The organism is Dietzia natronolimnaea, assembly GCF_002289575.1.
In the GTDB taxonomy this organism is placed as follows: Bacteria; Actinomycetota; Actinomycetes; order Mycobacteriales; family Mycobacteriaceae; genus Dietzia; species Dietzia natronolimnaea_A.
The window spans coordinates 1-113,864 of sequence record NZ_NTGA01000014.1 but is presented as its reverse complement, the minus strand read 5'-3'; the positions used below and the strand labels follow the sequence as shown (position 1 = coordinate 113,864).

Sequence of the window (113,864 nt, the reverse complement as noted above, 5' to 3'; positions counted from 1 at the left end):
CTGATCGAGAAGCTCGCCCACTTCAACCGCGAGAACGTCCCCGAGCGTCTTCCCCACGCCAAGGGTTCGGGCGCCTTCGGCGAGTTCGTCACCACCGAGGACGTCTCGGACATCACCTGCGCCGGACTGTTCCAGAAGGGCGTCACGACCCCGATGCTCGCCCGTTTCTCCACCGTCGCCGGGGAGAAGGGCAGCCCGGACACCTGGCGGGACCCGCGCGGTTTCGCGCTGAAGTTCTACACCGACGAGGGCAACTACGACATGGTCGGCAACAACACGCCGGTCTTCTTCGTCCGCGACGCCCTGAAGTTCCCGGACTTCATCCACTCGCAGCGCCGCAAGAACGCCTCCGGCCTGCGGAACCACGCCATGCAGTGGGACTTCTGGACCCTGAGCCCGGAGTCGACCCACCAGGTCACCTGGCTCATGGGCGACCGCGGGATCCCCGCCACCTGGCGCCACATGGACGGCTTCGGCTCGCACACCTACCAGTTCATCAACGCCGCGGGCGTGCGCCACTGGGTCAAGTTCCACTTCAAGACCAACCAGGGCATCGACTTCCTCACCCAGGACGAGGCCGACAAGCTCGCCGGTGAGAACGCCGACTACCACCGCCAGGACCTCTACGAGTCCATCGGCAAGGGTGAGTTCCCGTCGTGGGACCTGCACGTCCAGGTGATGCCGGTCGACGAGGCGGCGACCTACCGCTTCAACCCGTTCGACCTCACCAAGGTCTGGTCGCAGAAGGACTACCCGCTGCGCAAGATCGGCACCATGACGCTTAACCGGAACCCGCAGAACCACCACGCCCAGATCGAGCAGGCCGCGTTCGCGCCGACCAACATCGTCAAGGGCATCGGCTTCTCCCCGGACAAGATGCTCCTCGGCCGTGTCTTCGCGTACCCGGACATCCAGCGGTACCGCATCGGTGCCAACTACCAGCAGGTTCCGGTCAACCGCCCGCTCTCGCCGGTGAACTCCTACTCCAAGGAGGGCGCCATGCAGTACGAGTTCCCGCACCCGGCGCAGGCGGAGTACGCCCCCAACACCCTCGACGGCCCGGCCGCGGACAAGGCCCAGGCGTTCGACTTCGGTGACTGGGACACCAAGGGCTCGGAGATCTACCGTGGGGACGTGTCGCCGCACGCCGACGACACCGACCAGGCGCAGGCCACGACGCTGTACCGCGAGGTCCTCGACGACGCCGCCCGCGAGCGGCTGGCGTCTAACATCGCGGGCCACGTGAGCAAGATCGATCCGTCGGAGACCGAGCTCCTCGAGCGCGTGTACGCCTACTGGGCCGCTGTGGACCCCGGGTTGTGCGAGGCGGTCAAGGCCGGCGTCGAGTCCGGGCCGCGCGGTAACCACCGTCGCCAGGAGTGACGACGCGGTAGCCGAGCACGGTGAGCTGAGCACAAACGTGCACGGCGAGCCCGGCACGACTGCGGTACGGGGCCCGATCCCGCGACGAGCGGGGTCGGGCCCTTCCCGTGCGCGGGGCCGCTCTTCCGCCGGGCCTGAACGGTCGCGCCTCCGCTGGGCTTTATCGGTTACGCGCCCGGAATGGTCCATTGCGGCAGCGCGAGTCATCGACGAGCGGGCATAGGCGACGCGCAACCCGGCGGGGGTGGCCGGGCGGTGGCATAGGCGACGCGTAACCCGGCGGGGGCGGCCGGGCGGTGGCAAAGGCGACGCGCCACCCGGTTGGGGGCGTCGGGGCAGGGGGTCTGCGGAGCGGTGGGTCAGCCGCCGCGGACCACGGCGAGGGCGTCATGGTCCGCGATGGCCCGACAGGCCCGCCGCATGAGCAGGGCGAACATCTCGTCCCCGCGCTCGGTCCGGGTGCCGTACATCCAGCCGAAGATCCCGAGGACCGGAGTCTGGAGCAACCCGTACACGTAGTCGTCCCAGCAGGTGTCGAGGGAGTAGTCGGCCACCCCGAATCCGACGAGCGCGCGGTGATAGTCGGCCACGATCCCCCGCTCGGCGGCCCGGCGGTCGGCGACGTCCAGACTGGATCCGAGAAAACCGCCGAGGTCCCGCCCGGGCAGCCCCACGGTGAGGGTCTGCCAGTCGCAGGCCAGGGACGGCCGCTGCCCCGAGGGGTCGATCAGCATGTTGTCGGCGCGATAGTCGGCGTGCAAGAGGGTGTAGCGATCGGACCGCCCGTTGGCCCAGTCGGCGATCAGCGGCGCGATCTCGGACAGGATCCGCCGCTCGTCGTCGTCGAGCCTGTCCCCCAACTCGGAGAGGAACGCCTCCAGGGCCGGCCCGCCGAGCTCCTGCAGGGTGACGTTGTCCTCGACCGACGGGCAGGAGAGCCCGTCGATGCCGCGCAGTGCCGGATCGCACCAGCGTGGTCCGTGCAGTCCGGCGAGGTTGATCGCGCAGTCGCGGGCGTCGTCGATCGTCAGCCCGGTGAGCTGGTCGCCCTGGACCAGCGGTGACACGTCGTCGAGCACGAGCGTGAAGTCGCCCTCCCGCTCCCCGAGAACCGCGAACCGGGCCCGAGGGACCCGCACGGCCACGGTCGGCGCCAGGTCACGGTAGAACAGGACCTCGCTGCGGTAGACGCCGTGCAGGAGCGGCCGCATGCCCTCGTCGGGGTTCGGGAGTTTGACGAACAGCGTCGGAGGCAGCCCGTCACCGTCCACGTGGGCGACCACGCAGCAGCCGATCTGCCCCGTCCCCACGGCCTCGGTCCGCGCCGACCGGACCTCGGTGCCGAGCGCCGCGGTGAGCCACTGCGCCGTCACCTCCTCCGGCGTACAGACCACGGGGGCGCTCGACTCGACACCGGTCATGTCTGGGGGTCCTTCCGCAGGAGGAATCGTCCGGGGTTGGTGGCGAGGCGGTCGAACCGGCGGGGGTCGCGCCGCCGGCGCCAGGCGGCCAGGACCGGGGCGAGCTCGTCCGGGGTGGCGCCGTGCAGGACGACGGAGTCCGCGCCGAGCGCGAGCTGCCCCTCGATGCGGTCGGCGCAGTGGTCTGCGCTGCCGACCGCCGCGCAGGCCACCCACTCGTCGGGCAGCACCTCGCGGGCGTGGCGCAGGATGTCGAGGTCGTCGGTCGCGTCGAGCGCCCCGGAGTGCGCGGACAGGCGCTCGTCGGCGCGGAACCGTTCCAGGCCCGCCGGGTCCCAGCCGTTCACCCGGACCAGCACGTCGCCGTACCCGGTGAGGTAGGTGGCCAGGCGACCGACGAGCTTGCGCAGGCGCGCGGTCTCGTCGAGCGAGTCCTCGATGGTGGCCATCACCGACCAGATCCTCACCTGCGCCGGATCGCGGCCCGCCCGCTCGGCGGCCTCGCGGACCAGCCGGACGGATCTGGCGACGGCCGCGTCGGACATGAAGGTGTGCAGGACCACGCCGTCGGCGATCCGTCCGGCGAGCCGGAGCGAGTTGTCTCCCATGGCCATGAGCAGAACCGGGACGTCCTCGTCGAAGGACGAGTCCTGGACGAGGTAGGGGTAGCTGCCCGCCGGGCCGTCGTGGCCCACCACGGATCCGCCCCGCCACAGCGTGCGGTAGATGCCCACCGCGTCCTCGAGTTGCGCGGAGGTGACGTGCGGCAGGCCCATGATGTCGAACAGCAGCGGGATGCCGCGGCCCAGCCCGAAGGCGTACCGACCGCCGGACATCCGGTGCAGCGTGGTGGCCATGGTCGCGGTGACGAGCGGGTGCCGGGTGTTGTGGTTGGTCGCGGCGGTCCCCACGCCGATCCGGGTGGTCGCAGCGACCGCGGCACCCGCCATGACCGCCGCGTCCTTGAGGGCGAACCGTTCCGACAGGAGGATCGATCCGAGCCCCAGCTCCTCCGCCCGGGCCGCCTCGACGATGAGGTCGGCCGGCGACGCGCTGTGTCCGGCCAGGCCGTAGCAGGCGAGCTCGGGCATGAGCGGCAGGGCGGGGTCGTCGTAGGTCATGCGTGCCCTTCGGCAGGACGGAGCAACAGGCGGAAAAGTGACACGTGTCACGTTACCCCGCCGCCGGAGGTCCGCCGGCCCGATCGGCGCGTCCTGAACCGCGCGCCTCGCCAGCTCCGCCCGCTCCGGGTCAGCTCCCGAAGATGCGCCCCAGGCGATGCTCGAGTCCGGCCCACGCGTGGGCCGCGTCGATGTTCTCCGCGAGCACGTGCAACTCCACCCAGTCCGTGGCCTCGTCGTCGTCGGAACCCTCGCCCTCGTCCGTCCCTTGGTCCTCGTCCGATCCCTCGTCCACCACAAGGGTGCCGGGCATGAGGTTGATCATCCACAGCGCCAGGCGGCGACCGGCGGGTGTCCCGGACCGGATCGGGAGCCGCAGTGTGTGTGGGGAGATGGGCATGCGGGGGTCCAGCGCCCGGCGGGCCACGTCGGCGCCGCCACGCAGGAGTTGGAGCAGGAACCACCCCGCCAACTGCGGCGCCGCCCACGGCCGCCGACCGGTCCGGTCGCGCGCCGGTGGGATCGCCCGGAGGCTCAGAGCCGTCGCCGCCACGGCCGCCGCGAGCCCGTAGTACCAGAACCGCGGGTCACCCTCGGCGAGGACCCACCACAGGAGCAGCAGCGGCAGGAACCGGACGATCCCGGAACGGGCGTAGCGGATCATGAGGCCACCTCCGCGGCCACGAGGACCGTGGCCAGCCCGAGGAGGAGCAGGCCGCGTCCGGCGCGGGACCGTAGGAGCGCCTCGATCGTGTCGACCCCGCGACCCGCCCTGTCGGCGGGATGATGCGCGGTCAGGCGTGCGGCGGCCTGCTCGATCACGCGACGCGGACCCACGGCCGCCGACCGTGTGAACGCCATCGCCGACCGGACGAGCCGTTCCTCGGGGACGACCAGGTCACCGGGTGGGACAGTGCGGCCGTCGGGGTGGGCGGCCCACCCGGGCAGGATGTCCCGCGCGGACAGCCACCAGGCCAGCCCGCCGATCGCCAATCCCAGCAGAATCGGCCAGGTGGCGTCCCACAGGGTCACGGCGTCGAGGCCGGGGACCGTCCCGACCGGTAGCCAGAGGTCGGTGACGATCCAGGGCAGTGTGATCCCGCCGGCCACCAGGACCAGCCAGGCGGCGAGTTCGGCGTCCCCACGCCGGCGGGTCTCCGGCTCTCCGTGCGCGAGCAGCCACCCGAAGCGCAGGAGGAGCAGCGTCGACCCGGTCGCGATGAGGGGGAGCAGGGTGACGAGGTCCATCCCCAGGACGGTGGCCTCGCCGACGGCGGACTTGGCGGCGTACTTGCCCACCGAGCCGGAGCTGAACGGGGCCCCGGCCACCGCGAGCCCGGCCCCGACCAGCCCCACCACGACGATCCACCGTCTGACTCCCCGGGCGTGGTGCTTCCACACCGGGACACCGAGGAACAGCGCGCCCTTGGCCAGCGCGTGGTGGACGGCGTAGGTCACGGCGGCCGGCGCGACCGCCGGCGCGAGTTCGGGTGCGGCGAGCGCGACCCCGACGAGCGCGGCGAGGAACCCCATCTGGCTGATGGTGGAGTAGGCCAGCACCACCTTGGGGTCCTTCTGGAGCTCGCCGGCCGGGACCGCGAGGAACGCCCCGCCCAGCGCCAGCAGGACCAGGGTCAGTCCCCACCCGGGCAGGGCGACCTCCCCGAGGGGGAGGAATCGAAGCCACCCCACCAGGCCGGCCTTGACCATCGCGCCGGACAGGACCGCGCTCGCGGCGGGCGGCGCCGCCGGGTGGGCGAGCGGGAGCCACACGTGCAGCGGCAGCGTCCCGGCCTTCACGCCGAACCCGACCAGCAGCAGCGCGACGATCACCCCCGTGTTCGGCGCGGCGGCGACGGCGGCCGGGGCGTCGGCGAGCCGGGTCCCGCCCGCGGCGGCCACCATGAGGATCGCGGCGAGGATGGCGGTCTCGCTCACCACGGTGAGCACCAGGTAGACGCGCCCCGCCCGCATCGCCGACTCGGTCCGGTAGTGCACGACCAACCCGTAGGCGGCGAAGCTCATCACCGCGTATCCGAGGTAGAAGGTCACCGCGTCGGCCGCGGTGAACACCGCTGTGGTGCCGGTGTGGCAGATCAGGAGGAACGCCACGAGGTCGCGGCTGCGGTCCGTGGCCGTCCACGCGACCGCGGCCAGGGCGGAGCCGTAGAGCAGTGCGGACACCAGCACCAGCGGCCGGCCGAGTGCGTCGAGTTCGAGGTGGGTGCCCACCAGCAGCCACGGCACGTCGATCGGGATGCCCCCGCCCGCCCCGGGGGCCACGGTGAGCAGGATCGCGGGCAGGCACGTGAGGGGGGCCAGGCGGACCAGTAGCACTGATACCCCGCCGATGGCGCGGCCGCCCACCTCGCCGATGACGCGGCTCGTGGCCAGGATCCCCAGCCCCGCGGCGACCAGCAGGGGGAGCAGGAAGGTCGCGGTCCACAGCGTGGTGGTCACGGGAACACCCCTCGCGCGATGAAGGTGGCCATGGCCAGCGGGGCGTAGGGGGCGGCGGCGACGATCCCGACGGCCAGGGAGAGTCCGGCGGTGATGACCGCGGGGACGAGGAGGGCGGCCGGGGCCTCGAGCCCCCGCCGGCGTCGGTAGTCGGGCACCTCCGGCGAATCCTGGTGCGACTCCCCGCGCGATTCTTCAGCGCGTCGGAACCACATGGCCACGACGGGGGGCAGGAAGTACGCGCTGTTGAGCACCGCGCTGGCCACCAGGACCCAGAGCACCCACTGGTTCTCCGAGTCGAGCGCCCCGAGCCCCAGCTCCCACTTGGAGATGAACCCTGCGACCGGGGGCACACCGATCATGCCGAACGCGCCGACGGTGAACGCCGCGCACGTCCACGGCATGCGTCGGCCCAGTCCCGCCAGGGCCGAGACGGTCTTGATCCCCAGGACCTCGGCGAACAACCCCGCGCAGAAGAACAGGGTGATCTTCATGAGGCCCTGGTGCACGAGGTGGGCCAGGCCGCCGGCGGTGCCCACCGCGGTGACCAGGGTGATCCCCAGCGTGATGTAGGACACCTGGCTGACGGTCGAGTAGGCGAGTCGCTTCTTGAGGTCGTCCTGGAAGAGCGCGCGCACCGATCCGTAGAGCACGGTGAAGGAGGCCAGGACGAGCAGGGGCGTGAGGACCCCGAGAGCGGAGGCCACCTCCACGCCGTAGACATCGTCGATCACGCGGACCAGGCCGAACACGCCCGCCTTGACCACGGCCACCGCGTGGAGCAGGGCACTGACGGGTGCGGGCGCGACCATCGCGCGGGGCAGCCAGCCGTGGAGGGGGAACAGCGCGGCCTTGACGCCCAGGCCGGCGACCATGAGGGCGAAGATCGCGACGGCCGTGGCCGGCGAGTCCGCCGCGAGTGCGCCCACCGCCTCGACCCCGCCCGGGCTGAACTCGACGTCGCCGACCAGGGCGGAGAGCCAGACGATCCCGGTGAGCAGGCTGAGCCCACCGCCGAGGGTGTACAGCATGTAGAGGCGGCCGGAGCGTCGCGCGGCCGCGGTGCCGTTGTGCACCACCAGTGGGTAGGTGACCAGGGTGAGCAGCTCGTAGAACAGCAGGAACGTCACGAGGTTCCCGGAGAAGGCGATCCCGACGGTCGCGGTCACGCACAGGGCGAAGAACCCGAAGAACCGGCTGCGGTGCGGGCGGTCCTCGAGGTATCCGATGGCGTACACGGTGGTCAGCAGCCATAGCAGGGACGACAGTCCCGCGAACAGCAGGGACAGGGGCTCGATGCGCAGGACGAAGTCGATCCCCGGCAGCAGCGCGGTCCGCCACTCGGGCCTGGCCCCGCCCACCACGACCGGCACCATCAGCGCGATGAGTCCCAGCTTGACCGCGGCGGCGCCGAGGTTGACGGTCGATCTCGAGCGGACTCCCCCCTCGGGGATGAGGAAGACGGCCACGGCGGTGACGAGCGAGATCGCCAGCGGCGACAGGACGAGCAGGCTGCCCGGCAGGAGGTCCACGAGGTCGGTCATGGCTGGACCCCCGGGGTCAGGCCGACGGTCGCGAGCTCGGCGAGCGGGACGGACGCGAAGGTCGCGCCGACGGTCACCAGCGCGAGCAGGAGGGGGAGCACGGTCACGACGCGGGGCGGGGCGGGGCGCGCCCGGTGCGGTGCGGAGTCGATGCCGTCCTCGGCCGCCCCGGTCAGCAGGGCCTGCAGTGGGCGCAGCAGGTACCCGGCGGCCACGAGCGTGCCCGCCGCCACCACCGCCACGATCCACCAGGCCCGGACCTCGACGGCAGCGGAGAGCAGCTGCCACTTGCCGGCGAAGCCGAGAGTCACGGGGAGCCCGGCCAGGCTGACCGCGCAGATCCCTATCGCCATGGTCACCACCGGCAGCTCGGCGCCCCGCCCGGTGAGGGAGTCGATCCGGTCGTTCCCGAGCTGCTCCTTGAAGATGCCCGCGGCCAGGAAGAGGGCCGACTTGGCGAGCCCGTGCGCCACGGCGAGGGTCACCACCGCGCCCAGGGCCACCGTCGCGGGAATCCCCTGCCGGTCGGCGGCGGCGGCGAGCGGGAAGAAGAGGAACAGGTATCCGACCTGGGAGACGGTGGAGTACGCGACGAGCCGCTTGAACCCGGTGGCGCGGAGTGCGGCCAGGCCGGCCCACAGGATCGACCCGGCCGCCGCGACGCCGATCACCACCGCCACGCCGGTGACGGGACCGGTGACCTCGGTCCACACCCGGATGGCGACGACGAACGACGCTTTGACCACGAGGCCCGACAGGATCGGGCTCACCGCCGCCGGGGCCTGCCCGTGGGCCCCGGGCAGCCACCCGTGGAGCGGGAACACCGCCGACTTGAGTGCCATGCCCGCCATCGTCAGCGCCAGGACGGCCGTGAGGAGGGGGCCGTCGTCCGACCCGGCCAGACGCTCGCCCGCGAGCGCGAGGTCGAGGGTCCCGGTGGCGGAGTACACGAGCGTCAGCGCCAGTAGGAACAGCAGTGAGCCCGCGACCGCCACGATGAGGTAGCGGAAGGCCGCCCGCCAGGCGTCCGGTCCGCCCAGGGCGACCAGTAGGACTGCCGCGAGGCCGACGATCTCCAGGGCGACGTACAGGTTGAACAGGTCGCCCGAGACGAACACCGCCGCCAGGCCCGACCACGCGAGCAGCCATGTCGGCCAGAACCAGTCCCTGGACCCGGTGACGCCGGTCGAGGGAGGGTGAGCCGACGCGTGGACCGACACCACGGCCCCGACCACCGCGGAGAGCAGCAGGAACGCTGCACTGATCCCGTCCGCGCGCAGCGAGATGCCGAGCGGGGGTCGGTGTCCGCCGAGGGACACCGCGAGCGGCCCGTGCGCGACGACCAGAGCCACCACCGCGATCCCCGTCGCGGCGGTGAGGAGCGCCGCGATCAGTCCGATCACCCGCCGGGCGGCGGTGGGGACGACGACGACGAGGACCGCCGCCGCCAACGGGAGCAACACGACGCCCGGCACCAACGCCGCCGCGGCGGAGGGGGCGGTCACCGGTCCCGCCCCCCGTCGCCTTCTTCGCCTGGCTCGTCTGGCTCGCTTGGCTCGTCCAGCTCGTCGATGCGGCGCGCGAGCACGACCCCGAGCCCGGTGAACGCCACGGTGATCACGATGCCGGTGAGCGCGAGGGCGTGGGGGACGGGGTCGGGTTCCTCCGCCCGTCCGGCGACGGCCAACAGGACCACCAGCGTGCCGGAGGCGGCCACGTTGAGGGCGACGAGCCTGCGGAAGCGGTCCGCGGCCAGCAGCATCACCACGAGTCCCGACGCCACGAGGACGCTGCCGACGGTCGAGTACCACGCGAAGGAGCTCATCTAGCGCCCGTCCCCGATCCGCGAGGTGTCCCTGCGTACCGCCAGGAAGATGAGGGTCAGACCCGCCCCGATGGAGACGGTGAGCGCGGTCTCGACGCCGATCGTCGCCGCCGACTCCCACCCCGGGGGCATCGCAAGCCAGTGGCCGGCCAGCAGCAGTCCCAGGCCCCCGGCGGCGAGGAACGCGGCGGGGCCGACCACCACGAGCCACCGGCCGCGGCTGCCGTGCAGGATCCCGGGCGGCACCCCGGCCAGGGTCGCGAGGATCATCACGCCCGCGACGGCCGCCCCGCCCTGGAACGCCCCGCCCGGGCGGTAGGCACCGGCGAACAGGAGCCACGCCGCGAGGAGGAGCAGGACGGGTGAGGCCAGCCGGAGGAAGTCGGCGAGCGAACGGTGGACTGGGCCGGTCACGGCCCCGCCGGCCCGGTCCCCGACAGCCCATGGCACGGGGGAGCGCGGTGTCCGCGGCGCGACGGAGGCCAGGGCGAACGCCCCCACCACGGCCACGAGGATCACCGCGACCTCGAGCAACGTGTCGTAGGCACGGAAGTCCAGCAGGACCGCGGTGATGGGATGCCCGGTGGCGGTGGTGTCCATCGCCTCGGCGACGGTGTCGTTGAGCGGGGGGTGGCGGTCCGATCCGTCCGAGGCGAGGACCGCCCGCAGCAGCAGCGCGGCGAACCCGGCGCCGATCAAGGCACCGACCGACCACACCGCGACGCCGGCGCGACCGATCCGCGGGGCGGTGCCCCGACGGCGGTCGGCCACGGCGTCCACGAGAAGCGCGCCGGTCACCCCGGTCCCGATGGCGGCCTCGGCGAGCGCGACGTCCGGTGCGCGGACCCCGGCCCACACGAGCGCGAGGAGTCCGCCGAGAAGGACGAACGAAACGAGCGCGGTGAGGCGGTCCCGCACGGTGAGTGCCACGGCGGCCGCGGCGAGGGCCGCGCCGCCCACCACGATGTCGACCGCGCCGGCATCGATCACGGTATCGATCACGGCGTCGCCCCCCGGTCCGGCTCCGCGGCGAGCAGGGTGGCGGCCACGGCCGCGACGGCCATCCCGAGCACCCAGATGGTGGCGTACTTGGCGACCTCCCAGCCCGAGTCCGCCCGGAGTGAGAGCGCGAGCATCACGAACCCCAGCCCGAGGGTGTCCGCCTTCGTGATGGCGTGGAGGCGGCTGCGCAGGTCCGGGAATCGGAGCAGTCCGACCGTCCCGGCGGTGAAGAACAGGGCTCCGAGCACGGCGGCGATGACCACCGCGACGTCGAGGACGGCGCTCGCACCACTCATCGCGGGCGGGCGGTGACCATCGTGACGGTGAGGACCAGGGCCAGCGCCACCAGGACGAGCCCTGCGTCACGCAGCGACGGAAGAGGGCCGATCACCGAGAGCACCGCCAGCGACGCCGCCCCGGTGGTACCGGCCAGGACGACCCCGGCCACGCGGTCCCGCGGGGCGGGTCCGCGGACCACCCGGACCAGGCACGCCAGGATGTTGAGCACCAGCACGATCACCAGGGCCTGCAGGACGACGGTCACCGGGTCCACGGCGACGATCCCTCCGGCCTTGACGCGGGACCGTGCACTACAACCCCAGCACGGAGCGGGCGATGAGGAAGTAGACGATCAGCCCGATCGCGTCCACGAACGTCGTGATGAACGGGTTGGAGAACACGGCGGGGTCGGCCTTGACGGACTGCGCGAGCAGCGGCATGAGCCCGCCCACGGTGGCGGCGATGGTGCACAACGCCAGCAGTGTCAGGCCGATGACCAGACCGAAGTCGAAACCGAAGATGAACCCGGCGGCGAGAAGACCCACGCCGCCTAGAGCCAGGCCCAGGATGAACCCGGTCCGTACCTCCTGCACGAGCACCCGTAGGGCGTCGCGGGGCCGGACGTCGCCGAGCGCCAGCGCACGCGTGACGGTCGTGGCCGCCTGGTTACCGGTGTTGCCGCCCGTACCGATGATGAGCGGCACGAACAGCGACAGCGCCACCACCTGCTCCAGGGTGGTCTCGAACACCGCCAACACCTGCACGGTGAGCGCGGCGCCCAGGGCGAGCACCAGCAGCCACACCACGCGGGAGCGGACGATGGACCGGACGGGCGTGGAGAGGTACGGCCGACGAAGGGGCTCGGCGCCACCCTGGCGGGCCGCGTCCTCGGTCTCGGCGTCCTCGAGGATCCGCAGCGCGTCGTCGACGGTGAGGATGCCCACGAGGCGGTCCTCCTCGTCCGTGATGGGCAGGACGATCACCCGCTCGTCCGCGCTGAGACGGGCGGCCTCCTCCTCGGAGGCCCGGGCGTGGATCGAGATGGCGTCGTTCATGAGGTCCCCGACGAGCTCGCGGGGATCCGCGCCCATCAGCGAGCGCAGACCGACCACTCCGATCAGTCGGCGGCCCTGGTCCACCACGGGGATCGTGTAAATGGTCTCCACGTCGGCGAGCCGGTCGTGGACCCTGGCGAGCGCCTGCTCGGCCGTCATCTCGGGTCGTGCCGAGACGAACTCCGGCGTCATCCTTCGGCCGATGGAGCCGGCCGGGTAGCCGAGTATCTCGTTGGTGAGGGCCCGTTCCTCGGGAGGGAGGCCGCGGAGGAGGCGGGTGGCGACGAGGGCCGGGAGCTCGTCCATGAGCGCCACGCGGTCGTCGGGGTCGAGTTCCTCGAAGAGGTGGGCGACCTGCTCCTCACGCAGGCCCCGGAGAAGATCCGATTGCACCGGGGCGTCGAGGGCCTCGAACACCACGAGCGCGCGTCCCTTGGGCAGCAGGCGGAACGCGACGGCCAGGTCCCTGTCGGTGCTGCGCTCGAACATGTCCACGACGACCTGGTCGGGGAGCGAGTCCATGAGGTGGGAGGCCGCTCGCAGGTCGCCGCGTGCGCGCAGCCTGGCGAGGCGCCGCGTCGCCTCGTCGAGGCTCATCTCGCCGTAGGAGGCGTCGTCATCGACGGACGCGTCGATGAGCGCGAACCCGGTGGCGTCGGTCGGTGGTGCTGCGGGATCATCCGCGAGATCGCGTGGGTCAGTCATCTCGTGTCACCTCCGTGGAGTCGGTCGGTGGCCCGGTCGTGAACTCGATCTGCGAGTAGCGGGTCGCGGTGGTGGGCGCGGCCCCGGAGAGTAACCCGGCGCGCGCGATGTACATCGCGCCGATCGCCGAGGAGGCGAACTGGAGGAGGGCGGCCACCGCCACCTTGGGCGCGGCCTCCCAGGTGGGGTGCAGCAGGAAGGCGCCCGCGATCACGAAGACCAGCCCGAGCCCGGCGGCCGCACCGATGGCCGACGACCGGACGTAGAGGTCGGGGAATCGCAGGAGACCGATGGCGCCGCCGAGGAACACCACCGCGCCGACGAGGACGGAGACCGATCCCAGGACTGTCGCGAGCAGTTCCCAGTTCATCGCCTACCTCCGGACATGAGTCGGGCCAGCGAGAGGGCGGAGACCAGGCCAACCAGTGTCGCGACCAGGACCAGGTCGTAGACGAAGGGGCTGTCCACTCTCACGCCGACCAGGGCGAGAAGGGCGATGAACGCGAAGAAGAGCAGGTCCGCCGCGATGGCGCGGTCCCCAGCGTGGGGGCCGCGGATCATGCGGTAGGAGGACAGGATCGCCGCGATGGAGACCAGGACGATGGCGATGTCGACGACGATCATCGGGCCAGCCCCTTCCTCCGGATCGCCCGCAGCATGTGGTTCTCCATATCGTGTAGCGACGCGGTCAGGTCGTCGGGATCCGGGAAGTACATGCCGTGGACCACGATCTCCCAGTCCTCACCGTCCCCGGGGTGATGCGCGCCCAGGGTCAGGGTCCCCGGCGTCAGGGTGATGAGGGAGGACAGCACCGTCACCTCGAGTTCGCTGCGGCACCTGGTGGGGAACCGCACGAAGCCCGGCGTGATCGAGGCGTGGGGCCGGAAGGCGTCGCGGACGACCTTCGCGCTGGTGGTGGTCTGTTGCCAGAAGAACCAGAGCAGGAACCACGCGATCCGCAGTGGCCAGGTCAGGGTGGAGGTCATCCGAGCACCGCCTGGATGTAGGTGGTCGGATCGTAGAGGTTGGCCGCGGCGGTCCCGGACAGCTCGAGCAGGAGCTGACCCCCCAGGCCCAACGCCAGCGTCACCACGGACAACGCCAGGGCGGGCGCCGCCAGTGCCAGGCCGATCCGGCGGCCCGGGGGCACGATGACCGGGTCGGGCGAGCCGGCTTCCGAGGTGTCGGTGGCGGCGGCGGTGTCAGTGGCGGTGGTGGATGCCCGAGCCGCTGTGGCGGTCGCCGTGGCGCCCGAAGCGGCGGCGGTGATCTCGACGCCGTCGCGGTGCCGCCCGTCGCGGTCCCTGCCGTCGGGGATGCCCGTCGCGTCCGAGTACGCCGGGTCCAGACCCTCCGGGAGCGTGCGGGAGTCGGTGGGCGTGGGTTCGCCCAGGAAGATCCCGGTCCAGATCTTGAGCATCGACAGCAGGGTCAGGATGCTCACCACCACCGCGACGGCCGCGGCGGCGATCTGGCCGGCGTCCAGGGCTGCGATGATCAGGCTGAGCTTGGCCACGAAACCGGAGAAGGGCGGGATCCCGGCCAGCGACATCGCGGAGGCGAAGAAGGCGATCGCGATGAGGGGTTCGGTCTTGGCCAGACCCGAGAGCTGCCCGAGCCGCCGGGGTCCGTAGCGCACCTCGATCGCGCCGATCGCCAGGAACAACGCGGCCTTGACGATCATGTGGTGCAGCAGATAGAAGATGCCGGCGGTGAGGCCGATGGGGCCGAACAGCGCGACTCCCAGCAGGATGTAGCCGATCTGGCTGACCATGTGGAACGCGAGGATCGAGCGGGGCGCGGCCTCGCCCACGGCGCCGAGCACGCCGATCAGCATGGTCGCCGAGAACACGACGACCCCCACCCACAGATAGCGCGAGTCGCCGTCGAAGATCACCGCGTAGATGCGGTATATCGCGTAGATCGCGATCTTGGTGTGCAGGCCGGAGAACATCGCGGTGACCGCGGGGGACATCTTGGGGTACGCGCGCGCCAGCCACCCGTGCACGGGGACCACCGCCGCCTTGATCGCGAGCGCGAAGAGCACGAGGGCGGTGGCCACCGCGACGGCCGTGTCCTCCGAGGCGGCGCCGTGGAGCTGGGCGATGTTGACGGTCCCCGTGAGCCCGTAGATCAGCGCGACCCCGATCAACAGGATGGTCGAGGCGAGGAGGTTCACCGAGATGTAGAGGCGCGAGGCCGCGACGCCGGCCACGCTCGCCCGCCCGGATCGGGTGATCATCATGAGCCCGTAGGAGGGCAGGAGCATGACCTCGACAAAGACGAAGAAGTTGAACAGGTCCCCGGTGAGCAGAGCGCCGTTGACGCCGGCGGTCACCAGGAGTACCAGCGGAGGGTAGAACCTCTTGTAGGCCTCGCCGGCCGCGACCGCGAAGGCCGCGCATGTGAGCGTCAACAGGCTCGTCACCGTGAGCACGAGCGCGGAGAACATGTCGAGCACGAACGGGATGGACACCCCGGGTGCCCACAATGCGACCTGGTGCACCACGACCGAGCCGTCCGCCACCCACCGCACGGTGGCGACGGCCGCGGCCAACTGCGCCACGAGCACCGCGAACAGCACGGTGAGGATCAGCCGGGTCCTCGAGGCGACCGCGACGAGCACTCCCGCCGTCAACAGCGGGACGGCGACGAACAGGGTGAGGGCGGACTCCAGGGTCATCGGTGGGCCCCTTCCGCGTCGTGGGTCGACGGCTCGTCGGGCTCCGGGTCCTCCGGGTGGGCGCCGCCCGGGGCCTCGGGCAGGAGGTCCAGGTGGTCGAGGTCGCCGATGTCGGTGTCGTCGTCGTCACCACCGATCACCGCCAGCACGAGCAGGTAGATCGTGATGGCGAACGCGATGACGATGGCGGTGAGGACGAACGCTTGCGGCAGACCGTCGGAGGTCAGCGCCGGGTCAGGGTCGGTCACCAGCGGCGCCTCTCGGCGGGACGCGCCGCCGGCCGCCATGAGCGTGAGGTGCGCCGCGTGGCTGAGCAGGATGAAGCCCAGGATCACCCGGACCATCCCGCGCTGCAGGACGAGGAACACGAAGCCGGCCATCAGGACGCCGACGGAGATCGCGAGGGTCATGCCTGTACCTCCCGGTTGTCGGCGACGTCACGGTTGTCGGTGACGTCGATGACCCGATCCGCGTCCTCGGTGGCGGCCGGGGCGGTGGCCTCGGCACCCGGACCGGTGGGCGGTGGCGACGGCACGGCGGGCTCATCGCTCCGGTCGTCCCCGCCGAGCTTGTCGATCGCGGCCATGATCACGCCGAGCACGGCCAGGTAGACGCCGACGTCGAAGACCAGCGCGGTGGTCAGGTGCACGTCACCGAGGTAGGCGTGCAGCGGGAGCAGGAACGAGCCGTCGACGAAGCCCGCCAGGCCCGTGACGACGCCGATGATGACGCCCGCCGCGATGACCCCGACGTACGGCACGCGGATCCGCGCCGCCTCGTCGCTCGGTGCCCGCAGGTAGTAGATCGCGATCCCGGCCCCGCCGATGAGCGCCGAGTTGAACCCTCCACCGGGGGCGTTGTGGCCGCGGACGAGGAAGTAGAGCGAGAGCAGCACGATCAGGGGGCCGAGGATGCGGGCGAACGTGCGCAGGAAGACCCCGTTGTCCCGCGCGGAGAGCAGGGGCGAGTCCGCACCGACGGCGAGCGGCACCTCGCGGCGGGGCAGGGCGCGCCTGGCGTGCAGCGCGAGGATCACCGCGAGCCCGGCGACCCCGAGAACGGTGAGCTCGCCGAGGGTGTCCAGGGCACGGTAGTCGACCAGGACGGTGTTGACCACGTTGATGCCGCCGGTGTCCTCTTCGGCGTTGTCGAGGAAGTACCGGCCGACTTCGGAGAGCTCCCGGCGACCGGTCATGGCCCACACCGCCGCGCCCGAGGCGAGGCCGACCACGATCGCGACCGCCGCGCTGACGAGCGTGCGCGAGCGGGAGACCGTGTGGAAGGCGCGGGGCAGCCGCTGGAGGACCAGGACGATGACGACGACGGTGAGGACCTCGACGAGGAGCTGGGTCAGCGCCACGTCGACCGCGCCCAGGGTGAAGAACCACAGCGCCATGGCGAAGCCGACGATCCCGACGTTCGCGACGGCGCCGAGCCGGGAGCGGGAGATGACCATGGCCGCGGTGCCCACGACGAGCAGGACCACCACGATCCAGTCCTCCGCGCGGACGGGTGAGCCCACCTCGGGCTCGGGGCGGACCGCCACGACTCCGACGGCCGCCAGGGCCACCAGCACCAGTAGTACCGCCCAGACGTGCCGGGAGATCCGGTCGGTGCGGGTGACGTCGCCGACGCGCGCCCCGCCCGCGATGGCCCAGCGGCGCAGGGCGTCGACCGTCGCCACACCGGTGATGGGGGCGAGCTCGCGGTCGAGGAAGCGGTCGACCGGGTGGCGCACCACGACCAGCACGATTCCCAGCGTGATCACGATCATCGACATGAACAGCTCGGGCGCGAACCCGTGCCAGAGTCCGAAATCGGCCTCGTAGCCCTCCCCGATCGACGCGCGGGCGGCGGCCGCGACCGTCGGTTCGAGCAGGAACCCGGTGAGCCCGAGCACCAGTCCCAGCACCGCGGGGAGGGCGGCGGGGAGGAAGAACGAGGCACGCGGGGCCTCGATGGTCTCCGGGGTGCTGTGCACCGGCTCGGGCCCGGGACCCGCCGGCGGGCCGTGGGTGACGAACCCGCCGAGCAGGAAGCGCGCGGAGTAGGCGAAGGTGAACGTGGCGGCGAACACCGCCAGGGCGCCGAGCGCGGGACCGGCCCACGCGCCTCCCGGCGCGTCGAGCATGGACTTGAACATCCACTCCTTGGACACGAAGCCCAGCAGAGGGGGCAGCCCCGCCATCGATGCCGCGGCCAGCCCCACACCGATCGCGGTGCCGGGCATGATGCGGTACAGCCGCGGCAGGCCGCTCATGGCGCGGGTGCCGGTCTGGTGGTCGACCACGCCCACGAACATGAACAGGGACGACTTGAACAGCGCGTGCGCGATGGTGTGGATGATCGCGGCGACCATGGCGGCCGGGGTGCCCACACCGATCGTCGCCACCAGGAACCCCAGCTGGCTGATCGTGGAGTAGGCGAGCAGTTCCTTGAGGTCGTCGCGCTGCATGGCGAACACCGCGCCGAGGACCGCGGTGGTCATCCCGCAGCTGATGAGCAGCAGGTTCCACACCGGGACGTCGTGCAGCGCCTCGGAGAACCGCAGCAGCAGGTAGATGCCCGCCTTGACCATCGCGGCGGCGTGCAGGTACGCACTGACCGGGGTCGCCGCGACCATCGCGTCGGGCAACCACGCCTGGAACGGGAACTGCGCGGATTTGGTGAAGGCGGCCATGGCGATGAGCACCGCGATGACGGCGGCGAAGGCGGGGTCGGCCGACCACACCGGATCGACCAGGATCTCCGACAGGACCGTGGTACCGGTGCGGACCACCATGAGCGCCGCGGCGGTGAGCAGACAGAGCCCGCCGGCGACGGTGACGAGCAGAGTCCGTACGGCGGGTTGCGTGCCCTTGGGCCCCGCGAGCGTGATGAGGAAGAACGAGCAGAGGGTCGTGAACTCCCACGCGACGAAGAGCACCACCACGTCGTCCGCCAGGACGAGCCCGAGCATGGACGCCGCGAACAGCGTCATCAGGCCGTAGTACCCACCGTGGCCCGAGCCGCGTCCGAGATACCGGGACGAGTAGGCCATCACGACGGCCCCGATCCCGAGGACGATCATGGTGAACACCCGGGCCAGCGGATCGAGGGACAGACGGAGCTCGACCCCGAGTGCGGGCATCCACTCGACCGACGCGACGGTGTCGACGGGGATGGCGAACCAGATGTACAGGGCGAGGCCACCGAGCATGGCGGCGAGCGGCCGCCCCGCGTCCCGCCCCATCATGCGGGCCAGCAACGGTGAGATCGCCGCGATGCCGAAGGCCACTGCGAGGGCGAGGGTCAAGGTCACGTGCCGTTGGCTCCGGTGGTGGTCGGGGTGGGCGTCGGAACAGACCCGTGGGAACCGAGCCCGCCGACCCAGGTTAACACTCCCGATCGCGGCGGATTCGAGCAGGATTGAGGGGCATGCCGAATGACCTGCGGGAACGGGTGCTCTACATCACTACCATCCACGGCATGCCCCCCATCCCCAGTGCAGCCGACAGGACGGACGACCCGGCGGATGAGCCCGTGGACGACCGGGCCGACGACCACACCGACGACCGGGAGGGTGACCCGGCGGGTGAGCCGGTCGCCGCGACCCCGGACGCACCGGGGCCCGGCCGGCGGGCGCTGGCGCTGGTGGTGCTGGTCCTGCCGTTGGTCCTGGCCGCGCTGTGGGCTGCCGTCGGTCCGACCCCGGCCGAGGACCCCGACCGCGCCGGTGCGGGTGGGCCCCTGCAGTCCGCACTCGCCGACGCCTCGGCCCAGTCCACCTTCACCAGAGCCGGGGCGGAGCAACTCCGGGACGGGTCGGCCGAGCTGGCGGACGGGGCCGAACAGATGCGAGCGGGTGGCGCCGAGCTCGCGGGCGGGATGGACCAACTCCAGTCGGCGATCGGCCAGGCGGGCAGCGGTGCGACCGAGGTCGCCGGCGGGGTGCGGGAGGTCGTCGGGGCGGTTCGTGGGGTGGCGGTGATCCAGGGGCAGGTCTCGACGGCCATCGAGGACGCGCTGGGGCGCCTACAGGGCGACGCCCCCGAGGTGGTCCGCGCCAGGGAGGCGCTCCTCGGCCTTCGCCAGCAGCTCGCCACCCAGGGGATGGGACAGGGCACCCTCGACGGACTCGACGCGCTGGAGGGTGGGGCCGACGAGCTCGCCCGCCAGCTCTCCGCCCCGGGCGCACCCCTGCGTGACGGTGTGTTCCAGCTGACCCGGGGATCGCACGATCTGCGGGACGGCGCCGCGGAACTGGCCGCCGGGACCGTGGAACTCCGCGACGGCGCCGCCGGGGTGGCCGGATCCGCGGAACGGACCGACGCGGCGGTCAGCAGGGCCGGACGGGCGCTGGCGGCCGAACGAGGAGACGCCGGGGCGGCCGCCGCCGAGGCCGCCGACGCCACCCAGCGCCGCACCTCGGCAGGGATCCTCGCCCTCGCCGCGGCGGCGGTGCTGGGGGCGCTGCTCGTGCAGCTGGTCCGCCGGCCCGGCTCCGGTCTCACCGAACCGGTCCTCGCCCTGGCGGTCCTGTCCGCGGGCCTGTCCGCGTGGGCCCTCGCCACCGCCGACGCGCCGACCGCCGCGACAGCGGCGGCCGTCGTGGGACTGATCGTCCTCGTCGTCGTCGCCTCGTCGACCCTCTGGCACGCACTGACGGTCGTGCTCGGCCGGTGGCCCGGCCGCGTGGCGGGTCTGCTCGTGGCGGCCACCTCGATCGGGGTCGCCTGGTGGGTGTGGGTGTCCGGGGGTGCCCCGACCGCCGCGCTCACGGCGGTGTCGGGCACCCCCACCGGTCAGGCCACCGCAGCCCTCGACGCTGTTCTGCTGGGTGGCTCGCCGACGGTGGCGTGGACCGGTGCCGCGGTGCTGGCCGCGGTGGCCCTGTGCGCCGGTATGGCGTCCGGGATCTGCGGCCGGCGGCCCGTCGGTCGCGCTGGCCGGCTCTCGATCAGGTCTCGAGTGGGGCGTCCACGCCGCCGTCGGTGAGCATCGGGACGTCAAAGACGAACTCGGGGATCGCGAACGCGTCCACCAGGGTCCGCGCCTTGCCCGCGAGCTTGGTGCACAGGCGGTTGCGGGCGGCGGTCGCGGCCTTGGTGCGCTCGGTCGTCAGGCGGTTGTGCTCGAGGAACCAGCCCTTGTCGCGGTCCACGATGTCCAGGACGTACAGATCGCACAAGGTTCCCAGGACCTCCTTGGCCTCCGGGTCCTCGCAGGCGTCCACGGCCTCGGCGAAGCGGGCGAACACCCAGCTGTCCATGTGCGCGCGCCCGGCCTGCAGCATGTGGTCCTGCGCCGAGTTGAACACCTTGAACGCCGCCGAGCCGTCCTCGCCCTGGGCCTTGCGCAGGCGGCGCGCGACGGTCTCCAGCAGGTGCTCCTCCCGGTCGACCAGCAGCTCCAGCTGGTTGGCGCGGTCGAGCAGGTCGGTGTTCTCCCGGTCCGTCACGGTGTCGATGAGCTTCTGCCACAGCGTCGACGCACGCGCCTTCTCCTGCACCACGTCCACCGCGGTGGTCAGGGCGAAGGCCACGGTCTCGCGCTGGTCCATGTCCCCGAACTCGGCGGCGTAGGCGCCGAGCAACTCCTTGGCCACCAACTGCGTGAGCACGACGTTGTCGCCCTCGAACGTGGAGAAGACGTCGCAGTCCTTGCGCATCTCGGTGAGCAGGTTCTCGGACATGTACCCGGCGCCGCCGCACGCGAGGCGGGCCTCGATGATGGTGTCGTTGGCGAACCCCGTCACCGTGGCCTTGATGCCCGCGGCGTGGGACTCCATCTCGCGCCGACGCTCGGCGTCGAAGGCGTCCGGGTTCTTCTCGAAGTCGTGCAGGTCGGCGACGATCGCGTTCTGGGCGCACGCGTAGGCGTACGCGCGGGCGATCCGCGGCATCAGGCGTCGCTGGTGCTCGCGGTACTCCAGCAGCGGGATGCCCTTGCCCGTCTCGGGGTGGTCGAACTGGCGGCGGATCAGCGAGTACCGCACCGCCATGGCCAGCGCGGTCCGGGCGGTGGCGCCGGCGGCCGCCCCCACCGACACGCGGCCGCGGATCAGCGTGCCGAGCATGGTGAAGAAGCGGGCGCCGACCGAATCGATGGGCGACGAGTACCGGCCCTCGGCGTCCACGGCGCCGAACCGGTCGAGGAGCGCCTCGCGGGGCACCCGCACGTGGTCGAACATGATCTTGCCGTTGTCCACGCCGAGCAGTCCGCCCTTGTGGCCGTGGTCGGTGGTGGTGACGCCCGGGAGGTCGTTGCCGTCCTCGTCCCGGATCGGCACCAGCAGGCAGTGGACCCCGTGGTGGACCTCCTCGCCGTCCTCGTCATGCGTGATGAGCTGGGCGAACACGGCGGCCATCGAACCGTCGCGGGCGGCGTTCCCGATGTACCACTTCTCCGAGCTCGGAGTGGGGGAGTGGACGACGAACTCGCCCGTGTCGCGGTCGAAGGTCGCGGTGGTCTCGAGGTTCTGCACGTCCGAGCCTCCACCGAGCTCGGTCATGGCGAAGCATCCCATCAGGTCCAGCGACATGACCTTCGGCAGGTACCTGCCGCGCGTCTCGGCGTTCCCGAGGTTCGCGATGGCCCCACCGAACAGGCCCCACTGCACGCCCGCCTTGACCATGAGCGACAGGTCCAGGTGGCCGAGCATCTCGAAGGAGGTCAGCGCCCCGCCGGTGTCCCCTGTGCCGCCGTCCTCGGTGCGGAACCCCAACCCGGGCAGACCCGAGTCGGCGAGGAGCCTCATCTGCTCGAGCACCCGCGCGCGGTGCTCCTCCATCGTCGCCCCGATCGGGTTGAGCATGTCAGGGGTCATGGCCTCGCGCGTCATCCGGCGCGCGTCCGCCCAGCGGCCGTCCAGAACCTTCTGGAGTCCTGCGGCGAGGGCGGGGTCCCCTTGGCCGGTCGTGGTGATCCGGCCGTAGTGGGAGTGCCCCGCACTGGCCGGCTGGGGGGCCGCCGCGCCGGGGGCCGGGGCGTTCTGGACGTCGGTCTCGGTGGTCATGACACAACCCTACGGATCTGTTACGCCGACGTGCACCGGAAGCGTGGTCGTCGCGACTCGGTTGTGCGCCGGTCCGGGTCCGCCCCTGCCCCACAAATGAGCGAGGTCCCGGACCGTGAACGGCCCGGGACCTCGCATTGTCGGGGTGGCGGGATTCGAACCCACGACCTCTTCGTCCCGAACGAAGCGCGCTACCAAGCTGCGCCACACCCCGCTGACAACGAGGGATACTCTAGCGCCCCGCCGGATGAATCGCGAAACCGGGGTGTATCGCGAAACCGGGGTGACGCGCGGAACCGGGTCAGGCCGGCAGCGGGATCCGTTCGCGCAACGGCGTCTCGGGGACCGAGGCCTCCTCACCGCCACCGCCGGGCCCGGCGACCAGCTCAAGCAGCGTCGCCTCTGGTCTGCAGAACGTCCGGACCGGCACGTACGGCGAGGTGCCGAGTCCGGCGGACACGTGCAGGACCAGGTTCCGGCCCCAGGCGGACAGTCCCTGGGCGCGCGAGCGGTCGATGCCGCAGTTCGTGACGATCGCCCCAGTGGGGAGGCAGAGCTGCCCACCATGGGTGTGGCCCGCCACCGCGAGGTCGTACCCGTCGGCGTCGAAACGGTCGAGCACCCGGGGCTCGGGGGAGTGGACGAGGCCGATCCGCAGGTCGAACGCCGGACCGGCGGGTCCCTCGATCTCGCTGTAGCGGTCGCGACCGATGTGCGGGTCGTCGACCCCCGCCACCAGGACGCGACGGCCGTCCACGGAGATCTCCGCGCGCCGATGGGTGGCGTCCACCCATCCACGCTCGGAGAACGCGGCCTTGAGGTCCCGCCACGGCAGCGGAACGGAGGAGTGCTTCTTCCGTCCGACGCCGAGGTACGACAGGGGGTTCTTGGGTACCGGCGCGTAGTAGTCGTTGGAGCCGAACACGAACGCCCCCGGCCGGCCCAGCAGAGGACCGAGCGCCTGCACGACGGACGGCACCGCGCGCACATCAGAGAGGTTGTCCCCGGTGTTGAGCACCAGATCCGGCTCCAATCGGGCCAGGGCCGCGAGGAACTCCTGTTTCCGCTTCTGACCGGGCATCATGTGCAGATCCGAGATGTGCAGGATCTTCAGCGGCTCCGAGCCCGGCGCGAGCAGCGGGAGGGAGTGACGACGGACGGTGAACGCGTTGCGCTCCCATCCGGACGCGTAGACCGTGCCCGCCACGACCGCGCCCGCGAGGACGGCCGCCGCGCGGGCGGAGGGGCTCGACGGGGTGCTCCGGGGCCGGCGGGAGGGGCGCTGCATCCCACCATCCTACCGGCGGTGCCCGTGTGAAGGCGCCACCCGGCAGCGCTTACCTCGGCGGGGAGATGGTGATGGGCGCCAGACCGGGGACGTTCAGCACGACGGGCTCGTCCCCGATCGCGGCCCCCGGACCCGAGGCCTCCTGGCCGTCGGTGCTCCGGGTCGCGGCGCCGCCGCCCCCTGAGCCGTCGGAGACGCGGAGGGTGACCTGGGATCCGGGGATCCCGGTCCCGCCGTCGAGCCCCACGACGGTGCCGTAGGGGCGTCCGGTGCCGGAGACGAACTGGGTGTTGACGACGAATCCGGCGGCGGTGAGCAGGGAGGTCGCCGCGGACTGGCTCATCCCCTCGACATCGGGCATCGCCGCGCCGCTGGTGCCGGCCTGATAGGCGGGATCAGGTGCGGGCAGCTGGACCGGGCCGTAGATCTGGGCGATCGGGGTGAACGCGGAGAACCAGGTGTTGGCCGGTTCGAGACCGCCGAAGAGGTTGCCGAACGCGCACTGGCGCAGGGGGCTGGTGCACAGCTCGCTCGTGGTGGTGCCGTCGTTGAAGGCGTAGACGGCGGCCGAGTAGTTGTTGGTGTACCCCAGGAACGCCGAGGAGCGGTTGGCCTCGGTGGTCCCGGTCTTGCCCGACATGGGCAGGCCCCATCCGGCGGCCCCCGCCGCTCCCGCGGCGGTGCCGGCTCCCACGTGGTCCTTGGACAGGGCCACCGAGAGGGTGTCCGCCAACCCGGGCTCGACCACCTGCTCGCACCCCGGTTCGTTCAGCTCGACCGGCGCCCCGGTGCGGTCGGTGATCGACTCGATGGGGCTCGGCGGACACCAGGTTCCGCCGGAGGCGAGGGTGGCCCCGACGTTGGACAGCTCCAGGGCGTTGACCGCCGTGGGGCCGAGGGTGAACGATCCCAGGTTGTTCTTCTTGATGAACCCGGCGATCGAGTCGCCGTCCGCCGCGGTGCCCTTTCGGTCGTACGACCGCATCCCGAGGCGTACCGCCATGTCGACGGTGGGGGCGACGCCGACGTCCTTGATGAGGTTGACGAAGGTGGTGTTGGGCGACTGGGCGAGCGCGTCCGCCACGGACAGTGACGCCGGGTACGATCCGGCGTTCTCGACGCAGTACTGGGCGGGCGGGCATCCGCGGGCGCCACCGGCACCCAGTCCGGAGACCTGCACGCGGCGCGGGACCGACAACGTGGTGTTGGTCCCCATCCCCTTCTCCATGGCCGCGGCCACCGTGAAGACCTTGAACACCGAGCCGCCGCCGTCCCCGACGAGCGAGAACGGCTGGGGCTGGACGGTCTGGCTGTCGCCCAGCTCGAGGCCGTACTGGCGGCTCGAGGCGATCGCCGCGACTTTGTGGGAATCCCGGCCGGGACGCACGACGCTCATGACCTGCGCCACGCCCTGGCCCGTCGGGTTGCCGTAGGTGTTGAGCGACCGCTGGACCGAGTCGTGGACGGTCGGGTCGAGTGTGGTGCGGATGGTGTACCCGCCCTCCTGGACCATCTCGCGGCTCAGGCCGTTCTGGTCCAGGTAATCCAGCACGTAGTCGCAGAAGAACCCTCGGTCGCCGGCGGTGATGCAGCCACGGGGCAACGAGTTGGGGCGTTCCAGGACGCCGAGGGGCTCGGCCGCGAAGGACGCGCCCTCGGCTGGCGAGATCGCGCCGGTCTGGACCATGGTGTCGATGACGGTGTCGCGACGGTCCTTGGTGTCCTCGGGGTTCGCGTACGGGTTGAACATGCTGGTGGACTGGATCATCCCGGCGAGCATGGCGGACTGCGGCACGGTCAGCTCGGAGGCGTCGACCCCGAAATACGTCTGGGCCGCGGTCTGGACGCCGAAGGCGCCGTTGCCGAACGAGATCAGGTTGAGGTACTTGCTGAGGATGTCGTCCTTGCTCATCTCGGCGTCCAGCGTGAGCGCCATCCGGATCTCTTTGATCTTGCGCGCCGGGGTGGTCTCCACGGCGGCGCGCCGTTCGGCGTCGTTCTCCGCGGAGACGAGGAACTGGTAGTTCTTCACCAACTGTTGATCGATGGTGGAGGCGCCCTGCTGGACGTCGCCGGACGTGGCGTTGGTGAGCGCCGCGCGGATCGTGCCCCGCCAGTCCACGCCGTTGTGGTCGGCGAACCGGCGGTCCTCGATCGCGATGATCGCCAGCTTCATGTTCTGCGAGATCTGCTCGCTCGGGACCACCACGCGCTGCTGGTCGTACAACCAGGCGATCGGTGTCCCCTCGGAGTCGGTGACCGTGGAGATGGACGGGAGATCGCCCTTGATCAGGTCCGCCGAGGTCCCGGACAGGGAGTCCGCCATCTTGTTTGAGGCCAGGCCCGCCGCCCCGGCGATCGGGAACAATGACCCGGCCGCCACCACCCCGGCCGCGACACAGGTCGCGGCCAGCTTTCCCAGCGAACTCATAGCCGACACGGGGCCAAGAGTACGTGAACACCCCCGTCCCGCCACCCCGCGAGGCCTCCGTCGCACACGACTCTTTACTTCTGTTGTGTGACTGCGGTAACAATATTAGAGAACGCGGGACGTTTCGGACCCGGATGAGGTTGTGTGACGGACCTCACGGCCGGGAGGCTCCCGCGGACACCGTGGGCTCGCCGCGCCGGGCGGGTCCAGAAGGCCGGAGGCGTGTGCGGCAGACCCGTCCGCGACTCCACACAGACAGGGGTACTTCGATGACGGCCACCCTTCCCGGGACCTCCCGGACCGACGACGCCGGGGTCCGCCCCGGTTCAAGCAATCCCCTCGGTTCCGAGGAGACGATCATCGGGGAGGGGCGCCAGGAGTGGGTCGCCCGGGCCCGGTGCAAGGACATCGACCCGGACGAGCTCTTCGTCCGCGGCGCCGCGCAGCGCAAGGCTGCTTCCATCTGTCGCCACTGCCCGGTCCTGCTGCAGTGCCGTGCCGACGCGCTGGACAACCGCGTGGAGTTCGGGGTCTGGGGCGGGATGACCGAGCGTCAGCGGCGCGCCCTGCTCAAGCAGCACCCCGAGGTGCGATCCTGGGCCGACTTCTTCGCGCAGCAGATCGAGCGCCACACCGTCATCTACTGACGCCCACCGGCTCCGCACCCCACCGGCGTACCCCACCCCCACCTCGACGCGACCCGCGGCTCCCGCCGCGGGTCGCGTCGTCCGTTCAGGCCCGGCCCCGGTCTACCCGCAGAGCTGGTCACCCACCGAGCGCAACGCCTCCAGGTTGGAGATCTCGAACGGCAGCGAGGGCACTCCCACGATCCGCACGTCCGGATGGGTGTCCGTGAAGGACTCCAGCAGGCGGACCTCCTGCTTGGCCGTGCCGGCCCGGTCGGCGTGGATCCGCAGCACCGCCTCGGCCTCGGGGTTCCCCGCCAAGCGGTCGGCGGCCGCACACGCCTGCTCGGCCGTCAGGTCGGTGAGCCGCGGGTGCGTGCGGTTGATCACCACCCCCGCGAGCGGCATCGACTCCTCGGAGAGCCGTTCGGTGAAGAACGCGGCCTCGCGCAGGGCGGGTCGTTCCGCGGAGGAGACCACCAGGAACTCGGTGCCCTTGCGGCGCAGGATCGCCTGGGTGCGGGAGGCCCGCGTGGCGAACCCGCCGAAGGTGGAGTCCAGGGCCACGACCATCTCGGAGGCGTCCTTGAGCATGGAGGACCCGACAACCGCCGACACCCCCCGCATGGCGGTGCTCATGGCGCCGGTCATCAACCGGCCGACCCCGCGGCCGGGCGCAGCGAACACCCGCATGAGACGACTGTCCATGAAGGCACCCAGGCGGCGCGGGGCGTCGAGGAAGTCCAGCGCGTTGCGGGACGGAGGGGTGTCCACCACGACGAGGTCCCACGTGGAGTCGTCGAGCAGCTGCCCCAGCTTCTCCATGGCCATGTACTCCTGCGTCCCCGCGAACGAGGTGACCATGGTCTTGTAGAAGTGGTTGTCCAGGATGGACTGCGCCTTCTCGGGCGTGGTGTTGGCGGTGACCAGCTCGTCGAACGTGCGACGCATGTCGAGCATCATCGCGTGCAACGAGCCGTCCGACTCCGCGTGCTCCGGTCCCAAATCCACGCGGGACGGCTCGTTCGAGAGGTCGTCGATCCCCAGCGCCTGCGCGAGGCGCCGGGCCGGGTCGATGGTGAGGACCACGGTGTCGCGGCCGAGTTCGGCGGCGCGCAGGGCCACCGCGGCGGCGGTGGTGGTCTTGCCCACCCCGCCCGCGCCGGTGCAGACCACGACCCGGGTCGCGGGGTCGGTGAGCAGTCCGGTGATGTCGAGACGACGAGTCATGATCAGTGCACTCCCTGGTCGGCGAGGGCGGAGGCGAGGTCATACAGGTCGGAGACCTCGACGCCGTTGGGCAGGGCCGGCAGTACGAGGGTCGGGCAGCCGGAGGAGGTCAGGGTCTCGCCGGCCTTGAGCTGTCCGCGTGCGACGCGGGCGTGCTCGATGGCCTCCACCAGGAGCCCCTGCAGGCCCTCGTCGTCGAGCTCCACACCGGTCTCCTCGAGACCGGCCAGCACCGCCTCGGCGTCGATGTCCTCCTCGGCGATCCGCTGCAGCGCGGCGTCGTCGAGGTGCCGGGTCTCCGCCCGGTTGATGATCACCTGACCCACCCGCAGATCGTGGGACCGAAGCTCCTCGATCGCCTCGATGGTCTCCTGGACCGGCAGCGATTCGAGCAGGGTCACCAGGTGCACGACGGTCTGTGGGGAGTGGACCAGCTCGGAGACGGCATCGGCCTGACGACGGATGGGCCCGCCCGCGGCCAGGTCCGCCATCGCGGTGGTCACGTCGAGGAACTTGCCGATGCGACCCGTGGGCGGGGCGTCCACCACCACGGCGTCGTACACGACCTCCTTCTTGGCGTGCTGGCGCGTGACGACCTCGTAGATCTTGCCGGTCAGGAGCACGTCCTTGAGGCCGGGGGCGATGGTGGTGGCGAACTCGATCGCACCCACCGACTTCATCACCTTGCCCACCACCCCGAGGTGGTAGAAGGTGTCCAGATAGTCGAGCATCGCGGCCTCGATGTCGATGGCCAGCGCGAACACCTTGCCACCGCCGTCGACCCGGGCCACGAGTTCCTCGCGGTACGGCAGCGGCGAGCGGTCGAAGATCCGGGCGATGCCCTGGCGTTCCTCGACCTCCACCAGCAGGACGCGCTTTCCGGTCGAGGCCAGCGCCAGCGCGAGCGAGGTGGCGACCGTGGTCTTGCCGGTGCCCCCCTTGCCGGAGACGTAGTGGAGGTCCGCGCGGGCGGAGGCGTCGGACCAGCCGGTGGACAGCTCGTCGGCGATCGTCGACCTCACTGACTGACTCGACTCGGTCGACTGACTCGACGTGGTCGACGTGGTCGACTGCGTTCCTGATGTGTCGGTGGACGGCATGCGGTCCACCCTAAGCGGTTCCACCACGTCGCGCGGGCCGCCCGCGACTTCCCTAGAGTGGGGGCATGAGCGAATCCACCCCCGCAGCCCGGTTCGAGTACGTGACGGTCCCGCTGCTCACCCACGCCACCAAGCAGATCCTCGACCAGTGGGGCGGTGACGGTTGGGAGCTGGTCTCCGTGCTGCCCGGGCCCACCGGCGAGCAGCACGTCGCCTACCTCAAGCGTCAGCTCTGATGCCCGAGGGCGAGGGCGGGGGTTACTGGACCCGCAAGCTCGAGCAGCTGGGGATCGACCTGCCGACCGTCGTCCCCCCGCTCGCGAACTACGTGCCCGCCGTGCGGACGGGCGCCTACGTCTACACCTCGGGTCAGCTGCCGATGATCGACGGCGCTCTCGCCGCGACCGGCAAGGTCGGTGCCGCGGTCTCCCCGGAGACGGCGGCCGATCTCGCCCGGACCTGTGCCCTCAACGCGCTCGCCGCGGTCGACGGCCTGGTGGGCGTCGACTCGGTGGTGCGGATCGTCAAGGTCGTCGGTTTTGTCGCGTCGGCCCCGGGCTTCAACGCCCAGCCCGCGGTGATCAACGGCGCCTCCGATCTGCTGGGTGAGATCTTCGGCGACGCCGGCGTCCACGCCCGCTCCGCCGTCGGGGTCTCCGAGCTGCCGCTCGACGCGCCCGTCGAGGTCGAGCTCATCGTCGAGGTCGAGGGATAGGACCGGGCGATGGTCTGGGACGGAGAATGTCGATGAGCGGCGGTCTGGCCCCGATCACGTTCCCGGCGTACGAGACCCTGCGCCCCGTCACCGACCTGGCCGGGGTGATCCTCTGCGACAACCCCTCGGAGATGACCTTCGAGGGGACCAACACGGTGGTGCTGCGGGCCCCGGGTTCGCGCACCTCCGTGGTGGTGGACCCCGGGCCGGACGATCGCGCGCACGCGGAGCGGATCGCCGCGATCGTGGGGGAGATCGAGCTCGTCGTCATCACCCATCGACACGGGGACCACACCGGCGGGATCGACCACCTCCGGGCGCTGACCGGCGCACCGGTCCGGGCGGTCGGGGAGACGTACTGCCGCGATGCGGCGCCGTTGGTGACGGAGGGCGACGACGACGAGGTGATCCACGCCGCCGGGCTGGACCTCACCGTGCTGGCCACACCCGGGCACACCGCGGATTCGATCAGCCTCGAGGTGCGTCCCGCGGGTGCCGGGTTCACCGCTCGGGCGGACTGCGTGGTGCTCGGCGACACGATCCTGGGTCGCGACTCGACCGTTCTGGACTCCACCGACGGCGATCTGGGGGACTACCTGCAGAGCCTCGACCAGCTGGCCGCCCGCGCCGACGGCGTGGTGGGCATCCCCGGCCATGGTCCGGATGTGGCCGATACCGCTCGCGCCGCCCAGGTGCTGGCCCGTCACCGGCGGGACCGGCTCGAGCAGATCGCGGCCGCCCGGGACGTGCTGGGTCCCGACGCGTCCGCCGAGCTCATCACGCAGCACATCTACCGGGACGTCTCGCCGTTCCTGCTCAAGGTGGCCGAGCAGTCCACCCTCGTGGCCCTGCGCTACCTGGACCGGTCCGGCTAGTCCTGCCGGCCCGGCCCCCATCGAGCCGGCCCGCCCCACGCCCCGGCCCGGCCCGGCCCCCATCGAAAAGAGCGTTCCGCTCATCCCTTCTCGAGGGATGTGTGCGGAACGCTCTTATCGATGGAACCGGGCGCCTCAGCGGGCGCGGCGCGCCTCAGCGGGCGCGGCGGGCCTCGGCGGGCGCGGCGGGCCTCAGCGGGCGCGGCGGGCCAGGCGCTCGGTGTCGGAGATGATGACGCTCTTGCCCTCGAGGCGCAGCCAGCCCCGGTGCGCGAACTCGGCCAGGGCCTTGTTGACCGTCTCGCGGGAGGCGCCGACGAGCTGGGCGATCTCCTCCTGCGTGAGGTCGTGCGTCACGCGGATGTTGCCGCCCTCCTGGGTGCCGAAGCGCTGGGCCAGCTGCAGCAGCGCCTTGGCCACGCGACCGGGCACGTCGGTGAAGATGAGGTCGGCGAGGTTGTTGTTGGTGCGGCGCAGACGGCGGGCGAGCACCCTCAGCAGCTGATCGGAGATCTCGGGCCGCTCGGAGATCCACCGCTTGAGGGCGGAGCGGTCCATGGACTGCACCGAGACGTCGGTGACGCAGACCGCGGACGAGGTGCGCGGGCCCGGGTCGAAGATCGACAGCTCACCGAACATGTCCGAGGGGCCGAGGATGGACAGCAGGTTCTCGCGACCGTCCGGCGCCTTGCGGGAGAGCTTCACCTTGCCGGACGTGACGATGTAGAGGCTGTCGCCCTGCTCGCCCTCGCGGATGATCACATCACCCTTCGAGTATTCCTCGCGGGTCAGGTCGGCACGCAGCGCCGAGATGGCCGCGGGCTCGACACCCTGGAAGATGCCGGCCCGGGTGAGTACGTCGTCGGCCGACTGGTCCGTGCGGCGATCTATCGTCACAGTCCGTGACCCTCCCGTTCGGGCGAGGACGAACGAGGTCCGCGCCATGGCGTGCGTGTGGCGAGAGCCACTGTAGCCGTTCCGGTGCCCCCGGTGTGACCAACCCGCGGCGACCGGGGTGGGTCAGCTCTCGATCTGCTCCGGCTCGGCAAGGATGGAGGCCTCGAACCGGTCCATCAGGAGGGCGAACCCGGCGAGGAGGACCGGGACCAGGACGACGAGGATTCCCTGCATGCCCCCGAGTAAACACCCCCGCGGGCCGACGCGCACGTGCGGCCGGCTCACCCGCAGGTGGCCCGGGCCGTAATGTGGACGCATGCCCGACCCCGCTCCAGCTTCCGTGAAGCGCCGCAGACGAGGGGTGGCCGCAAGGGGGGTGGAAACCGACCTCGGGCGCACCCGCCGCGCCCGGCGCATGCTCCGCACCCTGGAGGACGCGTTCCCACACGTCTACTGCGAGCTGGATTTCCGGGACCCTCTCGAGCTGAGCGTCGCGACGATCCTGTCCGCGCAGTGCACGGACAAGCGGGTCAACGAGGTCACGCCGGCACTGTTCGCCCGGTACCGCACGGCCGCGGACTACGCCGGCGCGGACCGCGAGGAACTGGAGACGCTGATCCGGCCGACCGGTTTCTACCGCAACAAGGCGCGGAGCATCCAGGGGTTGGGTGCGGCGCTGGTGGAGAGGTTCGACGGCGAGGTGCCGCGGCGGCTCGAGGACCTGGTCACCCTCCCCGGATTCGGACGCAAGACGGCAAACGTGGTGCTCGGCAACGCGTTCGGTGTGCCCGGCCTGACGGTGGACACCCACTTCATGCGATTGGTCGCCCGGTGGAAGTGGACCGAGGCCACCGACCCCGTGCGCATCGAGCGCGAGGTGGCCGCGCTGCTGCCCCGGCCCACGTGGACCGACGCCAGCCACCGGATCATCTTCCACGGTCGCCGGGTCTGTCACGCGAGGACGGCGGCCTGCGGCGCGTGTGCCCTGGCCGCGGACTGCCCGTCCGCCGGCGAGGTCGGCCCGCTCGATCCGGTGGCCGCCGCCCGCCTCGTCGCAGGGCCCGAGCGATCGCACCTGTTGGAGCTGGTCGGACTGGGGGATCAGGCGTGAGCGCCTCGGCGAGGTGGTCGCTGGTGGCGTTGGTGGCGCTGATCGGCGTCGTCGTCGCGCTGGTCTCCACCCTCGGTGGCGACGAGGGACCCGGATCCGGGGCGTCGGCCCCCGCCGCGCCCCCCGTCGGGGCACCCCCGCTCGACGAGCCGCTGACGGTCGTCGACGACCTGACCCGCGCGACCGCGGACCTGCCCGCCTGTCGCGACAGCGCCGCGCCCGCCACGACCACCGGCCCCGTCGCCGGGTTCATGGTGCGCTGCATGGACGACGGCAGCACCACCACTCTCGGCAAGATCCAGGCGGACCGCCCCATGGTGGTGAACATGTGGGCCTACTGGTGCGAGCCGTGCCGCAGGGAACTGCCGGCCATCCGGGACGCGCAGGCCACGCTCGGGGATCGGGTCCGCGTGGTGTTGTCCCACACCGACCCGTCCGAGACCAAGGGGTTCGACACCCTGGCGGCGCTCGGGATCGAGGAGCTCATCTCCGTCTCCGACCAGGACGAGGAACTGCCGACGCTGCTCGGGGCACCCCCCGTGCTGCCACTGACGGTCTTCGTCCGCGCCGACGGGACCGTGGCGCACGTCCTCATCCAACCGATGGACACCGAGCAGGACGTGCTCGACGCCGTCGAAGAACACCTGGGGGTCACCGCATGACCGGTAGCGCGCGGGATGCCTCCGTGCCCCGCCCCGGTGACGTGACCGGCGTACCGCACCCCGGGTGGATGGATCCGCTCATGGCGGCCTGCACCGACGGCAGCTTCGACGGGCTGCTGCCCCGGCGGCGCCCGCCCGAGGACAGTGGCCCCAACGAGGTCGGCCGCCCGCACCGGCACGCCGCGGTGCTGGTGCTGTTCTCGGGGTCGGCCGACGCCCCCGGGCCGCGTCCCCCGGAGGACGCCCGCGTGCTGCTCACGCACCGCGCGCCGACCCTGCGCAGCCACTCCGGGCAGATCTCGTTCCCGGGTGGCGGGGTCGACGACACGGACAGCGGGCCGGTCGAGGCGGCCCTGCGTGAGGCGTGGGAGGAGACCGGACTGGAGAGCGACGGTGTGGACGTGCTCGCGGTGCTGCCCGAGTTGTACATCCCCGTCTCCAACTACTCCGTCGCCCCGGTGCTGGCGTACTGGCGGGAGCCGATGGAGGTCTCGTCGGTGGATCCGGCCGAGACCGCGAGGGTGATGACGGTGCCGGTGGGGGAGTTGCTCGACCCCGCCAACCGCTTCCTGCTGCGGCACTCCACCGGGTGGACGGGCCCCGCGTTCCAGCACGAGGACCTGGTGGTGTGGGGTTTCACCGCCGGGATCCTGGCCGCGATGTTCCATTCCGCGGGCTGGGACCTGGACTGGGACTCGGGCGACGTGCGCGATCTGGAGCGGACCCTGTCGGCCTCCGCGAACGGGGAGCGGCCCTGGCTGTCGGCGGAGGAGGCGCGTCGCGAGTCCTCCGATCCGCTGGCGGACAGGACGGTCGCCGGGGTGCCCGGCGCCCGGACAGGCCTTGCAGAGGAGAAGGACGAGGAACCGCTCGACCTGCCCGCTGACGAACCCCGGAGGGGGTACCGGTGACGGGCTCGCAGTGGCTCGACCTCGCGCTGTACGCACTCGCCGCGGCGGCCGCGATCTCGGGGTGGATCAACGGCGCGGCGGCGTCCGGATTCGCTCTGCTCGGGGTGGCGATCGGCGCCACCTCCGGCCTGCTCGTGGCTCCTCATCTGGTCAGGGAACTCGACTCCCCCGTGGGACGGCTCGCGGCGGGGCTGGCCGTGATCGCGGTGATGGTGCTCATCGGCCAGATCGCCGGCGTGACGATCGGGCGTGCCGCCCGGCGCTACATCTCCGGTGCGGGGGCCAGGGTGCTCGACAGCACCGTCGGAGCCGTGTTCCAGGCCGCGGCGATGCTGCTGGTGGCGTGGTTGGTCGCCATCCCGGTGGCCGCGCAGGAGGGCCCGGGACTGGGCAAGGCGGTGCGCGGGTCGTCGGTGCTGGCGAAGATCGACGACGTGGCGCCCGAGCAGTTGCAGCGGATCCCGGCGGCGTTCACGTCGGTCCTCGGCACCACCGGGTTCCCCGACATCCTCGGCCCCTTCGGCACCACGCCGCTGCAGGAGGTGCCCCCGCCCGACCCGGTGCTCGCGGGCTCCGAGGTCGTGGCCGCGGTGCAGCCGTCCGTGCTCAAGATCCTGGGCCGCGCGGAGTCGTGCAGCCGCGCCCTGGAGGGTTCGGGCTTCGTGGCCTCCCCCGGGCTGGTCATGACCAACGCGCACGTTGTGGCCGGTACGGACTCGGTGAGAGTCGTCGCAGGGGACCGGGAACTCGACGCGGACGTGGTGGTCTACGACCCGGGCGTCGACGTGGCCGTCCTGCGCGTACCGGGTCTCCAGGCCCCGGTCCTGCCCTTCGCCGACCGCCAGGGCCGCAGCGGCGACGACGCCATCGTGGTGGGCTACCCCGGCAACGGTCCCTATCGGCCGGACGCCGCCCGCATCCGGGAGAGGGTGACCCTCCGTGGTCCGGACATCTACCGCGAGGCGACCGTCGAGCGAGAGGTGTACATCCTGCGTGGCTCGGTGCGCGAGGGCAATTCCGGTGGTCCGCTGATCACGCCGCAGGGGCAGGTCGTGGGCGTGGTCTTCGGCGCCGCGATGGACGCCGCCGACACCGGGTACGCGCTCACGGTCGAGCAGGTGCTGCCGCAGCTCGAGCGGGCGGTCGACTCGTTGGAGCCCGTCCCCACCGGCAGCTGCGTCGGAGCCCGCTGAGCGGACACCCCCGGTTCGGCTGGCCCGGGACTTCCGCCCCGCCTGCTCGCCCCGGCCCGCCCGGCCCGCCCGTCCGCCCCGCCCGCTCGCCCCGGCCCGCCCGACCATCCGCCCCGCCCGACTTGCGCGGCCCTTCTGGCTTACGCGGCGGGAATGGTCCGTTGTCGCCGCGCACCCCGGCGATCACCGAGCAGAGGAGACGCGTAAGCCGAGGAAGGGGGGCGGCACGGGCTCGCGTAAGCGGGTCTGGCCCGCCCGAGGGAGGACCGGGCCGTCAGAGCCCGCCCGCGCGGTACGCGAAATCCACGATCAGCCGGGAGGTCGCGCGGGGTTGCTCCATCGCCGGGTAGTGCCCGGCGTTCGCGACCAGTTCGGTGCGGAAGTCCCTGGCCCACGCCGCTGACGCCCGGACCGTCGACGGCCGGATGAACCGGTCCTCCGCGCCGCTGATCCCCAGCACCGGCTGGTCCAGGACGCCCGAGACCGTGCGTCGGAAGTCGCGGCCGTCCGGGCGGAGCTGGCTGCGGACCATCCACCGGCGCGACTCCAGGGACAGGTGGGCGACCTTGGGGATGAGCATGGCCTGCCTGAGCAGGCCGGAGGTCTCACGGAAGTCGTCGGTGTCCTGCCACGCCGGCCCGGAATAGTCCCGGAGCATCGCCTCTACCGACGCCGCGCCGTCGGTGGTGAGACGCCGCTCGGGGAGCCGGGGCGCCTGGTCAGCGAGGAGGCGGGGGACCAGGGCGCGGCGTTGGGCGCGATCGCGGAGCGCGGCGTGACGGGTGGCGAGGGGGTGGGGAGAGCCGACGACGACGAGGCCCCGCACCGCACGAGGCCGGTGGTATGCCGCCGTCCACGCCACGAATCCGCCCTCGCCCTGCCCCACGATCACCGCGGAGGAGTGCCCGAGCGCGCGGATGAGGTGCGTGATGTCCGAGGCCAGGGTCCATCCGTCGTACCCGCGCGGTGGCTTGTCGGAGTCCCCGTGGCCCCGCAGGTCCACCGCGACGGCGTGGAAACCGGCCTCGGCCAGCGCGACGAGAGGCTTGCGCATGGTCCACCAGATCCCGCCCAGGCCGTGGATCAACACCACCAGCGGGGGGAGCTCACCGGGGATGGTGTCGGACGGCAGGGCCTCGGCGACGTGCAGACGGATGCCGTTGGCCGAGACATCACGATGCCGCCACGACCCGTCGATCCTGACGATCGACGGGTCGGGCGGCCGGTGTGCCGGAGTCTTCAGCTGCGCGTGGCGGGCTGGGGGGTCTCGGTGACCCGCACCGTCCCGGGCCGCGGCTGGGTGCCCGTGGGCATGGCCAGCTTGAGGTCGGACACCGAGTCGATGGTGCGCTGGGGCTTGCGGATCTTCTTGACCTTGCGGTAGCCGAGCAGGGCGCAGACCGCCGCCAACAGCACCAGCACCACAAAGACGATGAGGAAGCCGATCCAGTCCCAGGACTGGGTGCCGAACCACAGGGAGATGAGCTTTGCCCACATGAAGACGAACGGGAAGAAGGACATCAGGAGCAGCACGAGCGCCGCGACGAAGAAGCCCGACCCGGTAGCCGCCCTCTTGACCTGCTCGGTGACCTCGGTCTTGGCGAGTTCGATCTCCGCGCGGACGAGCGTGGACATCTGCGTGGTGGCGTTCTTGACCAGGGTTCCGATGCTGGCGTCGCCCCGACCGATCGAGTCCGCGTCGTGCAGGGGGATCGAAGCCTCGGTCGGCGAGTGGGTTCCCTGGGCGTGGCTCACGGTTGTTCCTCCATAGTCAGGCGACGGATGCACCGCCGTCTATCGTGCCACGACACGTGGCTGCCTTCACCCGCTACCCGGTCAGCCGCGCGTGCCCTTCTCCCTGATCTGCTCCATGATGGTGGGATCGGACAGGGTCGAGGTGTCCCCGCCGTCCCGGCCCTCTGCCATGTCCTTGAGCAGGCGCCGCATGATCTTCCCGGAGCGCGTCTTGGGCAGCTCGGGCACGATCGTGATGTCGCGCGGCTTGGCGATCGGGGAGATCTCCCGTGAGACTTCGGCGCGCAGCTCGTCGATGAGCTTCTGGCGGTCCTCCTCGGCGTCGACGTTGCCGCGCAGGATCACGTACGCGACGATCGCCTGGCCGGTGGTCTCGTCGTTGGCGCCCACCACTGCCGCCTCGGCGACCGCGCGGTGCCCGACGAGGGCGGACTCCACCTCGGAGGTGGAGATGCGGTGGCCGGAGATGTTCATCACGTCGTCGACGCGGCCCAGCACCCAGAGTGCGCCGTCGGAGTCCCACTTGGCGCCGTCGCCGGCGAAGTAGTACCCCTCCTCGGCGAACCGGGACCAGTAGGTGTCGCGGTAGCGCTCCATGTCGCCCCAGATGCCACGGAGCATGGAGGGCCACGGCTCGGTGAGTACGAGGAAGCCCTGCTCCTCCGCGGCGACTTCCTTGGCCTCGTTGTCCACGATGGACACGGAGATGCCGGGCAGCGGCCGCATGGCCGATCCGGGCTTGGTCTCCGTCACGCCCGGCAGCGGGGAGATCATGATCGCACCGGTCTCGGTCTGCCACCAGGTGTCCACGATGGGGGCGGTGCCGCCGCCGAGGTTGTCGCGGTACCAGCGCCACGCCTCCGGGTTGATGGGCTCACCCACGGAGCCGAGCAGGCGGATCGACGACAGGTCGTGCGCGGCCGGGATCTCGGCGCCCCACTTCATGAAGGTCCGCACGAGGGTCGGCGCCGAGTAGTAGATGGTGACGCCGTACTTCTCGATGATCTGGAAGTGACGGTGCTCGTCCGGTGAGTTGGGGGTGCCCTCGTAGACGATGCACTCGGCGCCGTTCGAGAGCGGCGCGTACACGCCGTAGGTGTGCCCGGTGACCCAGCCGACGTCCGCGGTGCACCAGTAGACGTCCTGACCGGGCTTGTGGTCGAACACGTTGTGGTGGGTGTAGGACGCCTGGGTGAGGTAGCCACCGGAGGTGTGGACGATGCCCTTGGGCTTCCCGGTGGTCCCGGAGGTGTAGAGCAGGAACAGGGGATGCTCGGAGTCGAAGGCCTCGGGTGTGTGCTCGGTGGACTGCTGCGGGACCACCTCGTCCCACCACGCGTCCCGGCCGTCGGTCCACTCCACGTCGAGCCCGGTCCGACGGACCACGAGGACGGTCTGCACCGATTCGGCGGTCCCCTCGGCGTCGACGCCGTTGCCGGAGAGCGCGTCGTCGACGCCGGCCTTGAGCGGCGCGGGCTTGCCGCGACGGAACTGGCCGTCGGCGGTGATGACGACCTTCGCCTCCGCGTCGTCGATTCGCTGGCGGAGCGCGTTGGGGGAGAAGCCGGCGAACACCACTGAGTGGGTCAGTCCGAGGCGGGCGCAGGCCAGCATCGCGATGTAGACCTCGGGCAGCAGTGGCATGTAGATCGCCACCCGATCGCCGGCCACGAGCCCGAGGGAGCTGAGGTAGTTGGCCGCGCGGCTGACCTCGTCCTTGAGCTCGGCGTAGGTGATGTCGCGGGCGTCGTCCTCCGGCTCGCCGATCCAGTGGATGGCCACCCGGTCGCCGTTGCCGGCCTCGACGTGGCGGTCCACGCAGTTGTGGGCCACGTTGAGCCTGCCGCCGACGAACCACTTGGCGACCGGCGCGTCGGACCAGTCGAGCACCTCGGACCACTCCGTGGACCAGTCCAGGCGCCGTGCCTGCTCGTCCCAGAACGCGAGTCTGTCGGCGCCTGCGGCGTCGTAGAGGTCGGCCTGCGCGTTGGCCTGGGCGGTGAAGGCGGGGTCGGGTGCGTAGGTCTGGGTGTGGTCGTGATCGGTCATCAGCGGGCCTCTCTCGGGATGTGTGTTCACGGCGGCCGGAATCGACACGGCGGAAACGACCGGACCGGTTTCTGTGAGCGTAGTCACATACGGTCTGCCGTGTTTCGCAACACACCCGATAGGGGGGCGCGGGGGGAGTGGGGGTCAGGACTTCCGGTCGCGGCCTGGGGATTCGACGGTCTCGTCGCCGTCAGCAGGGGTGGTTTCGCCCTTCTGTGGGGCGGGAGTCTTGGCGTCGGACCGGCCTCCGCCCGCCGGGGATCCCGGTGACCTCGTCGTCATTCCCGTCGTCGTTCCCGTCGCCGGTCGCGCGTCCCGGGACTCCTCGGTTGTGGTGGCGGAATCGTCGGGCGCCCTGACGGGCGTCTTGTCGGACCCCTTCGCCGTGGTCGCCCCGCTGTTCTTCGCTTTCCCGTCGGCTGCCGCGCTGCCCGGCGCCTTCCCGTCGGCTGTCGCGCTGGCCGGCGTCTTCCCGTCGGTTGCGGCGCTGCCCGGCGCCTTACCGGTGGTCGACGCGCTGCCCGGCGCCGTCGTCTTCGCGGACTTCTCCGTCGCCCCCGCCGACCTTTCGGTCGTGGACGGGGCGGCCTCGCGCCCCCGGGTCGGGGCATCGATCCCGTAGTACTCCAGGAGCCTGACCTCCTGTTCGGGGGTGAGGGCGTCCTCGGTGTGGTCGGGGCGGGGGGAGTCCCGGATGACGGCGCGGGTGTGGTCCACATGCAGTTCGTCGTCGAGGAGTCGCGCGCCGTAGAGGGGGACGATGGCGTCCGAGGAGAAGATGCCGGTCGAGACGGTCGCGAAGGTGATCTTGCCGCTGGCGTCGTCCACGTACACCTGGCGGACCGCGCCGATCTTCGCCCCCGTCGAATCGAATGCCGTCGCGTCGAGGAGGGCGTCCAGTTGGTCTTTGAGGGTCACGGGATCTCCGGGGGTAGAGGTGGAACCGGGGCGGGTCGGGGTCGAGGTGGGGTCGGGGAACCCTGGGAGCCGGGGGGAGCGCCCTGGGGTACCGCTGATTACACCAGCTAGACAGCGGTGGAACCGGCCGTTGGACGCTTGTGTCGGCGGATTGCGGTGCGCGGGGCGACCGCCGCGCCCGGGTCGGTAACCTCGTCCGCGTGACCACACGCGCCCAGGATCCCCTCGCCCCGCTGGTTTCCCTGCCCGGCGTCGCGGAGGCGTCCGAGGCGGCCCGCGGTGCGCTCGCGAGCGTCCACCGCCATCCGGCGAACCGTCGGGGCTGGCCCACCACGGCGGCGGAGTCGGTGCTGCGCGGGGCCCGGGCATCAGCCGGGGTGGAGGGTGCCTCGGTGCGGTTGGACGCCGACGGCGATCATGACGAGGTGCTCGCCGGCGCTCTGCGGGTGGCCGGTGAGCTGACGGGCGAATCTCTCGACCGGGCTGTGGCGGTGTGGACCCGGTCGCCGCTTCAGGAGTTGGCGCATCTGCATCTGCTGGCCGCATCCGGGCCCGGGGTGGATGCGGCGTCCCTCGGCCGCCCCCGGGCGGATCGGGGAGTGGCCGAGCGATTGCAGGGGCTGGCGGAGCTGGTGACGGGCGGGACGTCGGTGCCCGCCCCGGTCCTGGCGTCGGTGGTCCTGGGCGAGCTGTCCGGGATGCGGCCGTTCGGGTCCGCCGACGGCGTGGTGGCGCGGGCGGCTTTCCGGTTGGTGACCGTGTCCACCGGCCTCGACCCACACTGTCTCGGCGTGCCTGAGGTGACCTTCTACCGGGATCCCGCGGGGCATCGATCGGCCCTGGAGGGCTTTCTCTCTGGTACCGGTGAGGGTGTCGGATCATGGATTCTCCACTGCTGTAGAGCGCTCGAGGCCGGTGCTCGCGAGGCCACCTCGATCGCCGAGGCCGCCGGGAGCTGACCGTTGCGCAGGGCAGGTGACCTGTGATGCACCGCGATCCACCGCGTGTGGTCCGCGTGGCGCGCGAATGGCGGGCCGGCACTCGTGCCGACCCGCCCACTCGCTGCGGTTCCATCGAGAGATCCGGGTACCAAGCGTCCTGTGGTCCGCCGTGTCGCCGGTCCGGGACAACCGTCGGTGACGGCTGGCGCGGACCCACGGCTGGTGTGCCTCTCGGGCGTCATCCGTCGCGTGGGTTCCGGAGTATCGATGACGGTGTCTCGGACGGGGAACCGTGACTTCTCCTCCGTCGCGGTCCTGGCGTCCTGCGTCACCGTGCTTTGAGCATGCCGCGCGGGTCGGGGTCCCGGCGATGGTGGGATCCCACAAGGAACCCGGGGACTTACCGGTGGTTCCCGCCATCGCCTCCCGTGCGTTGGCCGGCGGACGATGAGGTGTTGTGCCCCGAGCCCCGGTGGGATCTTCCGGGTGGGTGCGCTCCGGGCGGACCTCTCCGCTCGCGGGACCGGGGTCAGGCGCCCCGCCGCGCGGAACGCGCGAAGGACACCGTTGCGGCACCCACCGCGAGCGCGATCGCCCCGACGCCGATGATCGGCCCGGACGCGCGTTCCAGCGTCGGCAGCAACGGGGTGGGGCTGGAGAAGGTGAGGATGGGCCACCCGCGCTCCAGGGCCTCACGGCGCAGGGTCCGGTCCGGGTTGATGACCGTGGGGTGTCCCACCTCCTCGAGCATCGGGAGGTCGGTGGAGGAGTCGGAATAGGCGTACGAGGCCTCCAGGTCGTACCCGTAGCGCTGGGCGAAACCCCGGATGGCCTCGGCCTTGCCCGGACCCTGGCAGTAGAACTCGATGGATCCGCCGTATCGCCCGTCCGCATCGCGGCTCATGCGCGTCCCGGCGTAGTGGTCCACGCCGAGCATCCGCGCGATCGGTGCCACCAGCTCCTCCCCGGAGGCGGACACGATCACGAGGTCGTGGCCGAGCGCCCGGTGCTCGGCGAGGAGTTCCTGTGCCTCCGAGTAGACGGTGGGCGTGACCTTCTCCGTGAGGGCCTCGGTGACGATCCGCTCGACCTTCTCGGGCTCCCAACCCTTGGTGGCGGTCGCCATGGCCTGGCGGACCTTCTGCATCTGTTCGTCGTCGGCATCGGAGAGGCTGAAGGCGAGCTGGGTGTATGCCAGATCGATCACCGATCGGCGCGACAGCAGGCCCTCGTCGAGGAACGACTTGTTGAACGCGAACACCGACGAGGTGGCGATGATCGTCTTGTCGAGGTCGAAGAACGCGGCGATCCGGCGAGGTCGGTGCGATGACCGAGGGCCCTTGAGGCGTGGGGCGGACACGCCTCCACGATACGGTTCTTGCGCTCGAGGCGTGGATAAGTGATACTGATCACGCTCGAAAGAGCATCCCCCTACAGGTGCTCGATTCGTCCCCCCTACGAATCGGGACTTCGAGAAACCGCGGCGCCCCCCTGCCGCGGTTTCTCTCTATTTCGGGGCGTTTCTTCCACACCCACGGCCTCTCCACAGCCCGCCCCCGGATGACGCGCCGGGCCGGGGTTGCCCGCGGTCGTGTGCGCGACGCTGTGGCCGTGACCCAGAGCCCTCGCCCACCTCGCGACGCCGTCCCCGACCACCTGGCGGGCAGGGCCGTCGCGGTCGATGTGGCCGACCCGGACCTCGACGCCGACGTCCGGGCGGTGCTCGCCGCACTCGCCCTCGACCCGGTCACCCGGGAAGTCGACACCGCGGATGTGGTGGTGACGGACCGGGACCACGCCGATCCGCGGCCCGGCGTGGCCCGTGTGGTGCGGGTGGGAGGCGAGGACGCCGCTGGCGACGACGACGAGGTGATCCGTCTGCCCTCCGGGACCGCGGATCTCGTCGGGGCGCTCCTGGCCCCGGTCACCACCGGCGGTGGAGTGCTGGTGGCCGTGGTGGGGGCGGTGGGGGGATGCGGCGTCAGCACCCTGGCGGCCGCGATCGCCGTCCGCGCGGCCGACTTCGGCCGGACCCTCCTGGTGGAGGCGGACCCGCGGGGAACCGGGATCGACCTGGTCCTCGGGGCGGAGTCCGAGCCGGGACTGAGGATCGAAGACGTGCGCGCCGAGCTGGGCGGCCCCGACCCCGACGCGCTGTGGGGCGCCGTTCCCGAGGTCGGGACGGGGTGCCGGGTGCTGGCCCGGTCGAGGGACCGCGACGAGACCCCGGTGGCGAGGTCGGCCTCCGACGGTGCCCTCGGCGCGGTGTCCGCCCACCGGGCGGCCGGCGGACTGGTGGTCTGTGATGTGGGCGGATTCGCGGTAGGCGACCCGGTGCTCGCACGTGCGGACCTCGTCGTCGTGGTGACCAGGGCGGACTTCCAGGGTGTCGTCGCGGCCGGGCGGATCACATGCGAGCTCCCCGGCGCCACCCTGGTGATCCGTACGCACCGTGGGGACCCGCTGGAGGCGGCGGATGTCGCCGACGCGGCGGGGCTCGTCCGGTGGCACGTCCTGCCGGAGGTCCGGTCCGTGCGCCGTCTGGCCGGGACCGGCGACCTCGGCGGGGCGCTCGAGGCCGGAGCACGCGGTTCGCGGTGGCGACTGCGGCGACTCGGAGCCCTCGCGGACGCACTCCTGGGGGAGGTGCTCTCCGGTGACCGGTGAGGATTCAGGGATGGCCTCGATCCCCGGTGACCTGGTGGACCGGGTCCGCGCCCGGTTGGCCGGTCTCGGGGTGGAACCGGACCCCGACGAGGTGGTGCGCGCCGTCCGGGCGGAGTCCGGCGCCCTGCACGGCCACCTGGATCTACTGCGGACCGCGCGCCTGGTCCGCGAGCATCTCGCCGGCGCCGGGCCACTCGAAGCGCTCCTGGCGAGCCCCGGGGTCACCGACGTCGTGGTCGACGGTCCGGGTCCGGCGCTGGTGGACTGCGGGCGGGGACTCGAGGAGACCGACGTGGTGGTGGCCACCGAGCCGGAGCTGCGGGCCCTCGCGGTGCGGTTGGCGGGGCGTGCCGGCCAGCGGCTCGACGACGCCCGGCCCTGGGCGGATGGGGTCGTGCGATCCCGGGACGGGATGGCCTGGCGGCTGCACGCGGTGCTGCCCCCGGTCGCGGTGGACGGGACCTGCCTGTCACTGCGGGTCTCGCGACCCGCGCAGGCCACCTTCGACAGGCTGGTGGAGTCCGGGACGGTCCCGCCACCGGCCGAGCCGCTGCTCCGGGGGCTGGTCGCGGCCCGGATCGGATACCTCGTGGTGGGCGGCACGGGTTCGGGCAAGACGACGCTCCTCGCCGCGCTGCTCGGCCTGGTCCCGCCGGGTGAACGGCTGCTGTGCGTCGAGGACTCCCCGGAGCTTCGGCCCGCGCACCCGCACGTCGTCCGTCTGGTGGTGCGGCACGGCAACGTCGAGGGCGCGGGCGGGGTGGCCATGTCCGACCTGGTCCGGCAGGCGCTGCGGATGCGCCCCGACCGGATCGCGGTGGGCGAGGTGAGGGGCGGCGAGGTCGCGGACCTGCTCGCCGCGCTCAACACCGGGCACGACGGGAGCGCCGGCACCGTCCACGCGAACTCGCCCACGGAACTCCCGGCACGGCTCGAGGCACTCGGGGCGCTCGGCGGGCTCGACCGCGCTGCGCTGTCCGCGCAGGTCGCCGCCTCGCTCAGGGTGGTGGTGGGGATGCGCCGACTGCCCGACGGGAGACGGACCGTGGACTCCATGGGCGTGGTCCGGCGGGACGTGCACGGGATCGTTGTGGACCCCGCCTGGCGCGCCGACGGGGCAGAGATACCCGGCCGACCGGCCTTCGAGGCCCTGATCGCGGGGGCCGTCAGGTGACGGCGGCGATGGTGCTGCTGGCCGGGGCCCTGATCGCGTGGCCGGACGGTCTGGCCCGGACGAGGCTCCGGTACGTCTGTGGCGATGCCGCAGCCCGGCGGCGGGTCCTGCCCGCCGTCCTGGGCCGGGCGCCGAAGAAGGTGGTCGTCCCCGTGGCCGCCGGTCTCATGGGTCTGGTCGCGGCAGGGCCGCTCCACGCGTGCGCGGCCGCCCTGCTCGGAGCGGTGGTGTCCGAGTTGCGTAGGCGTGCGGGCGTACGCGGAGCGAGGCTCACGCGCCTCGGATCCTGGGAGCGCGCGCTCGACGACGCGTCGTCCGCCCTGCGGGCCGGCGCCGGTCCGGAGGAGGCGCTGCACCGCGCTGCGGAGGGTGCGTCCTCCGGGGACCCCGGCGTCGCGGAGATTCTCAGCTCTGCGGCCTCCCATGCCCGACTGGGCGGGGACGTCGCCACCGCGCTGCACGAGGCCGCCACCCGGCAGGCGGGTGGGGCGGTGGCGGACGTGGCGAGTGCGTCATCGGCGGGAGTCGGGGGTGCCGATCGCGTGGCGGGCGAGCTGGCGGGCGCGTGGCACCTGGCCACCCGCCACGGGGTGGTGCTGGCCGAGGTGGTGGACGGGCTCAGGGCGGACGTGGCCTCGCGGCGAGAGCGGGCCGTGCGCGTGGACGCCGCGCTGGCCGGCCCCCGCGCCACTGCGGTGATACTCACCGGCCTGCCCGGATTCGGCGTGCTGCTGGGGTCGGGTTTCGGCGCCGACCCCCTCGGGGTGCTGGTCGCGGGCCCGATCGGCGGCGCGCTGTGCCTGATCGGAGCCGGTTTCCTGGCGGCGGGTCTGATGTGGACGGAGCGGATCGTGGACGGGGCGTCGCGATGACCACGGCCCTGCTGCTGATCGCCGCCGCCGTGTGCGTCGCTCCGTGGCACAGCGCCGCCGCAGATCGGCTGCGTGACCTCGCCGCTGTGTCCACCGCCAGCTCCACCGCGGCCTCCGGCTCTGTTGCGGGGTCGATCGGCGGTGCCATCCCACGTCGGCCATGGTTGTTCGCGAAGGTGGGCGCGCTGTCCCCGGTCCTCGACCGTGTGCGACGGGGACGCGCCGGACCGGCGGAGACCGGGTCCCTCGCGCGGATGCTCGACCTGCTCGCGGTGGCGCTGCTCGCCGGACTGCCCACCCACCTCGCGCTGGGCGCCGTCGGGGACGCGGTCGCCCCCATCGATCCCGGCGTGGCGGGGCCCCTCCACGCCGCGGCAGCGCGCGTGCGCCTCGGAGCGACCCCCGCACAGGCGTGGCGCGAGGTCCCCGGGGCGGATCGACTGGCCCCTGTGGCGTCGGTGCTCGCACGCGCCACCGACGGCGGCGGGTCCGTCCGCGCCGCGCTCGACCACGCGGCCGGTCGCATGCGCTCGGACGCCGACGCCGCCGCGACCGCCCGCGCCGAACGCGCTGCCGTCCTCGTGGCCGGCCCGCTCGGGCTGTGCTTCCTCCCGGCGTTCGTCTGCCTGGGAGTCCTCCCCGTCGTCGTGGGTCTGGCCGACGGGATGCTGCCGGGGGTCCTGCCGTGAACCGGCGCCCCGCTCACCGATTCCGGGGTGGACACGCCGCCCCGGTCACCATGAAGGAGACGCACGATGACCACTCACACCCACTCCCGGATCACCTCCGCCTTGTGCCGCGCCCGCATCGCCCTGTCGCACCGATTCGCCGCCGCGGACGCGCCCGACGCAGGGATGTCCACCGTCGAGTACGCCGTGGGCACCATCGCCGCCGCGGCCTTCGGGGCCGTGCTCTACATGGTCGTCAGCGGCGACTCGATACCCGACGCGCTGGGCGGGATCATCGAACGGGCGCTCAACACCTCGGTGTGACGGCCTCGCGCCGGTTCCGCGCGGCGGCCACCGGGGACCGGGGCTCGGTGACCGTTGAGGCCGCGCTGGGGATCGCCTCGCTCGTCGTGGTCCTGGCCGTGGCCGCTTCCGGGGCCGCCGCGGCGCTCACCCAGATCCGGGTCGTCGACGCCGCACGGGAAGCCGCGCGGGTGGCGGCCATGTCCGGTGCGCAGGAAGGTATCGCCGCCGGACGGGCGGCGGCGCCGGGAGCCGAGGTGAGGGTCGACAGCGAGGGGAGGAGTGTGACGGCGCAGGTCAGCGTCCCGGCCCGGGGGCTGCCGGGGGTCGTGCTCACGGGCCGTGCGGTGGCGAGTGCCGAACCGGGGGTGGCCGGGTGAGGGGGCGTGACCGGCGCGGAGTCAGGTCGCGTGGTGATGGCGGCTACATGAGCGTCGTGACCGCGTTCGCGGCGGCTGCGGTCCTGGCCCTCACTGTGGCTGTGCTGCTCGTGGGGAGGGCGGCGGTGGCCGCGCACTCCGCCCGGTCGGCGGCGGACCTGGCCGCCCTCGCCGGGGCGCACGCGCTCCGCGCCTCGGAGGACCCGTGTTCGGCCGCAGCCGGGGTGGCCACCGCCAACCGCGCCGTCGTGGCCGGGTGCACGGTCGACGGCCATGACGTGGTGATCCGGGCCGAGGTGCGGGTCGAACTCGGGGTGCTGGGGGTGGGGGCGGCCTCGGCGGTGGCCCGTGCGGGGCCGTTATGAGTCGACGGACTCCGCAAGCTGCCCCACCACCTCCGTCAACAGTGCGATCGCGCCGGGCTTGGAGAGCGGGTCGTTGCCGTTCCCGCACTTGGGGGACTGGATACAGGAGGGGCAGCCGGTCTCGCACTCGCACGAGCGGATGGCGTCCAGGGTCGCCCGGAGCCACGAGGTCGCGCGCCGGTATCCGCGTTCGGCGAAGCCCGCGCCGCCCGCGTAGCCGTCGTAGACGAACACCGTGGGCAGTCCCGTGTCGGGGTGCAGGGCCGTCGAGACGCCGCCGATGTCCCAGCGGTCGCAGGTCGCGACCAGAGGGAGCAGGCCGATGGCCGCGTGCTCGGCGGCGTGCAGCGCGCCCGGCCAGTCCGCTTCCTCCAGCCCGGCGACCCGCAGCAGCTGCGGGGTCAGGGTGTACACCACCGCCCGGGTGGCCAGGACGGTCTCGGGCAGGTCCAGCGGCGTCACGTCCAGGATCTCCCCGCCACGCAGGCGCCGCTGGTATCCGGTCACGCGTGCGGTCACCTCCACCTCGGCGTAGGACAGCGTCACCGGCCCGGCGGAGACCGATTCCAGCGTCTCGATCAGGTCGATCGACACCTGCTCCCGGGCCGAGGTGGTCCACTCGGGTTCCTCCGGCCGGCACAGCGCGAGCCCGTCGTCCAGGTTCAGCTCGTCCACCACGAAGGACTCTCCTTGGTGCAGGTACAGCGCCCCCGGGTGGACCTGGGACCGGGCCCGGACCGAGTCGATGGTCCCGAGCATCCGGCCGTCCACGGCGTCGACGATCACCACCTCGGCCCCGCCGGTCCCGCGGATGTCGACCTCCGTGTGCGGGGTGTGGTCGTCCGCTGCGGGGTACCACCCCACGGGTCGGCGCCGGACCAGCCCCCGCGCGGCCAGTTCCTCCAGGACCTCCGTGGCGCCCCAGGCGCGGGCCTCCTCGTGCGTCATTGGCCTCTCGCTCACCGCGCACCGCAGTTGCCCGGCCAGAAGGACGGGGTTGCGGGGATCGGTGACGGTGGCCTCGACCGGCCTGCCGAGCAGCGCCTCCGGGTGGTGGACGAGATAGGTGTCGAGCGGGTCGTCGCGGGCCACCAGGACCACCAGCGCACCCTGCCCCCGTCGACCCGCCCGGCCCGCCTGCTGCCAGAACGAGGCGATGGTCCCCGGGAACCCGGCGCTGACCACGGCGTCCAGTCCGGAGATGTCCACACCCAGTTCGAGCGCGGAGGTCGAGGCCACCCCCACCAGGTCCCCCTCGGCCAGGCCGCGTTCGAGTCGTCGTCGGTCCTCGGCCAGATACCCGGCGCGGTAGGCGGCGATCCGCCCGGCCAGCTCCCGGCCCCGCTCACCGTGGTCGGAGACCAGGCGCTCGCGCGCCCGCAGCGCCGTTGACTCGGCGCCGGCCCGGGAGCGCACGAAGGTCAGCGTTCGCGCGCCCTCGGCCACCAGCCCGGCCATGAGGGTGGACGCCTCGACGGGCGCCGGCCGCCGCACGGGGGCCCCGTTCTCCCCGGAGAGCCCGTCCATCAGCGGGGGCTCCCACAGTGCGACGGTCCGGCCCCCCTGGGGTGAGGCGTCGTCGGTCACCTCCACGCAGGGGCGGCCGACGAGCGTGCTGGCGGCCGCGCCGGCGTCCGAGGTGGTGGCGGAGGCCAGGATGAACGTCGGGTCGGCCCCCAGGGCCCGGGCGAGCCGGTCGAGCCGCCGCAGGATCAGGGCGACGTTGGAGCCGAACACGCCCCGGTAGGAGTGACATTCGTCGACGACGACAAAGCGGAGCCCCCGCAGGACACGCGTCCACTGGCGGGACCGGCCGAGCATCGACAGGTGGAGCATGTCCGGGTTGGTGACGATCCAGCGGGAGTTCTCGCGGATCCACGGACGGGCGTCGGTCGGGGTGTCCCCGTCGTAGGACGCGGGGGTCACGTGGGCGAGTCCGGGCACGGCGTCCACCAGCGACACGACCGACGACAGCTGGTCCTGGCCCAGGGCCTTGTTGGGGGACAGGTACAGCACGCAGGCCCCCCGGTCCGCGGCGAGCGCGCTGAGCGCGGGCAGCTGGTAGCCGAGCGACTTTCCGGACGCGGTGCCGGTGGCCACCACGACGTTGCGGCCCGCGTGCGCGTGCTCGGCGGTGGCCACTTGGTGGGCCCAGGGCCGGTCGACGCCCCGACCGCGTAGTTCGTCGACCAACCCCGGGTGGGCCCACGCCGGCCAGTCCGCATACCGGGCCTCGCGGGCGGGCAGGTCGACGGTGTGGGTGACTGGTGACGGCCCGGACGGCAGGTGCTCGAGCAGGTGGCCCAGGAGTTCGCGTCCGTACGTCGTCACCCCTCGACGGTAGAGGGCGACCCGGCCGGGTGAGGACCCGGCGGCGACCAGTTCACCCGGGCCGGGTCTCGTGGTGTACTTATCGCGGTCGTCGCTATCGCCCGCGGGCTCCTCACGGGCGATGGGTCTACCCGACCCACGTGGACGTCCCGGGGGTCGCACCAGGCAGTACGGAAAAGGAACGCATCACCATGGCACAGGGCACCGTCAAGTGGTTCAACGCGGAGAAGGGCTACGGGTTCATCGCCCCGGAGGACGGCTCCGCCGACCTCTTCGTCCACTACTCCTCCATCGAGGGCACGGGCTTCAAGACGCTCGAGGAGAACCAGCGCGTCGAGTTCGAACTCGGCGAGGGCCAGAAGGGCCCGCAGGCCCAGGAGGTCCGCGCCATCTGAGGCGCCACCGTCCCTGATCGACGAGGCCCCCGCCGCACGCGCGTCGGGGGCCTCGCCGCGTGTCGGGGGCCGGCCGTAGGCTCGGGCCCGTGACGCAGCTGTCGTTCTTCGCCGCCGACGAGCACGTCCCCGAGCCGACCGACCTCGAGGGCGCGCTCGCCGCCCGTGGCCAATCCACCCTCGCGGGGGCCCTCGCGCAGGTCTCCGTGGCGCTCGACGCAGCGTGGCGCGCGGACGCCCTCGTCGCGTTACTCACGGAGGCCGGACTCGACCCCGTCCGCTCGGCGGCGGGCACGGACGGCCGGTGCACCGTGTCGACCGCGCGGACCGCGGTCCTCGTCCCGGTGGTGCGACGCTGGCGGCGGGGTGCCGTGACCGCGGTGCCCGAGGGGTGGACCCCGTCGGCGGGAGCGCTGCGGGTCTGGTTCCTCACCGCCGGCCGCATCACCGCTGCCGGCGCGATCGACATGGGACTCGACCCCGGGGTGGAGCATCACGCCCCTCGGCGGGCCGCACTCGCGGAAGCGCTGGCCAGGGCCGGGATCCGCGCCACCTACGTCGGCCCCCGGGGCGACGGGCCCCTGCTGCGGCTCGGGACGGCCCGCGCCCGCGCCAGGCTGGCCCAGACCCTCGGCGCCGCGCCCCCCGGGGTGCCGCCGGGGGCCTGGCCCCGCTGACCCTCGAGTCGGAAGCGGGGCCCCGGTGTTGCATCCGGAAATCCGGTGGTGAAGTGTTCGATGCCATGTGCATGCTCGTCATCGCCCACCGGGTCCACCCCCGGTACCCGCTGGTGCTGGTGGCCAATCGGGACGAGGTCCACGACCGCCCCACCGAACCCCTGCACGAGTGGACCCCCGACAGGGAAGGGGTCGGCGGCATCCTCGCGGGCCGCGACGTCACGGCCGGCGGGACGTGGCTCTCGCTGGCCACCGGGGCGCGGCTGGCGGCGGTCACCAACGTCCGGGAGGGTGGCCGCGAGCGCCCGGCGACCGCATCCCGGGGTGAGCTTCCGGTCGACGCGCTCACCGGACCGGTCCCCGTGACCGGGTTCGCCCGGCACATCGTCGACGATCTGGGCCGATACGGGCCGGTCAACCTCCTGGCCGGCGACCTCGACGAGATGTGGTGGGCCTCCAACCGCTCAGGTCGGGGGCCGATCCAGTTGGGTACCGGGGTCCACGGGCTGTCCAACGCGGCGCTGGACACCCCGTGGCCCAAGGTCGTCGGTGCGGTGCGCGACGTCACGGCACTGATGGGGACCGAGGCACTCACGGGTCAGGACTGGTCGGGCCCGCTACTGGACCTGCTCGCCGACCGGAGCAAGGCGCCGCTCCGGCACCTGCCGCGCACGGGGGTCCCGCTCTGGCACGAGTGGCGTCTGTCGTCGCGGTTCGTCCGGATCGGCCGGTGGTACGGGACCCGGTCGACGACGGCGGTGCGGATCGACGAGCACGGAACGGCCGACGTGGTCGAGCGCACCTGGGACGCCCGGGGAAGAATCGCGGGGACGGCCACCACGAGGATCTGAGTGGATCGCAGATCCATGCGGTGACCGCCCCCCGGGGACAGTCGGTTCGCCGCAGGGGCCCGTCAGCCCACGTGTTAGCCCACGGTCCAGGTGTTGCTGCCGTCGAGCAGGGCCTGGAGGTCCGACGGTGCGGTCTCCTTGGCGGCGGCGACCTGGGCACGGGCCTGGTCGTCGTAGGTCTCGCGCTGGACCTGCCGGATGATCCCGGTGACGGTGTACTCGAGATCCTGGCTGGACAGGTTCGCCAGCGCGTGCGCGTAGGAGGGGTCCTCGGCATGGGCGTCGTGGACGATGATGTCGGCCTCGTCGACCTCGGCGGTCGCCGCGACCTTGAGCGAGAACCCGGAGCGGACCACGCAGTGCTGGCCCTCGTCGCCGAAGATGATCTTCTCGCCGTGGCGGACTCCGATGAGGTGGTTGCCGGCGTCCTCCTTGCGCAACAGGTCGAACGAGCCGTCGTTGAAGATCGGGCAGTCCTGCAGGATCTCCACGAAACTGGTGCCGCGGTGACGGGCGGCGGCGTCGAGGACCTCGGTCAGGCCCTTGCGGTCCGAGTCCAGGGCGCGGGCCACGAAGCTCGCCTGGGCGCCGAGCACCAGGGACAGCGGGTTGAACGGGTGGTCCAACGAACCCATGGGGCTGGACTTGGTGACCTTGCCCGCCTCCGAGGTGGGCGAGTACTGGCCCTTGGTCAGCCCGTAGATCCGGTTGTTGAACATCAGGATGTTGAGGTTGACGTTGCGGCGCAGGGTGTGGATCAGGTGGTTGCCGCCGATCGACATGGCGTCACCGTCACCGGTGACCACCCACACCGACTGGTCGGGGCGGGCGGTGGCCAGGCCGGTGGCGATCGCCGGGGCGCGCCCGTGGATCGAGTGCATGCCGTAGGTCTCGAGGTAGTACGGGAAGCGGCTGGAGCAGCCGATCCCGGAGATGAACGTGATGTTCTCCCGCTTGAGTCCGAGCTTGGGCAGCAGGGCGCGGATGGTGGCCAGGATGACGTAGTCACCACACCCGGGGCACCACCTCACCTCCTGGTCCGAGGTGTAGTCCTTGGGCTTCTGCGGGGCGTCGCTCTTGGGTACGGAGGCCAACGCGTCCAGGGGCAGCGGGCTGCCGACGAGTCCGGTTTCGGTGGTGGTCATGGAAATCCTCTCCTCGCTCGCGGGTCAGCGGGTTCGGTTGGCGGTGGTGGTGCCGGTGGCGGTGTGGCCGATCCGCCGGTGACGCGCGGCGGGCTCGCCGGTCGTGGTGATGACCCCGTCGAGCGCCAGCCGGTACTTGTCGTGCTCGGTGTGGGTGAGCCGACCGGCGAACTCCGCCTCGATGGCGGTTTGAAGTTCCTCGGCCGAGAACGCCATGCCGTGCACCTTGGTGATGGGCTGGATCTGCGCCGGGAAGCGGGCCTTGAGCAGCATCGCGAGCTGCCCCAGGTTCATCTCCGGGACGAGCACCCGGTGGTACCTGGCCAGCACCTCGCCGATGTTGTCCGGCAGCGGGTTGAGGTGCCGGACGTGCGCACGGGCCACGCGGTGGCCGTTGGCGCGGGCGCGACGGACCGCCTCACCGATGGGGCCGTAGGACGATCCCCAGCCGACCACCAGGACCTCGGCCTCGCCGGACGGGTCGTCGACCTCGAGGTCGGGCACGTCGATGAGCGCGATCCGCAGGGCCCGGGTGCGGGTCATGAGGTCGTGGTTCTCCGCCGTGTAGGAGATGTTGCCGGTGCCGTTGGCCTTCTCCAGACCGCCGATGCGGTGCTCGAGACCCGCCTCGCCCGGGATCGCCCAGTCGCGCGCGAGCGTCTCCGGGTCGCGGGCGTACGGCAGGTAGTCGCCGGCGGCCTCGGTGTCACCGTCGGCGCCGGTCGCGGGCGCGGTGGCGAGGTTCTTCTCGATGGCCGGCAGGGCGGCCACCTCGGGCAGCAGCCACGGCTCGGAGCCGTTGGCGATCGCGCCGTCCGACAGCACGATGACGGGGGTGCGGTAGGTGACCGCGATCCGCGCCGCCTCGCGGGCGATCTCGAAGCAGTCCGAGGGCGACTGCGGGGCGATCACCGCGACGGGAGACTCGCCGTTGCGGCCGAACAGCGCCTGCAGCAGGTCCGACTGCTCGGTCTTGGTGGGCAGCCCGGTCGAGGGTCCGCCGCGCTGGACGTCGATGATCACCAGCGGCAGCTCGGTCATCACAGCCAGGCCGATGGCCTCGGACTTGAGCGCCAGACCGGGGCCGGAGGTCGAGGTGACCCCCAGCGCCCCGCCGTAGGACGCACCGAGGGCGGCACCGATTCCGGCGATCTCGTCCTCCGCCTGGAAGGTGGTCACGTCGAACTGCTTGAGCTTGCTCAGCTCGTGCAGGATGTCCGAGGCCGGCGTGATGGGGTAGGTGCCCAGGAAGACCGGCATGTCCGCCGACTTGCCCGCGGTGACCAGGCCGTAGGCCATCGCCGTGTTACCGGTGATCTGGCGGTAGCGGCCCTTCGGGAGCTGGGCCGGCTGGATTTCGTACTCGGAGGCGAACGCCTCGGTGGTCTCGCCGTAGTTCCAGCCCGCCCGCAACGCCAGCAGGTTGGCCTGCAGGATCGTCGGCTTCTTCTTGAACTTGTCCCCGAGGAAGGTCTCGATCGAGTCGACCGTGCGGCCGTACATCCACGTGAGGAGGCCGAGCGCGAACATGTTCTTACAACGCTCGGCGTCCTTCTTTCCGACGTCCACGGACTCGACCGCACCGATGGTCAGCGTGCCCATGGCCACCTCGTGCACCTGGAACGCCTCGAAGGCGGGGGAGCCGAGCGGGTTGGACTCGTAGCCGACCTTGGTGAGGTTGCGCTTCGTGAACTCATCGGAGTTGACGATGAGGATGCCACCGGAGGGCAGGTCGTCGATGTTCGCCTTGAGCGCGGCCGGGTTCATCGCCACCAACACGTCGGGGCGGTCCCCGGCGGTGAGGATGTCGTAGTCCGCGATCTGGATCTGGAAGCTCGACACCCCGTGGATCGTGCCCTGGGGGGCGCGGATCTCGGCCGGGTAGTTGGGCTGGGTCGCCAGGTCGTTGCCGAAGGCCGCCGCCTCCGAGGTGAACTGGTCACCGGCGAGCTGCATGCCGTCACCGGAGTCGCCCGCGATGCGGATGACCACCTTGTCCAGCTTGGTCTTGGACGCATTGCCCACCGGTGCTGACCTCCGTTGTCTTTGAGATGATCGGGGCTGCTCATGACTCCCGTACGGCCACCGACGGTACGCCGGTTCGGGCACGACTCGCCGCCCCGACGGAATTGAAAAACAGTAACACGTTCCAGTTCGGTGTGGTTCCCGCTTGCGTTCACCATAGACCGGTCTGTCTATCGGTGCCAATCCGGCGACGTTCCGATCGCCGTCATGCAGCTCGTCCCGGGTGTCCGTGACCGGGGACGACGACGAGCCGACGCGGTGCGACGCGTGACAGATATATAAGGATGCGGCTGTGCGCCTCCCCGGGCCGGCGCGCCGCTCCCCGCGCCCCCCTCCGCGTCGCGCTCCGGGGCACCTCCGCATGGGGGAGGAGTCGATCGGGGCGGGTGCCCGTGCGCCGCTCGGGGGCGGGCCGGCGTCGAACGCGACTCTTCCGAAGCGCCCCTGGCCTGGTATGAATTCTCATAGACAGGCCCCGGCACGCGTACCGTATCCGGGACCGGAGGTCGGTGGCACACGTCGCCGACGGATCAGCGCAGGTTGGGAGCGGTTCAGTGGCGAGCAAGCAGACAGCATCGGGCGGGAAGCGGAGCCTGGTGATCGTCGAGTCCGCCACCAAGGCCCGCAAGATCCAGCCCTACCTGGGGTCCGACTACGTGGTCGAGGCGTCCGTCGGGCACATCCGAGACCTGCCCAAGGGGGCCGCCGACATCCCGGCCAAGTACAAGAAGGAGCCGTGGGCCCGGCTCGGCGTGGACCCGGAGCACAACTTCGAGCCGATCTACGTGGTGAGCGCGGACAAGAAGAAGAAGGTCTCGGAGCTCAAGAAGGAGCTGGCGGGCGTGGACCAGCTCCTGCTGGCCACCGACCCGGACCGCGAGGGCGAGGCGATCGCCTGGCATCTGCTCGAGGTGCTCAAGCCCAAGGTCCCCGTGAAGCGGATGGTGTTCCACGAGATCACCAAGCCGGCGATCCTCGCCGCCGCCGAGAACACCCGCGAGCTGGACACCGACCTGGTCGACGCCCAGGAGACCCGCCGGATCCTCGATCGTCTCTACGGCTACGAGGTCTCCCCCGTGCTGTGGAAGAAGGTCATGCCGCGGCTCTCCGCCGGGCGCGTGCAGTCCGTGGCCACCCGCGTGATCGTCGAGCGCGAGCGGGAGCGCATGGCGTTCGTGGCCGCCGACTACTGGGACATCACCGCGACCCTGACCACGCGCGAGGCCGCCGGCGGCGACGCCGGTGAGCCGCGCAGCTTCACCGCCCGCCTCGCCGCGGTGGACGGTGCCCGGGTGGCGCAGGGGCGCGACTTCGGCCAGGACGGTCGACTCAAGACCTCCGGCGCGGCCAAGGACGCGGTGGTGCTCGGCGAGTTCGCGGCCCGCGCGTTGTCGGACGCGCTGGACGGTGCGGACTTCGTCGTCGACTCCGTGGAGTCCAAGCCGTACACCCGCCGCCCTTACGCACCGTTCATGACCTCGACGCTGCAGCAGGAGGCCGGCCGCAAACTGCGCTACACCTCCGAGCGCACCATGCGCATCGCGCAGCGGTTGTACGAGAACGGCTACATCACCTACATGCGTACCGACTCCACGACCCTGTCGGAGGGCGGCATCGCGGCCGCCCGCGCCCAGGCCACGGAGCTGTACGGCAGCGAGTACGTCTCGCCCACACCGCGGCAGTACACCCGCAAGGTCAAGAACTCGCAGGAGGCACACGAGGCCATCCGCCCGGCAGGGGAGTCCTTCGCCACCCCCGGGCAGCTGCACAGCGTCCTGGACGCCGAGGAGTACCGCCTGTACGAGCTCATCTGGCAGCGCACGGTCGCCTCCCAGATGGCGGACGCCAAGGGCACCTCGGTGAGTATCCGCATCACGGGCGCCGCGGGACAGAACCCGTCCGGGTACGAGCGGGCGACCTTCGCGGCCTCGGGCCGCACCATCACGTTCCCCGGCTTCCTCAAGGCCTACGTGGAAGCGGCCGAGGAGTCCAGTGAGTCCTCGGACAAGCCGATGGCGGACGACGCCGAGCGGCGGCTGCCGCGCCTGAGCGAGGGGCAGGACCTCACGGGGTCGGATCTGTCCGCCGACGGCCACACCACCAGCCCGCCGGCCCGCTATACCGAGGCCAGCCTGGTCAAGGTCATGGAGGAGATGGGCATCGGCCGCCCCTCGACCTACGCCAGCATCATCCGCACCATCCAGGACCGCGGGTACGTGTACTCCCGGGGCAACGCGCTCGTGCCCAGCTGGGTGGCCTTCGCGGTGGTCGGACTGCTCGAGCAGAACTTCGGTCGACTGGTGGACTACGACTTCACCTCGCTCATGGAGGACGAGCTCGACGAGATCGCCGAGGGGCGCGAGAACCGGGACGACTGGCTGCGCCGCTTCTACTTCGGGGACGGTGGGTCCGGGGACGCGGGCCACGCGGTCGGGCTCAAGAACCTCATCGACGTCAACCTCGAGGCCATCGACGCCCGCAGTATCAACTCCATCCGGGTCTTCGACGACGCCGAGGGCCGACCGGTCCACGTCCGTGTCGGGCGGTACGGCCCGTACCTGGAGCGCATGGTCGACGGGGAGAGCGGTGAGCGGGAGTCGCAGCGGGCCAACCTGCCGGAGGGGATGAGCCCGGACGAACTCACCCTCGAGGTCGCGGAGAAGCTCTTCGCCACCCCGCAGGACGGGCGTCCCCTCGGTGTGGATCCGGAGACCGGTCACGAGATCGTGGTCAAGGACGGTCGCTTCGGGCCCTACGTCACCGAGAAGCTGCCCGAGCCCACCGACGAGGAGAAGGCACGGTGGGCGAAGAAGGTGCTCGCCGACGCCGAGGCGGAGAAGAAGCGGATCGACGCCGAGCGCGACGCCGCGGTCGCCGCCGCGGAGAGCGACGAGGCCAAGGCCGAGGCCAAGAAGGCGGCGACGAAGGCCAAGTCCGCCGTGACCCGCAAAGCCAAGAAGGAGTCCGACAACCCCACGGGCCCCAAGCCGCGGACCGGATCGCTGATGCAGTCCATGGAGCCGGCCACGGTCACGCTGGAGGAGGCGCTCAAGCTGCTGTCCCTGCCGCGGGTCCTGGGCGTCGACCCCACGAGCGGCGAGGAGATCACCGCGCAGCTCGGTCGGTACGGTCCCTACCTGAAGAAGGGCTCCGACTCGCGGACCCTGGACACCGAGGACGCCGTGTTCACCATCACGCTCGAGGAGGCTCTGAAGATCTACTCGGAGCCCAAGCGTCGGGGTCGGCAGGCCGCCGCGCCCAAGGCGCTGCGCGAGATGGGGGTCGACGAGGTCTCGGGCAAGCAGATGCTGGTCAAGGACGGGCGCTTCGGGCCGTACGTCACCGACGGCGAGTCGAACGCGTCGCTGCGTAAGGGCGACACCGTCGAGACGCTCACCGACGCGCGCGCCTCGGAACTGCTGTCCGAGAGGCGGGCCAAGTCGCCGCCGCCCAAGAAGACCGCGGCGAAAAAGGCCCCGGCCCGGAAGTCGCCGGCCAAGAAGGCCGCCGCCGGGCGCTGACCCGACCGTGCGGGGCGCCCCACGGCGTCACACCTCCGCGGTTGGCGGACCTCGCCACCAACTTGGCGGACAGAATCGGCGCTCAGGGCCCTCTGGTCGCGAACCGATGTCCGCCAACCGCGAACCGATGTCCGCCAACCGCGAACCGATGTCCGCCAACCGCGAACCGAAGTCCGCCAACCGCGGGGCGGCTCAGGCGCCGGCGGCCTCGACTCCCTCGACGGTGGGGCGCAGCGCGACCTTGCCCGACTGCCACCGGTCCGCGAGGGTCGGCCGCAGGGGTCTGGCCAGCTGCGTCATGATTCCGCGGCCCCGCAGCTCGACGCTGCGACCCAACACCCACCTCGCGGCTTCGGGCGCATCCGCGTTGCGGATCGCCGCCGCCGACGCCAGGACGTGCCCCTGCTCAGATTTGGCCAGGGTGGTCAACCGCGCGGCCTCGTTGACCGGGTCGCCGATCACGGTGTATTCGAATCGCTTGGCGTGACCGATGTGGCCGGCGATCACCGTGCCGTAGGAGACCCCGATTCCCGCCGACAGCGGGGAGAGACCCGCGAGTTGGCTCTGTAGCGCGCGAGCGGCCCGCAGTGCCCGCCCCGCCTCGTTCTCCACCTCCAGGGGCGCGCCGAAGACGGCGAGAAGTGCGTCACCCTGGAACTTGTTGATGTAGCCGCCGTTGGAGTCGACGGCCTCCACCGCGATGCGGAAGAACTCGTTGAGCACGGCGACGACCTCGGCCGGCTCGTGTGCGGCGGCGAACTCCGTCGAGCCGGTGAGGTCGACGAAGAGCACCGCGACCTGCTTCTCCTGGCCCCCGAGCTCCGTCCCGCGTTCGAGTGCGTGGCGTGCGACCTCCTCGCCGACATAGCGACCGAAGAGGTCCTGGATCGCCTCGCGCTCCTGGAGACCGGTCACCATCTCGTTGAAGCCCTGACCCAGTCGGCCGATCTCGGAACTGTCGTAGATCGTGACGCGGGCCTCCAGATCTCCCTTCTTGACCCGCCCGACGCCCGCCTGCATCTCGCGGACGGGATCCGCGATGGAGTCCGAGACCAGGCCCATGCCGATCGCGCCCGCGATCACGGCGACGCTGGCCATCACCGCGAGGGCGACGAGGATGTGTTCCGGCTCGTCGCCGAACAGCCCGACCCACTGCCCGGTGAGGATCAGCAGGATCCCGGCGACGGGGATGACGGTGGTGAGAGCCCAGCCCAGGAAGATCCGACGGCGCACCCCCGGCACGTGCCTGTTGGCGGGCACGCCCCGAGCGAGGGCGCGGACGGTGATCGGCCGCATGATCCGCTCGGCCTGGAGGTAGGAGATGAGGCAGGTCGTGGTCCCTCCGAGGATGCTCGTCACGCCCACGACCAGGGCGAGCCGGGGGGAGTGGCCCACGTTGGCGACGACGAAGACGATCGTGCCGACCAGCCACATGGTGCCGGAGATGAGCGCCTGGTGGAACGGGAGTTTCAGGGCCCGGTTGCGGATCGCCCCGCCGAACTCCTCACCGGAGCGGTCGACCCGCAGGACCGGGAGCAGGAGCAATGTCGAGGCGATCACCCCGCCCACGAACGCGAGCACCAGATAGCCGATGAATAGGTACTGGTTGAGGAACCGGAACTGCTCCAGGTCGAGAAAGCGGTCCATCGGCAGGACGAAACGCAGGAACGCGAAGACGAACACCGCGCCGATGATGTTGGCCTGCACCATGGTGAGGGCATAGACGGGCCAGGGAGTGGCCCACAGCCACCGGAACAGCCTGACCCATCGCTCCATTGGCCCAAGGGTAGTCCCAGCCCCCGTCCCGGGACCGCAGGTGTGACGGACAGCGGCGATATGGTGGGGCCATGCCAGGGGTGTTCGATCGGTTGGCCGGACAAGCCGACGTGGTGGCGGAGCTGACCGCCGCGGCGTCGGCCGCGCGTGCGCGGGTCCCCGGCCAGGGGTGGCATGAGGCGGACGCGCGAATGGTCCACGCGTGGCTGTTCACCGGCCCGCCGGGCAGCGGCCGGAGCGTCGCCGCCATGTGTTTCGCCGCCGCGCTGCAGTGCGAGCACCCGGAGATCGTGGGCTGTGGGGAGTGCCGGTCCTGTCACACCGTCCTGGCGGGGACCCACGCCGATGTCCACCTCCTGGCTCCGCAGGGGGTCAACATCCTCCTCAAGGACGTCAAGGAGACCATCCACCGCGCCGCCAGCCGGCCCAGCACCGGGCGCTGGCAGATCGTCGTGGTGGAGGAGGCGGACCGACTCACCGAGCAGTCCGGTAACGCCCTGCTCAAGGTGGTGGAGGAGCCGCCGAGCCGCACGGTCTTCCTGCTGTGCTCGCCCACGACCGACCCGATGGACATCATGGTCACGCTGCGGTCCCGCTCGAGGAACGTGGCCCTGCGCCAACCCGACGCGGCCGCCGTCGAAGCCGCGCTCCTCGCCGGCGGGGGGATCGATCCGGAACGGGCGAGGTGGGCGGCGGCCGTCTCCTCCGGCCACATCGGCCGCGCGAGGTGGTTGGCCACCGACGAGGCCACGCGTGAACGCCGGGACGTGGTGTTGGAGCTGCCCATGGTGATGCACAACCCCGGCCGGGCCTTCCCGCTGGCGGACCGGTTGGTCAGCGCGGCCGAACAGGAGGCGCTGGCCCGCAACACCCCGAACGATGAGCGTGAGGTGGAGGAACTGCGCACCGCGATGGGTGTGGGCGGGACCGGAAAGGGCGCCGTCGCGGCGGGTCGGGGCGCCGCGGGGGCCGTCAAGGAGTTGGAGAAGGCGCAGAAGTCGCGGCGGACCCGCTCCACCCGCGACTCGCTGGACCTCGCTTTGGTCGACCTCGCGGGCTTCTACCGGGACGCGCTCATGGCCGGACTCGGCGTCGCCGACATCGCGCCGGTGCACCCGGACAAGGCCGAGGAGTCGGCGCGCCTCGGGGGGCACTATCCGCCGGCGTCCGTGCTGGGGGCCATAGAGGCCATCCAGGAGTGCCGGGCCGCCATCGAGGTCAACGTCAAGCCGAAGTTCGCGGTCTCGGCGATGGTGGGGGCCATCCGGGAGGCGTTGGGCTGAGGCGGCAGGGCAGGCGCGTGGCCCCGGGAGGGGCGTCCACGACAGGGTGCCAGGCGTTTTCCGACCGCGAGGGCCGGTCATATATAGTTGCCTCGCCCCACAAGGGCTCGCCGCGTTAGCTCAGTCGGTAGAGCATTTCACTCGTAATGAAAAGGTCGTCGGTTCGATTCCGACACGCGGCTCCATCAGAACCCTCTGACCCCCGTCCCCTCTGGCCGGGGGTTCTCACGTATCAGCCCCTCGATGAGAAGGATTCCCATGACCTCTCAGCCACTGGTGGTCGAGCGAGCCGACCACATCGAGACGTGGACGCTCAACCTGCCGGAGACCCGCAACGCCATCTCCGACCCGGCGATCGTCGACGCACTGTGCGCCCGGGTGGCGGTGGTCAACGCTGATCACGACGTCCGGGCCGTCGTGCTCACCGGCGCGGGGTCGGCGTTCTCCGCCGGCGGCAACGTCAAGAACATGGTCGACAGGACCGGGATGTTCGGCGGCAGCCCCTACGAACTCCGCGACGGGTACCGCACCGGCATCCAGCGGATTCCGCGCGCGCTGTACCACTGCGAGGTGCCGGTGATCGCGGCGGTGAACGGACCCGCCGTCGGGGCGGGGTGCGACCTGGCGGTGATGTGCGATCTGCGGGTGGCCTCGACGAAGTCGTGGTTCGCGGAGAGCTTCGTGCAGCTCGGGATCATCCCGGGCGACGGCGGCGCATGGCTGCTGACCAAGGCGATTGGCCCCGCGCGAGCGGCGGAGATGGCGCTCACCGGCGACCGGGTGAAGGCCGAGCAGGCCGCCGCGTGGGGCCTGGTCAACGAGGTCGTGGAGCCCGAGGAGCTGCTCCCGGCAGCCCGAGCACTGGCCGGCCGGGTGGCCAAGAACCCGCCGCACGCGGTCCGGATGGCCAAGCGTCTGCTGCGCGAGTCGCAGCACCAGTCGCTCGAGTCCCTCCTTGAGCTCTCGGCGGCGATGCAGGCGCTCGCACACCACACCGCCGACCACCGCGAGGCCCTCACCGCATTCGGGGAGAAGCGCGCGGGGGAGTACGAGGGTCGCTGAGCCGCTGACCTACCATCACCACACGCCCTCCAAAAGGAGCACCGATGAGCTCTGCACTGGTTCCCCCGACCACCCTGGCGTCGGCGGAGATGGACGCTCTGCGGGCAGAGGTGCGGTCGTTCCTGTCGGGGGAGATCGCCGCCGGTCGGCTCACGCCGTGGATCGATACGTGGCTGACGAGGTGGGATGAGGACTTCACTCGTCGGCTCGCCGAGCGTGGCTGGGTGGGGATGACGGTCCCGACCGAGTACGGCGGACGGGGGCGCTCGCATCTGGAGCGTTTTGTCGTCACCGAGGAACTCCTGGCCGTGGGGGCACCGGTCGCCGCGCAGTGGGTCGCGGATCGGCAGATCGCGCCGTCGTTGCTGCGATACGGGACGGAGGAGCAGAAGCGTGAGTTCCTTCCCCGGATCGCGGCGGGCGAGTGTTGCTTCGCGATCGGGATGAGTGAGCCGGACTCCGGGTCGGACCTGGCCAGTGTGCGGACGAAGGGTGTCCGTGTCGACGGCGGCTGGTCGATCACCGGGACCAAGGTGTGGACGTCCGGTGCGCAGCACGCCGAGGCATTCATCGCGCTGGCGCGCACCGAGCCCCTGGACACCTCACACCGTCATGCGGGGCTGAGTCAGTTCATCGTCGACCTGCGCAGCGAGGGTGTGACGATCCGCCCGATCGTATCCCTGTCGGGTGACCATCACTTCAACGAGGTGGTGCTGGACGAGGTGTTCGTCCCCGATTCCCGCGTCTTCGGCGCCCTGGGCAACGGGTGGGAGCAGGTCAATTCCGAGTTGGCGTTCGAGCGCAGTGGTCCCGAGCGGTTCCTGTCCTCCTTCCGCCTGCTGGCCGCGGAGATCGGGGCCATCGCCGAGGGGCGCCTGCCCGCCCGGACGGACCTGGGTCGTTCGGTCGCGCGGATGGCGGGCCTGCACGCCCTGAGCCAGAACATCGCCGGAGCCCTCCAGCGCGGGGAGCCGGCGGACACCGCGGCGGCCCTGGTCAAGTTGCTCGGCACCACCACCGAGGGGGACATCGTCGAGGCGGTCTCCGCCCGGTTCGGGGACGAATTCACCCCCCGTGCCAGTGCCAGTGACGGTGACGGTGACGGCGACGGTGGGGCGGCGGCCGCGTCCGAGCTCGCCGATCTGCTCCGTGCCGGGCTGCACCAGCGGCCCGGCTTCACTCTGCGGGGTGGCACCAACGAGATTCTGCGCGGCGTGATTGCGCGGGGACTGGGGATGCGATGAACGCTGAGAACGGAGTGGACGGGGCGGCCGGCGGGACCGGTGAGGCCGCGGAGACCGCCGAGAGCGCGGGCCTTCAGATCGACGAGGATCTCGAGTCGATGATGGCCGGCGTGCTGGCCCAGTTCTCGGGCCCCACCGTGGAGCCCGATCCGTCTGCCGTGTGGCGGTCCCTGTCCGAGGTGGGGGTCGGCCGACTGACCGCGCCCGAGGACGGCGGGGGCAGCGGTGCGGGCTGGGCCGAGGCCTCCGCCTTGCTGCGGTTGTCCGCTGCCGCCGGGGTCGCGGCCCCGTACGCGGAGACCGATCTCGTCGTCGGACCCGTGCGCCGCGCCGCGGGCCTCGATGACTCCTGCGCCGGTACGGCGACCCTCGCCGTTCTCGGTCCCGACGGCCGCGCTCGCCGGGTGGCATGGGCGGGGGCGACCGACACCATCCTGTTCGTCCGCAGGTCACCGGCCGCCGACGGCGACGGGCCGGGGTTCGAGGTCGCCGACGTCGAGACCGTCAGCGCTCAGATCACGCCGCGCGACGGCATCTCCGCGGTGCCGACGGGGGACGTCGTCCCGCCCGACGACGCGCGCTGGACCGCGGTCCACGCTGCCGCGGTGGAGACGGCGGTGCTGCGCGGCGCGCTCGCCCGGGCCGTGCAGTGTGTGGGGGCGGCGGAGGGGATGCTCGAGTCGGCGATCGCCCACTCGACCGAGCGGAATCAGTTCGGTAGGGCGTTGGCGAAGTTCCAGTCCGTGCAGAACCTCGTCGTCGACATCGCCGCGGAGACCGTCCTGGCCCGCGCCGCGGTCGACCAGGCCGTGGCCGATGCCATGGTCACGGGCCTGACCGGGCCGCTGTCGGGGTTCCGGGTGGCGGTGGCCCGCAGTGTGGCCTCGCAGGCCGTCGCGGTCGCGGTGCGCAACGCCCATCAGGTGCACGGGGCGATCGGCACCACGCACGAGCACACCCTGCATCGCCTGACCCTGCCCGCGGTGCAGTGGCGCGGTGAGTTCGGTTCGGCGGCCTTCTGGGACGCCGTGCTCACCGACGCCGCGCTCGCCGGCGGGATGGACGGCGCCTGGCCGATGGTCACCGAGGGCACCACCGTCGAGGGCGCCGCCGCGGCGTGGCTCGACCGGGTCACCCTCGGCGAATAGGGAGTGGGACGGACCCCGGCCGCCCGGACCCCCGACCCCGGCGGCCACTGACCGGAGGGACACAATCTCGGTACGCTCGGTCAGTAGTACCGAGAAAGGTCGACCCGTGGAATTCCTCCTCATCGCCGCAGTGATCGCGGTGGCCGTCGCGGTGGTCTCCCGCAGCCAGAACAACGGTCAGACGCAGCTCCAGGCGCACGACAACCGCCATCTCGAGGACCATCGGGCCGAGGCCTCGCGATGGGTCGAGCGCCTCGGTGGCCAGGTGTTCAACCTCGACGGCACCGACGAGGCCTCGAAGCAGGCCATGGCCGATGCCTCCGAGCGCTACACCGCGGCCGTGACCGAACTCGAGAACGCCCGCACGCCGGTCCAGGCGCGGCTGGCCAAGGACACCGCGATCGAGGGGCTCTACTACGTGCGCGCCGCCCGGTCGGCGATGGGCCTGGACCCCGGCCCCGAGCTGCCCACGACCGACGGTCAGGAACGCGCCGGCCGGGTGACCGAGGACCGCACCGTCGAGGTCGAGGGTCGCACGATGACCGCCGCGACCGAGCCGAGCGACAAGACCCCGCACTACTACCCCGGCGGTGTGGTCGCCGGACGGCCGGTGCCGGCCGGCTGGTACTCCGAGCCGTGGTGGGCCTCCGCCCTGGCGACGGGCGTGTGGATGATGGGCTCGATGATGATGTTCAACATGATGTTCGCCGGTATGGCGGGTGTCGGCTACTCCGGCCAGGACTTCGAGTCCGGGATCGGCGAGGGCGGCGCTGACGTCAGTGACATGGGTGGCGGCGACGGCGGCGACGGCTTCTTCGACGGCGGGCTCATGGGCGGCGAGGGCGGCGACGCAGGCGGTGACGGGGGAGGGTTCTTCGACGGAGGACTGTTCGGCGGCGACGGCGGTGGAGACGGCGGCGGTGGCGGGTTCTTCGACGGCGGCCTGTTCGGCGGCGACGGCGGCGGGTTCTTCGACTTCTGACCAGGGTGACCAGGCCCGGCGGCCGGGTCAGGGGCAGCCGGCCAGGACCCGCTCCATGGCCTCGTGTTCGGCGTGGGTCACCCACAGCCCGTAACGCTCCTTGACCAGGATCTGCCGCGCGATCATGGGGCAACGGAACTCGCGACGCGGGGGCAGCCAGGTGGCCGCGTCACCGTCGCCCTTGCTCTGGTTGGCGTGACCCGCCACCGCCAGCAGATTGAGCGGATCGTTGGCGAAGTCCCGGCGCTGCTCGAGGGTGAGTTGCTGGGCGCCCTTCTGCCACGCGTCCGACAGGGCCACCACGTGATCGATCTGCACCGCCGACGAGGTGTCCTGCCCCCGCACGAACTCGATCCGCTCCCCGGTGTAGGGCCCGTACAGGACCCCGGTGAGCACTACGCAGTCCCGGGTCCCCGGTCGCACCGTGATGTCCTGCAGATCGCGCCGCAGGATGTCGTTGCGCGTATCGCACCCGTTGCGGCCGAACTCCACGGAGACGTCGTCCGACCACGCCTGGCCGAACAGGGCACGGTCGTACCCGGTCTTGGGGGCGCGCCCCTTGATCTCCAGCTGGGGCAGGGCCATCCGGGCGGACGCGACAAGCGGATCCCCCGACGGGGCGGCCTCGGGTGGCGCGGGCTCGAACGGGATGGGCTCGGGCGCCCCCGGTTCGGGGCCGGGCGGGGCCGCCGGGTCCGACACCGGCGGAGGGGGCGGTGGGGCCAGTGACGACGACGAGACGGGCATTCCGACCCCGCCGCCCGTGACCTGCTCGAGATCCGCGCACCGACCCAGCCCCGCCAGAACGAGGACGGCCATCACCGATACCACCGTGACGCGAGTGGTTCGGGTGGCCCTTGAGGTCCGTGATGCCATGCACGCACTGTAGCGACACCGTCCGACACCGCCCCGCACCGTCCGACACCGCCCCGCACCGTCCGGCACCGCGCCCGCCCTCCCGGTTACGCTGACGCCGATGCCGCCCGAGACCGACACCCAGCCGACCGCCCACGCCCCGGCGCGGGGCCTGGTCGCGGCGTGCGCGGTCGTCGTCGTGGCCTTCACCGCGCTCCGGACCTGGGTGGCGGCCGCGGGCTGGTTCTACTGGGACGACCTGATCCTGCACGGCAAGGCCGCCGCGCACCGTCTCCCCGACCCCGGCCTGCTCTTCGCCGACCACGACGGCCACCTGATGCCCGGGGGGATGGCGCTGGCCTGGGTCGCGGCACACGTGGCCCCGCTCGACTTCCGTCTCCCGCTGGTGCAGATCGCGGTGCTCCAGCTCCTCGCCGGCGCGGCGCTCGCCCGGATGCTGTGGGTGCTCCTGCGGGGGCGGCCGGTGCTGCTGGTCCCGCTCGTCGCGACCCTCGCGATCCCCCTCGGGCTCCCGGCCGCCACCTGGTGGGCGGCAGCACTCAACGCACTGCCGCTCTCGGCCGCGATGGCGTGGGCCGTGGCGTCGACGATCCGGCTGGCCGAGACGGGGCACCGCAGGCACGCGGTGGGCGCGGTCCTGGCCACCGCGGTGGGCCTGCTGTTCGTGGAGAAGGCCGTCCTCATCCCCGTGGTGTCGGCGGCCGTCCTGGTGGGCTGGTGGTGGGTCGGCCGGAGCGGGTCGGCGTCGCCCCGTGTGATCTGGCGGCGGACGCGGACGGCCTGGGCCGCACAGGGAGCCGTGCTCGTGGTGTGGGCGGCGGTCTTCGTCGTCGTCGTCGGCCGTCTCGGTGGCCGGGGCACGTTCGGCGAGGTCGAGGGCACGCGACCGGGGTTCCCGGCCCTGGTGGACCACACCTACCGCCTGGCGGTCATCCCGACCCTGGGGGGCGGGCCGTGGCGGTGGGACCGGTGGCATCCCGGGCCGCCCATGGCGGACCCTCCGCTGGCCGCCGTCCTCCTCGGCGCCCTGGCGTGTGCCGGCGTGTTGGCGTGGTCTCTGGCCACCCGCAGCCGCACCGGGCCCGTCTGGCTCGCGGTCGCGCTCTACCCGCTCCTGTCGGTGGTCCTGGTGGCCGTGGGGCGGGCGGGGCCGGACACGGCAGCGGAGATCGTCCAGACCCTGCGGTACCACGCCGAGATGCCGCTGGTTCTGGCGGCGGCCGCCGCGCTGGCGTTGTCGGCGCCCCGGCGGGGGAGCGCGGCGACCGTCCGCCTGGTCACGCCCGCCGGAGCGGTGGCCCTCGTCGCGCTGCTCGTCTCCTCGGCGGTCTCGACCCACACCTACCGGCAGACCTGGGCCGACCAACCGTCCCGCGACTACGCCCTCCCGCTGCTCGAGGCCCTCCGGGAGCGCAGCGCCCCCCTGTTCGACCAGGACCTGCCGCTCGAGGTGCTCCTCCCCGTCACCTCACCGGCCCACCGGCTGTCGTCGGTCCTCGCGGGTGTCCCCGGGATCCCCCCGGTCGCCGCGTGGACGACCGACCCGGTCCTCATCGACACCCTGGGCGCCCTGCATCCGGCCGAGGTCGCGGCCCTGCGGACGATCCCGCAGGGGCCCGAGCCCGGGTGTGGGTACAGGGTGGGCAGCGACGGGGCTCGGATCCCCGTCGACGGGCCCCTGATCGACCGGGACTGGATCGTCCAGCTCAACCTCTTCGCCGACTCGGACGGTGAGGTGGGCGTCCGGCTCGACGAGGGATCCGAGGTGACGGCCCCGGTGTCGGCGGGCCTGGGAACGGTCTTCGTCCGCGTCGAGGGAGGGGGGACGGGGCTGACCGTCTCCCCGCGCGGGGGCGTCTCGGAGCTGTGCATCGGCAGCGGACCGGTCGGAGTCCTCGTGCCGCGCTGAGGGCGGCGGGGTGGGTGGCCCATAATGGGTCGGACCGGATGAGGACGACAGGGACGGAGGCAGGTCATCGACATCGCGATGGTCATGCTGACCCTGACGTCACTCCTCGTGGTTCCCGGGTTGATCGTGGGACTGGCCGCTCGACTTTCTCTCCGGATGGCCGTGGGCACGTCGATACCCGTGTCCGCGGGGATCGTCACGATCGCCACCTATGTCTACGGCCGGTCCGGGGTGCCGTGGTCCCTCGCCGGGTACGCGGTCGCCACGGCCGTCACCGCGGCGATCGTGGGGCTGGTGGGGCTGCTCATCTCCGGATCGCTGTGGCTCCGGCGTCGACGCCGTGCCCGGGCGGGCGGCCGGCCCGGCGAGCCGGCCGACGACACCCGGCGCCCCCGCAGCCCGGTCGCGACCCCGAGCCCCCGACGCGCGTGGTGGTGGCTGCTGCCGGCCGCGTCGATCCTGGTGAGCGCATGGCTGATCGGCCAGATGATCATCACGGAACTCGCCGCCACCCCGGGCGGCACCGCGAACATCTTCCAGGGCTGGGACGCCCACTGGCACGCCAACTACCTCCGCTTCATCCACGACACGGGCCTGGCGTCCCCCGACCAGGCGGGCCTGCTGCGGTATCCGGAGAACGGGGCCACTCTCTACTACCCGAGCACCTGGCACGCGATCGCCGCCCTGGTGATGGGGCTGCGCGGCATCGGGGCGGTCGAGACCTACAACCTCGTCCAGATCGGCTCCATGGCGCTGGTGTTCCCGCTGGGCGTGGCCGCGCTCGCCTGGCTCATCACTCACCGCTCGTTCTCCCGCCCGGCTGCCGCCACCTCCGCGGCCGTCGCCGCGATGGCGACCCCGCTGTTCCCGGGGCTGCCGTTCGTCGAGGTGATGGTGGCCGCGACGCCGTCCGGGGTGGCCAACGGACTGGCGGGACTCGTGGCCGCGGTCGTGGTGGCCTCGTTGTCCGACCGCCGCCTCGTCCCCGCCGCGGCGCTCGGGCTGGTCGGCGTCGGGGGCATCCACCCGTCGGCCATGGTCACCGCCGCGGTGATCGTGCTGTTCTGGTGGTTGTTCGAGGGCCTGTGGCGCCCGGTCAGGGGACGGGTGCGGGACTTCCTCGTCCTGGCCGGGGTCGGGCTGGCCGGGGTCCTCACCCTGCTGCCCCAGGTGCTCACCGTCTCCGAGGACGCGGACGAGATCTCGGCCTTCCAGTTCGAGATCAACGCCGACCGGGCCGCCGTCTGGGGGCGCGCCGTGGCACTGCAGGTCCGGCACGTGCAGGACTGGGGAGTGCGCTGGGTGCTGCTCTCACTCGCGGCGCTGGGCGTGATCGTCATGCTCCGGCGCCTCGTACTGTGGCCGATCCTGCTCTGGGGCGGGGTGCTGGTGGTGTGCGTCAACTCCATGAGCATGTTCGGCAACTGGACCGGTGGCGCCCTGCGCGGGATCGGGAGCATCTACTACAACGACCCGCGCCGGATCGGGGTGCTCCTGGCGGTCCTCGTGGCGGCCGCCGTCGGCGTGGGCGTGGGCGTGACCGTCCAGGCGCTGGCGGGGTGGGCGGCCCGCCTGATCGACCCGATCACCGACCCGCGCGGGACCGGTGCGGCGGGCCTGCGGGTCGCCGTGGCGCTGGCCGCGTTGGTGGCCACCGGGTCGTGGGTCGTGCAGGCCTCGCCCGAGTACGCCTCGGCGGCGGGCGCGAACCAGCGCGCGGGTCGGATGGTCGACGGTCACGATCTGCGCGCCTTCGAGTGGCTCTCCGAGCAACCGCAGGCCTACTCGGGCCTCGTCTACACCAACCCCGACGAGGGGTCGGGGTGGATGTACGCGACCCACGGTCTGCCCTCGACCGCACGGCATTATCTCCAGCCCGGCTCCACCGCTCCGCTCACGACCGCCCTGTTCTTCAGCATGGACCGGGCCGGTACCGACCCTCGCGTCGACTCCGCGCTCGACGAGCTCGGCGTGACCTTCGTCTACGTCAGCCCGCCCAACTACTGGGGGTTCCAGAAGCCCAACGATCACCTGCTCCGGCTCGATCAGGCCCCGGGCCTGATCAAGGTCTACTCGGACTCCCAGGTGCGGATCTTCGCCGTCCGGGCGGCCTTCACGCAGGAGGAGATCGACCGGATCCTGGCCGACTCGCCGTTCCCGCCGGACAGACGCACCCCCCTCACCCGCGCCACCGAGCTGTACGGCGGGGAGTGAGCGGCCCGAGTCGATCCGGGTCGTATCCTCGGAGCTGTCGTCCGACAGGACGCCGCGGCCGCGTCGCCGCGCTTCGGGAGGGGTTTGTCAATGAAGGCACTCGTGACGGGTGGGGCCGGGTTCATCGGGTCGACCCTGGTGGACCGCTTGCTCTCCGAGGGGCACGAGGTGACCGTCGTGGACGACCTCTCGCGGGGTCGCCTCGAGAACCTCGCGGGTGCCCGGGAGGCCGGATCGCGATTCGACTTCCGCCAGATGACGCTGACCGATCCCGGGATCGTGAACCTGGTGGCGGAGGTGGCGCCCGAGGTCGTGTTCCACCTGGCCGCGCAGATCGACGTCCGCCTGTCCGTGGAGGACCCGGTGCACGACGCCGAGGTCAACGTGGTGGGAACGGTCCGGCTCGCCGAGGCCGCCCGGCGAGCCGGGGTGCGGCGGATCGTCTTCACCTCCTCGGGAGGATCGATCTACGGTCCCGTCACCGACCTGCCGGTGGCCGAGTCGCGGGCGGTGGATCCGATGAGCCCGTACGCGGCGGGCAAGGTCGCCGGCGAGGTGTACCTCGAGATGTTCGCCAAGCTGTACGGCATCGAGTGGGCGGGCGTGGCGCCGGCCAACGTGTACGGCCCGCGCCAGGACCCGCACGGCGAGGCCGGGGTGGTGGCGATCTTCGCGCAGCGACTGCTCGCGGGACAGCCGACCCGGGTGTTCGGGGACGGTGGCAACACCCGCGACTATGTGTTCGTCGACGACGTGGTGGACGCGTTCGTGCGCGCGGCGACGGTTCCGGCGGCCGCCGGCCAGCGGTTCAACGTGGGCACCGGGGTCGAGACCAGCGACCGCGACCTGCACACCCTGGTGGCCGCGGCGGCGGGGTCGGGGGACGACCCCGAGTACGCGCCCGCCCGCCTCGGGGACGTGGCCCGGTCCGCGCTGGACGCCGGCCGGGCCGCCGACGTCCTCGGCTGGGTCCCGCGGGTGTCGATCGCCGACGGCGTCGAGCGGACCGTGGACTACTTCAGGGCGTGAGCCCCGGCCCCTCGTCGGCCGCTCCGGTGCCCACCTGGGCCTCGGGCGCCTGCTGTACCGCGGGCGCCTGCTGCACCGCGTTCGGCTGCGGCAGGAACGGGCGGACCAGGTCCATCAGGCCGGGCAGGACACCACCCGGCGCGGGGGCGGGGTCGACCGGCTGGGTGATCTGCTGTTCCGTGGGTTCCGAGGTGGCGCCTCCGGTGGCGGTCTCGGTGGCGCCGCCGCCGGTGGACGGGGTCGCCCGATCGGTTACCGGGGCCGGCGGGGACGCCTGAGCAGAACGCTGCGGGGCAGCGCCCCCCGCGGACGCCACGGCCGCCGCGGGCGTGGGCACCGATGCCCGCGCGGTCGCCACCGCCGAGGGCTCGGTCTGCGCGGCCCCGGCGTCTGTCGAGGGATCACCGCCGACAGGGGCGTCGGGGCTCCCTGCGGGAGTCTCGGTGGAGTCGGCGGGATCGCCCTCCTCGGCCGGCTCGGAGGTGGTCACCGCGACGGGCTCCGGAGAGGCGTCCGCGGTCTGGGCGGTGGACACCTGCTCGCGTGCCCGCTCGACCGCCTGGGCGTTGCGGTGCGAGTCGTACCAGAGCCCGGTGGAGATCAGGCCGGCGGAGACCACGCCGAGGGCGCCCACCCCCAGAGCGGTGGCCGAGGGGCGTGGGAAGCGGGAGTCCAGCGGAGCCATGGACCCCAGTATCAGTCACCCCCGGTGCCGGGGACAACCCCGTGCCCCGCCGCGCGTGTCGACACCGGAACGGCGACAAGACGTTCCGGAGCCTCCCACAGGACCTCGGCGTCGCCGTACGGGTCGTCGGCCCGGCGGAGCCACAGCCCCGTGGCATGACGCCACACCGTGGGCAGGACCCGGCCGTCGTCCCCCGGGTCGACGCGCGTGTGCCGGGCCCGGATCCGGCGGTCGCGCCAGAGCGGCGCCCGGCCGCCGAGCATCACGGCGAGCATCGCCTCGAACGCACCGCACCCGCGGTCGAACACCCCGCCGTGGCCGCGCGTGCCGTAGACGGGGGCGCCGTCGGCGAAGGACCCGGTGTCGAGGCGGGTGGCGCCGTCGGAGAGGTCGGAGGTGGACCAGGCCCGCCTCAGCCCCCATCTGACCTGCAGCAGTTCGACCGGGTCCCCGGGAGCGGTGAACGAGAACCTGCGGACGGGGCCGGGAGACCGCCAGTCTGCCGGCCCCGAGACCCCCACCCCGAGGTCCGGGGACTCGGCGTAGATCACGCGGTCGGCACGCATGCCCAGCCGCTCCGCCGTCCCGACGATCCGCCCGCCGTAGGAGTGGCCCACCACGGTCAACGCGGCGCCCGGGCACTCGATCTCGATCACCCGGTCCACCTCCCGGCAGAACCGGACCAGGCGGGGCGCCATCGCCTCGGCGTAGCGCGGGTCGCCGGCATCGGCCATGATGTCCTGCGGGAACTCGCCGTCGAGGAACGCCACCACGACCAGCCGACCACCACCGGCCTCCACCAGGTCCACCGCGACGTCGGTGTTGACGTGGGACATGTCGAGGTTGGTGCCCGTGCCGGGGACGTAGACCGCGACCGCCTCGGTGCGCGGACCGACGTCCCCCACCACCTCGATCATCCGTCCACCCCGCAGCGGGGAGAACCCCACGAAGGAGCGACGACGACGACCCGGACCCCGTCGCGTCATGGTTTCCAGTCGCCCGATTCGCGGACTCCACGGTGTCCCGGCCAGCTGTTCGCGGTGCAGCGCGCGGCGCACCAGGACGGAGTTCGCCCGCGCGCGCACCGCCCACGGGACGCCGTAGGTCCCGCCGACGGCCTCGGGCTCGGCCAGCGCGAGCAGGCGTCGGTCGGCGGGGCTCAGGTGTTCGACGCTCGAGTACACCTCGTCGGGCGTGGCCTCTGTCCAGGCCTCGACGGTGGCCCGGGTGTCGAGGGGCTCGGCGCCCGTCCGACCGGGTCCGGCGACCTCGCCCGCACCGGCCAACCGCGCCAGATCGGTCAGCGCGTTGTCGACCGCCCGGTCCAGCGACGCGCGCAGCCGATCGCGGCCTGAGGCCGGCACCGGGTGCGGGCCGTCGAGGTCGGCCCAGATGTCCTCGGCGAGCTCGACCAGCCGGTAGAGACCCGCAAGGAGCTCGTCGACCCCGCGGGCCTCGGCGTCGATCGCCCCGGCCAGGGCCGTCAGCGCGGGAGAGCGCGTGGGGGAGGAGGCCAGGGCGTCCCGCGCGATCGTGAGCGCGTCCCTGGCCGCCACCATCCGGGCCGCCGCCTCGAGGAGTGAGCGCACCTGCTCGGGTGGCGGGTCCTCTCGCAGGGCTCCGGTCACCGGGGTCGCCGCGTCGGGTGGGCGTCGGTCAGGTCCCGGGCGGCCTGCGCGGCCTCCGCGTCGGAGGCCGCGCCCTCCGCCAGCGACCGTGCGATGTCGTGCAGTCGGGTGACCCGGGTGAGGGCGGGCGCCAGGAGGTCGCGCACCTCGTCGTCGTCGAGCCGCTCTCTCGCCGCCTCGAGCCGCGACGCGAGCCGGCCCGCCTCGGCGCGGACCTCCGCCTCAGAGAACTCCGCGCCTTCGGTACCAGCGCCGCCAGCCGGCCGGGTGCTCACCGTCGCAGGCGGTCGTCGTCGTCCGCGACGGGCATCACCGCGGTCGCGTCGGGCTCGTCTTCCGGCCGCACCGCGTTCTGCAGCGCGATCGACCGGGCCAACCGGGCGTAGCGCAGTTCCTGTTCGCGGAATCGCACGTAGGTGGAGACGGTGACAAAGGCGAAGCCCATGACCAGGGCGTACAGCACCAGGTCCGTGCCCCGCTGGACGCCCAACGCATTGGCCACCACGGTGAGGTCGTCCGGGCGCAGGACCGCATAGACCATGAACACCACGAACAGCACGAAGCCGATCTTGACGCCGGCCTTCGCCCGTGCCTTGCGCCGGTTGGCGACGAAGAACGCCACCAACGCGGCGCCGGCGAGCAACAGCAGTGCCTTGATCATCGCGGCAACCTCTTTCCCACGAACCCGTCGGAGAGGATGTTGATCCCGTTGAGCAGCGACTGCCCCTTCGACATGGAGTACTCGGTGTAGAGGATGTCGACGGGCTGCTCGGCCACGCGCCACCCACGGCTGTCCATCAGCTCCACGAACTCGCTGGCGTGGCTCATGCCGTTCATCCGCAGGTTGAGGTCGTCCGCGACCCGCGTGTTGAACACCCGGAGCCCGTTGTGGGCGTCGGTCAGGCCCAGCCGGCGGGTACGTGGGCTCAGCATGACGACGGTCCTCAGGACGATCCGCTTGATCAGCGGGACCTGATCGCCCTCCCGACGTGGGCGGCCGAAGCGGGTTCCCACCACGATGTCGACCGGTTCGGCGCGGACCCTCTCCACCATCGCGAGCACGTCCTTGACCTGGTGCTGGCCGTCGGCGTCGAAGGTGACGAAGTACCGGGCGCCGGGTTGGGTGCGGGCGTACTCGACACCGGTCTGGATGGCGGCCCCCTGCCCGAGGTTGACCGGGTGGCGGACCAGGTGCGCACCCGCCCGGTGGATCGCGGCGGCGGATTCGTCGGACGACCCGTCGTCGACCGCCACGATGTTCGGGAACGTCTCTCGCGCACTGCTGAGCACGTCCTCGATGACGGTGCCCTCGTTGAAGCACGGCACGATCAGCCAGACGTCGCGGTTGCCCGCGGGGCCGTTTGAAAGACCGCCGCCGGGGCCGCCGCCGGCCGTGTCGCCGTGCCCTGGGAGTCGCTCACTGTCACTGCTCATCGCCGGTCGATACTATGCGATCGGACGGATAACCCGGTGACGAGAAGGACGGCGGTTCCCCGATGGCCATCGATGTGATGCTCCCTTACTACGGGGATGTCGGCCACTTCAAGAAGGCTGTGGACAGCGTTCTCTCCCAGAGCTATTCGGACTTCCGACTGGTCGTGGTGGACGACGGCTACCCGGACCCGGAGCCCGCCCGCTACATGGGGGAGATCACCGCACGCGACGAGCGGGTGACGTACGAGAAGAACGAGGCCAACCTCGGCGCCAACGGCAACTACCGCAAGTGCCTGGAGATGGTCACCGCGCCGATCGTCGTGGTGATGGGCGCCGACGACATCATGCTGCCCAACTACCTGCAGGTGGTGGCCGACGGGTTCGCGGCCGTGCCTGACGCCGCCGTGATGGAGGTGGGCGTCAGCGTGATCGACGAGCACGGTGCGCCTGTCCGGCCGCTGTCGGACACCGTCAAGTCGTTCACCCAGCCCAGGACTGACGGGCGCACGGTCCTGCACGGCGAGAAGCTGATGACCTCGCTGATGCACGGCAACTGGACCTATTTCCCGTCCCTGGCGTGGAGTTCCGAGTGGATCCGCCGTATCGGGTTCCGCGAGGGGCTCGACGTGGTCCAGGACCTGGCGCTGCTCGTCGACGTGATCACCGCCGGCGGCCACATGGTCTACGACCCGACGCTGGCGTTCCTCTACCGCCGCCACTCGGCGTCCGACTCCTCGGTGCGCGCGCTCGACGGCCGCCGCTTCGACGAGGAGGCCCGCTTCTTCGCCGCCGAGGCCGACGCGTTCGCCGCCCGGGGCTGGAAGAAGGCCGAGCGGGCCGCGCGACTGCACGTGACCTCCCGGCTCAACTCGCTGTCGCTGCTGCCCACCGCGGCCCGGGCCGGCAAGCTCACCGAAGGCGGCAAGCGGCTCCTCGGCCACAGCTTCAGGAAGTTCTGACCCCGGGGCGGGCGCAGTGTCCGCTGGGCGTCATGTCGGCGCAGGCGGAGGCGGTGTCGGTCTGGTCGTCGCTGCTGCGGCGGAACGGCGCCGGCCCCCGTGCCGCACTGGGCACGACCAGAATTCGCGGCAGGTGAATAGCCGGAGTGGCTGGAGGGAGGTCAGGTGGTTCCCGAGCAGTGGATCCCGCACCGCCGCGAGGACGGCGAAACGATCGGCTGGATCGACATGATTGTCGCCGAGCCCCAGGTCGTGCCGATAGACCGCCTCGGCCGTCCGCTGGACCCGGTCGACGAGTGGTACGACACGGAGGGCGTGCTCGACGAGATCGGCCTGCGGTTCCTGATGGATCGCTACGTCGTCGAGGAGGAAGGCCGCGACACCGTGGTCCGCATCGCCCACGTCTATGACGACCGCATTGTCCTCTCCACAGCGTTGACTGACGCCGTTGAGGATGTGGGCCGCGAGATCGTCGTGCCCTTCCCCGCGCCGAGCACGCTGCGCCCCGCCTGATCCGCCGCCCGCCTGAAATACGGCCCGGCCGGTCAGCGTCGCACGATCACCACTCTCGAGCCCACCCCGCGGACGTCGAAGAGCTCGGGGTCCGCGAACTGCGCCGGGGAGAACCGGATCGTCTCCCGGCTGTTGTTCCTGGCCAGGGGCATTTCGTTGATCGCCACCGGCAGCCCCCAGGTCCGGATGCCCTCCCGCGCGAGCACCATCACGTCCGGGCCGCGGAAGGGCCCGGACTCCAGCGCGTCGGCCAGCTCGCGCGGGGAGGTGGCGGTGGCCCACCGGCGGATCTCGTCCGTCCGCTCGGTGTAGCGGCCGGCCGGGGTGGCGTACGCCTGCGCGGGCGCCTGGAAGGTGAAGTAGGGGCGGTAGGCGTAGACGGTCGGGACCGCGGTGAGCACCACCAGATCGGACGGCTCCCGGCCGGGCGTCATCTCGTCGATCGCCTCCATCACCGCTGAGGGCGCGGGGACGGTGTCACGGGCGGCGGCGGCGAAGGCCGAATCCTCCTCGGAGACGTGCTGCACCATCTGGATCGCGGCCAGGCCGGCCACCACCACGGCCACCGCGGCGACCCGCCCGCGGGAGTGCGGGGGCGACGTGGATACCGCCCACCGGGCCAGGGCGAGCGAGCCCACCACACCGGCGAGCGCGAGAGCCAACGTGATCGCCGGGATCAACCGGAACGGCAGCAGCGTGGACCCGGTGGCCGCCCTCAGCCCCGAGAGCGCGAACCACCCGAAGACCGTGAGGATCATCAGCCCCAGCGCTTGCGCCAGCACGAGTGCGCGCGCCGGGGTGGGCAGGGGCCAGTCCGGCCGGGAGAACGCGGCCTCGTCGTCGGCCTCGTCGTCGGCTTCGTCGTCGTCCTCGGGACGCGCGCCGATCCGGGCGCCGATCCTGGAACCCAGGGCCGCCGCACCGCGGTCTGTCAGGCGGCCGGCGCCGCCCGGCCACACGGTCGCCACCACCCACACGACCCCGATCAGGCACAGCAGCCCCGCGGCGGACACCTCGAACATCGGCAGTGGCCAGCGGGATCCGATCTCCGGGGCGAAGTCGTTGGCCACGGACGGCTCGGTCTCCGCGCCGCCCAGTACGGCCAGGAGGAAGCGGTGCCAGAACAGCAGCGCGACCAGTGCGGAGATGCCGGCCATCGCCGCCAGTCGGGCGAGAAGAGTGACGACGACGTGTCGGTCGGCGCGGTGGCGCCAGGTGGTGATGACGACGACGAGGGCCACCAGCAACGCCGCGACACCCGCGATGAGCGTGTAGTCCAGGGCGGCCCATCCGAGGTAGACGCCGATCGTCACGACCAGCGGCCACGTGGGTCGGCGGCCGTCGGTGCCCCGCGACCGCGCGGCGGCGCGTGCGCAGAGCAGGAAGGTCGCCACCACGACCTGCGGGAGGAGGCAGATGAGGATCCACGAGTAGGGCTCGTAGGCGTTGGTGTGTCCACCCACGACCGCGGTGACCAGACCGAACAGCACCGCGAGCCGGGTCGGCACCAGCCAGCGCCAGGCGACGAAGGCGATCGCGCCCGCGATCGCCATGGTGACGATCGCGTAGGGCTTGTAGAACTCCCAGCCCTCGATCCCGGTCAGGGCGGCCAGTCGCCCGCCCACCCAGAACCACTGCGGCGGGTAGAAGGGCGCGGCGTCGGCGTAGAAGGGGTCGGCGAGCGCGGGGGAGTCGGCGAAGCGGGTCAGGTACGCGACGCGGTTGAGCTGGTCGCCGCCGAGGCCGTAGAGGTAGTGCGGCGTCCCGGCCAGCAGCAGGCCGAGGTGGGAGGAGGCGAGGAACGCGGGGCCGGCGGTCCCGAGGAGCCACAGTCCGCGCTCGCCGGTATCGCGGCCGCTGTCTCGGCCCCGGCGCGCGCCGCGCAGCAGGAGCCAGCCGGCCAGCACCACCAGTCCCGCGGCGACGGTGGCGCCGAGGGCCTCCGGCAGCCAGCTGGGCTCCGGCAGGGACAGCGCATCGACGGCCGTGAGGGTCAGTGTGGCCACCAGTGCGGCGACGACGAGCCCCGCCAGCAGTTCACCCGCGCGCCGCGCGAGCACCCGGGCTTCGCTCATCCGGAGGGCTCCCGATCGAGCCGGGCGATCACCGCGAGGCCGGCGACGTGCACCGCCACCCCGATGCCAGGCCCGGCGAGAAGGGCGATGGCCGAGCGCACGTCGAGCGGGCCGGGCACCGAGACCAGGAGGATCAGCGCGGCCCCCACCGCCACCCACCAGCCGGCGTTGTAGAGCGTGTGTCGGTCGAAGGCCAGCGCGGCGTTGCCCGTGACCATGAGCGCGGCGGTACCGACGGAGGCCGCGGTGAGTGCGGCCAGCACTGCTCCGGGGAGCTCGAACTCGGCGCCGAACAGCACGCGGATGAGCCACGGGCCCACGAGCCAGGCCGCGCCCGCGCCCACGAGGCCGACCGCGGCGACCAGGGTGAGCGGGCCGGCCAGCGCGCGCGGGCCGAGCTCGCGGCGCTGGACGAAGTGGACGATGATCGCGCTCTGGAAACTGGTCAACGGCACCAGCAGCGGCGCCCGGGTGAGGGTGATGGCCAGGATCACCGCGCCGACCAGCGGCGCGGGGTCCGACTCGCGGACGGTGGCGGTGACGAACACGGGAAAACCCACCACCAGTGCGGCGGTCCCTGCCGAGGCCAACATCGCCGAGGCGGTGTTGCGCCAGAACCGTCCACGGCCCACGTCGAGCGCATGGCTCAGCGCGTCGCGGGTGGCCGGGGACAGGGCGATCATCAGCGCCCAGGTGAGGGTGCCGGCGACGGTGGCGAGTGCGAACCCGAGCCCGGCATCGCCCGCCCACCACGCCACGCCGGCGACCATCAGACGCAGCGCGGCGTCCACGGTGAGCAGCACCGCGTACAGGCCCCAGCGCTCGGTTCCCGAGAGCGCCCCCGCCGTGGCGGCCTGGAGGCTGAAGCCGAGGATCCCCACCGCCATCACCGCCACGCCCAGCCCGGAGAACGTGGGGAGCCCCAGGTGTGGCCAGGCGGGAGCGCTCACCGCGACGACCGCGGCCAGCGCGAGGCCCAGCATCAGCCCGGCGGGCAGGAGTCTGACCCGGCCTCCCGTGCCCGGTGCCGGGACATCCGGCGCGGGACCCACCCGCGCCGACCTCACGGCCCGGGTCGCCTCCTGCATGAGTCCGTTGGCCACGCCGCCCAGGGCGAAGAAGGCGCCCCAGTAGGTGGCGAAGAGCGGGTAGTCCGCCGGGCCGAGCGTCCGGCCGGCGACCAGCATCACCAGGTAGCCGGAGGCGGCCGCGAACGCCGTCGCCAGCGTCAGCGCCCGCATCCCACCCGCGGCGTGGCGGCCGGTCGTGGGGGTCGGGTCAGCGGCGGCCGGAGTGGTCATCGGGCATGCCGAGGGTGGGTGGCAACGGTTCGGAGAACAGCCAGGCGGCCCACAGGGGACGGAGGTCCACGGGGGAGTGGTCGGCGGCCATGTGCAGGAAGTCGTCGGTGGTCGCGGTCTTTCCCGAGTACTTGGCCACCCAGTCGCGGAGCAATTGGAAGAACCGCTCGTCGCCGATCGTCAGTCGCAGGGCGTGCAGGGTGAGCGCACCGCGCTTGTAGACGCGGTCGTCGAACATGTCTTTGGGGCCGGGATCGGCCAGCAGCAAGTCCTGGGGGGAGTTCTGCAGCTTGGAGTAGTAGCGCAGCGCGTGGCTGCCCGCGTCCGCGCCGCCGGAGAACTCGGTCCACAGCCACTCGGCGTAGCAGGCGAAGCCCTCGTGGAGCCAGATGTGCTTCCACTCGGCGGCGGTGACGGCGTTGCCGAACCACTGGTGGGCCAGCTCGTGGGCGATTAGCCGCTCGTCACCCGCCCCCGCCTCGGCGGTGTTGCGTCCGAACGTGGACATGCCCATCGCCTCGAGGGGGATCTCCAGCTCGTCGTCGGTCACCACCACCTTGTACTCGCCGAAGGGGTACGGGCCGAACAGGTCGGTGAAGACGTCGATCATCTCGAGCTGGCGGGCGAACGCCACCCGGAAGTCCCGCTTGAGGTCCGCGGGAAGGTAGGCGTGGAACGGCACCGAGCCGCCCGTGACCTCCAGGTGCTCGTATTGTCCCAGGTTGATGGTGACGAGGTAGGTGGAGGTGGGCTGCGGGAGGTCGAACTCCCACGTGGTGGTGCTGCCGCTGCGCTTCTTGCCCACCAGCGACCCGGTCACGACGGCGCGGTACGGCGAGTCCGTGGTGAGACGGATCCGGAACGGGGCCTTGGACGAGGGGTGGTCGTCGCACGGGAACCAGCTGGCGGCCCCGTTGGGCTGGTTCGCCACCAGGACGCCGTCGGTCAGTTCCTCCCAGCCGACCTCCCCCCAGGCTCCGCGGATCGGGCGCGGGTTGCCCGAGTACCGGATGGTGAGCGTGAACGCCGCGCCCACGGGGATCGGGTCGGTCGGGGTGACGGTGAGCTTGCCCCGCGGCCGGCTGTACCGGGCGACCCGGCCACGGTCTAGCGAGACCTTGGCGACGTCGAGGTGTGGGGAGAGGTCGAGCTGGACGGACTCGAGCGGTTCGGTGGCCGTGGCGGTGATCACGGCCTGGCCGCGCAGGTTGTTGGAGCTCATCTTGTAGGTGAGGTCCAGTTCGTACCGGGTCACCCGGTAGCCGTGGTTCCCGGCGCTGGGCAGGTAGGGGTCCACCGGATCGGCGCGCGACGAATCGCGGGGGGCGGCGATCTTGGCGATGAGGTCCTTCTTGACTGCCTTCAATTCCATGACCTGCGCGAGTGTAGTGGACCTCAGGGGATCGCCACGGTCGCCGCCACCATTGTGATGCGATCGGCAGAAACTACTTGCCAAGTTGGAAAGTAGTTTCCTAGTATCGGGTTGTCAGCTGGGCGGGGTCCCGGCGACGTCACGGGAAGGGTGAAGTCATGACCACGGAGAATCACACCACCGGCGCGGTCGATCGCGCCGAGGCCGCCAGGCTCCTCGCGGAGGTCGAGGGGCGCCCGCCGGTCAGCTCCACGCGCGATGCCCGGATCTTCGCCTGGTTCACCGCGCTCATCGCGGTGGTGATGGGTGCCGGGACCATCGCGATCATGTTCTCCGACTGGGCGATGGTGCCGTACGCGGTGCTTCTGCTCGCCGTGATCGCCTGGCAGCGGCGGGCGATCGGCGCCAGCCCCCGTGGTTCGGCCCGGACATCCTTCTGGGGGGTCGTGGGCTCCGGGGTGATGGTGCTCGTCGTCGTCACCGGCCTGCACGTCATCCGCACCACGATCGGCCTCACCCCCTGGTGGTATCTCCTCGGCGCGGTGCTGGTGGCGGTGCCCGGACTGATCGCCGCCGCGCGCATCGCACGGCGGGGGGCCTCGCGGTGAGCGGTTCGACAGGCGACGCCGCCGGGACCGACACCGCTGGCGGTCACGCCGCTGCCCCCGACGTCCCAGACGGCCCCGACGACTCCGACGGCCGGGCGGAAGGGCACGCGCGTCACCGGCTCGACGAGGTCATCCACGCACCGGTGAGGTTCTCCATCGTCGCCGCCCTTGCGGGGGTCGACGACGCCGAGTTCGCCACGATCCGCGACGCCGTGGAGGTCTCCGACTCGACGCTGTCCAAGCAGGTCGCGGTGCTGGAGAAGGCCGGGTACCTCAAAGTGCGCAAGGGGTACGTGGGAAAGCGACCCCGGACCTGGCTGGCGCTGAGCCGCGAGGGTCGCAGGGCCTACGGGTCGCACCTGGAGGCGCTCCGGGCGATCGCTGGCGGCTGACCGGCAAGTCCCGCCCGGGTGCGCGGGGTCTTTGCACGGAACCCACGGGGGTGCGCGGCGAGTCCGGTCCAAACCCGCCGCGCATCCCCGCCGGCGGCGAACAGACCCGCCGCGTACCCGCGCCCCGCTCAGCCCCGCTCAGCCCCGCTCAGCCCCGCTCAGCCCCGCTCAACCCCTCCAAGGGGCGATCGGGTTGCCCTGCCAGCGGGTTCCCGGGGGGATGCGGTCGCCGCGCATGACCAGTGAGGCCGGTCCCACGGTGGAGCCGTCGCCGATCGAGGACGCCGGGAGGGTCACGCAATGGCAGCCCAGGGTCGCGCCGTCGGCCAGCGTCACCCGGTCGATCTGCATGATGCGGTCGTGGAACAGATGGGTCTGGACCACGCAGCCGCGGTTGACGGTGGCGCCGTCACCGACCGAGATCAGGTCGGCCTCGGGCAGCCAGTAGGACTCGCACCACACGCCCCGGCCGATGTGCGACCCGAGCAGCCGCAGCATCGCGGTGAGGATCGGTGTCCCGGTGGCGGGCCGGGCCATCCAGGGCGCGGCGAGGAGCTCGACAAAGGAGTCGGCCACCTCGTTGCGCCACACGAAGGAGGACCACAGTGGCTGGTCGCCCGCGCGGATCCGGCCCACCAGGATCCACTTGGCCAGGACCGCGAGCAGCAGCGCCACCAATCCGGCATACGCCAGGGTGACGCCGGAGGTCAGCGCCGCGAGGCCGAAACCCCATTCCCGATGGATCTGCTGCATCACCAGCAGAGTGCTCACCAACAGGAGGAACGAGAGCCACACCGGGACCAGGCGCAGGGTCTCCCACGCGGCACGGGCGACCTTCAGGCGCCGCGGCGGCTGGTAGGTGCGCGCGTCGCTCTCCCCGTCGGCCACCGCCCTGGGCAGCTTCTGCGGCGGCGACCCGAGCCACGACGTGCCCTTCTTGGCCTTCTGTGGCGCGGACGACAGCACGGCGACCAGTCCGCGCGCGGGGACTTTACGACCTGCGGACGCGATGCCCGAGTTGCCCAGGAACGCACGCTTGCCGACCTGCGCCTGCTCCAACCGCATCCACCCCGACCCCAGCTCGTACGGCGCGACCATCGTGTCGTCGGCGAGGAACGCCCCGTCGCGGACGGTGGTGAGCGAGGGGATGAGCAGGACGGTCGAGGCCTCCACGTCCTTGCCGATCGTCGCGCCCAGCGCCCTCAGCCACATCGGCGTGAGCATCGAGGCGTAGAGCGGGTACAGCCAGTTGCGGGCGGCGTCCATGATGCGTTCGCTGCACCAGGCCTGCCAGGCGATGCGGGAGTGCACCGGATGGAAGCCCTCCCGCAGCCCGACCGACAGCACCCGCACCGACACCAGGGTGAGCGCGGCGAACAGCACGATCGCGACCAGTGTCCCCGGCACGGACCACAGGGCCGCGCGCAGGAACAGCTGGCCGGGGGTCGTGGCATCCCGCGCCCCCGCGGCCACCACCGCGAGCCCGGCGGCGAGAGCGATCAACGGCATCGCTCCGAGCGCCACCGCGGAGAGCTGGTAGACGAGGCTCCAGATGCGGTTGTGGGGCGCGGGCTCGGCGGGCCAGCTCGAGCCCCGCTTCCCCCGTTTGCGGGCCGGCGACCCGGCGTAGCGCTTCCCGGCCTTGACGGTGCCCACCACGGCGGATCCGATCTCCACGTGCGCGCCCCGGCCCACCACGGCGCCCGGCAGCAGCGTGGACCGGGCTCCCACCACCGCGTTCTCGCCGATCTCCACGGTCCCGATGTGCACCACGTCGCCGTCGACCCAGTACCCGGCCAGGTCGACCTCCGGCTCGATGGAGGCCCCGTCGCCCACGGTCAGCAGTCCGGTGACGGGCGGCAGGGTGTGCATGTCCACCCCGTGGCCGATCGTCGCGCCGAGCAGCCGCGCGAACGGTGTGAGCCATCCGGCGCCCTCGAGGTTGGCGACCCCGGAGACCTCGACCAGCCGCTCGGCCGCCCAGAGGCGCAGGTGGACCGAGCCGCCCCGCGGATAGGTACCGGGAGTGATCCCGGCCGTGAGGGCGCGGCACAGCAGGCCCGTGACCACCGTGCGGCCCGCGGGCAACAGCAGCAACACCGCGAGGATCCCGAGCACCCACCACGAGACCGGACGCGCCCAGGGGACGCCCACCGAGGCGGCGACGTTGTTGGCGATCCCCAGCCAGGTGAGCCACTGCAGTCCGGTGACCGTCAGCAGCGGGAGGGTGGCCAGGACCTGGACCAGCTGCGTTCCGCGGCCGACGGGCCGCACGTGCCGTGGCTCCACGGCGGCCACCGGCTCGAGTTCGTCGAGGTAGCCCGCGAAGTCACCGAGCCGCGGGCGGTCGTAGATGTCCCCCACGGTCACGGAGGGGAAGCGCTCGCGGACCGCCACCACCACGTGCGCCGCGGCGAGGGAGCCCCCGCCGAGGGCGAAGAAGTCCTCGTCGACCCCGGAGACGTCGGCGCCGAGGGCCGAGGACCACAGTTCGGCCACCCACGCGTCGGTGCCCTCGAGCTCGGTCTCCGCGGCCGAGGTCTGGGCCAGGGGCCACGGCAGGGCCGCGCGGTCGACCTTCCCCGACGTCCGGGTGGGCAACTCGTCGACCAGCGTCAGCCGGGGCACCACCCCCGCCGGCAGACGGTCGCGCAGGATCCCGGCGGCGTCGGCGAGATCGAAGCCCGCGGGATCGTCCGCCACGAGGTAGGCCACGAGGACGGGCTGGCCCGCGTCGGACTTCTTGACCGCGGCGGCCCCGGCGCTCACCCCCGGCAGTGCGGAGACCGCGGTGTCGACCTCGCCCAGCTCGAGCCTGCGTCCACCGATCTTGACCTGGTCGTCGACGCGCCCGGCGAAATACAGTCCGTCTGCCTCGAGGCGCACGACGTCGCCGGACCGGTAGGCGCGCTCCCAGCCGAGGGAGTCCATGGGCGCGTACTTCTCGGCGTCCTTGTCCGGGTCGAGGTATCGGGCCAGTCCCACCCCGCCGATCACCAGCTCGCCGGACTCGCCGTACCCGACCGGCAGGCCCGCCGGGTCGACCACGGCCAGATCCCACCCGTCCAGCGGAAGGCCGATCGAGACCTCCCCTCTGCCGTCCAGCTGCGCCGCGCACGCCACCACGGTGGCCTCGGTGGGCCCGTAGGTGTTCCAGACCTCCCGGCCCTCACCGGCGAGTCGCGCTGCGAGCTCGGGCGGGCAGGCCTCGCCGCCGAGGATCACCAGCCGGATGTCGGCGAGCATCTCCTCGGGCCATATGGAGGCCAGGGTCGGGACGGTGGAGATCACCGTGATCCCGCGGTCGCGCAGCCACGGGCCCAGGTCGAGCCCGGATTTGACGATCGACCTGGGCGCGGGCACCAGGCACGCCCCGTGCGCCCAGGCAAGCCACATCTCCTCGCAGGAGGCGTCGAACGCCACGGACAGTCCCGCCAGCACCCGATCGCCCGGGCCGAGCGGGGCCCCGGTGAGGAAGACCCGCGACTCGGCGTCCACGAACGCGGCGGCACTGCGGTGGGTCACGGCCACGCCTTTGGGTAGGCCGGTGGTGCCGGAGGTGAAGATGATCCAGCAGTCGTCGTCGACGCCGGGGCCCCGGTTCCTCGACGGGTCGGCCGGGCGGTGCGGGTCGGTGACCCGCATCCCCTCCGCGGTGTACACGGCCGCGACCTGCGCCTGGCCGAAGACCAAGTCGGCCCGGTCGGCCGGATCGTCCACGTCCACGGGGACATACGCCGCTCCGGCGGCGAGCGTCGACAGGATGGCCAGATACAACTCGACGCCGCCCGAGGGCATGTGGATGCCCACCCGGTCGCCCGCCCCCACGCCCTGCTCCTGCATCCAGCGCGCCGAGGTGTGGATCTCCTTCCACACCTCGCGGTAGCTCAGGACACGCGACCCGTCGTCGAGGCACGGCGCGTCCGGGTGGCGCTGCGTCGCGGCGTCGAGAACGTCCAGCAGTGTCCGGGGGCTCGGGGCCTGTGAGCTGCGAAGATACTGCTCAGGGATGGTGTGCACGTGCGGATGTTATCCCGGTCGGGTGAACTCTCTCCCCCAGCGCCGGTAGAACTGGTTCTATTAGCTCATGCCAGGATCTCTTGAGAACAAGACCATCGTGATCGTGGGAGCGGGGCCCGGTTTCGGCCGGACCCTCGCCCTTCGCGCCGCAGACCAGGGTGCGACCGTCGTCGTGGCCGCCCGGACCGCCTCCCGTCTCGACGGGATCGTCGACGAGGTCCGCGCCGCCGGCGGCACCGCGATCGCCGCCGCGGTGGACGCCACCGAACCCGACTCCGTGCGGGCGTTGCGGGAGACCGTCGCGCAGCACACCGACGCCGTCCACGGCCTGGTCTACAGCGCGTTCGCGGTGCCCAGCATGAAGCCGCTGGCGCAGACCGACCACGACCAGATCTCGCGGGGCATCGACCTGTCGGTCCTCGGCGCGCTCCGTACGACCCAGGAGTTCACCCTGCTCCTCGAGGCCGGCGCGGCGGCGGGGGCGGGCGAGGCCGACGCGACTGCAGCGCCGGCGAGCAGCTCCGCGCCCGCGAGCAGCTCCGTGGTGATGATGGCCTCGGCCGTCATCCACCACTCCCGCGAGCGCTACGCCGGTTACAAGATCGCCAAGACCGCCCTCGTCGCGCTGGGCCATTCCCTGGCCACCGAACTCGGGCCGCGCGGCATCCGCGTCAACACCGTGGCGCCCGGCTACATCTACGGCGAGACGCTCAAGGGGTACTTCGAGCACCTGGCGGGCAAGTACGGCGGGACCGTGGAGGACGTCTACGCCCACACCGCCGAGAAGATTGACCTGCGTCGACTGCCCAGCGAGCGTGAGATCGTCGACCCGGTGCTGTTCCTCCTGTCGGACGCCGCCTCGGCGGTCACCGGCCAGACCCTGACCGTGGACTGCGGCGAGTTCCACACCTGAGCCGCCGCAACGTCGGGCGAGCCCACCCCGAGGCCCCGCCCGCGTCCCCACCCCGAGTCGCGGATCAGGGTGGAGATCGGGGTCGAACCCGGATGTGGAGCGCGCCGTGGGGGAGGAGACTGGAGGTCATCGGGGAGAGGTCCCCGGCCACCATTGACGACGACGACGAGGTGACACGTCATGACCTACCCTTCAGACTCCCAGCCCAAGCGACTGACCCGCTCCGAGGACCGCTGGATCGGGGGCGTGTGCGGCGGGCTCGCCGACTATTTCGGGATCGACCCGGTATTGGTCCGCGTCCTGTTCGTGGCCTCGCTTCTGCTGCCCGGGCCGCAGGTGCTCCTATACGTGATCCTGTGGTTCGTGATGCCTGACGCCCGCGCCTGAGGTCGTCATGGCAGGCTGAGCGCATGAGCACTTCAGACACCTCGGCCGCGCCCGGTCAGTACTCCTCCGTCCGTATCGAGAAGGCGGTCCGGCATCCGCACGTCGCGCAGGTGACGCTGATCGGGCCCGGCCCCCACAACGGCATGGGGCCGGACTTCTGGGCGGAGATGCCCCGCGTCATGGCGGAGCTCGACGCCGATCCCGAGGTCCGCGCGGCCGTCATCGCCGGTGAGGGCCGCAACTTCTCCTACGGGCTCGACCTCATGGCGATGATGCCGCAGTTCATGGAGTTCCTTCCCCAGGACACGACCCCGGACGCCTCCCGCAGTGAGCGGATCCTCGACCACGTCGAGGACATGCGTCGCGCCATCGACTCGGTGGCATCGGCCAAGACCCCCACCGTCGCGGCGGTCCAGGGCCGCTGCATCGGCGGCGCGGTGGACCTGATCTCGGCGTGCGACGTCCGCCACGGCGCCGCCGACTCGACCTACTCGATCCGCGAGGTCAAGGTGGGGATCGTGGCCGACATGGGCTCGCTCGCGCGGCTTCCCCACATCATCGGCTCCGGGCTGACCCGAGAACTCGCCCTGACCGGGCGGGACATCGACGCCCAGACCGCCCTGCGCTACGGGCTGGTCACCCATGTGGCCGAGGACGCCGCCGGTGTGCTGGACTCGGCCCACGCCACCGCCGCCGAGATCGCCGGCAACCCCCCGCTCGTGGTCCGCGGGACCCGCGAGGTGCTCAACCGCGGCATCGAGGGGCAGATCTACGAGAACAACCGCTACGTGGCCACGTGGAACGCCGGGTTCCTCGCCTCCGCCGACATGATGGAGGCCATCTCGGCCACGCTCGAGAAGCGCGAGGCGAAGTTCACCGGCCGCTGAGTTCCTGCGCCGACAGGCCCCGCCCCGCCCCGCCCGGCCCCCCGCGCCGCGCCCACCCAGGCGCGCCCCGCCCGGCCCGGCGCATCGAAAAGAGCGTTCCGCACACCCGCCTCTCGGGCGATGTGTGCGGAACGCTCTTCGCGTGGGCCTCGGAATGACTGTCGCGTGGCCGCGGGACGAAGTCGGCCCGGTCCCGGTCCCGGCCCCCCGGCCGCGCGGAGTCAGCCGCGGTTGGGCTCGGCCTTCTCCTCGGGGTGCTTGGCGAAGTTCTCGATGCCCTCGGCGATGAGCTTCTCGCCGAGGTCCTTACCCTTCCACTCACCGGGCGTCACGTGCTTGCCGGGCTCGAGGTCCTTGTAGTGGAGGAAGAAGTGCTCGATCGCCTTGAGTTCGAAGTCCGGGACGTCCTCGATGTCCTGGATGTGCTCCCACCGCGGGTCCGTGGCCGGGACGCACAGCAGCTTGTCGTCGCCGCCGGCCTCGTCGGACATGGTGTAGACACCCACGACGCGGGCGTTGACTATGACGCCGGGGTGCACCGACTCGTCCAGCAGGACCAGCGCATCGCACGGGTCGCCGTCGTCGGCGAGCGTGTTGTCGATGAACCCGTAGTCGGCCGGGTAGCCCATCGAGGTGAACAGGAACCGGTCGAGGTAGATCTTCCCGGTCTCGTGATGGATCTCGTACTTGTTGCGCGAGCCCTTGGGGATCTCGATGGTCACTTCGACGGACACTGGCGTACCTCGCTGATCGGCGTTCTCGGGACCCCGGACGCGCGCCCGGGAATTCGCAACGATTCTAGTAGGCAGGTCCGGCACCGGGGGCGGTCGCCGTCAGGTCGCCCGCTAGCGTGGGTGATTGATGGCCGCTGCCTGGTCGGGGGCGAGGGATCGAGAGTGCGGGAGGGCGGGGGTCGGTGACCGAGCGGGGCGTGTGGCGCGGGCGGGGCCCGGTATGGCGGATCGGAGTAGTCCTGGTCACCGTCACGCTGCTGGTGGCGGGCCTCGTGGCGGCGGCGCTCCTCACTGACGTCGAGCGGGAGCTGGGCGTCGGCCGCGGCGGGTCCGCCTCCGCCGGGCCCCCGCCGTCCCCGGGTCTGCTGGCGGCCGGGGATGACTCGCCGACCCCCGACCCGGGAGCCCTCGAGCAGATCCTGGGGCCGCTTGCCTCGGAGCCGGCGGTCGGGGACCTGACCGCGAGCGTGGTGGACGATGCCACCGGGCAGGTCCTGTGGGAGCGACGCCCCCGCGACGCCCGCGTCCCGGCCTCGACGGTCAAGCTGCTCACGGCCGTCGCCGCGCTCACTCGTCTGCCCGCCGACGCCCGTGTCGACACCGTTCTGGCGCGCGGCACCCGGCCGGACACCCTCGTCGTGATCCCGGGCGGCGACCCCACCATGTCCGGATCCGCCGAACCCGGCCCGCTGTTCCCCGGTGCCGCCACCATCGCGCAGGCCGCGGGAGTCGTCCGCACCGCCGGTCAGACCCCCGCGCGCATCGTGGTGGCCCCTGGCCCGTACACCGGCCCGCGCCTCGGGCCGGGCTGGTCCCCGGTCGACATCGCGGGGGGCAACATCGCCCCGGTCCAGGCGTGGATGCTCGACGCGGGTCGCCTGGATCCGGCGGACGAGTACTCGCCCCGCACCTCCGAGCCCACGCTGGAGGCCGGCCGGGCCCTGGCCCGTGAGCTGGGCGTCGACCCCGCCGAGGTCAGCGTCTCGGAGGAGCCGGTGGAGACGACGGAGGAGTTCGGGCGCGTGTCGTCCGCTCCGCTCACCGAGCGGGTGCGCTCGATGCTCGTCCACTCGGACAACGTGCTGGCGGAGACGGTCTGCCGCGAGGTCGCGCTCTCCCGGAATCCAGACCAGGCGGCCGGGTTCTCGGCCGGGACCGCGGCCGTGGTGGACACCCTCGCCGAGCGGGGGCTCGACATGTCCGGGGTCCGCCTCGACGACTGTTCGGGCATGAGCGCCGGCAACCGGATCTCGGCGGCCGCCCTCACCGACGTCCTGCGCACCGCCGCCGCCCCCGACGCCACCCGGGAAATGCGGGATCTGCTCGACGCCCTGCCCATCGCAGCCGGGTCGGGAACCCTCGTCGACCGCTTCGACGGCCCGTCGGCGGCGGGTGCGGGGTGGGTGCGGGCCAAGACCGGGACCCTGAGGGAGACCAGCGCGCTCGCCGGCACCGTCACCAGCGCCGACGGCCGGACGATGAGCTTCGCGCTCCTCGCCTCCGGCACCGACGCCGCCTTGGCCCGCCCGGTCCTCGACCGGATCGCCGCGGAGTTGCGCAGCTGTGGCTGCCGCTGACGGACCGGACCGGGCCGACGCCCAGCCCGCCCACACGCAGCCCGCCGCAGCCCAGCCCGACGACGCCCAGCGCGCCCGACCCCGGCCTGCCCAGGCCAGGCCCACTGACGGGGAGTGGACCGGCGCGGCGTGGACCGTTCGCTCGGCCGTGCGGGCGTTCCGACGCGCCCACCCGGAGGTGGGCGACGAGGTGTGCGTGGCGCTGTCCGGGGGAGCGGACTCGCTCGCGCTCACGGCCGCCGCGGTGACCGAGTTCGCCGAGGTGACCGCGCTGGTGGTGGACCACGGCCTGCAAGCCGGCTCCGACGAGGTCGCGCGGGAGGCGTGCCGGGCGGCGGGCCGACTGGGGGCGCGGTCGCGGGAGCTCGTCGTCGTCGTCGACCCGGACGGCTCCGGCCCCGAGGCCGCCGCGCGCACCGCGCGGTACGCCGCGCTCGACGCCGCGCGGGAGGGGCGCCCGGTGCTGCTCGCCCACACTCTCGACGACCAGGCCGAGACGGTCCTGCTGGGTCTCGGCCGGGGTTCCGGCGCCCGGTCCCTGCGCGCGATGGCCGCCTGGGACGCGCCGTGGGGCCGCCCGCTGCTCGGTGTGCGCGCGACCGACACCCGCGCCGCCTGCCATGGGTTGGGCCTGGACTGGTGGGACGACCCGCACAACACCGACCCGGCGTTCACCCGGGTGCGCGTGCGCCGCGAGGTGCTGCCCCTCCTCGAGGACGTGTTCGGGGGCGGGGTGGCGGAGGGGTTGGCGCGGACCGCGGAGCTGCTCCGGACCGACGACGACGAGCTGGACCGTCTCGCCGCCGCCGTGCCCGTCTCCGGAGACGGCGGACTGGACATCTCCGTCCTCGAGCCGTTGCCGACCGCCGTACTCACCCGGGTCCTGCGGCGATGGCTGCTGGCCCACGGCTGCCCGTCGCCCACGTACGCGCACCTGTCGGCGGTGGCCGCCCTCGTCACCGACTGGCACGGACAGGGGGGAGTCGCTGTGGGGGGCACGGGCCCGGGAACAGGCGCGGGCCGTGACACGAGTGCGGGCGCGGGCCCGGGTGTCTCGGGTGTGATGGCGGGCCGGGGCAGGTTGGTCGCTCGGCGGCGGCATGGAAAGCTGGTCCTGGAGATCGACCGGGCGAGCGGAGCGGGGACGTAGATGAGCACGGACAAGTACGCCGACGAGATCGAGTCGGTGCTCATCGACACCGATGCGATCCGCGACCGGATCGCCGAGATGGGCGCGAAGATCGGGGAGCGCTACCGGGATTCCGAGCAGGAGGTCGTGCTGGTCGCCGTGCTCAAGGGCGCGGCGATCTTCGTCTCCGACTTCGCCCGCGCGCTGACCATCCCCTCCGAGCTGGAGTTCATGGCGGTCAGCTCCTACGGCTCCTCCACCAGCTCCTCGGGTGTGGTGCGGATCCTCAAGGACCTCGACCGCGACATCGCGGACCGCGACGTGATCATCGTCGAGGACATCATCGACTCGGGTCTGACCCTGTCGTGGCTGATGCGCAACCTCCGGACCCGCAACCCGCGGTCGCTGGAGATCGTCACCCTGCTGCGCAAGCCCGACGCGGTCAAGGCCGACCTCGACATTCTGGAGATCGGGTTCGACATCCCCAACGAGTTCGTTGTGGGCTACGGCCTGGACTTCGCCGAGCGCTACCGCGACCTGCCGTACATCGGCCGGCTGCACCCGCGCATGTACTCCTGACCGCCGTTGTTGGACACGTGTCTGGCAGTTTCGTGATCCAGGTCACGCGAGACGGTTAGCCTGGCGACATGTTCCCGGGAACCTTCGCCGCCACCACGCCCGACAAGCCCGCCGTGATCCGCCCCGCGACGGGCGAGCAGATCACCTACGCCGAGCTCGAGGCCAGGTCGGCCCAGTTCGCGCACGTGCTCACCGACGACTGGGGGTTGCGCCCCGGTGACACCATCGCCGTGGTCTCGGACAACACGCTCGAGATGGTCGAGATCTACTGGGCCGCGCTTCGGACCGGGCTCTACATCGCGGCCATCAACCATCATCTGACGGCAGACGAGTCCTCCTACATCATCGGCGACTGCGGAGCCCGCGCCCTCGTCGTCTCCGCGCCGGTGGCCGACCACGTGGACCTGTCCCCGGACGCGCACCCCGGCGTCGAACATCGGGTCGTGTTCGGCGGAACGCTCGACGGGTTCGCGGGCTATCGCGAGCTGCTGGCCGACAAGCCCACCGATCCGCCCGCCGACCAGCCCCGGGGCCACGACTTCCTCTACTCCTCCGGCACCACCGGACGGCCCAAGGGCGTGCGCGTGGACCCGCCGGAGGGGCAGATCGACGAGGTGCCCGACGTCTACACCCCGGTGTTCAGCTTTCTCTACGCGTTCGACGCCGACAGCGTGTACCTGTGCCCCGCCCCGCTCTACCACGCGGCCCCGCTGCGGTTCTGCGGCGTGGTCAACTCGGTCGGCGGGACCGTGATTCTCATGGACCGCTTCGACGCCGAGGAGTCCCTGCGGCTCATCCAGGAGTACCGCGTGACCCACTCGCAGTGGGTGCCGACGATGTTCGTGCGCATGCTCAAGCTGCCCGAGGAGACGCGGCAGCGCTACGACCTGTCCAGCATGACCCACGCCATCCACGCCGCCGCGCCGTGCCCGCCTGAGGTCAAGCGCAGGATGATCGAGTGGTGGGGCCCGGTGATCCACGAGTACTACTCGGCCACCGAGGGCATGGGGATCACGTTCATCAACTCGCAGGAGGCACTCGAGCGTCCGGGGTCGGTGGGTCGCGACGGGCTCAAGGGCATCGCGCACATCTGCGACGAGGAGGGCCGCGAGCTCCCCATCGGCGAGATCGGCACCATCTACTGGCAGCAGGACGAGGGCACCTTCGCCTACCACGGCGACCCGGACAAGACCGCGTCCGTCTTCCACCCCGAGCACCCCAACTGGTCCACCTTCGGCGACGTGGGGTACCTGGATGAAGATCGCTTCCTCTACCTCACCGACCGCAAGGCGTTCACCATCATCTCCGGAGGCGTGAACATCTACCCGCAGGAGATCGAGAACGCACTCGCATTGCACCCGGCGGTCGACGACGTCGCCGTGATCGGGATCCCCGACGAGGAGATGGGGGAGAGGGTCCACGCCGTGGTGGTGCCGGCACCCGACCGCGCCGGCGACCCGGGCCTGGCTGACGAGATACTCGGATCGCTCCGCGGACACGTATCGGACTTCAAGATCCCGCGCGCGGTGGACTTCGTCGACGAACTCCCCCGGACCCCCACCGGGAAGTTGGTCAAGCGGCGTATCGCGGACAAGTACAAGGTCCAGGCGACCTCGTAGGCTCCCGCCGGCTCGGGTTGCTCACCCACCCGGCACGCGGGGAAGCCGCTGACCTCGCAGTCAGCGGCTTCCCCGCGTGCCGGGTGCAGGGCCCGGCTGGAGCTGCACTTCTCAGATGCCACCACCGACGCTCGCGGTCAGGTCGAGCGAGGTCTCGAAGCCGATCACATCCATCAGCAAGAGAACGAGAGACGGCAGTCCGGTGGCGAAGTCGACGAGTGTCGACCCCGAATCGATGGCGAACTGGCTTGAACCCTCTGCAAATACTCCGAGGCTTCCCATGATGCTGTCCTTTCCGACGGTGAGAGACGCTGGCCGCCGGAGTCTTCTACTCCGAGATGAGTCGGCATGGTGTGACTTGTATCACCTTGGCCCCTCGCGGATGATGATGCTCCTCTTATCGGAGCCAGTCAATGCCTGTCCGGAGAGTGCGGAGGGGGCATCGGGCAACGCACCGCGGCCCCGTTGTGGACCGTGGGAACCGAGAGTCTGGTGTGGGGTGTGTGACCCTCAATCGCCCGAGCTGAGTGCGAGACCGGGCTCGATCCCGTCGGGGATTACGTCGACGGAGGTGCGGATCAGCGAGGGCGTGCCGGTACCCATATCGGCGGGTGTCGGTGGTCGTCGACGGGGTGTACGTCTGCCGCTACCTTTACCGTGACGCAATGGACTTCAGCCGCGCCACTCCCGGCGGCGCGCAGCGGGGATGAGGCAGTGATGGATCTGACCGGAGAGTTCGAGCGCGAGCGGCCCAGGCTCACCCGCATCGCCGCACGCGTCCTCGGTGATCCGGCCGAGGCCGAGGACGCGGTCCAGCAGGCGTGGCTGCGGCTGGCGCGGACCGACCCCGCCTCCGTCGACAACCTGCCGGGCTGGCTCACGACCGTCGTCACCAGGGTGTGCCTGGACCGTCTCAAGGCGGCGGTGCCGGTGCCGATGCCCGGGGATGCGCCCGATCGTCCGGGTTCCGGTCCCGACCCGGCCGAAGAGGTGGCCCTGGCCGAGTCGGTGGGGTCGGCGCTGCACATGGTGCTCGACCGGCTGTCCCCCGCCGAGCGGGTGGCGTTGGTCCTGCATGACTCGTTCGCCGTCGACTTCGCCACCATCGCCGGGATCCTGGACAGCACCCCGGCCGCCGCCCGCAAACACGCCTCCAGGGCGCGGTCCAAGGTGGCGGCGCCGCCGGATGGTCGGGGAACGGCGGACTGGAACGTGGTCGACGCCTTCCTCGCCGCCGCCCGCGACGGGGAGTTCTCGCGACTGCTCGAACTCCTCGCCCCGGACGTGGTGGTGGCCGGAGACCCGGTCGCCGTGGGCTTGGGGACCCCCGCGCGGATCGACGGGCGCGACGCGGTGGCGGAGTTCTTCAACGGCGCCGCGGCCTCCGCGTTGCCGGTCTTCGTCCACGGCCGACCCGGAGCGGCGTGGTTCGACCGCGGAGTCGCCCGGGTGGCGTTCGACTTCCGCGTCTCGGGCGGACGGGTCACGCGCATCGACTTCCGCGCGCAACCGGAGGCCCTGGAGACGATCAGCCGACGGCGGGACGGCGACGCGCGTTGACCTCTTCCGAGGAGGGGTCACCTCTCCGGCCTGGGATAGGTCACATCTCCGGCTCGCCGCTCGTCATCATGGTGAGGAGCGCACACCGCGCTACCCGGACACGGGAGGAACGACCCATGAAGACCATGACCTGCAGAGACCTCGGCGGCCCCTGCGACCTCGCCCATTCCGGTGAGACCGCGGACGACGTGATCAACGCCCAGGACGCCCATCTGAAGGAAGTCGTCAAGGCGGGGGACGAGGCACACGGGCCCGCGCGGAAGGAGATGAAGGGGCGGTGGATGCGGCCCCGTCAGGCCCTCGGGTGGTACAACGACGTCAAGAAGCGCTTCGCCGAGCTGCCGGAGGACTGACGCAATCCCCCCCTCGGCGCCGATCGGCCCGACTCACGCCCCCCCGGGTCCGCCTCAGGCCCCGGCCACGTCGATCGCGCCAGCACTCTCGATCGCAGCGGCCAGCGAGAGCAGTGTCGACTCGGAACCCGGCCGACCGACGAGCTGCACCGACGTCGGCAGGTCCCGGCCGGCCGGGGTCGCGGTGCGACCGCACGGGACGGTCATCGCGGGCCAGCCCAGCACATTGGCCAGCGGGGTGAACGGCGAGAACCTCATCGACGCCCACAGGGAACGTCCCCAGGACCGCTGGTGCCAGTCGGTCGCCTCGGGCGGGAGGTCGGCCAGTGCCGGGGTGAGCCACACGTCCACGCCGGCGGTGTCCATGGCGCGCTCGACCTCAGTCCGCAGCGCCTCGGTGGCCCGGTTCCACCTGGTGTCCCCGTCGCCCGCCCCACCGCGGCGGAACACGGTACGACCGAGTAGTGCGTGGTGCCGGGTGCGGCGCTCCATCGCGGAGAGCGGGAGGTTCTCGTCCTCCGCGGCGCGGGCGACCGCGGAGGTCCATCGCGCCAGGTAGAGCATCGGGTCGCGGGGGGACGGCAGGGAGGACTCGACGACGACGAGATCGCGGTCCCGGAGCACCTCTGCGGCCTCCCGGGCCGCTCGGCTCCACGGCTCCCGGATCCGGACGAGATCCCGCCCGAGCCGGATCGGACTCGTGGTGGACAGGCCCACCCGCGCTTCACCGGGCACGGGTCTGACGGAGGCCAACTCGGGTCGCCCGGCCATCACCGACAGGGCCAGCGCCGTGTCCTCGACCGTCCGGGCCAGGGGCCCCGACTCGGCCAACCGGCCCCAGTTGTCGCCGGCGAGCCGGGTGGGGACGACCCCCGGGCCGGGCTTGATGGTGACGATGCCGCAGGCGGCGGCGGGGATCCGCAGTGACCCCATCCCGTCGTCACCCACCGCCAGCGGGACCATGCCGGAGGCGACCGCCGCGGCCGATCCCCCCGACGACCCGCCCGCGGACAGGGACTCGTCGCCAGGATTGCGGGTGACGCCGTGTTCCTCCGAATCCGTCATCCCCCACGTGCACAGCTGGGGTGCGGCGGTGATGCCCACCGGTATCGCGCCGGCCGCGAGAAGCGGGGTGATCACGGGGTTGTCGAGGGACACCGTGCTCTTGATGGCCAGGGGGACCCCCGCCAGGGGCAGACCCGACCGTCCGGTCTCATCCGATGCGTCCACGGCGGCCGCGGCTGATCTGCCCTCTTCGTCGAGCAGAGTGGTGAAGGCACGGAGGGCCGGGTCGAGACGGGTGATCCGGCCCAGGGCCGAGTTGAGCGCCTCTGTCGCGGTGCCGGCGCCGGAACGCACGTCCTCTGCGGTCCGGCACGCGGGCGGTGTGGGGGTGGTCACGGTCCCGATGGTACGGGGCGGGTACGACACCTCGGCCCTGTCCGCCCACGGCGATCAGCCCGGTCGGGTGTCGGGCTTCGCAGGTAGCCTGGTGCGACAGAAACGACGTCGCGCACGAGACATCGGGCGGGACGTCGCGCACCACCAGGCCCGCCGACCGGTAGGGCTGTCCTTCGCATCCGAGGACCGAATGGAACGCAAGAGCAACACCGTCTTCCGCAACGTGGCGATCGCGGGCGTCATCATCCTGGCGATCGTCGGGTTCTCGTTCTTCGCGAACGACGAGCGGGGCTACACCGAGGTCGACACCTCGGTGGCACTCGCCCAGATCGACGCGGGCAATATCCGGGAGGCGACGATCGAGGACCGGGAGCAGCAGCTCCGGCTCACCCTCGAGTCGCCGATCACCCCGGAGGAGGGTGCGGACGAGACCGATCAGGTGCTCGCCAAGTATCCGGAGGGGGCGGCGGAACAGATCTTCGACCGGATCGCCGCCGCCGAACCCGAGAACTTCAACACCACGGTGACGCAGCAGGGCTTCCTCACCCAGATGCTGTCGTTCCTGCTGCCCATGCTCATCCTCTTCGGGCTGCTGTTCTACTTCATGTCCCGGATGCAGGGGGGCAAGGGCGGCCTGTTCGGCGTCGGCAAGTCGCGGGCTGTCGAGTTCACCAAGGACATGCCCCAGACCACCTTCGCCGACGTCGCGGGTGAGGACGAGGCGGTGGAGGAGCTCAACGAGATCAAGGACTTCCTCCAGAACCCGGCACGCTACGAACGACTGGGCGCCAAGATCCCCCGCGGTGTCCTGCTCTACGGGCCGCCCGGGACGGGCAAGACCCTGCTCGCGCGAGCGGTGGCCGGGGAGGCCGGCGTTCCGTTCTTCTCGATCTCCGGGTCGGATTTCGTCGAGATGTTCGTGGGCGTCGGCGCCTCGCGCGTCCGCGACCTGTTCGAGAAGGCCAAGCAGAACGCGCCCTGCATCGTGTTCGTCGACGAGATCGACGCGGTCGGCCGGCACCGCGGCTCCGGGACGGGTGGCGGCCACGACGAGCGCGAGCAGACCCTCAACCAGCTCCTCGTCGAGATGGACGGGTTCAGTGACCGCGAGACGGTCATCATGATCGCGGCGACCAACCGGCCCGACGTGCTCGATCCGGCCCTGCTGCGCCCCGGACGGTTCGACCGGCAGGTGCCGGTGACCAACCCGGATCTGCGCGGGCGCGAGTCGATCCTCGCCGTCCACTCGGTGGGCAAACCCTTGGCCGCCGACGTGGACATGAAGTCCTTGGCCCGCCGCACGATCGGCATGTCCGGGGCCGACCTGGCCAACGTGCTCAACGAGGGCGCGCTGCTGGCGGCGCGGATGGGTCGGGACGAGATCTCGACCGACATCCTCGAGGAGGCCACCGACCGGGTGGTGGGCGGTCCCCGTCGCAAGCACCGCGTGATCAGCGAGCACGAGAAGAAGGTCACCGCCTACCACGAGTCAGGTCACGCCCTGGCCGCGTGGGCGATGGAGGATCTGGAGCCGGTCCACAAGGTCACGATCCTCGCGCGCGGCCGGACCGGCGGTCACGCCCTGGTCGTCCCGGAGGACGACAAGTCCCTCATGACACGTGCGGACATGATCGCCCGCATCGTCATGGCCATGGGCGGCCGTGCGGCCGAGGAGTACGTCTTCGGCGAACCGACCTCCGGCGCCAGCTCGGACATCGAACAGGCCACCAGGATCGCCCGCACGATGGTCGCCGAGTACGGGATGAGTTCCAAGCTGGGCGCGGTCAAGTACGGCGGCGAGGGCGGGGACCCGTTCCTCGGACGCGGCGGCGGCGCGGGGTCCGAGTACTCCCCGGAGGTGGCCAAGGCCATCGACGACGAGGTCCGCAGGATCATCGACGCCGCGCACTCCGAGGCGTGGCGGGTCCTCGAGTCCAACAGGGACGTGCTCGACGCGATCGCGGCGGAGTTGCTGGAGAAGGAGACGCTACGCCAGGACGACCTCGAGCGACTGTTCGCGGATGTGGTCAAGCGTCCGAGAATCACGGAGTTCGACGACTTCTCCGGTCGCGTCCCCTCGACCCGGCCGCCCGTCAAGACGCCGGGTGAGCTGGCGAAGGAGCGCGGTGAGCCGTGGCCGCCCCCGGTGAGTGACCCCTTCGCGATGCCCGTCCTGCCGGCGAGCCGTGACAACGGGGACGCCGGCCAGGACGGGGACACCGGTCAGGACTCGGGCCGGGGTCCGGTGGACCAGACCGGACGCGGCCGGGAGTCGGTCCCTGCGGGAGCCTCACCGACCGGGTCACCCGGGATCCCGGCTTACGGCACGCCACCGCCGCCCGGGTGGTCGGCCCCCGGCTGGCCGCCGCCGGGAGCGTCCCCGGGTGCGTCCTCTGGTGCGTCGCAGAGCGCGCCGACGGGTGCGGGCCGGGCACCGGTCACGCGGCCGGGCGGCGGCGCGGCACCCGACGAAGACCGGCCCCGGAGCGCGACGTATGGTCCGAGCGGAGCCGAGACCACCCGACTCCCGGCCGCGCCCGCCGAGCCGGAGCAACCGGACGTCGATCCCGAGCACACCGGAGACCGGGACGAGTCGCCGTCCGGTCGGTCGACCCGGGCGTGGTCGGCGGTGGACGGTGACGGGCGCCGGAGCGGGTCCCGCCGTCGTGAGGACAAGGAACCCGGGTGGCGGGCCCCGTGGGAACGTGACGACTGACCACCGGTCGGTTTCGTGCGAGAAGAGGATTGATGACGACCCCTGACCACATCCCCGCGGCAAACGCCCGGTCGGTGTCCGCCGGCCGGGTGTTCGATGCCGAGCGCGCCGAGGCGGCGGTCCGGGAACTGCTGATCGCCGTGGGTGAGGACCCGGAGCGCGAGGGCCTCCAGGACACCCCTGCGCGCGTCGCACGGGCGTACCGGGAGGTGTTCGCGGGGCTCTACACCGACCCTGCGGACGTGTTGTCCAAGACCTTCAACGAGGACCACCGGGAACTGGTCCTGGTGCGGGACATCCCCATCTATTCCACCTGCGAGCACCACCTGGTGCCGTTCCACGGGGTGGCACACATCGGCTACATCCCGGGGCGCTCGGGTGCGGTGACCGGGCTGAGCAAGCTCGCCCGGCTCGTCGACCTCTACGCCAAGCGGCCGCAGGTGCAGGAACGCCTGACCAGCCAGGTCGCCGACGCCCTGGTGGACAAGCTCCAGCCCACCGGGGTCCTCGTGGTGATCGAGTGCGAACACCTGTGCATGAGCATGCGCGGGATCCGCAAGCCGGGCTCCGTCACCACCACCTCCGCGGTCCGGGGCAGCATGCGGTCCAATGCCTCCACCAGGGCGGAGGCACTCGGCCTCCTGCGGGGTACGTGAACCACCCGGCCGCTCCGACGCGCCCCGCCGTGCTGTCGCGCCCGGGCCGCTGTGCGGTGATGGGCATCGTCAACGTCACGGAGGACTCGTTCTCCGACGGGGGGCGTCACCTCGCCCCGGAGGCTGCCCTCGCCCACGCCCGGCGACTGGTCTCGGAGGGGGCCGACCTCCTCGACGTCGGCGGGGAGTCCACGAGACCGGGGGCGATCCGGGTCGACCGGACCGACGAGGCGGACCGCGTGATCCCCCTCGTCCGCGCACTCGTGGAGGACGGGGTCACGGTCTCGGTCGACACCATGCGCGCCTCGGTCGCCGCCGAGGCCCTCGAGTCCGGCGCGGCGCTGATCAACGACGTCTCCGGTGGCCTAGCCGATTCCGGGATGCTGCCGGTCGTCGCCCGACACGGCTGCCCCGTGGTGCTCATGCACTGGGTGTCGCCCGACCAGTACCGGGCGGGCGCCGGAGGCCGCGCCGACTACGGCGGGGACGTGGTGACCTCGGTCCGTGACCACCTCTCGCGCCGAGCCGATGCGGCGGTGTCCGCCGGGGTCGACGCGGGCTCGATCGTGCTGGACCCCGGGCTGGGGTTCGCCAAGAACGCCGCCGACAACTGGGCGCTGCTCCACCGGCTCGACGCCCTCACCGAACTGGGGTTCCCGGTGTTGGTCGCCGCGTCGCGCAAGCGCTTCCTCGGTGCGCTCCTCGCGGATTCCGCGGGTGTACCCCGCGGCGTGGCCGGCCGGGACCCCGCGACGGCGGCCGTCACCGCACTGGCCGCGGCGGCCGGGGCGTGGGCCGTGCGCGTCCACGACGTGCCGCCGAGCGTCGACGCCGTCCGGGTGGCCGCCGCATGGGCGGCCGGAACACCGGGGGAGGACTGATGGCGGACCGGATCGAACTCAGGGGCCTGCGGGTGCGCGGCCACCACGGGGTCTTCGAGCACGAGCGGCACGACGGTCAGGACTTCCTCGTCGACCTTGTCCTGTGGACCGACTTCTCCGTGGCCGCGGCGTCCGACGATCTGGCCGACACCGTCGACTACGGTGCGTTGGCGCTGTTCGCCCGGGACGTGGTGTCCGGGGTCCCCCGCGACCTGATCGAGACGGTGGCCTCGCAGATCGCCGACGGGGTCATGGACCTGGCCCCCCACGCGCACGCGGTCGAGGTGACCGTGCACAAGCCCCAGGCGCCCATCCCCGCCGAGTTCGCGGACGTCGCGGTGGTGGCCAGACGATCGCGTGGGCACGAGGACGAACCGGGTGCGGACCGGTGACCTGCCGGGCCGTCCTGTCGATCGGCGGAAACCACGGTGACTCACTCGAGTTCCTCCGTGGTGTGGTGGCCGCCGCCGCCGGAGCGGGCACCCTCCGCGACGTGTCGTCGGTCTACGCCACCCCTCCGTGGGGCGGGGTGGAGCAGGACGACTTCCTCAACGCGGTTCTCGTCGTCGAACACCCGGGTTCCCCCCGCGACGTGCTCGACTGGGGACTCGCGCAGGAGCGGGCCGCGGGCCGCACCCGCCGGGTCCGGTGGGGGCCGCGGTCCCTCGACGTGGACGTGGTGTCCGCCGAGGTGGACGGTGTGACGGTGAGGTCCCGGGACGACCGTCTGACCCTGCCCCACCCCCGGGCGGCCGAGCGCGCGTTCGTCCTGGTCCCCTGGTCGGAGATCGAACCGCGTGCCCGGTTGGACGGCACGCCCCTCTCGGCCCACCTCGATGCCCTCGATCCCGCGGAAGTGTGCGCGATCCGGCGCACGCGCGACCGGCTGGCCCCCGAAGGGTGGGTCCGCTGACATGTCCCGTATCGCGGTGTCCACCCTCGCCCTGGTCGCGCTCGTGGCCGGCGTGGCCGCCTACTTCCTCACGGGTTCGTTTCTCGGGTCACTGCCTCCGCTCGGGTGGGGCTGGGTCACGCTGCCGGTGGTGGCGGTGATCGACTTCCTGCTGGCGCTCCGCGTCCGATCCGCGATCTCCGACGGCGGCGTGGGCCAGGACCGCAGCCAGATGCACCCGGTGACGATCGCGCGGTGCGCAGCCCTCGGGCAGGCGTCGGCGGTCCTGGGAGCAGCGGCCGGTGGCCTGGGAACCGGGCTGGTCCTGTACTTCCTGCCCAGGCTGGGCGAGCTGGCCGCGGCCGGTGACGAGCTGCCGGTGTCCGTGGCGGTGCTGGTGTCGGGGGCGGTGCTCGTGGGCGCGGGACTGTTCCTCGAGGCGGCCTGCGAGACCCCTCCCTCCGACGACGACCTCGGGGGACTGGCCCAGTCGACCTGACCGGCCCGACCTGACCGGCCCGGCGGGACCGCGAGCGCCGGGCATCTCGACGAACACGCGCAAGTTACCCGTGTGACTAGTGGTTCTCCGCGTATCATCCCGGGCATGAGTTCCGACGGCGCGATCGACAAACCCCGATCCGTCCGCCCCGCTCGTGGTGACGACCGCGGCCTGGCGGGCATCGCTCTCGGCGCCCTCCTGGTGCTCGCGCTCGTCGCGACCGTCGTGATGGTCTTCTCGGACGATCCGGTGTGGATGCGGATCGGCACCCTCGCGGCACTCTGGGCGGCGTTCATCGGGGCCTTCCTCGTGGCCCGCTACAGGCGACAGGCCGCGGCCGAGGCCGCCCGGGTCCGCGACCTGCACACGGTGTACGAACTTCAGCTCGAGCGTGAGATCTCGGCGCGTCGCGAACACGAGCTCGTGGTGGAGAAGGATCTCCGCGACTCCGTGCGAGCGGAGACCACCGATTCGATCCGCGCACTCCGCCACGAGATCGCCGCGTTGCGCGACCAGCTCGGGCAGTTGGGTGTCACGCTGAACGACGAGCGTCCCGCTGTGGGTGGCGACACCGCCGCCGGGGAGCTGGGCGCCGGGGTGTCCCTGCCGTCGGTGCCGTCCGAGCGGGTCGAACCCCGCCGTCGGGCCCCGGAACCGACCGTTACCGGCGTCGGTCGTGACGTCACCCCGAGCACCGAGCGCACCGAGAAGCTCTCGCCGGTCGAGGCGGAGACGGCGCGCCCCGCAGGCGCCCAGGACGGGCCGCCCCGCGGCCCGGCCGTCCGGCCGGTCGCGCGTCCGAGGTCGGAAGCCACGACGACGGCGGAGACGTCGTCCGGGTCCGACACGCCGACGCAGCGGCCCACGGAATCCGACACGCCGACCCCGCGGTCGCCGAGGACCGAACCGCCGTCCGCAGAGTCGGGGCCGCACAGCCGACACGGCGAGGGGGGCGGGCTCTCCGTGGCCGAGCTCATGGCCCGCTTCGGCGACGACGCCCCCGGGCGTGGGCGCCGCCACCGCCGCTCGTCGGACTGAGGCGGACTGAGTCGGACTGAGGCGGGTTCTCGATCCGCTCCGGGCCGTCCGTGTGAGGTGCGCCACTCGGACGTGCCCCGATCCCCGGGGGCGACTAGTCTCGCCCCCGAGAAGTCTGGGACCCGTCATCCGCACGGGCCTGGAACGGATTGAGCACTGGAGCACCTCATGATGTCCGAGTTCGGCGTCACCGGGACCACCCCTGCCCGCCTGTCGATCGGCCTCGTGTCCGCGGGACGCGTGGGCACCGCGATCGGCGCGGCGCTCGAACGGCGGGGACACGTGGTCTCCGCGGTCGTCGCGCGGTCCGACCGCTCGCAGGATCTGGCCTCCCGCCGCCTGCCGGACGCGCGGCTGGCCGATCCGGTCGAGGTGGCCGGAGCCGGGGAACTGCTGATCCTCGCGGTACCCGACACGGCGCTGCCGGCAGTGGTCGGGGACCTCGCCGCCGCCGACGCCTTCCGTCCCGGTCACATCGTGGTCCACGTGGCCGGCGCGATCGGTGCGGACGTGCTCCGCCCCGCCGCGGACGCCGGCGCGGTGGTCGTGGCGGCCCACCCCGCGATGACCTTCACGGGGGGCGATGCGGACATCGAGCGCATGGAGGGCTGCTCGTGGGCCCTGACCTCGCCGGACGAGGTGGGTCTCGTCGTCGGACAGATGTTGGTGATGGAGACGGGTGGACTGCCCGTCACCGTCGCCGAATCCCACCGCGCCCTCTACCACGCCGCACTCGCGCACGGCGCCAACCACCTGGTCACGCTGGTCAACGACGCCGCCGAGGCGCTCGCGGCGTCGTTCTCGGTCCTCCCAGGTGGTGGGGTCCAGGGTGACCCGGACGGCATGCTCGGCTCGGACGCCGGGGCGCTCGCCCGTCGCACCCTCGAGCCGCTGCTGCGGGCAGCCCTCGACAACGTCCTTGCCGCGGGGGACTCGGCGCTCACCGGTCCGGTCATGCGGGGCGACGCGGTGACCGTCTCGCGCCATCTCGACGCTCTCGAGGACGTCGACGGCGGAATCGCCGCCGGATACCGCGCGCTCGCGTTGCGGACCGCGGATCGGTGTGGGGCCGGCCGCGACGTCACCGACCTCCTGGCCCCCGACCTGACGGAGCAGCTGCGATGACCGCGTCGACCCTTCCCGTCCGGACGGCGGTCCCCGGTCGACCGGGAACCGGGTACAACCGGGGCGAGTTGACCATCCACCACGAGCCCGAGTCCCTGCACGCGGTCACCCGCTCACTGCGCAAGGTCGGCAGGCAGATCACCTTCGTCCCCACGATGGGCGCGCTGCACGAGGGGCACCTGGCGCTCGTCGAGGCGGCCCGCCGGACCCCGGGGTCCGTGGTGGTGGTGTCGATCTTCGTCAATCCTCTGCAGTTCGGACCCGGGGAGGACCTCGACGCCTACCCCCGGACCCTGGACGAGGACGTGGCCAGGCTGGCCGCGGCCGGCGTCGAGCTGGTCCTGGCCCCGAGCGCCGCGGCGATGTACCCGAACGGGCCGAGGACCACGGTGCTGCCCGGGCCGACGGGTGACATCCTCGACGGTGCCGCCCGCCCCGGCCACTTCGCCGGGATGCTCACCGTGGTGGCCAAGCTGTTCAACATCGTCGCCCCTCACCAGGCCTTCTTCGGCGAGAAGGACTACCAGCAGCTCGTCCTGATCCGTCAGATGGTGGCTGATCTGGACATGGACGTCCGGGTGGTGGGTGTCCCCACCGTCCGGGAGTCCGACGGCCTGGCCATGAGCTCCCGCAACCGCTACCTCTCGGAGGACGAGCGGGAGCTGGCCACCACCCTCAACGCGGCGCTCGTGGCGGGGACGTTCGCGGCCAAGGGCGGTCGGCAGGCGGTGCTCGACGCCGCCCGCGCGGTCCTGGCCGAGCGCCCGCAGATCTCCGTCGACTACCTCGAACTCCGGGCGGGCGACCTCGGCGAGCCACCGGAGGAGGGCCCGGGACGTCTCCTGGTGGCGGCCCGGATCGGATCCGCCCGCCTCATCGACAACGTCGGCGTGGCCATCGGCACGGGATTCCTCGCCGCCGCCGAGGCGACCGTCGCCGCCCAGCAGGCCGAGTTGGCCGCAGATCTCAAGGAAGGCCTCTAGATGCAGCGCACCATGCTCCACTCCAAGATCCACCGGGCGACCGTGACCCAGGCCGACCTGCACTACGTGGGCTCCTGCACCATCGACGCGGATCTCATGGACGCCGCGGACCTGCTCGAGGGGCAGCAGATCGACATCGTCGACATCGACAACGGCGCACGCCTGACCACCTACGCCATCACCGGCGAGCGCGGTTCGGGGGTCATCAGCATCAACGGCGCGGCCGCGCACCTGGTCCATCCCGGCGATCTGGTGATCATCATCGCCTACGCGGTGATGGAGGACGCCGAGGCGCGCGCCTACTCGCCGCGCGTCGTGTTCGTCGACCCCCACAACCGGATGCTCACGGAGGGCACCGACCCGGCGGACGTCCCCGCGGGGTCGGGGCTGAAGAACCCGCGCGTCCCCGAGCCCGTCACCGTCTAGGTGCCGGGATAGGGCCGTGTTACTCACCGTCGACGTCGGCAACACCCACATCCGCCTGGGCGTCTTCCCCCCGGACGGCGGGCCGCTCGAGCGCACCTGGAGCATGCGGACGTCGCCGGCGGTGACCTCCGACGAGCTGGCGTTGACCATCCGGGGCCTGCTCGGGGACTGCGCCGGGCGCCTGTCGGGTATCTCGGCGATGTCGGTGGTGCCCTCGGTGACCGGCGAGTTGCGTCGGATGGCCGCCGACTACTGGCCCGGGCTCCACGCGGTCGTGGTGGCTCCCGGCGTGAAGACCGGCGTACCGCTCCTCGTGGACAGTCCCCGGGAGGTGGGATCCGACAGGGTCGTCAACGCCCTGGCCGCCCACACCTTGTTCGAGGGCGCGGTGATCGTCGTCGACGTGGACACGGCGACCACGGTCGACGCCGTCTCCGCGCGCGGCGAGTTGCTGGGCGGGGCGATCGCACCCGGGATCGACATCTCCGTGGACGCGCTGGCCGAGCGCGCGGCGGCGTTGCGGAAGATCGAGGTGGTGCGGCCCCGGACTGCGCTGGGCAAGAACACCGTGGCCGCGCTGCAGGCCGGGATCGTGATCGGGTTCGCCGGTCAGATCGACGCCCTGGTCGACCGCCTGCGGACGGACGTCGCCCAACTGTCCGACGCGGCGGTGGTGCTGACCGGACTGCGGGCGGACGTGGTGTCCGAGGAGTCGCGCACCATCACCGACGTGGAACCGGAACTCGCCCTCGAGGGTCTGCGGCTGGTGTTCGAGAAGAACGCCTGACTGACGCCCCGGGCCGATGGCATGCTGTCCGACATGGGCGGGAGCGGTCGGGAGAGGACCGATGACGACGAGGTGATCCGCAGGGACACCTCCGAGTTCGACCGCGGACTGTCCTTCTTCGACGCCATCTACGGCTTCGCCGTGACGCTGCTCATCGTGAACGTCGACCTGCCGGAGCCGCAGGCGTGGCGGGACCTCGGTTCCCTGGCGGCATCCGGGGTGGGGCAGCAGTTGCTCGGGGTCGCGTTGAGCTTCGTGGTGATCTGTGCGCTGTGGCGGGTCAACGTCAGGATGATCAAGAGGCTGACCGGTCTCGACGGCCCGATGGTGTTCGGCAACCTCCTGGCCACGGGCCTGGTGATCCTGGTGCCGTTCACCACCGATGCGATCAGCAACCCGGCCACGGCGGATCTGGCTCTGCCGACCGCGCTCTACGCCGTGAACATCGCCGGGGTCGCCCTCGCCCAGGCCGCGGTGTACCAACGAGGTCGCGCGGCCGGACTGGAACGCCGCCCCACGTCCTCGAGGGAGAACAGCCTGGTGCTGCTCGCGGCGACCACCACCCCGGCGGTGTTCCTGGCGTCGGTCCCCGTGGCGCTGACGGTCGGCGCCGCGGCGGCCCAGTTCATGTGGGTGTCGTTGATCGTGCTGCTGCCGTTGACGGGACGACTCGCGAATCGGGCGAGAGGGACCTGACGGCGGGTGTCGGCCGCCACGGGCCCCGCGCTGCGGCCGGGTCGGCGGAGCCACGCGGTGAGGTGGGTTCAGGCGGCAGAGCGGTAACTCGTCATGGAGACCGACCCCCAGGCGTACCCCTCGCTGAAGGCGTCGAGTTTCTCGCCGGACCCGGCGGCCATTCCCGCCGTGTATAGCAGGGGCAGGAAGTGGTCGGCACTGGGCACGGCCAGTCCGGCGTCGGGGTGGTCGAGCAGCGACACCGCGTCCTCGGGTCGGTCGGTGAGCAGCGCCCGGGCGTGGTCGTCGAACCGGTGCGCCCAGTCGGTGCCCGAGTCGCCGAGGGACGGGTCGACGGCGGCCAGGTTGTGCACGACGTTGCCGCTGGCCAGGATCAGGACTCCCGAGTCCCGCAGCGCCGAGAGCCTGGTGCCCAGGTCGAAGTGGTAGTCGGCGGGTTTCGAGGCGTCGACCGACAACTGCGCCACCGGCACGTCGGCGTCGGGGAAGACGTGGGCCAGGACGGACCACGTGCCGTGATCGAGTCCCCACGAGTCGCGGTCCTCGCCGACCCAGGTGGGACGGACCACCTCGGCCACCTCGGACGCGAGTTCGGGCGCGCCGGCGGCCGGGTAGTCGAACTCGTTGAGTTCCCGGGGAAAGCCGTAGAAGTCGTGGATCGTCCGGGGGTGCGCCATCGTGGTCACCGCCGTGGCGCCGATGTACCAGTGGGCCGAGACGGCGAGCACGGCCCGGGGGCGTTCGGGGAGTGCGGCTCCGAGCGCAGCCCACTGTCGGGTCCACTGGTTGTCCTCCAGCGCGTTGAGGGGGACGCCGTGTCCGATGAAGACGGCGGGCTGGCGCGAGGGTGTGGTGGTCATGATGCTCCTTTACTCCACCTATATGATGCATCAACTAACCGCAGCGCGCCAGCGGGTGGGGGGGCGGGGCGGCCGGGAGCGCTCGCCCTTGCGGTAGATAGACCGGTCTGTCTATTATCGTGGTCATGAACGCACGTCGAATGCCCTCGGCCGGTCCGGTGGCGTCCGCACGTGCGCAGCACTGGTGTCCCCGACCGGCAGCGACCCCCTCGACCGCACCCACCGGGACCCGCCTCACCAGGAGCGCCAGATGACCTCTCTCGCCGTCACCCTCACCGACCCCGCCGCCCGCACGCTGGACGTGGCGGACTACCGCACCACCGTGGAGGCGGGGGCGCTCGTGGTGGACATCCGCTCGCGGGTCCAGCGCGAGCGACAGGGCGTGCTGGCGGGCGCGGTCGCCGTCGAGGCCCGTCCCGTCGTCGAGCTCCTCGATCCCCGCTCGCCGTCCCCGCTCGCCACCGTGGAGAAGGGCCGCGAGGTGGTCCTGGTCAGTGACGACGGGCTCGACGCCGAACTGTTCGCGCTGGAGCTGCACTCCCGCGGCGTGCGAGGGGTGCGAGCGGTGGACGGGGGGCACGAGGCGATCCGGGCCGCGGGGGAGCTCGGCCTGCTCTCGGATGCGGAGCACCTGCTGCGCGAGCGTTCCGCGATCTCCGCCCACTGAGCCCGACCGGGGGCGCGCCGGCACCGACGCCGGTACGGTCGCGTCCATGACGGACCACATCTCGGCGGACCTGCTCGACGGCATTCTCGACGAGGTCCGCGATGACTCCTCGGGAGAGCTGGTCCCGCACCTGGGCGACTACGAACATCCGAACCCCGACGCCCTGGCGATCGCGGTGTGCGACCTCGGGGGCACCGTCGTCTCGGCGGGGGACGACGACATCCGCTTCGACCTGCAGTCCGCGTCGAAGCCGTTCGTGTACGCCCTGGCCCTGGACCAGAAGGGCGTCGACGAGGTGGCCAAGCGGATCGGGGTGGAACCCTCGGGTGAGGCGTTCAACGAGATCTCCCTGGAGGCCGGCACCGGACGGGCTCCCAACGGGCTGGTCAACGCCGGGGCCTTGGCCGCCCACGCCCTGGTGGGGGACACCGACGACGACGAGGTCTCCCGCTTCGAGCACATCCGCGCGCTGCTCTCCCGGCTCGTCGGGCGAGAGGTGGAGGTGGACGAGGAGATCGCCGACATCGAGGCGAAGAGCGCGCACCGCAACCAGGCGCTCGCGCACCTCCTCGCCGAGGAGGGCTCCCTCGCGGACGACCCCCACGAGGTGGTGGCGGGATACGGGCGCCAGTGCGCGGTCCGCGTGGACGTCCGCGAACTCGCCCACATGGCGGCCATGTTCGCCAACGGCGGGGTGATCCCCGGTAGCGACGAGCGGATCCTCGGGCGCAAGGCGGTGCGCTACGCCAACAGCGTGATGTTCACCTGCGGCATGTACGACGCGGCGGGCGACTGGGTGTACCAGGTGGGACTGCCCGCCAAGAGCGGGGTGTCTGGATGCCTGTTGGCGGTGGCGCCCGGCAAGTACGGCATCGCGGCGTACTCGCCGCGCCTGGACGAGCACGGCAACAGTATCCGGGCGGCGGCCGCCATCGAATCCCTGTCGGACAGGTTGGACCTCCACGTGCTCGACCACGTGGAATAAGGCTGTGGAGGAGATTCACGAATCCGTTCTGCTGTTTGGAATCGGCTTAGTTTGATCGACATGAATTCCTCGGAGCCGAAGTACTGCCGGATCTCCGGCCGGCGAGCGAGGCGCTCCGACCTCGGGCGCCGTTCTTCTGCGAATCGAATCCCTACGAACCGAACGAGCTTCCGCCGGCGGGAGTGGTTTCGTCGGAGGGGCCGGTGCCCCCACCGGCGGACTGCGGGCCGAGGAGGTGTGTAAGGGGTTGGCCCGCGCGATCGATGGCTTGCTGATCCACTGCGACAGCCCTGCCCTTCTCCGAAGGCGTCGGTGAGGGTAGTTCTTGCGGACGGCCCTTGGATACGTGGTAGTACTTGCTGGACCCGTACCCGAGCAGAATTGTCCCGTCCACCGGGTAGTACGAGAGGTATTGCCAGCGGCCACTCTTGCCCGCGTTCTCCGTGGCGACGAGGTCGATATTCGTGGCGGTTCGGGAGCCGCCAATGTTCGCCCAGTTGTAGACGCAGATGGGTGCTCCGCCAGCAATGACGAACACCGTTCCGTGGCCTGCCTTCCCGGGAGCTTGTCCAGAGACGACTGTGCCGTCAGCGGGTCGCCTCCGCAGGCGGTTCCAGACGCCGGTGCCGCCGGAGTTGTGGATTGCGGCGAGGGAGACGTTGGTGACTGGTTGGTTCTTGCCGACGTGGTCGAAGCTGGTGACGTAGATGGGTGCGCCGCCGGCGATGACGTAGACGGTTCCGTGCTCCGCGTGACCGGGTGCCTGTCCGGAAAGCAAGGTCCCGTTAGCTGGGAACTTGCGCAAGCGGTTCCAGACGCCGGTGCCGCCGGAGTTGTGGATTGCGGCGAGGGAGACGTTGGTGACTGGTTGGTTCTTGCCGACGTGGTCGAAGCTGGTGACGTAGATGGGTGCGCCGCCGGCGATGACGTAGACGGTTCCGTGCTCCGCGTGACCGGGTGCCTGTCCGGAAAGCAAGGTCCCGTTAGCTGGGAACTTGCGCAAGCGGTTCCAGACGCCGGTGCCGCCGGAGTTGTGGATTGCGGCGAGGGAGACGTTGGTGACTGGTTGGTTCTTGCCGACGTGGTCGAAGCTGGTGACGTAGATGGGTGCGCCGCCGGCGATGACGTAGACGGTTCCGTGCTCCGCGTGACCGGGTGCCTGTCCGGAAAGCAAGGTCCCGTTAGCTGGGAACTTGCGCAAGCGGTTCCAGACGCCGGTGCCGCCGGAGTTGTGGATTGCGGCGAGGGAGACGTTGGTGACTGGTTGGTTCTTGCCGACGTGGTCGAAGCTGGCGACGTAGATGGGTGCGCCGCCGGCGATGACGTAGACGGTTCGGTGCTCGGCGTGTCCAGGCGCTTGTCCGGAGACCAAAGTTCCGTTAAAGGGGTATCGGCGAAGACGAGCCCAAGGGCCGGACTCTCCAGCTCTGTGGATGGCCGCCAGATCGACATTGATTACTGGCTTGTTCTTGCCGACGTGGTCGAAGCTGGCGACGTAGATGGGTGCGCCCCCGGCGATGACGTAGACGGTTCCGTGCTCGCCGTGCCCTGGGGCCTGCCCGGAGATCAGCGTGCCGTCGGCAGGGTGAGCACGCAGGCCGTTAAACTCTTCGGCGGACAGTGCGCGTACCGGTTTCTCGCCCCCTAGGTGTGCCCACGTGGAGACATAAACGGGTGCGCCGCCGGCGATTCGATACACATGCCCTCCGTGGGAAACGAAATCGCCTTCTCCGATCGGGGCGGAACCGTCGAGCGTTCTGGGGCGTAGATACCCCGTTAGGTTGACCTTCGTCATAGTGATTACCTGCGCGTTTCCGCCGGTGTAAGGATGGGCATTGTTTGCACTCAGGAGCCGCAGGCTCCCGCCCAGGTCATCCAAGACAATGGCGACGTGGTTACGGTTGCTGTTCCACACGGCCAAGTCGCCTTTGCGGGCTCCGGCCCCTGCCCCCACCTTGTGATAGAGGGCCCCTGGGGCATTTCCGTACATTTGCCACCCGTTGCCGCCTATGAGCGATACACCACCGCAAACCTCCCGGTGGTAGATCTCGGCGAGCGCAGTGCATTGGCCATGGAGGGGAGAACCAGTTGGCTGTCCCGGGTACAGAGGAAATCTGTTGTTGTGTCGATTAACGAACGCGTCGACCCGGGAGTCCGCGTTGGCGATCCCTGAGCTACCGAGATTCAGTGCAACCGCCGCCAATGCCGAGGCGGAGAAAGCTGCAAATGCACGCCTTGACACCGCTGATCCATTCTTATTCATGACGCCAGCCTGTTCTCGAGTGGTCGGGTTGGTCCGCGTCTCAACAGTCTCGCAGCGAGCGAATGAATCAGATGTCCCCTAAACGCCTGATCAACTCCAGCAGCGGCCGAGTCGACGATTCCCCAGCGGGACGGCACCCGACGGGTTCGGCCCCGACGCCTAGCCCCGCTGATTCATGGAGTGTGAGGAC

General features: G+C 71.7%; 104 protein-coding genes and 2 tRNA genes (1 of these 106 running past the window's edge). 58 read left to right on the top strand and 48 right to left on the bottom strand.

Going from position 1 to position 113,864, the window contains the following annotated elements; genetic code table 11:
• On the top strand, positions 1–1,383 hold the 3' portion of the coding sequence (locus tag CEY15_RS08165; RefSeq protein WP_095718003.1) for a catalase. It extends 144 nt beyond the left edge of the window; only the last 1,383 of its 1,527 coding nucleotides appear in the window; the start codon falls outside the window, past its left edge; its stop codon occupies positions 1,381–1,383.
• A gap of 359 nt (positions 1,384–1,742) precedes the next feature.
• Here the strand turns inward: CEY15_RS08165 and CEY15_RS08160 are convergent, their stop codons facing one another.
• The 17 genes from CEY15_RS08160 to CEY15_RS08080 form a co-directional block, all read right to left on the bottom strand.
• Positions 1,743–2,804 carry a phosphotransferase family protein gene (locus CEY15_RS08160; protein ID WP_095718002.1) on the bottom strand — a complete coding sequence of 354 codons (1,062 nt, stop codon included), beginning with the start codon at positions 2,802–2,804 and terminating at the stop codon, positions 1,743–1,745.
• Positions 2,801–3,925 (bottom strand): TIGR03857 family LLM class F420-dependent oxidoreductase, encoded by a 1,125-nt coding sequence (locus tag CEY15_RS08155; protein ID WP_017838361.1) that lies wholly within the window; start codon positions 3,923–3,925, stop codon positions 2,801–2,803. Before CEY15_RS08155 ends, CEY15_RS08160 begins: the two co-directional genes overlap by 4 nt.
• A 130-nt stretch (positions 3,926–4,055) precedes the next feature.
• Positions 4,056–4,589 (bottom strand): Na+/H+ antiporter subunit E, encoded by a 534-nt coding sequence (locus tag CEY15_RS08150; protein ID WP_017838360.1) that lies wholly within the window; start codon positions 4,587–4,589, stop codon positions 4,056–4,058.
• Complete coding sequence (locus tag CEY15_RS08145; RefSeq protein WP_017838359.1) at positions 4,586–6,385, bottom strand: proton-conducting transporter membrane subunit; 1,800 nt, start codon at positions 6,383–6,385, stop codon at positions 4,586–4,588. Before CEY15_RS08145 ends, CEY15_RS08150 begins: the two co-directional genes overlap by 4 nt.
• Complete coding sequence (locus tag CEY15_RS08140; RefSeq protein ID WP_095718001.1) at positions 6,382–7,929, bottom strand: complex I subunit 5 family protein; 1,548 nt, start codon at positions 7,927–7,929, stop codon at positions 6,382–6,384. The genes CEY15_RS08145 and CEY15_RS08140 overlap by 4 nt, the downstream gene beginning before the upstream one ends.
• The gene (locus CEY15_RS08135) at positions 7,926–9,434 is read right to left on the bottom strand and encodes a complex I subunit 5 family protein (RefSeq protein WP_095718000.1); all 1,509 of its coding nucleotides are present in this window, start codon (positions 9,432–9,434) and stop codon (positions 7,926–7,928) included. The genes CEY15_RS08140 and CEY15_RS08135 overlap by 4 nt, the downstream gene beginning before the upstream one ends.
• Positions 9,431–9,754, bottom strand: a complete 324-nt coding sequence (locus CEY15_RS08130; RefSeq protein ID WP_017838356.1) for an NADH-quinone oxidoreductase subunit K — start codon at positions 9,752–9,754, stop codon at positions 9,431–9,433. Before CEY15_RS08130 ends, CEY15_RS08135 begins: the two co-directional genes overlap by 4 nt.
• Positions 9,755–10,756, bottom strand: a complete 1,002-nt coding sequence (locus tag CEY15_RS08125) for a hydrogenase subunit MbhD domain-containing protein (RefSeq protein ID WP_095717999.1) — start codon at positions 10,754–10,756, stop codon at positions 9,755–9,757.
• Entirely contained in the window at positions 10,753–11,052 is a 300-nt protein-coding gene (locus CEY15_RS08120; protein ID WP_095717998.1) for a cation:proton antiporter, read from the bottom strand. The genes CEY15_RS08125 and CEY15_RS08120 overlap by 4 nt, the downstream gene beginning before the upstream one ends.
• Positions 11,049–11,309 (bottom strand): hypothetical protein, encoded by a 261-nt coding sequence (locus CEY15_RS08115; protein ID WP_095717997.1) that lies wholly within the window; start codon positions 11,307–11,309, stop codon positions 11,049–11,051. The genes CEY15_RS08120 and CEY15_RS08115 overlap by 4 nt, the downstream gene beginning before the upstream one ends.
• A 37-nt stretch (positions 11,310–11,346) precedes the next feature.
• A complete protein-coding gene (mgtE, locus tag CEY15_RS08110; protein ID WP_017838352.1) occupies positions 11,347–12,795 on the bottom strand; it encodes a magnesium transporter in 1,449 nt (482 codons plus the stop codon).
• Positions 12,788–13,165: a cation:proton antiporter gene (locus tag CEY15_RS08105; protein WP_095717996.1), complete on the bottom strand. Its 378-nt coding sequence runs from the start codon at positions 13,163–13,165 to the stop codon at positions 12,788–12,790. Before CEY15_RS08105 ends, mgtE begins: the two co-directional genes overlap by 8 nt.
• Positions 13,162–13,419: a monovalent cation/H+ antiporter complex subunit F gene (locus tag CEY15_RS08100; protein ID WP_017838350.1), complete on the bottom strand. Its 258-nt coding sequence runs from the start codon at positions 13,417–13,419 to the stop codon at positions 13,162–13,164. Before CEY15_RS08100 ends, CEY15_RS08105 begins: the two co-directional genes overlap by 4 nt.
• Positions 13,416–13,781 carry a Na+/H+ antiporter subunit E gene (locus CEY15_RS08095; RefSeq protein WP_017838349.1) on the bottom strand — a complete coding sequence of 122 codons (366 nt, stop codon included), beginning with the start codon at positions 13,779–13,781 and terminating at the stop codon, positions 13,416–13,418. The genes CEY15_RS08100 and CEY15_RS08095 overlap by 4 nt, the downstream gene beginning before the upstream one ends.
• Entirely contained in the window at positions 13,778–15,478 is a 1,701-nt protein-coding gene (locus CEY15_RS08090) for a monovalent cation/H+ antiporter subunit D family protein (RefSeq protein WP_095717995.1), read from the bottom strand. The genes CEY15_RS08095 and CEY15_RS08090 overlap by 4 nt, the downstream gene beginning before the upstream one ends.
• Positions 15,475–15,888: a sodium:proton antiporter gene (locus CEY15_RS08085; RefSeq protein WP_095717994.1), complete on the bottom strand. Its 414-nt coding sequence runs from the start codon at positions 15,886–15,888 to the stop codon at positions 15,475–15,477. The genes CEY15_RS08090 and CEY15_RS08085 overlap by 4 nt, the downstream gene beginning before the upstream one ends.
• The gene (locus CEY15_RS08080; RefSeq protein ID WP_095717993.1) at positions 15,885–18,779 is read right to left on the bottom strand and encodes a DUF4040 family protein; all 2,895 of its coding nucleotides are present in this window, start codon (positions 18,777–18,779) and stop codon (positions 15,885–15,887) included. Before CEY15_RS08080 ends, CEY15_RS08085 begins: the two co-directional genes overlap by 4 nt.
• 167 nt (positions 18,780–18,946) lie before the next feature.
• Between CEY15_RS08080 and CEY15_RS08075 the strand changes: the two genes are divergently transcribed.
• Positions 18,947–20,455, top strand: a complete 1,509-nt coding sequence (locus CEY15_RS08075) for a hypothetical protein (protein ID WP_245847403.1) — start codon at positions 18,947–18,949, stop codon at positions 20,453–20,455.
• Here CEY15_RS08075 and CEY15_RS08070 read toward each other — a convergent pair.
• The 4 genes from CEY15_RS08070 to CEY15_RS08055 form a co-directional block, all read right to left on the bottom strand.
• Positions 20,418–22,475, bottom strand: coding sequence for an acyl-CoA dehydrogenase (locus CEY15_RS08070; RefSeq protein WP_095717991.1), 2,058 nt, complete (start codon positions 22,473–22,475; stop codon positions 20,418–20,420). The two genes, CEY15_RS08075 and CEY15_RS08070, sit on opposite strands and share 38 nt — an antisense overlap.
• A gap of 140 nt (positions 22,476–22,615) precedes the next feature.
• Positions 22,616–22,689, bottom strand: a tRNA-Pro gene (locus tag CEY15_RS08065).
• 87 nt (positions 22,690–22,776) lie between these two features.
• The gene (locus CEY15_RS08060; RefSeq protein ID WP_017838343.1) at positions 22,777–23,763 is read right to left on the bottom strand and encodes a metallophosphoesterase; all 987 of its coding nucleotides are present in this window, start codon (positions 23,761–23,763) and stop codon (positions 22,777–22,779) included.
• A gap of 49 nt (positions 23,764–23,812) precedes the next feature.
• Complete coding sequence (locus CEY15_RS08055; RefSeq protein ID WP_095717990.1) at positions 23,813–26,194, bottom strand: transglycosylase domain-containing protein; 2,382 nt, start codon at positions 26,192–26,194, stop codon at positions 23,813–23,815.
• Positions 26,195–26,463: 269 nt separating this feature from the next.
• On the opposite strand from CEY15_RS08055, the gene CEY15_RS08050 reads away from it, so the two are divergent.
• Complete coding sequence (locus CEY15_RS08050; RefSeq protein ID WP_017838341.1) at positions 26,464–26,841, top strand: WhiB family transcriptional regulator; 378 nt, start codon at positions 26,464–26,466, stop codon at positions 26,839–26,841.
• Between the two features lie 102 nt (positions 26,842–26,943).
• Here the strand turns inward: CEY15_RS08050 and CEY15_RS08045 are convergent, their stop codons facing one another.
• Positions 26,944–28,050, bottom strand: a complete 1,107-nt coding sequence (locus CEY15_RS08045; RefSeq protein WP_017838340.1) for an ArsA family ATPase — start codon at positions 28,048–28,050, stop codon at positions 26,944–26,946.
• A gap of 2 nt (positions 28,051–28,052) precedes the next feature.
• Positions 28,053–29,072, bottom strand: coding sequence for an ArsA-related P-loop ATPase (locus CEY15_RS08040; RefSeq protein WP_042330277.1), 1,020 nt, complete (start codon positions 29,070–29,072; stop codon positions 28,053–28,055).
• A 143-nt stretch (positions 29,073–29,215) separates the two neighbouring features.
• Here CEY15_RS08040 and CEY15_RS08035 point away from each other — a divergent pair, with 143 nt between their 5' ends.
• Genes CEY15_RS08035 through CEY15_RS08025 form a run of 3 tightly spaced genes read left to right on the top strand, consistent with a single transcriptional unit; the run spans position 29,216 to position 30,740 of the window.
• The gene (locus tag CEY15_RS08035) at positions 29,216–29,386 is read left to right on the top strand and encodes a hypothetical protein (protein ID WP_017838338.1); all 171 of its coding nucleotides are present in this window, start codon (positions 29,216–29,218) and stop codon (positions 29,384–29,386) included.
• Positions 29,386–29,865 (top strand): RidA family protein, encoded by a 480-nt coding sequence (locus CEY15_RS08030; RefSeq protein WP_095717989.1) that lies wholly within the window; start codon positions 29,386–29,388, stop codon positions 29,863–29,865. The genes CEY15_RS08035 and CEY15_RS08030 overlap by 1 nt, the downstream gene beginning before the upstream one ends.
• A gap of 32 nt (positions 29,866–29,897) precedes the next feature.
• On the top strand, positions 29,898–30,740 hold the full coding sequence (locus tag CEY15_RS08025) for an MBL fold metallo-hydrolase (protein ID WP_017838336.1): 843 nt from the start codon (positions 29,898–29,900) through the stop codon (positions 30,738–30,740).
• 192 nt (positions 30,741–30,932) lie between these two features.
• On the opposite strand, the gene CEY15_RS08020 is transcribed toward CEY15_RS08025, so the two are convergent.
• Complete coding sequence (locus tag CEY15_RS08020) at positions 30,933–31,637, bottom strand: Crp/Fnr family transcriptional regulator (RefSeq protein ID WP_017838335.1); 705 nt, start codon at positions 31,635–31,637, stop codon at positions 30,933–30,935.
• A 376-nt stretch (positions 31,638–32,013) separates the two neighbouring features.
• On the opposite strand from CEY15_RS08020, the gene nth reads away from it, so the two are divergent.
• The 4 genes from nth to CEY15_RS08000 are packed head-to-tail and all read left to right on the top strand — an operon-like array spanning position 32,014 to position 35,514.
• Complete coding sequence (gene nth, locus CEY15_RS08015; protein WP_017838333.1) at positions 32,014–32,748, top strand: endonuclease III; 735 nt, start codon at positions 32,014–32,016, stop codon at positions 32,746–32,748.
• Entirely contained in the window at positions 32,745–33,410 is a 666-nt protein-coding gene (locus CEY15_RS08010) for a TlpA family protein disulfide reductase (RefSeq protein WP_017838332.1), read from the top strand. The genes nth and CEY15_RS08010 overlap by 4 nt, the downstream gene beginning before the upstream one ends.
• Positions 33,407–34,321 carry an NUDIX hydrolase gene (locus CEY15_RS08005; protein WP_245847401.1) on the top strand — a complete coding sequence of 305 codons (915 nt, stop codon included), beginning with the start codon at positions 33,407–33,409 and terminating at the stop codon, positions 34,319–34,321. Before CEY15_RS08010 ends, CEY15_RS08005 begins: the two co-directional genes overlap by 4 nt.
• Positions 34,318–35,514, top strand: coding sequence for a MarP family serine protease (locus CEY15_RS08000; RefSeq protein ID WP_095717988.1), 1,197 nt, complete (start codon positions 34,318–34,320; stop codon positions 35,512–35,514). The genes CEY15_RS08005 and CEY15_RS08000 overlap by 4 nt, the downstream gene beginning before the upstream one ends.
• A 274-nt stretch (positions 35,515–35,788) precedes the next feature.
• Here CEY15_RS08000 and CEY15_RS07995 read toward each other — a convergent pair whose 3' ends face one another.
• The 4 genes from CEY15_RS07995 to CEY15_RS18110 all read right to left on the bottom strand — a co-directional run bounded on the left by CEY15_RS07995 (position 35,789) and on the right by CEY15_RS18110 (position 40,236).
• Positions 35,789–36,712, bottom strand: a complete 924-nt coding sequence (locus tag CEY15_RS07995; protein WP_428844191.1) for an alpha/beta fold hydrolase — start codon at positions 36,710–36,712, stop codon at positions 35,789–35,791.
• Positions 36,713–36,753: 41 nt separating this feature from the next.
• On the bottom strand, positions 36,754–37,269 hold the full coding sequence (locus CEY15_RS07990) for a phage holin family protein (RefSeq protein WP_017838328.1): 516 nt from the start codon (positions 37,267–37,269) through the stop codon (positions 36,754–36,756).
• A gap of 81 nt (positions 37,270–37,350) precedes the next feature.
• Positions 37,351–39,318 carry an acetate--CoA ligase gene (acs, locus tag CEY15_RS07985; RefSeq protein WP_095717986.1) on the bottom strand — a complete coding sequence of 656 codons (1,968 nt, stop codon included), beginning with the start codon at positions 39,316–39,318 and terminating at the stop codon, positions 37,351–37,353.
• A 144-nt stretch (positions 39,319–39,462) separates the two neighbouring features.
• Positions 39,463–40,236 (bottom strand): PRC-barrel domain-containing protein, encoded by a 774-nt coding sequence (locus CEY15_RS18110; protein ID WP_176475049.1) that lies wholly within the window; start codon positions 40,234–40,236, stop codon positions 39,463–39,465.
• A gap of 200 nt (positions 40,237–40,436) precedes the next feature.
• Here CEY15_RS18110 and CEY15_RS07970 point away from each other — a divergent pair, with 200 nt between their 5' ends.
• On the top strand, positions 40,437–41,195 hold the full coding sequence (locus CEY15_RS07970; protein WP_031265259.1) for a hypothetical protein: 759 nt from the start codon (positions 40,437–40,439) through the stop codon (positions 41,193–41,195).
• Positions 41,196–41,706: 511 nt separating this feature from the next.
• On the opposite strand, the gene CEY15_RS07965 is transcribed toward CEY15_RS07970, so the two are convergent.
• Positions 41,707–42,537, bottom strand: a complete 831-nt coding sequence (locus CEY15_RS07965) for an HAD family hydrolase (protein WP_095717984.1) — start codon at positions 42,535–42,537, stop codon at positions 41,707–41,709.
• Positions 42,538–42,788: 251 nt separating this feature from the next.
• On the opposite strand from CEY15_RS07965, the gene CEY15_RS07960 reads away from it, so the two are divergent.
• The 7 genes from CEY15_RS07960 (at position 42,789) to CEY15_RS07930 (ending at position 47,606) form a co-directional block, all read left to right on the top strand.
• The gene (locus CEY15_RS07960) at positions 42,789–43,844 is read left to right on the top strand and encodes a chromosome partitioning protein (RefSeq protein ID WP_245847397.1); all 1,056 of its coding nucleotides are present in this window, start codon (positions 42,789–42,791) and stop codon (positions 43,842–43,844) included.
• A 10-nt stretch (positions 43,845–43,854) separates the two neighbouring features.
• On the top strand, positions 43,855–45,018 hold the full coding sequence (locus tag CEY15_RS07955; RefSeq protein ID WP_176475048.1) for a TadA family conjugal transfer-associated ATPase: 1,164 nt from the start codon (positions 43,855–43,857) through the stop codon (positions 45,016–45,018).
• On the top strand, positions 45,015–45,890 hold the full coding sequence (locus CEY15_RS07950; RefSeq protein WP_141244224.1) for a type II secretion system F family protein: 876 nt from the start codon (positions 45,015–45,017) through the stop codon (positions 45,888–45,890). The genes CEY15_RS07955 and CEY15_RS07950 overlap by 4 nt, the downstream gene beginning before the upstream one ends.
• A complete protein-coding gene (locus CEY15_RS07945) occupies positions 45,887–46,579 on the top strand; it encodes a type II secretion system F family protein (protein WP_095717980.1) in 693 nt (230 codons plus the stop codon). Before CEY15_RS07950 ends, CEY15_RS07945 begins: the two co-directional genes overlap by 4 nt.
• A gap of 66 nt (positions 46,580–46,645) precedes the next feature.
• Entirely contained in the window at positions 46,646–46,882 is a 237-nt protein-coding gene (locus CEY15_RS18960) for a DUF4244 domain-containing protein (protein ID WP_176475047.1), read from the top strand.
• Complete coding sequence (locus CEY15_RS07935; RefSeq protein ID WP_095717979.1) at positions 46,879–47,241, top strand: TadE family type IV pilus minor pilin; 363 nt, start codon at positions 46,879–46,881, stop codon at positions 47,239–47,241. Before CEY15_RS18960 ends, CEY15_RS07935 begins: the two co-directional genes overlap by 4 nt.
• A 47-nt stretch (positions 47,242–47,288) precedes the next feature.
• Entirely contained in the window at positions 47,289–47,606 is a 318-nt protein-coding gene (locus tag CEY15_RS07930) for an Rv3654c family TadE-like protein (RefSeq protein WP_095717978.1), read from the top strand.
• Here CEY15_RS07930 and CEY15_RS07925 read toward each other — a convergent pair.
• Positions 47,601–49,937, bottom strand: coding sequence for a DEAD/DEAH box helicase (locus CEY15_RS07925; protein ID WP_095717977.1), 2,337 nt, complete (start codon positions 49,935–49,937; stop codon positions 47,601–47,603). The genes CEY15_RS07930 and CEY15_RS07925 overlap by 6 nt on opposite strands.
• Before the next feature lie 191 nt (positions 49,938–50,128).
• On the opposite strand from CEY15_RS07925, the gene CEY15_RS07920 reads away from it, so the two are divergent.
• The 3 genes from CEY15_RS07920 (at position 50,129) to CEY15_RS07910 (ending at position 51,860) form a co-directional block, all read left to right on the top strand.
• Positions 50,129–50,332: a cold-shock protein gene (locus tag CEY15_RS07920; RefSeq protein WP_017835895.1), complete on the top strand. Its 204-nt coding sequence runs from the start codon at positions 50,129–50,131 to the stop codon at positions 50,330–50,332.
• A gap of 89 nt (positions 50,333–50,421) precedes the next feature.
• The gene (locus tag CEY15_RS07915) at positions 50,422–51,009 is read left to right on the top strand and encodes a hypothetical protein (protein ID WP_217987089.1); all 588 of its coding nucleotides are present in this window, start codon (positions 50,422–50,424) and stop codon (positions 51,007–51,009) included.
• A gap of 53 nt (positions 51,010–51,062) precedes the next feature.
• Entirely contained in the window at positions 51,063–51,860 is a 798-nt protein-coding gene (locus CEY15_RS07910) for an NRDE family protein (RefSeq protein WP_095717975.1), read from the top strand.
• 74 nt (positions 51,861–51,934) lie between these two features.
• Here CEY15_RS07910 and CEY15_RS07905 read toward each other — a convergent pair whose 3' ends face one another.
• Entirely contained in the window at positions 51,935–53,005 is a 1,071-nt protein-coding gene (locus tag CEY15_RS07905) for a 2-oxoacid:ferredoxin oxidoreductase subunit beta (protein WP_095717974.1), read from the bottom strand.
• 24 nt (positions 53,006–53,029) lie between these two features.
• A complete protein-coding gene (locus CEY15_RS07900; RefSeq protein WP_095717973.1) occupies positions 53,030–55,030 on the bottom strand; it encodes a 2-oxoacid:acceptor oxidoreductase subunit alpha in 2,001 nt (666 codons plus the stop codon).
• 554 nt (positions 55,031–55,584) lie between these two features.
• Between CEY15_RS07900 and topA the strand changes: the two genes are divergently transcribed.
• Positions 55,585–58,551, top strand: a complete 2,967-nt coding sequence (topA, locus tag CEY15_RS07895; protein ID WP_095717972.1) for a type I DNA topoisomerase — start codon at positions 55,585–55,587, stop codon at positions 58,549–58,551.
• 192 nt (positions 58,552–58,743) lie between these two features.
• Here topA and CEY15_RS07885 read toward each other — a convergent pair whose 3' ends face one another.
• The gene (locus CEY15_RS07885; RefSeq protein WP_095717970.1) at positions 58,744–60,327 is read right to left on the bottom strand and encodes an adenylate/guanylate cyclase domain-containing protein; all 1,584 of its coding nucleotides are present in this window, start codon (positions 60,325–60,327) and stop codon (positions 58,744–58,746) included.
• Between the two features lie 71 nt (positions 60,328–60,398).
• On the opposite strand from CEY15_RS07885, the gene CEY15_RS07880 reads away from it, so the two are divergent.
• The 6 genes from CEY15_RS07880 (at position 60,399) to CEY15_RS07855 (ending at position 66,046) form a co-directional block, all read left to right on the top strand.
• On the top strand, positions 60,399–61,610 hold the full coding sequence (locus CEY15_RS07880; RefSeq protein ID WP_095717969.1) for a DNA polymerase III subunit delta': 1,212 nt from the start codon (positions 60,399–60,401) through the stop codon (positions 61,608–61,610).
• Between the two features lie 109 nt (positions 61,611–61,719).
• Positions 61,720–61,795: transfer RNA gene (locus CEY15_RS07875), tRNA-Thr, on the top strand.
• Between the two features lie 73 nt (positions 61,796–61,868).
• Positions 61,869–62,672: a crotonase/enoyl-CoA hydratase family protein gene (locus CEY15_RS07870; RefSeq protein WP_095717968.1), complete on the top strand. Its 804-nt coding sequence runs from the start codon at positions 61,869–61,871 to the stop codon at positions 62,670–62,672.
• A gap of 44 nt (positions 62,673–62,716) precedes the next feature.
• Positions 62,717–63,916 carry an acyl-CoA dehydrogenase family protein gene (locus tag CEY15_RS07865; protein WP_095717967.1) on the top strand — a complete coding sequence of 400 codons (1,200 nt, stop codon included), beginning with the start codon at positions 62,717–62,719 and terminating at the stop codon, positions 63,914–63,916.
• Positions 63,913–65,064 carry an acyl-CoA dehydrogenase family protein gene (locus CEY15_RS07860; protein WP_095717966.1) on the top strand — a complete coding sequence of 384 codons (1,152 nt, stop codon included), beginning with the start codon at positions 63,913–63,915 and terminating at the stop codon, positions 65,062–65,064. The genes CEY15_RS07865 and CEY15_RS07860 overlap by 4 nt, the downstream gene beginning before the upstream one ends.
• Before the next feature lie 106 nt (positions 65,065–65,170).
• A complete protein-coding gene (locus tag CEY15_RS07855; RefSeq protein WP_095717965.1) occupies positions 65,171–66,046 on the top strand; it encodes a hypothetical protein in 876 nt (291 codons plus the stop codon).
• 27 nt (positions 66,047–66,073) lie between these two features.
• On the opposite strand, the gene CEY15_RS07850 is transcribed toward CEY15_RS07855, so the two are convergent.
• Positions 66,074–66,922 carry an HNH endonuclease family protein gene (locus CEY15_RS07850; protein WP_245847395.1) on the bottom strand — a complete coding sequence of 283 codons (849 nt, stop codon included), beginning with the start codon at positions 66,920–66,922 and terminating at the stop codon, positions 66,074–66,076.
• 100 nt (positions 66,923–67,022) lie between these two features.
• Between CEY15_RS07850 and CEY15_RS07845 the strand changes: the two genes are divergently transcribed.
• From CEY15_RS07845 to CEY15_RS07835, 3 genes are all read left to right on the top strand, one after another.
• Complete coding sequence (locus tag CEY15_RS07845; protein WP_095717963.1) at positions 67,023–68,831, top strand: hypothetical protein; 1,809 nt, start codon at positions 67,023–67,025, stop codon at positions 68,829–68,831.
• A gap of 84 nt (positions 68,832–68,915) precedes the next feature.
• Entirely contained in the window at positions 68,916–71,045 is a 2,130-nt protein-coding gene (locus CEY15_RS07840; protein WP_245847392.1) for a DUF6541 family protein, read from the top strand.
• A 90-nt stretch (positions 71,046–71,135) separates the two neighbouring features.
• Positions 71,136–72,074, top strand: coding sequence for an NAD-dependent epimerase/dehydratase family protein (locus CEY15_RS07835; RefSeq protein ID WP_095717961.1), 939 nt, complete (start codon positions 71,136–71,138; stop codon positions 72,072–72,074).
• Here CEY15_RS07835 and CEY15_RS07830 read toward each other — a convergent pair.
• The 5 genes from CEY15_RS07830 to CEY15_RS07810 are packed head-to-tail and all read right to left on the bottom strand — an operon-like array spanning position 72,064 to position 75,821.
• Entirely contained in the window at positions 72,064–72,759 is a 696-nt protein-coding gene (locus CEY15_RS07830) for a hypothetical protein (RefSeq protein ID WP_095717960.1), read from the bottom strand. The genes CEY15_RS07835 and CEY15_RS07830 overlap by 11 nt on opposite strands.
• An 11-nt stretch (positions 72,760–72,770) precedes the next feature.
• Complete coding sequence (locus tag CEY15_RS07825) at positions 72,771–74,387, bottom strand: alpha/beta hydrolase (RefSeq protein ID WP_095717959.1); 1,617 nt, start codon at positions 74,385–74,387, stop codon at positions 72,771–72,773.
• Positions 74,384–74,662, bottom strand: a complete 279-nt coding sequence (locus tag CEY15_RS07820) for a hypothetical protein (RefSeq protein WP_095717958.1) — start codon at positions 74,660–74,662, stop codon at positions 74,384–74,386. The genes CEY15_RS07825 and CEY15_RS07820 overlap by 4 nt, the downstream gene beginning before the upstream one ends.
• Positions 74,659–75,048, bottom strand: a complete 390-nt coding sequence (locus CEY15_RS07815; protein ID WP_017835913.1) for a DUF2304 domain-containing protein — start codon at positions 75,046–75,048, stop codon at positions 74,659–74,661. The genes CEY15_RS07820 and CEY15_RS07815 overlap by 4 nt, the downstream gene beginning before the upstream one ends.
• A complete protein-coding gene (locus tag CEY15_RS07810; protein ID WP_245847389.1) occupies positions 75,045–75,821 on the bottom strand; it encodes a glycosyltransferase family 2 protein in 777 nt (258 codons plus the stop codon). Before CEY15_RS07810 ends, CEY15_RS07815 begins: the two co-directional genes overlap by 4 nt.
• Before the next feature lie 62 nt (positions 75,822–75,883).
• Between CEY15_RS07810 and CEY15_RS07805 the strand changes: the two genes are divergently transcribed.
• Together CEY15_RS07805 and CEY15_RS07800 are read left to right on the top strand one after the other, a co-directional pair.
• Positions 75,884–76,780 (top strand): glycosyltransferase family 2 protein, encoded by an 897-nt coding sequence (locus tag CEY15_RS07805; protein ID WP_095717957.1) that lies wholly within the window; start codon positions 75,884–75,886, stop codon positions 76,778–76,780.
• 165 nt (positions 76,781–76,945) lie between these two features.
• Positions 76,946–77,293: a hypothetical protein gene (locus CEY15_RS07800; RefSeq protein WP_095717956.1), complete on the top strand. Its 348-nt coding sequence runs from the start codon at positions 76,946–76,948 to the stop codon at positions 77,291–77,293.
• Between the two features lie 32 nt (positions 77,294–77,325).
• On the opposite strand, the gene CEY15_RS07795 is transcribed toward CEY15_RS07800, so the two are convergent.
• The 3 genes from CEY15_RS07795 to CEY15_RS07785 are packed head-to-tail and all read right to left on the bottom strand — an operon-like array spanning position 77,326 to position 82,035.
• Entirely contained in the window at positions 77,326–79,368 is a 2,043-nt protein-coding gene (locus tag CEY15_RS07795) for an arabinofuranosyltransferase (protein ID WP_095717955.1), read from the bottom strand.
• Positions 79,365–80,669, bottom strand: coding sequence for a polysaccharide biosynthesis protein (locus tag CEY15_RS07790; protein ID WP_095717954.1), 1,305 nt, complete (start codon positions 80,667–80,669; stop codon positions 79,365–79,367). The genes CEY15_RS07795 and CEY15_RS07790 overlap by 4 nt, the downstream gene beginning before the upstream one ends.
• Complete coding sequence (locus CEY15_RS07785; RefSeq protein WP_095718038.1) at positions 80,647–82,035, bottom strand: M1 family metallopeptidase; 1,389 nt, start codon at positions 82,033–82,035, stop codon at positions 80,647–80,649. Before CEY15_RS07785 ends, CEY15_RS07790 begins: the two co-directional genes overlap by 23 nt.
• Positions 82,036–82,199: 164 nt before the next feature.
• Between CEY15_RS07785 and CEY15_RS07780 the strand changes: the two genes are divergently transcribed.
• Together CEY15_RS07780 and CEY15_RS07775 are read left to right on the top strand one after the other, a co-directional pair.
• On the top strand, positions 82,200–82,649 hold the full coding sequence (locus CEY15_RS07780) for a hypothetical protein (protein ID WP_095717953.1): 450 nt from the start codon (positions 82,200–82,202) through the stop codon (positions 82,647–82,649).
• The gene (locus CEY15_RS07775) at positions 82,646–83,041 is read left to right on the top strand and encodes a winged helix-turn-helix domain-containing protein (RefSeq protein WP_017835921.1); all 396 of its coding nucleotides are present in this window, start codon (positions 82,646–82,648) and stop codon (positions 83,039–83,041) included. Before CEY15_RS07780 ends, CEY15_RS07775 begins: the two co-directional genes overlap by 4 nt.
• Positions 83,042–83,209: 168 nt before the next feature.
• Here CEY15_RS07775 and CEY15_RS07770 read toward each other — a convergent pair whose 3' ends face one another.
• On the bottom strand, positions 83,210–87,061 hold the full coding sequence (locus tag CEY15_RS07770; RefSeq protein WP_095717952.1) for a Pls/PosA family non-ribosomal peptide synthetase: 3,852 nt from the start codon (positions 87,059–87,061) through the stop codon (positions 83,210–83,212).
• Between the two features lie 67 nt (positions 87,062–87,128).
• Here CEY15_RS07770 and CEY15_RS07765 point away from each other — a divergent pair, with 67 nt between their 5' ends.
• The 3 genes from CEY15_RS07765 to CEY15_RS07755 all read left to right on the top strand — a co-directional run bounded on the left by CEY15_RS07765 (position 87,129) and on the right by CEY15_RS07755 (position 89,248).
• Positions 87,129–87,974, top strand: coding sequence for an SDR family oxidoreductase (locus CEY15_RS07765; protein WP_095717951.1), 846 nt, complete (start codon positions 87,129–87,131; stop codon positions 87,972–87,974).
• Positions 87,975–88,154: 180 nt separating this feature from the next.
• The gene (locus CEY15_RS07760) at positions 88,155–88,361 is read left to right on the top strand and encodes a PspC domain-containing protein (RefSeq protein ID WP_017835924.1); all 207 of its coding nucleotides are present in this window, start codon (positions 88,155–88,157) and stop codon (positions 88,359–88,361) included.
• 23 nt (positions 88,362–88,384) lie between these two features.
• Positions 88,385–89,248, top strand: coding sequence for a crotonase/enoyl-CoA hydratase family protein (locus CEY15_RS07755; RefSeq protein WP_095717950.1), 864 nt, complete (start codon positions 88,385–88,387; stop codon positions 89,246–89,248).
• Positions 89,249–89,469: 221 nt separating this feature from the next.
• On the opposite strand, the gene CEY15_RS07750 is transcribed toward CEY15_RS07755, so the two are convergent.
• Positions 89,470–89,982: an inorganic diphosphatase gene (locus CEY15_RS07750; RefSeq protein ID WP_017835926.1), complete on the bottom strand. Its 513-nt coding sequence runs from the start codon at positions 89,980–89,982 to the stop codon at positions 89,470–89,472.
• Between the two features lie 182 nt (positions 89,983–90,164).
• On the opposite strand from CEY15_RS07750, the gene dacB reads away from it, so the two are divergent.
• The 4 genes from dacB (at position 90,165) to CEY15_RS07730 (ending at position 94,886) form a co-directional block, all read left to right on the top strand.
• Positions 90,165–91,559 carry a D-alanyl-D-alanine carboxypeptidase/D-alanyl-D-alanine endopeptidase gene (gene dacB / locus CEY15_RS07745; RefSeq protein ID WP_095717949.1) on the top strand — a complete coding sequence of 465 codons (1,395 nt, stop codon included), beginning with the start codon at positions 90,165–90,167 and terminating at the stop codon, positions 91,557–91,559.
• A gap of 148 nt (positions 91,560–91,707) precedes the next feature.
• Positions 91,708–92,709 carry a tRNA lysidine(34) synthetase TilS gene (gene tilS / locus CEY15_RS07740; RefSeq protein WP_245847411.1) on the top strand — a complete coding sequence of 334 codons (1,002 nt, stop codon included), beginning with the start codon at positions 91,708–91,710 and terminating at the stop codon, positions 92,707–92,709.
• Positions 92,710–93,267: a hypoxanthine phosphoribosyltransferase gene (hpt, locus tag CEY15_RS07735; RefSeq protein ID WP_017835929.1), complete on the top strand. Its 558-nt coding sequence runs from the start codon at positions 92,710–92,712 to the stop codon at positions 93,265–93,267.
• A gap of 68 nt (positions 93,268–93,335) precedes the next feature.
• Positions 93,336–94,886 carry an acyl-CoA synthetase gene (locus tag CEY15_RS07730; protein ID WP_095717947.1) on the top strand — a complete coding sequence of 517 codons (1,551 nt, stop codon included), beginning with the start codon at positions 93,336–93,338 and terminating at the stop codon, positions 94,884–94,886.
• Between the two features lie 111 nt (positions 94,887–94,997).
• Here CEY15_RS07730 and CEY15_RS18455 read toward each other — a convergent pair whose 3' ends face one another.
• Complete coding sequence (locus CEY15_RS18455) at positions 94,998–95,168, bottom strand: hypothetical protein (RefSeq protein WP_176475046.1); 171 nt, start codon at positions 95,166–95,168, stop codon at positions 94,998–95,000.
• Between the two features lie 435 nt (positions 95,169–95,603).
• Here CEY15_RS18455 and CEY15_RS07725 point away from each other — a divergent pair, with 435 nt between their 5' ends.
• Together CEY15_RS07725 and CEY15_RS07720 are read left to right on the top strand one after the other, a co-directional pair.
• The gene (locus CEY15_RS07725) at positions 95,604–96,446 is read left to right on the top strand and encodes a sigma factor (protein ID WP_095717946.1); all 843 of its coding nucleotides are present in this window, start codon (positions 95,604–95,606) and stop codon (positions 96,444–96,446) included.
• 116 nt (positions 96,447–96,562) lie between these two features.
• Positions 96,563–96,799 (top strand): DUF1059 domain-containing protein, encoded by a 237-nt coding sequence (locus tag CEY15_RS07720; protein WP_095717945.1) that lies wholly within the window; start codon positions 96,563–96,565, stop codon positions 96,797–96,799.
• 54 nt (positions 96,800–96,853) lie between these two features.
• On the opposite strand, the gene CEY15_RS07715 is transcribed toward CEY15_RS07720, so the two are convergent.
• Complete coding sequence (locus tag CEY15_RS07715; protein ID WP_245847385.1) at positions 96,854–98,200, bottom strand: amidase; 1,347 nt, start codon at positions 98,198–98,200, stop codon at positions 96,854–96,856.
• Positions 98,201–98,390: 190 nt separating this feature from the next.
• Between CEY15_RS07715 and ftsH the strand changes: the two genes are divergently transcribed.
• The 12 genes from ftsH to CEY15_RS07655 all read left to right on the top strand — a co-directional run bounded on the left by ftsH (position 98,391) and on the right by CEY15_RS07655 (position 108,899).
• Positions 98,391–100,916, top strand: a complete 2,526-nt coding sequence (ftsH, locus tag CEY15_RS07710; protein ID WP_095717944.1) for an ATP-dependent zinc metalloprotease FtsH — start codon at positions 98,391–98,393, stop codon at positions 100,914–100,916.
• Positions 100,917–100,948: 32 nt separating this feature from the next.
• Positions 100,949–101,572 (top strand): GTP cyclohydrolase I FolE, encoded by a 624-nt coding sequence (gene folE, locus CEY15_RS07705; RefSeq protein ID WP_017835949.1) that lies wholly within the window; start codon positions 100,949–100,951, stop codon positions 101,570–101,572.
• Between the two features lie 59 nt (positions 101,573–101,631).
• Positions 101,632–102,453 carry a dihydropteroate synthase gene (folP, locus tag CEY15_RS07700; RefSeq protein WP_095718036.1) on the top strand — a complete coding sequence of 274 codons (822 nt, stop codon included), beginning with the start codon at positions 101,632–101,634 and terminating at the stop codon, positions 102,451–102,453.
• Positions 102,453–102,845: a dihydroneopterin aldolase gene (gene folB / locus CEY15_RS07695; protein ID WP_095718035.1), complete on the top strand. Its 393-nt coding sequence runs from the start codon at positions 102,453–102,455 to the stop codon at positions 102,843–102,845. Before folP ends, folB begins: the two co-directional genes overlap by 1 nt.
• Positions 102,842–103,366 (top strand): 2-amino-4-hydroxy-6-hydroxymethyldihydropteridine diphosphokinase, encoded by a 525-nt coding sequence (gene folK, locus CEY15_RS07690; protein WP_095717943.1) that lies wholly within the window; start codon positions 102,842–102,844, stop codon positions 103,364–103,366. The genes folB and folK overlap by 4 nt, the downstream gene beginning before the upstream one ends.
• Position 103,367: 1 nt before the next feature.
• The gene (locus CEY15_RS07685) at positions 103,368–103,844 is read left to right on the top strand and encodes a DUF3180 domain-containing protein (protein WP_095717942.1); all 477 of its coding nucleotides are present in this window, start codon (positions 103,368–103,370) and stop codon (positions 103,842–103,844) included.
• A 105-nt stretch (positions 103,845–103,949) separates the two neighbouring features.
• Positions 103,950–104,882 carry a DUF6779 domain-containing protein gene (locus CEY15_RS07680; RefSeq protein WP_095717941.1) on the top strand — a complete coding sequence of 311 codons (933 nt, stop codon included), beginning with the start codon at positions 103,950–103,952 and terminating at the stop codon, positions 104,880–104,882.
• A gap of 171 nt (positions 104,883–105,053) precedes the next feature.
• Positions 105,054–106,007, top strand: coding sequence for a Rossmann-like and DUF2520 domain-containing protein (locus CEY15_RS07675; protein WP_095718034.1), 954 nt, complete (start codon positions 105,054–105,056; stop codon positions 106,005–106,007).
• Positions 106,004–106,990 (top strand): pantoate--beta-alanine ligase, encoded by a 987-nt coding sequence (gene panC / locus CEY15_RS07670; protein ID WP_095717940.1) that lies wholly within the window; start codon positions 106,004–106,006, stop codon positions 106,988–106,990. The genes CEY15_RS07675 and panC overlap by 4 nt, the downstream gene beginning before the upstream one ends.
• Complete coding sequence (gene panD, locus CEY15_RS07665; protein ID WP_095717939.1) at positions 106,991–107,416, top strand: aspartate 1-decarboxylase; 426 nt, start codon at positions 106,991–106,993, stop codon at positions 107,414–107,416.
• Positions 107,417–107,432: 16 nt separating this feature from the next.
• The gene (locus CEY15_RS07660) at positions 107,433–108,203 is read left to right on the top strand and encodes a type III pantothenate kinase (RefSeq protein ID WP_095717938.1); all 771 of its coding nucleotides are present in this window, start codon (positions 107,433–107,435) and stop codon (positions 108,201–108,203) included.
• 33 nt (positions 108,204–108,236) lie between these two features.
• Complete coding sequence (locus tag CEY15_RS07655; protein ID WP_245847383.1) at positions 108,237–108,899, top strand: TMEM175 family protein; 663 nt, start codon at positions 108,237–108,239, stop codon at positions 108,897–108,899.
• Positions 108,900–108,967: 68 nt separating this feature from the next.
• On the opposite strand, the gene ygiD is transcribed toward CEY15_RS07655, so the two are convergent.
• Positions 108,968–109,759, bottom strand: a complete 792-nt coding sequence (gene ygiD / locus CEY15_RS07650) for a 4,5-DOPA dioxygenase extradiol (protein ID WP_095717936.1) — start codon at positions 109,757–109,759, stop codon at positions 108,968–108,970.
• A 250-nt stretch (positions 109,760–110,009) separates the two neighbouring features.
• Here ygiD and CEY15_RS07645 point away from each other — a divergent pair, with 250 nt between their 5' ends.
• Together CEY15_RS07645 and glsA are read left to right on the top strand one after the other, a co-directional pair.
• Positions 110,010–110,426, top strand: coding sequence for a rhodanese-like domain-containing protein (locus CEY15_RS07645; RefSeq protein WP_245847380.1), 417 nt, complete (start codon positions 110,010–110,012; stop codon positions 110,424–110,426).
• A gap of 46 nt (positions 110,427–110,472) precedes the next feature.
• Positions 110,473–111,411 (top strand): glutaminase A, encoded by a 939-nt coding sequence (glsA, locus tag CEY15_RS07640; RefSeq protein WP_095717934.1) that lies wholly within the window; start codon positions 110,473–110,475, stop codon positions 111,409–111,411.
• A 151-nt stretch (positions 111,412–111,562) separates the two neighbouring features.
• Here glsA and CEY15_RS07635 read toward each other — a convergent pair whose 3' ends face one another.
• Complete coding sequence (locus tag CEY15_RS07635) at positions 111,563–113,326, bottom strand: hypothetical protein (RefSeq protein WP_141244223.1); 1,764 nt, start codon at positions 113,324–113,326, stop codon at positions 111,563–111,565.
• Positions 113,327–113,864 lie beyond the last annotated feature (538 nt).

Bases quoted from the DNA above. Each gene is read 5' to 3' on its own strand.
- CEY15_RS07840 (WP_245847392.1), top strand. From the start codon at position 68,916: ATGCTGACCCTGACGTCACTCCTCGTGGTTCCCGGGTTGATCGTGGGA.
- CEY15_RS08050 (WP_017838341.1), top strand. From the start codon at position 26,464: ATGACGGCCACCCTTCCCGGGACCTCCCGGACCGACGACGCCGGGGTC.
- CEY15_RS08035 (WP_017838338.1), top strand. From the start codon at position 29,216: ATGAGCGAATCCACCCCCGCAGCCCGGTTCGAGTACGTGACGGTCCCG.
- CEY15_RS08045 (WP_017838340.1), bottom strand. From the start codon at position 28,050: ATGACTCGTCGTCTCGACATCACCGGACTGCTCACCGACCCCGCGACC.
- CEY15_RS07885 (WP_095717970.1), bottom strand. From the start codon at position 60,327: ATGGAGCGATGGGTCAGGCTGTTCCGGTGGCTGTGGGCCACTCCCTGG.
- CEY15_RS07815 (WP_017835913.1), bottom strand. From the start codon at position 75,048: ATGATCAAGGCACTGCTGTTGCTCGCCGGCGCCGCGTTGGTGGCGTTC.
- CEY15_RS08075 (WP_245847403.1), top strand. From the start codon at position 18,947: ATGCCCCCCATCCCCAGTGCAGCCGACAGGACGGACGACCCGGCGGAT.
- CEY15_RS08130 (WP_017838356.1), bottom strand. From the start codon at position 9,754: ATGAGCTCCTTCGCGTGGTACTCGACCGTCGGCAGCGTCCTCGTGGCG.
- CEY15_RS07810 (WP_245847389.1), bottom strand. From the start codon at position 75,821: ATGAGCAGTGACAGTGAGCGACTCCCAGGGCACGGCGACACGGCCGGC.
- folB (WP_095718035.1), top strand. From the start codon at position 102,453: ATGGCGGACCGGATCGAACTCAGGGGCCTGCGGGTGCGCGGCCACCAC.
- CEY15_RS08070 (WP_095717991.1), bottom strand. From the start codon at position 22,475: ATGACCACCGAGACCGACGTCCAGAACGCCCCGGCCCCCGGCGCGGCG.
- CEY15_RS08055 (WP_095717990.1), bottom strand. From the start codon at position 26,194: ATGAGTTCGCTGGGAAAGCTGGCCGCGACCTGTGTCGCGGCCGGGGTG.
- panD (WP_095717939.1), top strand. From the start codon at position 106,991: ATGCAGCGCACCATGCTCCACTCCAAGATCCACCGGGCGACCGTGACC.
- CEY15_RS07790 (WP_095717954.1), bottom strand. From the start codon at position 80,669: ATGACCACTCCGGCCGCCGCTGACCCGACCCCCACGACCGGCCGCCAC.
- mgtE (WP_017838352.1), bottom strand. From the start codon at position 12,795: ATGACTGACCCACGCGATCTCGCGGATGATCCCGCAGCACCACCGACC.
- CEY15_RS07835 (WP_095717961.1), top strand. From the start codon at position 71,136: ATGAAGGCACTCGTGACGGGTGGGGCCGGGTTCATCGGGTCGACCCTG.
- CEY15_RS07870 (WP_095717968.1), top strand. From the start codon at position 61,869: ATGACCTCTCAGCCACTGGTGGTCGAGCGAGCCGACCACATCGAGACG.
- CEY15_RS07905 (WP_095717974.1), bottom strand. From the start codon at position 53,005: ATGACCACCACCGAAACCGGACTCGTCGGCAGCCCGCTGCCCCTGGAC.
- CEY15_RS08090 (WP_095717995.1), bottom strand. From the start codon at position 15,478: ATGACCCTGGAGTCCGCCCTCACCCTGTTCGTCGCCGTCCCGCTGTTG.
- panC (WP_095717940.1), top strand. From the start codon at position 106,004: ATGACCGCGTCGACCCTTCCCGTCCGGACGGCGGTCCCCGGTCGACCG.
- CEY15_RS07795 (WP_095717955.1), bottom strand. From the start codon at position 79,368: ATGAGCGAAGCCCGGGTGCTCGCGCGGCGCGCGGGTGAACTGCTGGCG.
- CEY15_RS07760 (WP_017835924.1), top strand. From the start codon at position 88,155: ATGACCTACCCTTCAGACTCCCAGCCCAAGCGACTGACCCGCTCCGAG.
- CEY15_RS07930 (WP_095717978.1), top strand. From the start codon at position 47,289: ATGAGCGTCGTGACCGCGTTCGCGGCGGCTGCGGTCCTGGCCCTCACT.
- CEY15_RS07725 (WP_095717946.1), top strand. From the start codon at position 95,604: ATGGATCTGACCGGAGAGTTCGAGCGCGAGCGGCCCAGGCTCACCCGC.
- CEY15_RS08060 (WP_017838343.1), bottom strand. From the start codon at position 23,763: ATGCAGCGCCCCTCCCGCCGGCCCCGGAGCACCCCGTCGAGCCCCTCC.
- CEY15_RS08160 (WP_095718002.1), bottom strand. From the start codon at position 2,804: ATGACCGGTGTCGAGTCGAGCGCCCCCGTGGTCTGTACGCCGGAGGAG.
- CEY15_RS07865 (WP_095717967.1), top strand. From the start codon at position 62,717: ATGAGCTCTGCACTGGTTCCCCCGACCACCCTGGCGTCGGCGGAGATG.
- glsA (WP_095717934.1), top strand. From the start codon at position 110,473: ATGACGGACCACATCTCGGCGGACCTGCTCGACGGCATTCTCGACGAG.
- CEY15_RS07720 (WP_095717945.1), top strand. From the start codon at position 96,563: ATGAAGACCATGACCTGCAGAGACCTCGGCGGCCCCTGCGACCTCGCC.
- CEY15_RS08150 (WP_017838360.1), bottom strand. From the start codon at position 4,589: ATGATCCGCTACGCCCGTTCCGGGATCGTCCGGTTCCTGCCGCTGCTG.
- CEY15_RS07675 (WP_095718034.1), top strand. From the start codon at position 105,054: ATGTCCGAGTTCGGCGTCACCGGGACCACCCCTGCCCGCCTGTCGATC.
- CEY15_RS08140 (WP_095718001.1), bottom strand. From the start codon at position 7,929: ATGACCGACCTCGTGGACCTCCTGCCGGGCAGCCTGCTCGTCCTGTCG.
- CEY15_RS07830 (WP_095717960.1), bottom strand. From the start codon at position 72,759: ATGGCTCCGCTGGACTCCCGCTTCCCACGCCCCTCGGCCACCGCTCTG.
- CEY15_RS08005 (WP_245847401.1), top strand. From the start codon at position 33,407: ATGACCGGTAGCGCGCGGGATGCCTCCGTGCCCCGCCCCGGTGACGTG.
- folE (WP_017835949.1), top strand. From the start codon at position 100,949: ATGACGACCCCTGACCACATCCCCGCGGCAAACGCCCGGTCGGTGTCC.
- CEY15_RS07845 (WP_095717963.1), top strand. From the start codon at position 67,023: ATGCCGCCCGAGACCGACACCCAGCCGACCGCCCACGCCCCGGCGCGG.
- CEY15_RS07955 (WP_176475048.1), top strand. From the start codon at position 43,855: ATGGCCTCGATCCCCGGTGACCTGGTGGACCGGGTCCGCGCCCGGTTG.
- CEY15_RS08095 (WP_017838349.1), bottom strand. From the start codon at position 13,781: ATGACCTCCACCCTGACCTGGCCACTGCGGATCGCGTGGTTCCTGCTC.
- CEY15_RS08120 (WP_095717998.1), bottom strand. From the start codon at position 11,052: ATGAGTGGTGCGAGCGCCGTCCTCGACGTCGCGGTGGTCATCGCCGCC.
- CEY15_RS07765 (WP_095717951.1), top strand. From the start codon at position 87,129: ATGCCAGGATCTCTTGAGAACAAGACCATCGTGATCGTGGGAGCGGGG.
- CEY15_RS08085 (WP_095717994.1), bottom strand. From the start codon at position 15,888: ATGACCCTCGCGATCTCCGTCGGCGTCCTGATGGCCGGCTTCGTGTTC.
- CEY15_RS07850 (WP_245847395.1), bottom strand. From the start codon at position 66,922: ATGGCATCACGGACCTCAAGGGCCACCCGAACCACTCGCGTCACGGTG.
- ygiD (WP_095717936.1), bottom strand. From the start codon at position 109,759: ATGACCACCACACCCTCGCGCCAGCCCGCCGTCTTCATCGGACACGGC.
- CEY15_RS08030 (WP_095717989.1), top strand. From the start codon at position 29,386: ATGCCCGAGGGCGAGGGCGGGGGTTACTGGACCCGCAAGCTCGAGCAG.
- CEY15_RS07880 (WP_095717969.1), top strand. From the start codon at position 60,399: ATGCCAGGGGTGTTCGATCGGTTGGCCGGACAAGCCGACGTGGTGGCG.
- CEY15_RS07680 (WP_095717941.1), top strand. From the start codon at position 103,950: ATGAGTTCCGACGGCGCGATCGACAAACCCCGATCCGTCCGCCCCGCT.
- folP (WP_095718036.1), top strand. From the start codon at position 101,632: ATGGGCATCGTCAACGTCACGGAGGACTCGTTCTCCGACGGGGGGCGT.
- acs (WP_095717986.1), bottom strand. From the start codon at position 39,318: ATGACCGATCACGACCACACCCAGACCTACGCACCCGACCCCGCCTTC.
- CEY15_RS18960 (WP_176475047.1), top strand. From the start codon at position 46,646: ATGACCACTCACACCCACTCCCGGATCACCTCCGCCTTGTGCCGCGCC.
- CEY15_RS07655 (WP_245847383.1), top strand. From the start codon at position 108,237: ATGGGCGGGAGCGGTCGGGAGAGGACCGATGACGACGAGGTGATCCGC.
- CEY15_RS07685 (WP_095717942.1), top strand. From the start codon at position 103,368: ATGTCCCGTATCGCGGTGTCCACCCTCGCCCTGGTCGCGCTCGTGGCC.
- CEY15_RS07805 (WP_095717957.1), top strand. From the start codon at position 75,884: ATGGCCATCGATGTGATGCTCCCTTACTACGGGGATGTCGGCCACTTC.
- CEY15_RS07860 (WP_095717966.1), top strand. From the start codon at position 63,913: ATGAACGCTGAGAACGGAGTGGACGGGGCGGCCGGCGGGACCGGTGAG.
- CEY15_RS08025 (WP_017838336.1), top strand. From the start codon at position 29,898: ATGAGCGGCGGTCTGGCCCCGATCACGTTCCCGGCGTACGAGACCCTG.
- hpt (WP_017835929.1), top strand. From the start codon at position 92,710: ATGAGCACGGACAAGTACGCCGACGAGATCGAGTCGGTGCTCATCGAC.
- CEY15_RS07920 (WP_017835895.1), top strand. From the start codon at position 50,129: ATGGCACAGGGCACCGTCAAGTGGTTCAACGCGGAGAAGGGCTACGGG.
- CEY15_RS07645 (WP_245847380.1), top strand. From the start codon at position 110,010: ATGACCTCTCTCGCCGTCACCCTCACCGACCCCGCCGCCCGCACGCTG.
- CEY15_RS08100 (WP_017838350.1), bottom strand. From the start codon at position 13,419: ATGATCGTCGTCGACATCGCCATCGTCCTGGTCTCCATCGCGGCGATC.
- ftsH (WP_095717944.1), top strand. From the start codon at position 98,391: ATGGAACGCAAGAGCAACACCGTCTTCCGCAACGTGGCGATCGCGGGC.
- CEY15_RS07730 (WP_095717947.1), top strand. From the start codon at position 93,336: ATGTTCCCGGGAACCTTCGCCGCCACCACGCCCGACAAGCCCGCCGTG.
- CEY15_RS07780 (WP_095717953.1), top strand. From the start codon at position 82,200: ATGACCACGGAGAATCACACCACCGGCGCGGTCGATCGCGCCGAGGCC.
- CEY15_RS07755 (WP_095717950.1), top strand. From the start codon at position 88,385: ATGAGCACTTCAGACACCTCGGCCGCGCCCGGTCAGTACTCCTCCGTC.
- CEY15_RS07945 (WP_095717980.1), top strand. From the start codon at position 45,887: ATGACCACGGCCCTGCTGCTGATCGCCGCCGCCGTGTGCGTCGCTCCG.
- CEY15_RS08155 (WP_017838361.1), bottom strand. From the start codon at position 3,925: ATGACCTACGACGACCCCGCCCTGCCGCTCATGCCCGAGCTCGCCTGC.
- CEY15_RS18455 (WP_176475046.1), bottom strand. From the start codon at position 95,168: ATGGGAAGCCTCGGAGTATTTGCAGAGGGTTCAAGCCAGTTCGCCATC.
- CEY15_RS08105 (WP_095717996.1), bottom strand. From the start codon at position 13,165: ATGAACTGGGAACTGCTCGCGACAGTCCTGGGATCGGTCTCCGTCCTC.